This window comes from Zymomonas mobilis subsp. pomaceae ATCC 29192 (assembly GCF_000218875.1).
GTDB classification, from domain to species: Bacteria; Pseudomonadota; Alphaproteobacteria; order Sphingomonadales; family Sphingomonadaceae; genus Zymomonas; species Zymomonas pomaceae.
Window position 1 is genome coordinate 1,495,001 of sequence record NC_015709.1, and the last position, 115,343, is coordinate 1,610,343.

The 115,343-nt window shown below is 43.4% G+C and carries 107 protein-coding genes and 2 tRNA genes (1 of these 109 cut by a window edge); 54 read left to right on the forward strand and 55 right to left on the reverse strand.

Features of this window, described 5'->3' with window-relative positions:
- Positions 1-1,306 precede the first annotated feature (1,306 nt).
- Both fldA and ZYMOP_RS06595 read left to right on the forward strand, forming a co-directional pair.
- Positions 1,307-1,789, forward strand: coding sequence for a flavodoxin FldA (gene fldA / locus ZYMOP_RS06590; RefSeq protein ID WP_013934555.1), 483 nt, complete (start codon positions 1,307-1,309; stop codon positions 1,787-1,789).
- The gene (locus tag ZYMOP_RS06595) at positions 1,768-2,145 is read left to right on the forward strand and encodes a DUF2023 family protein (RefSeq protein ID WP_049778869.1); all 378 of its coding nucleotides are present in this window, start codon (positions 1,768-1,770) and stop codon (positions 2,143-2,145) included. The genes fldA and ZYMOP_RS06595 overlap by 22 nt, the downstream gene beginning before the upstream one ends.
- Before the next feature lie 102 nt (positions 2,146-2,247).
- On the opposite strand, the gene ZYMOP_RS06600 is transcribed toward ZYMOP_RS06595, so the two are convergent.
- Both ZYMOP_RS06600 and ZYMOP_RS06605 read right to left on the reverse strand, forming a co-directional pair.
- Positions 2,248-3,939, reverse strand: a complete 1,692-nt coding sequence (locus ZYMOP_RS06600) for an alginate export family protein (protein ID WP_013934557.1) — start codon at positions 3,937-3,939, stop codon at positions 2,248-2,250.
- 327 nt (positions 3,940-4,266) lie between these two features.
- On the reverse strand, positions 4,267-4,677 hold the full coding sequence (locus ZYMOP_RS06605; protein ID WP_013934558.1) for an ArsC/Spx/MgsR family protein: 411 nt from the start codon (positions 4,675-4,677) through the stop codon (positions 4,267-4,269).
- 372 nt (positions 4,678-5,049) lie between these two features.
- Between ZYMOP_RS06605 and ZYMOP_RS06610 the strand changes: the two genes are divergently transcribed.
- Genes ZYMOP_RS06610 through ZYMOP_RS06620 form a run of 3 tightly spaced genes read left to right on the forward strand, consistent with a single transcriptional unit; the run spans position 5,050 to position 7,888 of the window.
- Positions 5,050-6,099, forward strand: coding sequence for an ABC transporter substrate-binding protein (locus ZYMOP_RS06610; RefSeq protein WP_013934559.1), 1,050 nt, complete (start codon positions 5,050-5,052; stop codon positions 6,097-6,099).
- Positions 6,096-7,112 (forward strand): FecCD family ABC transporter permease, encoded by a 1,017-nt coding sequence (locus ZYMOP_RS06615; RefSeq protein WP_013934560.1) that lies wholly within the window; start codon positions 6,096-6,098, stop codon positions 7,110-7,112. The genes ZYMOP_RS06610 and ZYMOP_RS06615 overlap by 4 nt, the downstream gene beginning before the upstream one ends.
- Complete coding sequence (locus tag ZYMOP_RS06620) at positions 7,109-7,888, forward strand: ABC transporter ATP-binding protein (RefSeq protein ID WP_013934561.1); 780 nt, start codon at positions 7,109-7,111, stop codon at positions 7,886-7,888. Before ZYMOP_RS06615 ends, ZYMOP_RS06620 begins: the two co-directional genes overlap by 4 nt.
- Before the next feature lie 61 nt (positions 7,889-7,949).
- Here the strand turns inward: ZYMOP_RS06620 and ZYMOP_RS06625 are convergent, their stop codons facing one another.
- On the reverse strand, positions 7,950-8,966 hold the full coding sequence (locus ZYMOP_RS06625; protein WP_013934562.1) for a zinc-binding alcohol dehydrogenase family protein: 1,017 nt from the start codon (positions 8,964-8,966) through the stop codon (positions 7,950-7,952).
- 115 nt (positions 8,967-9,081) lie between these two features.
- Here ZYMOP_RS06625 and ZYMOP_RS06630 point away from each other — a divergent pair, with 115 nt between their 5' ends.
- The 12 genes from ZYMOP_RS06630 (at position 9,082) to ZYMOP_RS06685 (ending at position 18,798) form a co-directional block, all read left to right on the forward strand.
- Positions 9,082-9,423, forward strand: coding sequence for a winged helix-turn-helix transcriptional regulator (locus ZYMOP_RS06630; RefSeq protein WP_013934563.1), 342 nt, complete (start codon positions 9,082-9,084; stop codon positions 9,421-9,423).
- 126 nt (positions 9,424-9,549) lie between these two features.
- Positions 9,550-9,855 (forward strand): zinc ribbon domain-containing protein YjdM, encoded by a 306-nt coding sequence (locus tag ZYMOP_RS06635; RefSeq protein ID WP_013934564.1) that lies wholly within the window; start codon positions 9,550-9,552, stop codon positions 9,853-9,855.
- Between the two features lie 248 nt (positions 9,856-10,103).
- Positions 10,104-11,177, forward strand: coding sequence for an oxidoreductase (locus ZYMOP_RS06640; protein ID WP_013934565.1), 1,074 nt, complete (start codon positions 10,104-10,106; stop codon positions 11,175-11,177).
- Between the two features lie 461 nt (positions 11,178-11,638).
- Positions 11,639-12,685 carry an FAD:protein FMN transferase gene (locus ZYMOP_RS06645; protein WP_013934566.1) on the forward strand — a complete coding sequence of 349 codons (1,047 nt, stop codon included), beginning with the start codon at positions 11,639-11,641 and terminating at the stop codon, positions 12,683-12,685.
- Between the two features lie 6 nt (positions 12,686-12,691).
- The gene (locus tag ZYMOP_RS06650) at positions 12,692-13,204 is read left to right on the forward strand and encodes a SoxR reducing system RseC family protein (protein WP_013934567.1); all 513 of its coding nucleotides are present in this window, start codon (positions 12,692-12,694) and stop codon (positions 13,202-13,204) included.
- Positions 13,205-13,311: 107 nt separating this feature from the next.
- Complete coding sequence (gene rsxA / locus ZYMOP_RS06655) at positions 13,312-13,893, forward strand: electron transport complex subunit RsxA (RefSeq protein WP_013934568.1); 582 nt, start codon at positions 13,312-13,314, stop codon at positions 13,891-13,893.
- Between the two features lie 37 nt (positions 13,894-13,930).
- The gene (locus ZYMOP_RS06660) at positions 13,931-14,596 is read left to right on the forward strand and encodes an RnfABCDGE type electron transport complex subunit B (RefSeq protein ID WP_013934569.1); all 666 of its coding nucleotides are present in this window, start codon (positions 13,931-13,933) and stop codon (positions 14,594-14,596) included.
- A gap of 10 nt (positions 14,597-14,606) precedes the next feature.
- Complete coding sequence (gene rsxC / locus ZYMOP_RS06665) at positions 14,607-16,073, forward strand: electron transport complex subunit RsxC (protein ID WP_013934570.1); 1,467 nt, start codon at positions 14,607-14,609, stop codon at positions 16,071-16,073.
- Positions 16,070-17,146 (forward strand): RnfABCDGE type electron transport complex subunit D, encoded by a 1,077-nt coding sequence (locus ZYMOP_RS06670; protein WP_013934571.1) that lies wholly within the window; start codon positions 16,070-16,072, stop codon positions 17,144-17,146. The genes rsxC (ZYMOP_RS06665) and ZYMOP_RS06670 overlap by 4 nt, the downstream gene beginning before the upstream one ends.
- Positions 17,143-17,853 (forward strand): electron transport complex subunit RsxG, encoded by a 711-nt coding sequence (gene rsxG, locus ZYMOP_RS06675; RefSeq protein ID WP_013934572.1) that lies wholly within the window; start codon positions 17,143-17,145, stop codon positions 17,851-17,853. The genes ZYMOP_RS06670 and rsxG (ZYMOP_RS06675) overlap by 4 nt, the downstream gene beginning before the upstream one ends.
- Positions 17,843-18,514 (forward strand): electron transport complex subunit E, encoded by a 672-nt coding sequence (locus ZYMOP_RS06680; protein WP_013934573.1) that lies wholly within the window; start codon positions 17,843-17,845, stop codon positions 18,512-18,514. The genes rsxG (ZYMOP_RS06675) and ZYMOP_RS06680 overlap by 11 nt, the downstream gene beginning before the upstream one ends.
- Positions 18,515-18,525: 11 nt before the next feature.
- A complete protein-coding gene (locus ZYMOP_RS06685; protein ID WP_013934574.1) occupies positions 18,526-18,798 on the forward strand; it encodes an RnfH family protein in 273 nt (90 codons plus the stop codon).
- A gap of 24 nt (positions 18,799-18,822) precedes the next feature.
- Here ZYMOP_RS06685 and modC read toward each other — a convergent pair whose 3' ends face one another.
- From modC to modA (ZYMOP_RS06700), 3 genes are read right to left on the reverse strand one after another with little or no spacing between them, the layout of a single operon-like run.
- Positions 18,823-19,914 (reverse strand): molybdenum ABC transporter ATP-binding protein, encoded by a 1,092-nt coding sequence (modC, locus tag ZYMOP_RS06690; RefSeq protein ID WP_013934575.1) that lies wholly within the window; start codon positions 19,912-19,914, stop codon positions 18,823-18,825.
- Between the two features lie 10 nt (positions 19,915-19,924).
- Positions 19,925-20,605 (reverse strand): molybdate ABC transporter permease subunit, encoded by a 681-nt coding sequence (gene modB / locus ZYMOP_RS06695; RefSeq protein ID WP_013934576.1) that lies wholly within the window; start codon positions 20,603-20,605, stop codon positions 19,925-19,927.
- Between the two features lie 21 nt (positions 20,606-20,626).
- Positions 20,627-21,316 carry a molybdate ABC transporter substrate-binding protein gene (gene modA / locus ZYMOP_RS06700; RefSeq protein ID WP_202943967.1) on the reverse strand — a complete coding sequence of 230 codons (690 nt, stop codon included), beginning with the start codon at positions 21,314-21,316 and terminating at the stop codon, positions 20,627-20,629.
- Between the two features lie 225 nt (positions 21,317-21,541).
- Here modA (ZYMOP_RS06700) and ZYMOP_RS06705 point away from each other — a divergent pair, with 225 nt between their 5' ends.
- Both ZYMOP_RS06705 and ZYMOP_RS06710 read left to right on the forward strand, forming a co-directional pair.
- Positions 21,542-21,754 (forward strand): TOBE domain-containing protein, encoded by a 213-nt coding sequence (locus tag ZYMOP_RS06705; RefSeq protein ID WP_013934578.1) that lies wholly within the window; start codon positions 21,542-21,544, stop codon positions 21,752-21,754.
- A 142-nt stretch (positions 21,755-21,896) separates the two neighbouring features.
- Positions 21,897-22,109 carry a TOBE domain-containing protein gene (locus ZYMOP_RS06710; RefSeq protein WP_013934579.1) on the forward strand — a complete coding sequence of 71 codons (213 nt, stop codon included), beginning with the start codon at positions 21,897-21,899 and terminating at the stop codon, positions 22,107-22,109.
- A 524-nt stretch (positions 22,110-22,633) separates the two neighbouring features.
- Here the strand turns inward: ZYMOP_RS06710 and ZYMOP_RS06715 are convergent.
- The 24 genes from ZYMOP_RS06715 to nifA form a co-directional block, all read right to left on the reverse strand.
- On the reverse strand, positions 22,634-23,563 hold the full coding sequence (locus ZYMOP_RS06715) for a Dyp-type peroxidase (RefSeq protein ID WP_013934580.1): 930 nt from the start codon (positions 23,561-23,563) through the stop codon (positions 22,634-22,636).
- Between the two features lie 834 nt (positions 23,564-24,397).
- On the reverse strand, positions 24,398-25,267 hold the full coding sequence (gene modD / locus ZYMOP_RS06720; RefSeq protein ID WP_013934581.1) for a ModD protein: 870 nt from the start codon (positions 25,265-25,267) through the stop codon (positions 24,398-24,400).
- A 135-nt stretch (positions 25,268-25,402) separates the two neighbouring features.
- Positions 25,403-26,260, reverse strand: coding sequence for a molybdate ABC transporter substrate-binding protein (gene modA, locus ZYMOP_RS06725; RefSeq protein WP_013934582.1), 858 nt, complete (start codon positions 26,258-26,260; stop codon positions 25,403-25,405).
- The gene (locus ZYMOP_RS06730; RefSeq protein WP_202943968.1) at positions 26,257-28,455 is read right to left on the reverse strand and encodes a TonB-dependent receptor; all 2,199 of its coding nucleotides are present in this window, start codon (positions 28,453-28,455) and stop codon (positions 26,257-26,259) included. The genes modA (ZYMOP_RS06725) and ZYMOP_RS06730 overlap by 4 nt, the downstream gene beginning before the upstream one ends.
- 248 nt (positions 28,456-28,703) lie before the next feature.
- The gene (nifW, locus tag ZYMOP_RS06735) at positions 28,704-29,042 is read right to left on the reverse strand and encodes a nitrogenase stabilizing/protective protein NifW (protein WP_013934584.1); all 339 of its coding nucleotides are present in this window, start codon (positions 29,040-29,042) and stop codon (positions 28,704-28,706) included.
- Positions 29,043-29,139: 97 nt separating this feature from the next.
- Positions 29,140-30,312: a homocitrate synthase gene (gene nifV / locus ZYMOP_RS06740; protein ID WP_013934585.1), complete on the reverse strand. Its 1,173-nt coding sequence runs from the start codon at positions 30,310-30,312 to the stop codon at positions 29,140-29,142.
- 90 nt (positions 30,313-30,402) lie between these two features.
- Positions 30,403-31,551, reverse strand: coding sequence for a cysteine desulfurase NifS (nifS, locus tag ZYMOP_RS06745; RefSeq protein ID WP_013934586.1), 1,149 nt, complete (start codon positions 31,549-31,551; stop codon positions 30,403-30,405).
- Positions 31,552-31,623: 72 nt separating this feature from the next.
- Positions 31,624-31,866 carry a NifU family protein gene (locus tag ZYMOP_RS06750; protein ID WP_013934587.1) on the reverse strand — a complete coding sequence of 81 codons (243 nt, stop codon included), beginning with the start codon at positions 31,864-31,866 and terminating at the stop codon, positions 31,624-31,626.
- A 131-nt stretch (positions 31,867-31,997) separates the two neighbouring features.
- On the reverse strand, positions 31,998-32,318 hold the full coding sequence (locus tag ZYMOP_RS06755) for a HesB/IscA family protein (RefSeq protein WP_013934588.1): 321 nt from the start codon (positions 32,316-32,318) through the stop codon (positions 31,998-32,000).
- Positions 32,319-32,537: 219 nt separating this feature from the next.
- Positions 32,538-33,125 (reverse strand): nitrogen fixation protein NifQ, encoded by a 588-nt coding sequence (locus tag ZYMOP_RS06760; RefSeq protein WP_013934589.1) that lies wholly within the window; start codon positions 33,123-33,125, stop codon positions 32,538-32,540.
- 44 nt (positions 33,126-33,169) lie between these two features.
- Complete coding sequence (gene fdxB / locus ZYMOP_RS06765) at positions 33,170-33,454, reverse strand: ferredoxin III, nif-specific (protein WP_013934590.1); 285 nt, start codon at positions 33,452-33,454, stop codon at positions 33,170-33,172.
- A gap of 81 nt (positions 33,455-33,535) precedes the next feature.
- Positions 33,536-34,009 carry a NifX-associated nitrogen fixation protein gene (locus ZYMOP_RS06770; protein ID WP_013934591.1) on the reverse strand — a complete coding sequence of 158 codons (474 nt, stop codon included), beginning with the start codon at positions 34,007-34,009 and terminating at the stop codon, positions 33,536-33,538.
- The gene (gene nifX, locus ZYMOP_RS06775; RefSeq protein ID WP_013934592.1) at positions 33,996-34,499 is read right to left on the reverse strand and encodes a nitrogen fixation protein NifX; all 504 of its coding nucleotides are present in this window, start codon (positions 34,497-34,499) and stop codon (positions 33,996-33,998) included. Before nifX ends, ZYMOP_RS06770 begins: the two co-directional genes overlap by 14 nt.
- Positions 34,492-35,865, reverse strand: coding sequence for a nitrogenase iron-molybdenum cofactor biosynthesis protein NifN (gene nifN / locus ZYMOP_RS06780; protein ID WP_013934593.1), 1,374 nt, complete (start codon positions 35,863-35,865; stop codon positions 34,492-34,494). The genes nifX and nifN overlap by 8 nt, the downstream gene beginning before the upstream one ends.
- A complete protein-coding gene (gene nifE, locus ZYMOP_RS06785; RefSeq protein WP_013934594.1) occupies positions 35,862-37,316 on the reverse strand; it encodes a nitrogenase iron-molybdenum cofactor biosynthesis protein NifE in 1,455 nt (484 codons plus the stop codon). The genes nifN and nifE overlap by 4 nt, the downstream gene beginning before the upstream one ends.
- 68 nt (positions 37,317-37,384) lie before the next feature.
- Entirely contained in the window at positions 37,385-38,920 is a 1,536-nt protein-coding gene (gene nifK, locus ZYMOP_RS06790) for a nitrogenase molybdenum-iron protein subunit beta (protein ID WP_013934595.1), read from the reverse strand.
- Between the two features lie 62 nt (positions 38,921-38,982).
- Positions 38,983-40,458: a nitrogenase molybdenum-iron protein alpha chain gene (nifD, locus tag ZYMOP_RS06795; protein WP_013934596.1), complete on the reverse strand. Its 1,476-nt coding sequence runs from the start codon at positions 40,456-40,458 to the stop codon at positions 38,983-38,985.
- 11 nt (positions 40,459-40,469) lie between these two features.
- Positions 40,470-41,357: a nitrogenase iron protein gene (gene nifH / locus ZYMOP_RS06800; protein ID WP_013934597.1), complete on the reverse strand. Its 888-nt coding sequence runs from the start codon at positions 41,355-41,357 to the stop codon at positions 40,470-40,472.
- Positions 41,358-42,221: 864 nt separating this feature from the next.
- Complete coding sequence (locus tag ZYMOP_RS06810) at positions 42,222-43,046, reverse strand: SIR2 family NAD-dependent protein deacylase (protein ID WP_013934598.1); 825 nt, start codon at positions 43,044-43,046, stop codon at positions 42,222-42,224.
- Positions 43,046-43,261 carry a putative nitrogen fixation protein NifT gene (gene nifT, locus ZYMOP_RS06815; protein ID WP_013934599.1) on the reverse strand — a complete coding sequence of 72 codons (216 nt, stop codon included), beginning with the start codon at positions 43,259-43,261 and terminating at the stop codon, positions 43,046-43,048. Before nifT ends, ZYMOP_RS06810 begins: the two co-directional genes overlap by 1 nt.
- Entirely contained in the window at positions 43,258-43,527 is a 270-nt protein-coding gene (locus ZYMOP_RS06820; protein ID WP_013934600.1) for a nitrogen fixation protein NifZ, read from the reverse strand. Before ZYMOP_RS06820 ends, nifT begins: the two co-directional genes overlap by 4 nt.
- Positions 43,528-43,563: 36 nt before the next feature.
- Positions 43,564-43,758 (reverse strand): 4Fe-4S binding protein, encoded by a 195-nt coding sequence (locus ZYMOP_RS06825; protein WP_013934601.1) that lies wholly within the window; start codon positions 43,756-43,758, stop codon positions 43,564-43,566.
- A gap of 60 nt (positions 43,759-43,818) precedes the next feature.
- Positions 43,819-45,291 carry a nitrogenase cofactor biosynthesis protein NifB gene (nifB, locus tag ZYMOP_RS06830; RefSeq protein WP_013934602.1) on the reverse strand — a complete coding sequence of 491 codons (1,473 nt, stop codon included), beginning with the start codon at positions 45,289-45,291 and terminating at the stop codon, positions 43,819-43,821.
- A gap of 232 nt (positions 45,292-45,523) precedes the next feature.
- Positions 45,524-47,200: a nif-specific transcriptional activator NifA gene (gene nifA / locus ZYMOP_RS06835; protein ID WP_013934603.1), complete on the reverse strand. Its 1,677-nt coding sequence runs from the start codon at positions 47,198-47,200 to the stop codon at positions 45,524-45,526.
- A 549-nt stretch (positions 47,201-47,749) separates the two neighbouring features.
- Here nifA and ZYMOP_RS06840 point away from each other — a divergent pair.
- The 10 genes from ZYMOP_RS06840 (at position 47,750) to ZYMOP_RS06890 (ending at position 58,408) form a co-directional block, all read left to right on the forward strand.
- On the forward strand, positions 47,750-50,026 hold the full coding sequence (locus tag ZYMOP_RS06840; RefSeq protein ID WP_013934604.1) for a TonB-dependent receptor: 2,277 nt from the start codon (positions 47,750-47,752) through the stop codon (positions 50,024-50,026).
- Between the two features lie 496 nt (positions 50,027-50,522).
- Positions 50,523-51,104, forward strand: a complete 582-nt coding sequence (rsxA, locus tag ZYMOP_RS06845; RefSeq protein ID WP_013934568.1) for an electron transport complex subunit RsxA — start codon at positions 50,523-50,525, stop codon at positions 51,102-51,104.
- A gap of 37 nt (positions 51,105-51,141) precedes the next feature.
- Complete coding sequence (locus ZYMOP_RS06850; protein WP_013934569.1) at positions 51,142-51,807, forward strand: RnfABCDGE type electron transport complex subunit B; 666 nt, start codon at positions 51,142-51,144, stop codon at positions 51,805-51,807.
- Positions 51,808-51,817: 10 nt separating this feature from the next.
- The gene (gene rsxC / locus ZYMOP_RS06855) at positions 51,818-53,284 is read left to right on the forward strand and encodes an electron transport complex subunit RsxC (protein ID WP_013934570.1); all 1,467 of its coding nucleotides are present in this window, start codon (positions 51,818-51,820) and stop codon (positions 53,282-53,284) included.
- A complete protein-coding gene (locus ZYMOP_RS06860) occupies positions 53,281-54,357 on the forward strand; it encodes an RnfABCDGE type electron transport complex subunit D (RefSeq protein WP_013934571.1) in 1,077 nt (358 codons plus the stop codon). The genes rsxC (ZYMOP_RS06855) and ZYMOP_RS06860 overlap by 4 nt, the downstream gene beginning before the upstream one ends.
- The gene (gene rsxG / locus ZYMOP_RS06865; protein ID WP_013934572.1) at positions 54,354-55,064 is read left to right on the forward strand and encodes an electron transport complex subunit RsxG; all 711 of its coding nucleotides are present in this window, start codon (positions 54,354-54,356) and stop codon (positions 55,062-55,064) included. Before ZYMOP_RS06860 ends, rsxG (ZYMOP_RS06865) begins: the two co-directional genes overlap by 4 nt.
- Complete coding sequence (locus tag ZYMOP_RS06870; RefSeq protein WP_013934573.1) at positions 55,054-55,725, forward strand: electron transport complex subunit E; 672 nt, start codon at positions 55,054-55,056, stop codon at positions 55,723-55,725. Before rsxG (ZYMOP_RS06865) ends, ZYMOP_RS06870 begins: the two co-directional genes overlap by 11 nt.
- A gap of 11 nt (positions 55,726-55,736) precedes the next feature.
- On the forward strand, positions 55,737-55,997 hold the full coding sequence (locus ZYMOP_RS06875) for an RnfH family protein (RefSeq protein ID WP_013934605.1): 261 nt from the start codon (positions 55,737-55,739) through the stop codon (positions 55,995-55,997).
- Positions 55,998-56,243: 246 nt separating this feature from the next.
- On the forward strand, positions 56,244-57,521 hold the full coding sequence (locus ZYMOP_RS06885) for an MFS transporter (RefSeq protein ID WP_013934606.1): 1,278 nt from the start codon (positions 56,244-56,246) through the stop codon (positions 57,519-57,521).
- 236 nt (positions 57,522-57,757) lie between these two features.
- On the forward strand, positions 57,758-58,408 hold the full coding sequence (locus ZYMOP_RS06890; protein WP_013934607.1) for an HAD family hydrolase: 651 nt from the start codon (positions 57,758-57,760) through the stop codon (positions 58,406-58,408).
- A 140-nt stretch (positions 58,409-58,548) separates the two neighbouring features.
- On the opposite strand, the gene ZYMOP_RS06895 is transcribed toward ZYMOP_RS06890, so the two are convergent.
- A complete protein-coding gene (locus tag ZYMOP_RS06895; RefSeq protein ID WP_013934608.1) occupies positions 58,549-59,970 on the reverse strand; it encodes an amino acid permease in 1,422 nt (473 codons plus the stop codon).
- A gap of 195 nt (positions 59,971-60,165) precedes the next feature.
- Between ZYMOP_RS06895 and ZYMOP_RS09440 the strand changes: the two genes are divergently transcribed.
- Positions 60,166-60,342, forward strand: coding sequence for a hypothetical protein (locus ZYMOP_RS09440; protein ID WP_013934609.1), 177 nt, complete (start codon positions 60,166-60,168; stop codon positions 60,340-60,342).
- Positions 60,343-60,517: 175 nt separating this feature from the next.
- Here ZYMOP_RS09440 and ZYMOP_RS06900 read toward each other — a convergent pair whose 3' ends face one another.
- The 4 genes from ZYMOP_RS06900 to aroA form a co-directional block, all read right to left on the reverse strand.
- The gene (locus ZYMOP_RS06900; RefSeq protein WP_013934610.1) at positions 60,518-60,802 is read right to left on the reverse strand and encodes an integration host factor subunit beta; all 285 of its coding nucleotides are present in this window, start codon (positions 60,800-60,802) and stop codon (positions 60,518-60,520) included.
- A gap of 719 nt (positions 60,803-61,521) precedes the next feature.
- The gene (gene rpsA / locus ZYMOP_RS06910) at positions 61,522-63,228 is read right to left on the reverse strand and encodes a 30S ribosomal protein S1 (protein ID WP_013934611.1); all 1,707 of its coding nucleotides are present in this window, start codon (positions 63,226-63,228) and stop codon (positions 61,522-61,524) included.
- Between the two features lie 263 nt (positions 63,229-63,491).
- Positions 63,492-64,124 carry a (d)CMP kinase gene (gene cmk, locus ZYMOP_RS06915; RefSeq protein WP_013934612.1) on the reverse strand — a complete coding sequence of 211 codons (633 nt, stop codon included), beginning with the start codon at positions 64,122-64,124 and terminating at the stop codon, positions 63,492-63,494.
- Positions 64,121-65,482 carry a 3-phosphoshikimate 1-carboxyvinyltransferase gene (gene aroA / locus ZYMOP_RS06920; RefSeq protein WP_013934613.1) on the reverse strand — a complete coding sequence of 454 codons (1,362 nt, stop codon included), beginning with the start codon at positions 65,480-65,482 and terminating at the stop codon, positions 64,121-64,123. Before aroA ends, cmk begins: the two co-directional genes overlap by 4 nt.
- 269 nt (positions 65,483-65,751) lie before the next feature.
- Here aroA and ZYMOP_RS06925 point away from each other — a divergent pair, with 269 nt between their 5' ends.
- Together ZYMOP_RS06925 and ZYMOP_RS06930 are read left to right on the forward strand one after the other, a co-directional pair.
- Complete coding sequence (locus tag ZYMOP_RS06925; protein WP_013934614.1) at positions 65,752-66,075, forward strand: TIGR02300 family protein; 324 nt, start codon at positions 65,752-65,754, stop codon at positions 66,073-66,075.
- A gap of 79 nt (positions 66,076-66,154) precedes the next feature.
- Positions 66,155-66,230, forward strand: a tRNA-Ala gene (locus ZYMOP_RS06930).
- Between the two features lie 155 nt (positions 66,231-66,385).
- On the opposite strand, the gene ZYMOP_RS06935 is transcribed toward ZYMOP_RS06930, so the two are convergent.
- Positions 66,386-67,849, reverse strand: a complete 1,464-nt coding sequence (locus tag ZYMOP_RS06935; protein ID WP_013934615.1) for an ArnT family glycosyltransferase — start codon at positions 67,847-67,849, stop codon at positions 66,386-66,388.
- A 134-nt stretch (positions 67,850-67,983) separates the two neighbouring features.
- Entirely contained in the window at positions 67,984-69,765 is a 1,782-nt protein-coding gene (locus ZYMOP_RS06940; RefSeq protein WP_013934616.1) for an ABC transporter transmembrane domain-containing protein, read from the reverse strand.
- Between the two features lie 213 nt (positions 69,766-69,978).
- On the opposite strand from ZYMOP_RS06940, the gene ZYMOP_RS06945 reads away from it, so the two are divergent.
- Together ZYMOP_RS06945 and ZYMOP_RS06950 are read left to right on the forward strand one after the other, a co-directional pair.
- Positions 69,979-71,742, forward strand: a complete 1,764-nt coding sequence (locus ZYMOP_RS06945; RefSeq protein ID WP_013934617.1) for a hypothetical protein — start codon at positions 69,979-69,981, stop codon at positions 71,740-71,742.
- A gap of 367 nt (positions 71,743-72,109) precedes the next feature.
- A complete protein-coding gene (locus tag ZYMOP_RS06950) occupies positions 72,110-72,346 on the forward strand; it encodes a hypothetical protein (RefSeq protein WP_013934618.1) in 237 nt (78 codons plus the stop codon).
- A 70-nt stretch (positions 72,347-72,416) separates the two neighbouring features.
- On the opposite strand, the gene ZYMOP_RS06955 is transcribed toward ZYMOP_RS06950, so the two are convergent.
- Positions 72,417-73,310: a hypothetical protein gene (locus ZYMOP_RS06955; protein ID WP_158498505.1), complete on the reverse strand. Its 894-nt coding sequence runs from the start codon at positions 73,308-73,310 to the stop codon at positions 72,417-72,419.
- Between the two features lie 309 nt (positions 73,311-73,619).
- Between ZYMOP_RS06955 and ZYMOP_RS06960 the strand changes: the two genes are divergently transcribed.
- The 5 genes from ZYMOP_RS06960 (at position 73,620) to ZYMOP_RS06985 (ending at position 77,382) form a co-directional block, all read left to right on the forward strand.
- Positions 73,620-74,744: a mechanosensitive ion channel family protein gene (locus ZYMOP_RS06960; RefSeq protein ID WP_013934620.1), complete on the forward strand. Its 1,125-nt coding sequence runs from the start codon at positions 73,620-73,622 to the stop codon at positions 74,742-74,744.
- A 162-nt stretch (positions 74,745-74,906) separates the two neighbouring features.
- On the forward strand, positions 74,907-75,215 hold the full coding sequence (locus ZYMOP_RS06965; RefSeq protein ID WP_013934621.1) for a putative quinol monooxygenase: 309 nt from the start codon (positions 74,907-74,909) through the stop codon (positions 75,213-75,215).
- 80 nt (positions 75,216-75,295) lie between these two features.
- Positions 75,296-75,700 carry a putative quinol monooxygenase gene (locus ZYMOP_RS06970; RefSeq protein ID WP_013934622.1) on the forward strand — a complete coding sequence of 135 codons (405 nt, stop codon included), beginning with the start codon at positions 75,296-75,298 and terminating at the stop codon, positions 75,698-75,700.
- 59 nt (positions 75,701-75,759) lie between these two features.
- Positions 75,760-76,164, forward strand: coding sequence for a putative quinol monooxygenase (locus tag ZYMOP_RS06975; protein ID WP_013934623.1), 405 nt, complete (start codon positions 75,760-75,762; stop codon positions 76,162-76,164).
- A gap of 189 nt (positions 76,165-76,353) precedes the next feature.
- The gene (locus ZYMOP_RS06985) at positions 76,354-77,382 is read left to right on the forward strand and encodes a DUF475 domain-containing protein (protein ID WP_013934624.1); all 1,029 of its coding nucleotides are present in this window, start codon (positions 76,354-76,356) and stop codon (positions 77,380-77,382) included.
- Between the two features lie 79 nt (positions 77,383-77,461).
- Here ZYMOP_RS06985 and ZYMOP_RS06990 read toward each other — a convergent pair whose 3' ends face one another.
- Complete coding sequence (locus ZYMOP_RS06990) at positions 77,462-80,077, reverse strand: M1 family metallopeptidase (protein ID WP_013934625.1); 2,616 nt, start codon at positions 80,075-80,077, stop codon at positions 77,462-77,464.
- A gap of 445 nt (positions 80,078-80,522) precedes the next feature.
- Positions 80,523-81,587, reverse strand: a complete 1,065-nt coding sequence (locus tag ZYMOP_RS06995; protein ID WP_013934626.1) for an SDR family oxidoreductase — start codon at positions 81,585-81,587, stop codon at positions 80,523-80,525.
- 118 nt (positions 81,588-81,705) lie between these two features.
- Between ZYMOP_RS06995 and ZYMOP_RS07000 the strand changes: the two genes are divergently transcribed.
- The 3 genes from ZYMOP_RS07000 to ZYMOP_RS07015 all read left to right on the forward strand — a co-directional run bounded on the left by ZYMOP_RS07000 (position 81,706) and on the right by ZYMOP_RS07015 (position 83,883).
- Positions 81,706-82,116: a winged helix-turn-helix transcriptional regulator gene (locus ZYMOP_RS07000; protein ID WP_013934627.1), complete on the forward strand. Its 411-nt coding sequence runs from the start codon at positions 81,706-81,708 to the stop codon at positions 82,114-82,116.
- A 562-nt stretch (positions 82,117-82,678) separates the two neighbouring features.
- Positions 82,679-82,754, forward strand: a tRNA-Ala gene (locus tag ZYMOP_RS07010).
- 298 nt (positions 82,755-83,052) lie between these two features.
- A complete protein-coding gene (locus ZYMOP_RS07015) occupies positions 83,053-83,883 on the forward strand; it encodes an aldo/keto reductase (protein ID WP_013934629.1) in 831 nt (276 codons plus the stop codon).
- A gap of 136 nt (positions 83,884-84,019) precedes the next feature.
- On the opposite strand, the gene ZYMOP_RS07020 is transcribed toward ZYMOP_RS07015, so the two are convergent.
- Entirely contained in the window at positions 84,020-85,018 is a 999-nt protein-coding gene (locus tag ZYMOP_RS07020) for an NAD(P)H-quinone oxidoreductase (protein ID WP_013934630.1), read from the reverse strand.
- 235 nt (positions 85,019-85,253) lie between these two features.
- Here ZYMOP_RS07020 and ZYMOP_RS07025 point away from each other — a divergent pair, with 235 nt between their 5' ends.
- On the forward strand, positions 85,254-86,411 hold the full coding sequence (locus tag ZYMOP_RS07025) for an iron-containing alcohol dehydrogenase (RefSeq protein WP_013934631.1): 1,158 nt from the start codon (positions 85,254-85,256) through the stop codon (positions 86,409-86,411).
- A 66-nt stretch (positions 86,412-86,477) separates the two neighbouring features.
- Here ZYMOP_RS07025 and ZYMOP_RS07030 read toward each other — a convergent pair whose 3' ends face one another.
- Complete coding sequence (locus tag ZYMOP_RS07030) at positions 86,478-87,731, reverse strand: penicillin-binding protein activator (RefSeq protein WP_013934632.1); 1,254 nt, start codon at positions 87,729-87,731, stop codon at positions 86,478-86,480.
- Between the two features lie 61 nt (positions 87,732-87,792).
- On the opposite strand from ZYMOP_RS07030, the gene rsmI reads away from it, so the two are divergent.
- A complete protein-coding gene (gene rsmI / locus ZYMOP_RS07035; RefSeq protein ID WP_013934633.1) occupies positions 87,793-88,674 on the forward strand; it encodes a 16S rRNA (cytidine(1402)-2'-O)-methyltransferase in 882 nt (293 codons plus the stop codon).
- Positions 88,675-88,691: 17 nt separating this feature from the next.
- A complete protein-coding gene (locus tag ZYMOP_RS07040; protein WP_013934634.1) occupies positions 88,692-89,051 on the forward strand; it encodes a YraN family protein in 360 nt (119 codons plus the stop codon).
- Positions 89,052-89,090: 39 nt separating this feature from the next.
- On the opposite strand, the gene ZYMOP_RS07045 is transcribed toward ZYMOP_RS07040, so the two are convergent.
- The 7 genes from ZYMOP_RS07045 to argH form a co-directional block, all read right to left on the reverse strand.
- Entirely contained in the window at positions 89,091-89,711 is a 621-nt protein-coding gene (locus ZYMOP_RS07045) for a hypothetical protein (RefSeq protein WP_013934635.1), read from the reverse strand.
- A 52-nt stretch (positions 89,712-89,763) separates the two neighbouring features.
- Positions 89,764-91,284 (reverse strand): L,D-transpeptidase family protein, encoded by a 1,521-nt coding sequence (locus tag ZYMOP_RS07050; protein WP_252507412.1) that lies wholly within the window; start codon positions 91,282-91,284, stop codon positions 89,764-89,766.
- Between the two features lie 207 nt (positions 91,285-91,491).
- A complete protein-coding gene (locus ZYMOP_RS07055; RefSeq protein WP_013934637.1) occupies positions 91,492-92,460 on the reverse strand; it encodes a zinc transporter ZntB in 969 nt (322 codons plus the stop codon).
- Between the two features lie 88 nt (positions 92,461-92,548).
- On the reverse strand, positions 92,549-93,418 hold the full coding sequence (gene galU / locus ZYMOP_RS07060) for a UTP--glucose-1-phosphate uridylyltransferase GalU (protein ID WP_013934638.1): 870 nt from the start codon (positions 93,416-93,418) through the stop codon (positions 92,549-92,551).
- A 131-nt stretch (positions 93,419-93,549) separates the two neighbouring features.
- Positions 93,550-94,824, reverse strand: coding sequence for a diaminopimelate decarboxylase (gene lysA / locus ZYMOP_RS07065; RefSeq protein ID WP_013934639.1), 1,275 nt, complete (start codon positions 94,822-94,824; stop codon positions 93,550-93,552).
- A 14-nt stretch (positions 94,825-94,838) separates the two neighbouring features.
- Positions 94,839-95,111 (reverse strand): hypothetical protein, encoded by a 273-nt coding sequence (locus ZYMOP_RS07070; protein WP_013934640.1) that lies wholly within the window; start codon positions 95,109-95,111, stop codon positions 94,839-94,841.
- Positions 95,111-96,484, reverse strand: a complete 1,374-nt coding sequence (gene argH / locus ZYMOP_RS07075; protein ID WP_013934641.1) for an argininosuccinate lyase — start codon at positions 96,482-96,484, stop codon at positions 95,111-95,113. Before argH ends, ZYMOP_RS07070 begins: the two co-directional genes overlap by 1 nt.
- Positions 96,485-97,044: 560 nt before the next feature.
- Here argH and ZYMOP_RS07080 point away from each other — a divergent pair.
- Positions 97,045-97,983, forward strand: coding sequence for an outer membrane protein assembly factor BamD (locus tag ZYMOP_RS07080; RefSeq protein ID WP_013934642.1), 939 nt, complete (start codon positions 97,045-97,047; stop codon positions 97,981-97,983).
- Between the two features lie 230 nt (positions 97,984-98,213).
- On the opposite strand, the gene ZYMOP_RS07085 is transcribed toward ZYMOP_RS07080, so the two are convergent.
- Together ZYMOP_RS07085 and ZYMOP_RS07090 are read right to left on the reverse strand one after the other, a co-directional pair.
- Positions 98,214-98,711 carry a gluconokinase gene (locus tag ZYMOP_RS07085; protein ID WP_013934643.1) on the reverse strand — a complete coding sequence of 166 codons (498 nt, stop codon included), beginning with the start codon at positions 98,709-98,711 and terminating at the stop codon, positions 98,214-98,216.
- A 119-nt stretch (positions 98,712-98,830) separates the two neighbouring features.
- Entirely contained in the window at positions 98,831-100,186 is a 1,356-nt protein-coding gene (locus tag ZYMOP_RS07090; protein ID WP_013934644.1) for a GntP family permease, read from the reverse strand.
- 393 nt (positions 100,187-100,579) lie between these two features.
- Between ZYMOP_RS07090 and thyA the strand changes: the two genes are divergently transcribed.
- Both thyA and ZYMOP_RS07100 read left to right on the forward strand, forming a co-directional pair.
- The gene (thyA, locus tag ZYMOP_RS07095) at positions 100,580-101,470 is read left to right on the forward strand and encodes a thymidylate synthase (RefSeq protein ID WP_013934645.1); all 891 of its coding nucleotides are present in this window, start codon (positions 100,580-100,582) and stop codon (positions 101,468-101,470) included.
- Positions 101,471-101,784: 314 nt separating this feature from the next.
- On the forward strand, positions 101,785-103,164 hold the full coding sequence (locus tag ZYMOP_RS07100; RefSeq protein ID WP_013934646.1) for an NAD-dependent succinate-semialdehyde dehydrogenase: 1,380 nt from the start codon (positions 101,785-101,787) through the stop codon (positions 103,162-103,164).
- Positions 103,165-103,274: 110 nt separating this feature from the next.
- Here the strand turns inward: ZYMOP_RS07100 and ZYMOP_RS07105 are convergent, their stop codons facing one another.
- The 4 genes from ZYMOP_RS07105 to ZYMOP_RS07120 form a co-directional block, all read right to left on the reverse strand.
- Positions 103,275-104,102, reverse strand: coding sequence for a ferredoxin--NADP reductase (locus ZYMOP_RS07105; protein WP_013934647.1), 828 nt, complete (start codon positions 104,100-104,102; stop codon positions 103,275-103,277).
- A gap of 390 nt (positions 104,103-104,492) precedes the next feature.
- A complete protein-coding gene (locus tag ZYMOP_RS07110; RefSeq protein ID WP_013934648.1) occupies positions 104,493-104,795 on the reverse strand; it encodes a lipoprotein in 303 nt (100 codons plus the stop codon).
- A gap of 181 nt (positions 104,796-104,976) precedes the next feature.
- Complete coding sequence (locus ZYMOP_RS07115; protein WP_013934649.1) at positions 104,977-105,237, reverse strand: hypothetical protein; 261 nt, start codon at positions 105,235-105,237, stop codon at positions 104,977-104,979.
- A 772-nt stretch (positions 105,238-106,009) separates the two neighbouring features.
- Positions 106,010-107,020, reverse strand: a complete 1,011-nt coding sequence (locus tag ZYMOP_RS07120; protein ID WP_013934650.1) for an MlaA family lipoprotein — start codon at positions 107,018-107,020, stop codon at positions 106,010-106,012.
- A gap of 242 nt (positions 107,021-107,262) precedes the next feature.
- Here ZYMOP_RS07120 and ZYMOP_RS07125 point away from each other — a divergent pair, with 242 nt between their 5' ends.
- From ZYMOP_RS07125 to lepA, 6 genes are all read left to right on the forward strand, one after another.
- Entirely contained in the window at positions 107,263-108,207 is a 945-nt protein-coding gene (locus ZYMOP_RS07125; protein WP_013934651.1) for an ArsR/SmtB family transcription factor, read from the forward strand.
- A 4-nt stretch (positions 108,208-108,211) separates the two neighbouring features.
- Positions 108,212-109,114, forward strand: coding sequence for a methylenetetrahydrofolate reductase [NAD(P)H] (metF, locus tag ZYMOP_RS07130; RefSeq protein ID WP_013934652.1), 903 nt, complete (start codon positions 108,212-108,214; stop codon positions 109,112-109,114).
- Between the two features lie 74 nt (positions 109,115-109,188).
- On the forward strand, positions 109,189-110,244 hold the full coding sequence (locus tag ZYMOP_RS07135; protein ID WP_013934653.1) for a homocysteine S-methyltransferase family protein: 1,056 nt from the start codon (positions 109,189-109,191) through the stop codon (positions 110,242-110,244).
- 102 nt (positions 110,245-110,346) lie between these two features.
- Positions 110,347-112,956: a methionine synthase gene (gene metH, locus ZYMOP_RS07140; protein ID WP_013934654.1), complete on the forward strand. Its 2,610-nt coding sequence runs from the start codon at positions 110,347-110,349 to the stop codon at positions 112,954-112,956.
- 231 nt (positions 112,957-113,187) lie between these two features.
- Positions 113,188-114,096 carry a metallophosphoesterase gene (locus ZYMOP_RS07145; RefSeq protein ID WP_013934655.1) on the forward strand — a complete coding sequence of 303 codons (909 nt, stop codon included), beginning with the start codon at positions 113,188-113,190 and terminating at the stop codon, positions 114,094-114,096.
- A 102-nt stretch (positions 114,097-114,198) separates the two neighbouring features.
- A protein-coding gene (gene lepA / locus ZYMOP_RS07150) for a translation elongation factor 4 (RefSeq protein WP_013934656.1) crosses the window boundary here: on the forward strand, positions 114,199-115,343 show its 5' portion. It continues 664 nt past the right edge of the window; 1,145 of the gene's 1,809 nt are visible here — the first part of the coding sequence; the start codon lies at positions 114,199-114,201; its stop codon lies off the right edge, out of view.

A 115,343-nucleotide genomic window follows, 5' to 3' on the forward strand; every position in this document is an offset into this window, starting at 1 on the left:
CGTCTAGCTAACAGCGTGTCCCTTACATTATGCTCGGTCCAACGATGGAATCTACGTACATCATCGAATACCACTTTACCCTACCTTGTACCGCTTCATGTATATCCTGCTTCTCCTACCCCTTGAAATTTAGGGCATTATAACCTGTTTATGATCTTAAACATTTAGGATCAGGCGATAAGAAAATTTTTACTGGCTTTTTGCAATCACAAAAAGGACGGAACAGCGTAAGAAGGGCTATGGACCTTGTATATTCTGGATAGCTGCTGTTGTTCTTGAATGGACCGTAGAGCATATTAATCGGACATTTTTAGTGAAGAGTGGGCTGTTCGTCGTCCTGTATCTGATGTTCTGCCCTGAATCGTCCAGTCAGTACCGTCATGCTCCGCAAGAAATTTTTAACGGATAATAAAAAAGGGCATAGTGGTGGATGTCTAATGACCTGCGACATGCATTATCAGAAGACGCAGCGGTAGATCGCTTCTGGTCTTTCGAGATTCGAGTGTATAATCTGCGTTCCGTTCTGGCCGGATAGCGTAACAAAATTTCGGAATCAGGACAGGACTATCTATGTCGAACTATACCGTAAAGGGGTTCACGGACAAGATATGGCAGTGTAAAACGGCAAAAAGAATAGAAGATTCATATTGTCTATGACACATTGGGCGATCTTCTGACTCGGAATACCATTCTAGCTACAAAACAGGGGAAAACTGAAACTGTTTTTTTAGAAAGCCAATCTGGAAGTAACCGGCTATTCAGTTGAGCTCGAGTCTGTCGATCAGGGTTGCCGCAGATAGAAAATAGTTTCAGACATAGCAGAACACGGCGCTGATCTGGTACCGTACAAGTAAAAGAAGCTTTCTGTTGCTTATCATGGGGACAGCTTGTCGAGCGAATCTTCGTATAGTCAATATAATTCCGAAGGCTCATCCGCAACAGCGAAAAGCTCTTTGAAACATTTCACAAAATGTCTTCTATTATATTGGCTTATGGTGAAAAATAGCAGCGTTTTGTCCTATAACTGCCTCTGGTTTGTTTCCAAAATTAAGAGCCTAAAGACCGGATACCTAATTATCTGATTTTGAATGACTTCAGATTGATCTCAATCATGATAATTACCTGCTCCGCATTTCTTAATAATAGCCCTAAATTATCTGAAAATTGTGATTTCTTTTTAAATTAAATCGCAAAATAGTAACGGCTAATTTTAATTGATATTGATTATCAATTAAAATTAGGTATTGATAGGGTTCAAGGTAAGCAGGACGCTACCAATCTTACTCAATGTGGAGAAAGTCGTACTATGAGCGTAACGATTGTTTTCGGATCTGATAGTGGTTGCACAAAGAAGATTGCTTCACGGATTGCTAGCCAGATTGATGCTCGAACTGTTAATATTACCAAGGCACAATCCTCTGACTTTGAAGACTGCTCGCTATTGATCTTGGGCTGTCCTACTTATGGTGACGGTGACTTACAGGCAGATTGGGAAGATCATCTTAATGCCTTAGAAGAGGCAGAACTAAAGGATAAAAAAGTAGCTCTGTTCGGCACAGGTGATCAGGAAATCTATCCCGATTCCTTTGTCGATGCTATCGGTATACTCTATGACATTGTGGTGGGTAAAGGCGCCAAGGTTATAGGTTTTACGAAAACGGAAGGCTATAGTTTTACGCATTCTGCTGCCTTAAGGGATGGGCAGTTTGTTGGTTTAGCACTCGATGAAGATAACCAATCTTCTGAAACTGATGACCGGATTGCCGCATGGCTTCCTCAGCTTTCATGAGACCGCCCATGATCGCCTATTTAGGCCAATATCTTTATGAGTATCATAAGGGTGTTCGCCATCTTTTCATGCTTACTATGACACCGCATGAAGCTATGGCTGTACAGAAAAGTCTGGAACGGGAATCCATACCCTTTCACATACAAAAAGTTAGCGTGACTAAGGTAAATGTATTTTTCGGGCGTGATGCTTATATTCAGACAATTCGCACGATCGTCACACGCCCTCTCTATGAACTGACTCCTGAGCAGGATTTTATGCTGGGCACTTTGCTAGGATACGATCGTGAACAGCAATGCCTTCGCTATCTTAATAAATCGAGAGACAACAGAGAAATCTCGGTCAATAGTCTCTAAATATCGAAAATTTAACAACGCAGGAAGCACAAAACCGTATAATTTTCTAATTAGCTTCCAGCGTTGTTATTTTTTATCTCAACATTCTATATCTTGTCATCGTTAGAAACGAAAGACGAAGTTGGACTGATAATAAGTACCACTTGATGCGCCTGCTTCAGTTAAAGCACGGGATGTCACAAATCTTGATATATATTGTGTCCATGAAAAATGTGGATTAATTTGCCATACTAAAGCTGCCTGCGGTGCTGTTCCTACGAATTTACCGTCAAAATGGCCTGCAAAACTATAAATTCCCGAGGAACGGTAAATAGGGTCATTAGTATTATTGCGCCAAAATAAAGGTACTTTTAATTGAAGACTGACGGATTTTAAAGGTGTCAGTCGTACTAACGGCGCGACACTAATTAAATTAGATGGCGCAATATAAGTTGTTGTATCAAGATAGTTTGTCTGTGGATTAAACGGGGTTGTATAGGTTCCAATGGTGCCTGAGGTACGAGATGCATTGCCGCCAGAATAAATATCGGTCTGTATACCCGCAAAAATGTGAAGTGGATTTTTAGGAAAGCGGTACCCCACAATTGAGTTGATAGCATAGGCGCTAATATTGCGGGTTTGATTAGTCTCAGCATAGTGAAAAACACCGCCTTGCCAAATAGCACCTACTGAGAATTCAATCGGGCCGGCTGTGCCATGCCAACGAATACCAAAATTATTACGCGTCGATGTCCCTTGGCTTGAGCCTTTCGGTGCAGCAATAGCACTCGATTTTCCTGTTAATTGGTAACCGATATAAAAGGCATCCAGAAAAGAAACGCCTTTCTGCCCTAGAAAAGAAAAGTCCGGTGGTGCCCATGTTGTATTAAAACCATAAAGGCGAGTGGCATAGTCCATTGCATCCTGAAATATTCCATCTTTATTGATGTTAGTTCCAACAAAATACCAGCCATCGACCCGTATCCGTGACCAAAATGCATAGCCCCGAAAACCATTCCATGACAAAGGAACGTTAGGAGTTTCACGGTTATAGAGCATATAAGAGGGGGCATCGAGAAACTGTTGTCGTCCCACTATAAAACCAGCCTTGGCACCTAATACATTGCCTCGTATTTCGGCAAAGGCCTGCTGTAGATCTAAATTTTTTCGATATGTAGAGTCATAACCATACGTATTCCAACCAGAGGCATCGGCATTTATCAACTGGGCAAAAAATCGTAGATGGTCACCTACATGGAGATCCGCACCATAGAGATTGCGAATAGTAAATCGGCCCGAATTAGAAATTTTTTGAAAACCAAGTTGCGGTTTGCTTTCAAACCAGTTCCGAAAGCGGGTTTCACCGGAAAAACTGATCCAAATAGAGCCGCTATGATTGAGGGGCCTATATTTCAAATAATCAAAAGGATCAGAAGATTGCTTTTTATTCCGAAGATCGCTCCAATCCTCGGCCCAAGGCGCGACACCATATCGACCAACCGGGCCAAAACCTGCCGCTTCACCATTTCCCCGATTAAAAACGCCCCAGTCATATTGATGGCCTGACTTACGATTTACCGCCTGAGGTATATTATAAGGTTGCCCAACCGGATTCGCATGGGGATAAAATTGAACTTCAGGTAGATGGGATAACGGTGCTTGTACTTTAAGTACTTTGGCATCGTCAGGCGAATTTATATTATTATTGAGACTGCCTTGAATCTGTTTTTTTGTATCTCTGTCATCAATCGCAGGATCAACAAAGGATACATAATTTTTCGCTATCTTTATCGGTTTAGCCCCAAAAGCATGCATGGGTGTTATAACCGTAGCCCATAAAGCCCACAATAAGGTAGGAAATGAGAAATAGAAATTCCGATATGATGATCGGAAAAGCGTATATCTTAAAGTATAGGTACCGATGTTGAACAAAAATTACCCCCATAACCTATGAGAGAAGGGCTATTTCTCTTATGGCTATAAAAAATAAGAATAATTTTTACGGGTGCCTATAAAGGAATTATTATACACGATAAAGATAATATAAATGGACGATAATATCGTTCAAAAATCAGGTGTTTTTCAAGGGTTTGCTATTCAGGAAAAAAGTTTGTCCCATATAATAATTTTGTATTCATAAAATCAGGCTATATTTTTATGCTTAGGATGAGCACAGGCTTCGCTACCATGATCTTGATCAGGCCTGAGCCCTAACCATTTATCAACGGCTTCTGGATTCCATCCCACCTGACGAATATCTTCAGATTCCAGTAGAGGGCGCCGCAATAAGGCATGGTCTTCTAAAATAAGGTGCATGGCTTGAGAAGCGGTCAACTCGTCTGGTATAACTTCTCCACTTTTTACCCGTACAGCCGCACGATTAAACCATTCTTTAGGGGGCAGCATCCCTAAAAAAGGTGCTAAAGTTTTTTCGGTCCATGGTTGTTCTAAAATATTATGAAATAATATCGTATGACCGGAAGATTCAAGAATTTCCCGCTGACGACGATTACCACGGCAAGTAGGCTTTCCAAAAAAATTGACTACAGCCATAAAAAACTCCGAAAATAAAACGATTCTTTTTTATCAAAAAATGATCTTTCCTATCATAAAAAATTATTTTTGATAAAATAAGATATTTTTTATGATCACTCTGAGAACCTAAAATCAGAGAGAGACCCGCCTTTCGGGCATAGACATGACCTTTCCAAGCAATAGAATAAAGCCGCTAAAATCTTCTTCTATGATCTATTAAAACCTTAAGGCTATGACGAATAAAGAGGAAGCTTAACCTATAGTTTGCTTGAATGTTTAATAATATTATTGTTTTTTAAATTATAATGTTGTTTTTTATTTCTATAAAAAAGGGTTATTGTATCATTCTATATCCTTCGATATAGAGATTCTTCCTGTCGGAGAATTAAATTGAAAAGTAAGATTTTCGGTCTGGTAGCTATTGTTATCATTTTTATCCTCCTTGTTTTTAGCTTTATGAGAACCCAAAAATCAGGGAAGATCGGCCGGAAATTGACGGATACCGGGGGACATATCGTGACCGTACCGGTTCATCCTAAACGCTTTGCCGATTTATGGTTTCCGATTGATGAAGTCATGGTGATGCTAGGCGCCAGTGATAAGGTTGTTGTTACGGTTGGCCGTTCCCAAACAATGCCATGGCTTTTCCATATGGCACCGGAACTTAATAAAGCTATCCAAATAAACGGGCCAGTCCCTAATGCTGAAACGTTACAGGCAGCTGCTGTCGATGTTGCTTTTACGGCATCTGATTCACCGGCTACGGCAGCGGTTAACCGTATCGGTATCCCAACCCTTGAGGCCGGATTTACTAATACGCATTCGTTTGGACGCGCTATTAATTTAATCGCAGATGTTGTTCATACCGATACAGCTCATCAGGCAGCCGATCGATATAATAAAGAAGTAACCCAAGTGGTTACCGCCATTCGTGCCAAAACTGATCTTTTGTCTTTGTCAGCGCGTCCGCGTGTGCTTCATATTCTCTCGCTTGCACCGCTCCAAGTAGACGGGGATCACACTATTATCGACGAATGGATAACTGTTGCAGGGGGGCGAAACGCGGCTGTTGGGGTGACGGGTAATAAAAAGGTTGTTTCTCCTGAACAGTTGGCACAATGGGACCCCGATATTATCATTTTAGGCGCTTCGGCAAGGCATAATAATATAGATGAAGCCGTCTGGAAAAATCTGCGGGCTGTACGTGATAAAAAGGTTTTTCGTAATCCATCAGGTGCCTTTGCATGGGATCGCTACGGGCTAGAATATCCGCTTCAATTGCAATGGACAGCAAAGCTACTTCACCCTGATTTATTTTCGGATATTGATATTCGTATCAAAACCGCCGAATTCTATCGTAATTTTATGCATTATTCTGTGTCCCCAAAAGAAACGGATGCTATCCTTGCAGCCCTGCCGCCCGCAGGAAATATAAAATGACTAAATTCCGAGCAGGAAATGGCCTTATATTTGTCTGTATTATCCTTTGTCTTATCTTAGGTGTTTTTTCTCTTTGTATTGGCCGTTTTTCTATTTCTATTCTCGAATTGTGGCATTTTATATGGTCTTTTCAGGATAGTGAAATCACGTCTCGAAGCCAGGCTATCCATTCCGTCATTTTAGATTCACGCTTGCCTCGTATCTTGGCCGCGCTTTGTGTAGGGGCTGCGCTTTCTACCTCGGGCGCCGCTTATCAGGCCGTTTTTCGTAACCCTTTGGTTTCTCCCGGATTACTGGGTGTTTTGGCAGGATCTGGTTTTGGCGCTGCGCTCTCGATTGTTGCTGGTCTTGATCCTTTCGGTATTCAACTCTGTTCTTTTCTGGGCGGTATTAGTGCCGTCGTTATTTCTATTCTGGTCCAGCGTATGGTTGGAGCGGGCTCTATTTTAATGTTGATTTTTGGCGGTCTTGTCAGTGCGGCCTTGTTTACAGCCTTATTATCCATTCTAAAATATATTGCTGATCCCGAAAGTCAGTTACCAGATATTGTCTTTTGGTTATTAGGTAGTTTGACGCAAATAAGTTCAGGTCAGCTTCTTATGACTGCTTTTCCTGTTATGGGAGGAATCTTTGGACTGACTTTAAGCGGACGAATATTAGATGCATTATCTATGGGCGATGATGAAGCCCATACGCTTGGTGTGCATGTCGAATTTATTCGCTACGCAGTGATCGGTGCGGCCACTGTTCTAGCGGCTTTAACCGTTTCCATGGCTGGAATGATCGGCTGGGTAGGATTAGTTGTGCCTCATATCGCCCGTTTGTTGGGTGGCCCTTCCAATCGAAGACTTATTTTTCTCAGCGCTATTATTGGGGCCATGTTTCTTTTGCTTTCTGATGATCTGGCCAGAACCTTGTCGGCTGAAGAAATTCCGGTAGGTATTATAACCGATCTGGTAGGCTGTATGCTGTTTTTAGGTGTTTTGGCATTATCTAAACAGGTACAGGCATGACGGCTGTTTTAACCACTAAGCATCTTGTTTATCATCGGGGTGCTCGCCTTATTCTGGATGATATAACCTTTTCGCTTTGCAAAGGGGAATTGGTTGCCTTGCTCGGCACAAATGGTGCTGGAAAATCAACTCTATTGCGGCTGGTACTGGGGCTTTTAAAGCCAGATAAAGGCGAAACACGTCTTGAAGGACAACTTTTAACAGAGCTTGGCCGGCGGCAAATGGCTCAGCTGATTGCCTATGTTCCGCAAGGTCATGTGCCTGTATTCCCTTATACGGTTGAAGAAATCGTTTGTATGGGACGATTGCCCTATGCCTCTTTTGGACAAGCCGTAAACCAACAAGATAAAACCGTCGCTCATCAGGCATTAGAGTATCTTTCTATTGGCCACCTCGCTTTACGTCCTTATACAGAACTTTCCGGCGGTGAACGGCAAAGTGTGCTGATAGCGCGGGCTTTAGCACAAGGGGCACGGATGCTCATTCTCGATGAGCCTGAAACCGGTCTTGATTTCGGGCAGCAGCTCCGTTTAGCGGCTTTATTGCAGCGGCTTACTAGCGAAGGCTATACCATATTGGTAACTACTCATGATCCCTTACACGCTCGCCAAATATTCTCACGGGCTATTTTATTGGAATCGGGACGAATATTAGCTGATGGACCTGCACATCAGGTGCTGACTAATGAAGCTATAAAAGCACTCTATCATATTGATGAGGCGCTCTTTCGAAAATGGGCGCCGGGTATCGAAAATAGCACCTATTTTAAATTATAAAAAAGGCGGCGGCATTGCATCTTTACCCCGCCTTAAATATTAATATTAAGGCTTATTATTTTTAAAAACCTTCTAAAACTACCTTACCTTTTGCGCGACCACTCTCAATGAACTGATGCGCACGCTTGAGATTATCTGCGTTAATTACCCCAAAATTTTCAGTAAGAGTCGTATGAATTTTATCTTTATCCACGAGTTTGCTCAGTTTACTTAAAATACGAGGCTGTTCGGGTAGATCTGCTGTTTTGAACAGCAAACGGGTAAACATAAATTCGAAATGAATAGATAAAGATTTTGTTTGAAAAACGTCAATATTGACGCTTCCTGGCTCATCAATCAAGGCAAAGCGTCCTTGAGGGGCCATTAATTTAGCGCATTCCTCGAAATGTTCGGCTGTATGGGTTGTTGAGAAAACGAAGGGCGGAGCCCCCTTATTAAGGGCTTTTATTTCAGTAGATAAAGCTTTGCTATGATCAATAACATAATGAGCCCCCATGGCCGTAACCCACTCCCGGGTTTCAGGCCGTGACGCTGTTGCAATAACTATGGCATCGCTTAACTGGCGCGCTAATTGAATGGCGATCGAACTGACGCCGCCGCCACCTCCAATAATTAAAATAGCCGATTTAATGCCTGCTACAGGCTGATTGATATTAAGTCGGTCGAATAATACTTCCCAAGCCGTGATAGTGGTCAGGGGTAAAGCGGCAGATTCAGCCCAATTGAGGCTTTTGGGTTTCTTTCCTACAAGCTGTTCGTCAACAAGTTGAAACTCGGCATTGCTACCGGGGCGATCAAAAGCGCCTGCATAGAAAACTTCATCACCCACCTTAAATAATTGGGCGTCTGGGCCGGTCTCTACCACGACACCGGCTGCATCCCATCCTAAAATTTTCCATTTTTCCCCTGCTTTAAGGGGCATTTTTTGTCTTACTTTCGTATCGACCGGATTGACTGAAACAGCCTTGATCGCAATCAATAAATCACGGCCTTCAGGTTTGGGTTTAGGAATATCAATATCTATCAATGCAGCAGGGTCTGTGATGGGTAACGGTTTTTGATAACCAACAGCACGCATGGTTTGTCTCCTTTTGCAAATGAGATGTTAATTTCTGCATTATGGTCATAGAAAACAAGAACGCACATAAAGGGCCTATAGTGCCCTAAAAGATACTGTAAAAAGGTAAGCAAATATGCCGCGTATTCGACATAACAGTTTTGATTGTAATGCAGGTTGCCCAGTAGAGGGCACTCTCAATTTAATTGATGGCAAATGGAAAGGTGTTATTCTCTATCATCTTTTCGAAAAGACATTACGCTTTAATGAATTACGGCGGCGATTCCCGGACATCACACAGCGTATGCTGACTAAACAGTTACGGGAATTAGAAAAACACGCCTTAGTTATCCGTACTGTTTATCCTGTAGTGCCGCCAAAAGTAGAATACAGTCTATCGAAGCGCGGACGTAGCCTCGAACCTGTTATTATGGCGCTTAAAATATGGGGTGATAAATATCTGAATAGCAGCCAGTAAATGAGCTATTTCTATTCGATAGGTTCGCGTCTTTTATAGTGATCTTTCGTTTTTAAAGAATTTTTTCAGCAGAGTTCTAAAGGATCGGCTATAGATAAACATATCACTACAATGAGAGGATAAAAGGTGGCAAAAAAGCCTAAAAAACAGAAATTTATGTCTGATGACTGGAATACGGATACCGAGGCAGAAACGGTTGATCCGTTAGACGAAAATCAGCCTATCGTTAAAGACAGTAACGGCACTATCCTTGTGAATGGCGACAGTGTTATCTTAATTAAGGATTTGAAGGTAAAAGGGGCAGGCCAAACCTTGAAAAGAGGAACGGTTATTAAGAATATACGTCTTACTGATGATCCTGAAGAAATTGACTGCCGTACGTCGGATATTAAGGGTCTCGTGCTGCGTACGGAATTTGTGAAGAAGCGTTAAGGGTTAAAGCGACTTCTAACGCTAATCCTGAAAAATCTGCTCTCGCTTGTGAATAATTTTTTTCAGAAGCGATGAGTGGATAAATTTAAATCCTAACCTATAATTTAGCGCTATAAGCTATAATTTCCTTATATTTTATAAGGATTCTTTTACTTCTGTTAAGGCTGCATAATGCGCCTGAATTTTCTACATTTTTAGAAATACGCATCGTAAAATTATAATAATATAGACGATAGAGAGGGTGCCGTATGGTAGATCATAAGAAAATTATAAAAACAGGCCTGGTTGGTTATGGCTATGTAGGCCAAACTTTTCATGCACCTTTAATCGCTTCTATTAAAGGTTTAGAACTGGCCGCTGTTGTTTCAGGACATCCCGAAAAGGTCAAAAAAGATTGGCCAGATGTAACGGTCTATACCAAAGCTGAAGATCTATTCCATAATTCGGATATTGATCTCATTGTTCTAGCTACGCCAAATGATACCCATATGCCTCTCGCTAAAGAGGCGCTGTCATTAGGTAAACATGTGGTTGTTGATAAACCTTTTACGCTGACTCTTGCCGAAGCAAGAATTTTGGCAAAAATAGCATCACAAAAAGAAAGATTATTATCTGTTTTTCAGAACCGGCGCTGGGACAGTGATTTTTTAGGTATTAAACAGGCGATTGAAGCGCAACGTGTCGGCCAAATTTCACAATTTGAATCCCATTTTGACCGGTATCGGCCTGCGGTGCGCGAAAGATGGCGCGAGGAGGCCATTCCGGGCGGCGGCCTTTGGTATGATTTAGCGCCCCATATGGTGGATCAAGCTTTGCAGCTATTTGGTTTACCCGATAGCGTTCAGGCCAGTTTCGCTACCCAGCGTCAGGGAGCTAAGATCACCGATTGGGTACATGTGATCTTGGCCTATGGTGAAAAGCGCATTATTCTTCAAGGTAGTATGCTGGCAGCAGGGGGGACTGCACGTTTTACTCTGCACGGCGATAAAGGCAGTTTGATTAAAAGATTACCAGACCAACAAGAAGCGCAATTACGCGCTGGTATGAAACCCGGAGCCGCAGGGTGGGGCGAAGATCCAGACGATATTCATTTTTGGGATGGCGAAGGCAATACTACCCATTGGCCGGTGCCTGCTGGCGATCAACGTGGTTATTATCAAGCTATTTATGAGGCTTTAACAGGATCTGCTCCTAATCCGGTAACCCCCGCTGAGGCTATTGCTGTCATGGCGGTCATTGAAGCGGCTATTCATTCAGATGCCTTGGGACAGCGAGTAAAACTCGACCTGACAGAGGATGAACGTAAGGCTTTTTCGCATTAAAATTTAATTATATTTTTACAGATTAAGGCCAATATTCCAGAGGGGGAATATTGGCCTTTTGATTCTATCATAATATATTCATTCAGTATAAAATTATTTATGATTTTTGGGATAACCCTCAATCTGATATTGACGATCGATATTCCACAGAGCGACTTCTGATCAGATTTTATCTTGTGATTTAAAATATTATTTTTAATAATTAAAATTATATTATTTTATAGTGGAATACTAAAATTCAGCGCTTAAAAATAAGACTGTTTTATGATAGAAATCATATTTGTTGGCATATTAGAAGATATAAATTTGATTATTTTTAAATATAAAATTATATTTTTATATCTAAAATGTTGTGATTTATCGTTGTTAGCCCCTTTATTTTATTAAAAAGTAACGCCTGACGCTTGTCGCTGTATGCCATTCAGGTTATTGAGTCTTTGAACTATTATGGATGTTGGATTATGAACGCAGCTGATAATTTATCTGTTTCGGCCCCCTTATTCCGTCCGGTTACACGTCGTCGTGCCATTGCCTTAGCCGCTGTGGCAGCGGGTGCTGCTGGGGTACCTCTGCTTTTCCGGTTAGGTGCGCAGGGTGATTTACGTGAAATCGTTTGGCATGGGACAACCTTAGGCGCTTCTTCGACGATCAAGCTTTATCATAAAGATGAAGCCTTCGCTCAGCGCGCTATTGATGCGGCACTCGCTGAATTGGAACGCATGGAAGCGATCTTTAGCGTTTATCGGGCTGACTCGGTTATCAGCCGTTTGAATAGCACAGGCCATATTGAAAATGCTCCGGCGGCTTTCACCGAATTGTTAACCAAAGCGCTGACAGTTTCCAAGCTTACCGATGGTATATTCGATCCTACCATTCAACCTTTATGGTCGGTTTATTTTAATCACTTTATGCAGGAAAATGCTAACCCCGCGGGCCCTTCACAGCAGGCTATTCAGCAGGCAATGACCCATATTGGTTGGCAGCATATTGATATCGATGTCAATAAAGGGCGCGTAGCCTTCAATCGTCCCAATATGGCTATTACTTTAAATAGCATCGGACAAGGGTATATTACCGATCGGGTATCCCATATTCTTCGTCAGCATGGCTTTGATTCCATGTTAGTCGATATGGGCGAACCGCGTGCTTTGAATTCCCGTCCTGATGGCAAGCCTTGGCATGTCGGGATTGCTAATCCTGCCGATCCTTCACAAGCAATTACGGAAGTGAATGTCCGTGATAAATGTGTGGCGACCTCTGGTGGCTATGGTACCTTATTCGATGATGCAGGTAAATTTACCCATATCATCAATCCAAAGACGGGTTTGACTGTCCCTGCAATGTTTGGTGTTTCTGTTATCGCGCCAACGGCTACCATTGGTGACAGTTTGTCAACGGCTATGCTGTTAGTACCGCCTGCAAAACGTCGCGATTTGTTGGTCGCCGGTGGTGGCAACAAAGCGATTTTTGTTACGCCAAACGGGGTAAGCCAAATCGTGGAGGCTTAAATTTCTATGTCCGGCGATTTTTCAGTACTTCCGGTTTCTTTACCTGATCACCTTCCCGAGCAGCCAGCAAATGATCTCGAAAGCTGCGCTCATGTGGTTGCTCTTGAAGGGGATGTCGCATGGTTTGAACCGGATTTACCGAGCGGTTGCGCCGGTTGTAATCATTCAGTTACCTGTGTTTCAGCACTGACAAAGCAGTCGCCTTCTGAAATGCGTCGTTTTTCTCTTCCCAATGATCAGCATTTTCAAATGGGGGAGCAAATTATTGTTGCTGTCCCTGCTGCAACCTTGGTTAAAACTGCGCTTTTTTCGTATGGTGTTCCTTTACTGACGCTGTTTATTTTTGCACTAGTGGCAAAATACAGTTTCGGTGCAGGGGATGGAGGCGCTGCTTTAGCCAGTCTTTTAGGTCTGGTCTGCGGCTTTTTCTGTGTTTCTCTTGGTAATCGCTATTTCGCAGGCACCCATCACAGTAAGCCTCATTTCGTCCGGCGGGTAGCTGATCAACCGGACGAATAAATCTTCCGATTATCTATGAAAAATAGACCGTGCTGCTTTTCAGCCGGTTATTTTTTTGATTATCATCAAACAACAATCTGCATTACCTCCGAGGGAAGGAAGGTTAAGTGACGGATATACTACTGTTGGTAGTGAGCGCCTGCCTTGTAAACAATGTGATATTAACGCGTTTTTTAGGACTTTGTTCCTTCATGGGCGTGACGACGCGTGTAGATACGGCGGTAGGGATGGGTGCAGCGTGCACCTTTGTGATCACGACCTCTGCGATGGCAAGTTGGGCATTGGAACATTGGTTACTAGCCCCCTTTGGTCTTGGGTATCTTCGCACGGTGACCTTTATTCTGATCATCGCGTCGGCGGTGCAGCTGACAGAGTCATTTTTTCGTAAATTTTCACCGACGTTGTTTCGTTTGCTGGGTATTTATTTGCCATTGATCACAACGAACTGTGCGGTGTTGGGTATAACGTTGCTTTTAGTAGAGCAGCGGTATGGTTTTGTAGACAGTACGATTTTCGCCTTTGCCTCGTCAGTGGGATACAGTTTGGTGATGGTGTTGTTTGCAGGGTTGCGAGAAAGATTGGCGTTAGCGGTAACGCCCCGTTTGTTTGAAGGGCCACCCGTTGGTTTTATCACAGCCAGCTTGCTGGCGCTGGCTTTCATGGGATTTTCAGGGATGTCGGTGCATTAAGCCAAGAGAGTAAGCTTAGGGGAAAGGGACTGTCGCTATGTTGATTGCCATTATAAGCCTGAGTGTGATGGGGTTGTTGCTGGGTCTGATGTTGGGCCTGTCGTCGAATCTGTTACGGGTAGAAGAAGATCCGATAGATGGTGAGTTGCAGGCATTATTGCCGGGGTCGCAATGTGGCCAGTGCGGTTATGTGGGTTGTGCCCAATATGCCGCGGCGATGGCGCATGATGGAGCGCCTTTGACAGCCTGCACGCCGGGAGGCCGTAATGTAGCGGAAGCCCTGGCGAAAGCGTTGGGCGTCAGTCTGGATTTATCGGATAGCGAGGATACAGGGCCAAAGACAGCTGTGGTGCATGAAGAGCTGTGCATAGGATGCACAGCGTGTATCCGCGATTGTTCCAGTGATGCGATTATTGGTGCGGCGCGTCAGATACATACGGTGGTGGGTGATGTTTGCCATGGTTGTGGTAAATGTGAAGCGGCCTGTCCGACGGGGGCTATTGAAATGGTGCCTGTTGCGATCACGCTCGACAATTGGCATTGGGACAAGCCGAATCTGGCTATTCAAGATGCGATGGAAAATCAGGCCTTTTCAACCAAGGAATTGGCACAAAGGATAACAGCAGAAGCGGATGGTCCACAGGGTGAGGCCTATAAGGCGCATCTGGAACAAGAAGCGGCCAAAGAAGAAGCGGCAGGCTAGGGGAAAAGACATGAAGTTATTTTCAGTCCGCGGTGGAATTCATCCCAGCTACCGGAAACAAGCGACCACCGGCAAAAAGATGGAAGTGTTACCGGTTGTTCCTTTTTACTTTCTACCCTTGCGTCAGCATTCAGGGGCCCCAGCCGAGCCGATAGTGAATGTTGGTGATCATGTGGGGAAAGGCCAATTATTGGCAGAAGGGGCAGGTCGGATTTCAGCGCCAGTCCATGCGCCGACCTCAGGGATTATCCGAGCGATTCAAGAGATGACGGCTCCGCATCCTTCGGGATTAGCGGGTCAGACGATTGTGTTGGAATCCGATGGGAAGGATGAATGGGCGTCCTTACCAGAGGCTTTTTCAGATCCTTTTTCGATTGATCCGGGTGTTATTCGGGATCGTGTGGCTTGGGCGGGCATTGTGGGTTTAGGGGGAGCGGCCTTTCCCGCTGCGGTGAAGCTTGAACAAAGCAGTCGTAAACCGATCAAGATGGTCGTGTTAAACGGCGCCGAATGTGAACCCTATTTGACGGGTGATGATCGGATCATGCAGGAACATGCGGATGAGGTTATTTCAGGTGGCCGCCTGATAGCCCATTCAGTGGGTGCCCCCAAAGTTATCATCGGGATTGAGCGCAATAAGCCTGAAGCGATTGCGATCATGAAGAAAGCGGCTTTGGCTTATGACAATGTCGAGATTGCGGATTTACCGGCACAATATCCGGTGGGTTCGGCGCGTCATTTGGTTCAGGCCTTAACGGGTTTAGAGATTTCAGCACGCACGCGTATCGCCGATGTTGGGGTGTTGGTACATAACGTTGGGACAGCGCGGGCTGTTTGGCGTGCGGCCCATTATGGTGAGCCGCTGATCACGCGCACGGTGACGGTTTCAGGGGGTGGGATAAACGATCCTAAAACCTTGGAAGTGGCGCTTGGCACACCGGTTCGCGCCTTGATCGATTATTGTGATGGGATGAATAACAAAGCGGAGCAGGTGGTAACCGGTGGGCCGTTAATGGGGGTAGGTTTACCTAATATTGATGTGCCCGTGATCAAGGGGACGGCTGGTATTTTAGCCTTGACGCCTCAGGAAATGGACCATCGTCCGGCCGCTGCCTGTCTACGTTGTGGTCGTTGTGTGGATGTTTGCCCTTGTGGTCTCAGTCCGGTCGAGATGGCCAGTCTGATTCGACGCGACAAGCTGGAAGAGACAGAAAAGCTTCAGGTGATGGATTGTTTCTCCTGTGGTTCTTGCTCTTATGTTTGTCCGTCTCATCTGCCTTTGGTGCAATATTTTAATTATGCCAAAGGCGAGATTTGGAACAAGCGCAGTGAAGAAAGAAAAATAAGCCGTATCAAAGCTTTGGCAGAAGCCAAAGAAGCGCGATTAGCCGCAGTTGCCGAACAGCGAAAGCAAGCAGCAGCCCGCGCCAAAGCAGCGAAAGCGGCAGCTACTAAGGAAGAGAAGGCGGTTCAATGAGTGCCAGTATAGCCATCAGTGGGCCATTTACCCATGCTGATAACAGTGTTCAGCGTACCATGCTTTTGGTTATGTTGGCTCTTCTACCAGCCACCTTATTCGATATTTGGTTATTTGGCTGGCCTGCATTATTTTTGTTTGTATTAACGATTGCTTTTTGCCTTTTAGTGGAAGCGCTGTGTTTAAAGCTGGGGCATCGTCCGGTTATGCCAGCGCTTTGTGATGGGTCAGCGATTTTAAGCGGTTGGCTTATTGCATTAAGTTTGCCGCCTTGGGCGCCTTGGTGGATTGCCTTATTAGGGGCTGTTTTTGCAATGGCCTTAGCCAAGCAGATTTTTGGCGGCTTGGGTCAGAATTTGTTTAATCCGGCGATGGTAGCCCGTGTGGCGCTGTTGATTTCCTTTCCGGTGCAGATGACCCAGTTTGCAGCGCCGCATCCTTTGTTTACAGCGCATGCCCCTGACTTTCTGACTGGTTTGCGGATTACTTTAGGCTGTGAGGGTAACCTTGATTCCTTAAGTGCAGCCTCGGCCTTGGGGCATATCAAAACCGAATTAACGCGCGGTATCCCAGTAACGAGCACAGTAAAAAGTCTTCCTAGTTTAAAAGACATGATCTTGGGCATCAAGCCGGGTTCAATGGGGGAAACCTCGGCATTGTTCATTCTTTTAGGGGGCTTATTTCTGTTATGGCGCCGGATTATCACGTGGCATATTCCGGTGGCGATGTTGGTCACGCTTTTTGGTCTGGGATGGATATTTTCTTCGATCAATCCGAACCGTTTCGCTTCAGGCGTGATTGAGTTGTTATCCGGGGCCTCGATGCTGGGCGCTTTCTTTATTGCGACCGATTATGTGACATCGCCCGTTTCCAAAAAGGGACAGCTGGTTTTTGGTTTCGGGGTCGGGTTTTTGACCTGGGTTATCCGCAGCTTTGCCGGTTACCCGGAAGGGGTCGCTTTTGCCGTGTTGTTGATGAATGCGACCACGCCGATCATAGATCATTATTGCCGCCCACGCGTGTTCGGTCGTACGCGCCAAGGACAGCCGGTGGCTTTTGGGGATGCTAAATGACCGAACAAAAGGACGAAGCTGAAGAGCGTAAAGAGGCCGTTGAACAAGATGCCTTGTTTCGGGCTGATGAAGCGATGCATGCCGATGATAAAGCCGAAAAGGAAAAACCCTTTTTCATTCATGGCTTTGTTTTAGCAGTTTTCTGTTTAGGTTTTGGGGCGTTGTTGGCGCTTACCTATCATCTGACGGTCAAGACGATTGCCGAGCGGGGCGTTGAAGATCAGCAGGCCTCTTTGTCGCAGGTTATTCCTGACTCCATTCATGACAATGATATTTCGGCCAACCCGATCCACGTTAAGGATGCTGACGGTCGGGATGTTGAAGTATTCCGCGCTCTAAAAGAGGGGCATGTGACAGGCGTTGCCTATGAGATTTTAGGCAGTGGCTATAGTGGTGAAATCCGGCTGATGATGGGGGTGGATGATCAGGGTAAGATTTTGGGTGTCAGAACCCTTGCCCACAAAGAAACCCCGGGTCTTGGCGATAAAATCGAAGCCACGAAATCCGATTGGATTCTTCGCTTTACCGGTCTTTCTAGCAGCAATCCGCCTGCTGAAAAATGGAAGGTCAAAAAGGACGGAGGTCAATTTGACCAGTTCTCGGGCGCTACCATTACACCTCGCGGTGTGGTAGCGGCGATCCACCGGGGTTTGCAGTTCTTTGCGACTAATAAAAATCGTCTGTTGGAGAATCCTGATGTCAAATGATTATCTCCGCATTGCCAAAGACGGGCTTTGGGATAACAATGGTATCCTAAGCATGTTGCTCGGGCTTTGTCCCACGATGGCGGTGACTACCAGTGCCACTAATGCTTTAGGTATGGGGCTTGCGACCGCTGTTGTTATGGCCGCATCTAATATTCTGGTCTCTTTATTTCGGCATAACATCACGTATGAAGTGCGCGTGCCGGTTTATATTCTGATCGTCGCTGCGATGGTGACCTTGGTCGATATGGTGATGAACGCCTATATGCATCCGATGTATAAGGTGCTTGGCCTGTTTATTCCCTTGATCGTGTCCAACTGTTTGCCGCTGGCCCATTTGGAAGCCTTTGCGGGTAAAAAACCCCCAATAGCTTCTTTGGTCGATGGTCTTTTTGCCGGACTGGGTTTTACGCTGGCGCTGACCGTCATCGGCGGTGTGCGGGAAATAATAGGATCGGGTACCTTGTTTTCTAATGCCGCCTTATTGCTGGGACCAAGCTTCAGTTTCCTTGAATGGCATGTCTTGCCTTCTGATTGCCACATCTTGATGATGGTTCTTCCTCCGGGGGGCTTCCTTATCACAGGGTTAGTCTTGGTCGGTAAAAGAATGATCGACGTGGCTCAAGGTAAAGAAATTGCCATGTCCGGTGCCCATGGGGTTTAAAGGTAAAAACCATGAAAATATCTGTTGTCTATGCCAAACCCGAACGCCAGCTCTGGCTGGAATGTGAGGTCAAAGACGGCGCTACCGTCAAAGAAGGTATCGAGGCTTCCGGTATCTTGGCCCGTTCCCCCGATATTGACCTTAATACCCAAAAGGTCGGCGTCTTTGGTAAGGCTATAAAACTTGATGCCCCCCTTGAAGAAGGTATGCGCATCGAAATCTATCGTCAGGTCACTATCAACCTTAAATCTGTCCCTAGACGAAAAAAAGCCTCTGCCGAATAAATCTCTTCTTTGTTTCAGCTTGTCTCAGGTTGCTTTTATTTTTGAAGAATAACACCCTGAGACAGCGGTTATTTCAATATGATTTATTCTAAGTTGTATTTTCTGACCTTGTTTTAAATTGAGCTGTTGGGTTGCTAAGTCTGACACATAGGCTTTGAATAATACTTCGTGGTTTGCTTTTCCTAAACGCAAAGTGATAAGATTGTTATGGAGAGTGGCTGCGTTTATGGCTACAATATAGGCATTAGGGGTATTGAGCAGTGAACCGCTTTCTGTTCCAACAGGCGCAACGCTAATATCTTTTGCATCTATCCATAATCGGTATGCCTTACCTGTCACAATTGAAGGAACAGCTACTTTTAATTGTCCACCTGCCACTTCAAAAAGGGCTATCCCATAGGCGGAATCATAGGCAATACAGTGGGCTTTTATCACCGAATAAGCCTCTTGTTGTGCGGCTTTTGTATCTAATTTCCCTTTATGTAAAAAAATTTGCCGGTCTGATAAACGGCGTATTTCAAGGTGATCATGGCTGACATAGAGAATAGGTAGCGCCAGTTGATCGCGTAACTGTTCGAGAAAAGGCATGATTTTCTCTCTTGCTTCTTGATCCAATGCAGAGAGGGGTTCATCCATCAATAATAAGCGCGGTTGAGAAAGTAACGCTCGCCCAATAGCGACACGCTGTTTTTCTCCCCCTGAGAGCGCTTGTACCGATCGTTTTAATAACGGAATCAGCCCTAAAAGTTCAGTAACCTCTTCAAATAACAAACCAGAAGAAGGCCTCCGCCCTCCAGTGGCATAGAGCAAATTGCCTATTACATCACGATTAGGGAATAATCGGCTATCCTGAAAAACATATCCGATAGGACGTTGATAAACCGGTAAAAAATGGGTTTTATCCTGCCATATAACACCATCAACCGAACAATAACCTTCTTGAAAATGATGCAATCCTGCAATAGCCCTCAACAGGGTGGTTTTACCACATCCAGACGGACCAGAAAGTGCCGTTACTCCGCGTGCTGACACCGTAAAAGCGACATCTAAATTGAAACTGCCCAATTTTCCCCGAAAGGCAACGTCAATTTTTTTGTCAGTTATAGGGTTAATCACCAAGCATCTCTTATCTTATTGCATGACCGAAATAGCGATCAATTAGATTAACGGCGAGGATAACGATAAAAGCGAACAAGACCATGCCACCTGCCAGAATATTGGCTTCATGCCAATGGGAGGCTTCTACGGCATCATAAATAGCTATCGATAATACTTGTGTTTGACCCGGAATATCGCCCCCGATCATTAAAATAACACCGAATTCTCCCACAGTATGCGCAAAGCCCAAAACGGCACCTGTTATTAATCCTGGGCGAGCTAAGGGAATAGCTACAGTCAAAAAAGCTTTAAATGGTGATGCGCGTAAAGTTGCCGCCGCTTCCATGGGGGCTGTTCCAATGGTTTCAAAGGCGTTGCGAACAGGCTGGACAACAAAAGGGAGCGTATAGATAATAGATCCTAATAAAAGACCACTAAAAGAAAAGGCGAGGGTACGCGCTCCCCATAATTGCGCTAACCAGCCTCCAGGCCCATTTGGTCCTAAAAACAGTAGTAAATAAAAACCGAGTACCGTAGGCGGTAAAACTAAAGGCAAAGCGACAAGCGTATTGATAATTTCGCGCCACCATTTTTTTGTTCGGGCTAACCACCACGCAAGAGGTGTCCCGAATAATAATAAAATGAAGGTTGTAGAAAAGGCTAGTTCAAGAGTTAGCCGAATAGTCGGCCAGAGATCGGAAGTCTCCATCCTGTTTTCTTTTTATTCGGTTTAAAAATGGTAACCATAATGGCTGATGATAGAGCGGCTTTCATCACTTTTTAAAAATGCCATAAAAGCTCGTGCTGCTGCATTATTCTGAGATTTATTTAATAACACAGCATCTTGCCGAATGGGGGTATAAAATTTTTCAGGTACTCGCCATTGCGAACCTTCAGAAACGCCCTTCATCTGAGAAAGAGAGACAAAGCCTAGCTCGGCATTTCCGCTGGAAACGAACTGCCATACTTGGATAATATTAGTTCCAACTACAAATTTAGGCCGTAATTTTTCTAATAAATGTAGATTCTGCAAGGTTTCAATAGCTGCACGGCCATAAGGCGCGACATCTGGATTACAAACGGCAAGGCGCGTGAAGGCCTGTTTCTCTAAGGTTTCAACCGTTGCCGGAAAATTTTTGTCACGGCTCCATAATACGAGTTGTCCGATGGCATAGGTAAATCGACTATCTGAAACAGCTAAGCCTTCTTGCACTAATTTTTCAGGTCGGCCATTGTCCGCCGATAAAAATATATCAAAAGGTGCCCCTTGTTTTATCTGGGCATAGAGCTGTCCTGTGGAGCCAGAACTGAGACGAATCGTATTCCCCGTTTTATGCGTAAAAGCTGTTATTAATTCTTTTGCAGTATCGCTAAAATTAGCAGCAACGGCTATACGTAATTCGGCTGCATTTGCAGGCATTACAAATAATGATACACTGATTATATTAATAATAATTTTAAAAATATTCATTTTTTTATTTTTAAAAAATATTTTTATCCATCCTGACATTTTTTAATTCCAAAAAAAATAGTGTCAACAAAATAGCATCCTAGAGTTTTAATGATTGTAATTGAAACTATTATTTAGAATAATTTTACATATAATGCAAAAAGTCCAATAGGATATATCAAGAAAGGAACTAAAATGTTGAAACTTAGTGCGCGCAACCAGATAAAAGGTAAAATTGTTAAAATTGCTAAGGGGGCTACAACCTCCCATGTAACTTTAGATGTTAACGGTACTACACTTATGGCTGCTATTACTAATGAAGGTGTAGAAGATCTGAAGCTTACGGAAGGCAAATCAGCGATTGCTGTTATCAAGGCCTCTGATATCATGGTTGGTATCGACGAATAATAATATTCTGCTTGCCGGTCTTACAACAGGCCGGCAGGTATCTTTGATCTCTTTAAAAATTAAAGACTGCCCGTTTGTAATCCTATCTTCCTGATAAATAGGCTTATTTCGAGTAGGAATCATTTTATCAACAGGGGATAAGATGTTGAAATTAAGCGCACGCAATCAATTCAAAGGTAAGATTTTTAAAGTTATTAAAGGAAAGACAACCTCGCATGTTATCCTTAATCTTAATGGACTTCCTGTAATGGCGGCGATCCCCAATGAAGAGGCAGAAGAACTTCAGCTACTTGAAGGCAAAGCGGCCATCGCGCTTATAAAAGCCTCAGATATTATTATTGGCGTTGAGGAATAAAATTTTTAAATACTCAATGATTAAGGCATTACTAAATAGTCACTTAAGGTCGCTAAAGTTGATAGCGTCAGTGTTTCCCTGCCGTTGCTAGTTGTAACAGGGCACATAGAGATAGAAAATTGATATTGGGGGTTGGACTGGTAGCCTTGGACATTATTCAGCCCCTCTATATAGGGGCGGTTTGACCTTATTCGTTAGCCTATATTCTTTCTTTTCAAAGTATCACAAAGCTAAGCTACTCGATTCCCTGTGATCATCATCTTTCCATTTAGATAGGGCCCTTCAAACTATTATTTGGGTATCTGACATAGGAGGCGCGCTCTTGACAGCAGGCAGGCTAAGAACAGAGATAAACCGCTTGAGAGCACGAAAATATTTATTAGAAGGCCGCAATCCTCTGGTTGACTGGCTAAGAGATATTACGCTCGTCATAGAGATTGAAGCGGAAGAGGGACTCATTTGCTATAATTGATATTTCTAATATCCATTACTCGCCCCTCTTCCGTGAGATAGAAAGTGAGTATTTACGGCTCTACATTATCAAGGAAAGAGACCGAAGGGACAAAAAACAAACAGCCCGTTATTGGACGACTGAAATCAAGTAAGCGGTCATAATTTCCTTTCGGTTTACCTACGAACATGTTTTCCAGCATTTCTTCCGTTACCGAGGGCGAGCGAGCGTAGCCGATAAAATAAGTACCAAATTCACCTTTACCAATTTCGCCAAAAGGCATGTTATCGCGTAGAATACTAACCTCTTTTCCATCGCGAGTAACGATATTTAAGATATTATGGGCATAATCCGGCTTGTTCTCATCGTCGAGTTCAACATTCGATAATTTTTTTCGACCGATAATTTTTTCTTGAGTTTCAATTGGAAGCTTATTCCAACCCTCAACATCATGGAGATATTTTTGAACGATGACATAACTGCTATTTTTGAAATCTGGATCTTCAGAATCAATCAGCACGGCTTCACAAGCGGCTTCATTCTCCGGATTTTCAGTGCCATCAACAAAACCGATTAGATCGCGGTCATCAAAATATTTAAAACCATGGACTTCGTCAACAACAGTCGCAACAGGACGAAGACGCTCCATAATAAGTGTAGCCATTTCAAAGCACATATCCATGCGGGTCGCTCGGATATGAAAAAGCAGATCACCTGAGGTTGAAACAGCGTGATGAACGCCTTTAATTTCTTTGAAAGGATGTAATTCTTTTGGACGAGGGCCAGAAAAGAGACGATCCCATGCTGCCGAGCCAATGCCTAAAATACAAGAAAGTTGTCCATCGGGATCACGAAATCCGACGGTGCGGCGCAAAGCCGAGAGATCAGCACAAAAAGCCCGAATGTTTTTTTCGATTTCAGCGCCTTGATGGATATTAAGCACTAGAAAAATGGCCGCAGGTGTCAGAGGTGTTACAACGGACTGAGGAATTGGATCAGACAAAATAGTGGCGCTCCAAATTAATAAATTATAGTTTAACCGAGCCTAAAGAAGCATATTTGGAAATATAAATTAAGAAAAATTCAAAATTTAGATTGTTTATAAAATATTATAATTGATAGCTTTAGCAGGCATTAGAGTGAATAATATTCGATAAAAAATCTGTCTCTTTTTATGGGCTTCAAGATTATAATAGTTTCTTCCAAAAGATATTCTCTATAAAAATTGTCATTATGACAGAAGAAAATTCTGCATATGTCGAGAAAAAACGAGGTCATGTTTGAAATTTTTCTTTTCTTTTTCACTCTATTTTGACCTCGCTCTTAATCAGAGAAAATAGGCCAACCGCGATAAGATGTAAGAGATACGTTCTTTACTAGATGATATGATGAGACCACGTCGCTAAATTTTATACCGAAAGCTATAAGGATCAAAAAAGGTCGCAGATTTAAAAATCTGAGGTAGTTACGGAATTCTAATAAAGCACTAGAAGTTTCAGTCTTTGTTACCCTCACAATACAGGCCCATAAATCGGTCAACTCTAACAGGGGCAACGAATATCATGCAGCGCATAGTCTGCTTCATGCGGAGTTAGAAAGGCGTCCCTGACACTTATTCACCTTCCTATAGAAAATTTTGTAACAATAGACCGTATAAGCCAACAGCAAAGGCTACAGACTTTTTTTGTATGCGTCTGTGACCGAATATTCCAAGAAATCAAGGATGATAGCATGATGATAATCGGGATATAAATCGCTGGCAAAATGACGGAATGGGCAGTCTGAAAGGCATCTAAAATGCGCCACCAATCAAATTTATTTTACTATAAGCCGTGATTTATTCGGGTTTAAGATGTACTTGGACATCACAAGGTTTAGCTGAATAAGGGGCTGATGTTACAATAATATCAGCGCCAGCTTCCATATAAGCCGTTATATTGTTAGGATTAATGCCACCCGCCGCCGCTAAAATTGGTGCTTGTTCAAAGAATTGAAGTTCTGTTCGTAATTCGGCTATTTGCTGTGGTGAAAATTTTTCTAATTGTAAAACATCAGGAGAAAATTTTGCAGCAGATATGGCTTGCTCTATCGTATCAACTTCAATGGTAATTTTTCTTTCAGGGACTGTCTGACGCAGTTTCTCTATCGCTTGATCTGTTTTCCCTTGGATAAAAGCGAGATGCTCGGGAAAAACAAGCACAGTTTCAGAAAGATTTATGCGATGCATAACGCCGCCACCCGCTAAGACGGCCCGGATAGCTAAGGATCGGGTTAAAGGGGCCGCTTTACGGGTACAGGCGACAACTGCTGTAGGTCGAATTCTTTTAGCGCGTGTCACCATGCTATGCGTAGTGGTAGCAATGCCAGCACACCATTCCATGAGCGTCTGGGCTGATTTCCATCCCAAATGAAGCATACTGGCGGAGCCTGTTGCTTCAATTAAAAGCGTTCCAGAGGGGGCGGGGCTACCAGAAGGTAATATATACCGGATACTAGCACCTAATCGTTCCAAAATGGCGACCGCTTCTTCTGTTCCACTCGCAATTTGATCATCACGCGCTGTAAAAGTAATATGAGCCGGTACCGCGCCAATGCCTAAAGCCCGTGTTGTCAAATCACCAAGGGCAGCATCTTCAGCCAATAACGCATCTATCAAACCATTTGAAATCGGCAATAAAACAGTAGCCAAATGAGAGGGGCTGGGCATAGCCGTTTCCTCCTTAGATATTTGTAACAAGCAGAATAGTTATTAGTTATAACTTCAAACTTACAAAAGGGATTTTATTACAAAAATAATAAATGAATGTTTTGTTGTAATAATATCTGAGAAAAATAGAAAATTTTAAGGTTCAAAATGATATGCCCTTAAATTTTTTTTTGCCTCCTCACTCATTAAATAGAAAGCGAACTGGAAGGCCGCCGCTCTTTGATTCGGGTCTTTTGATTTTAAAAGAACGCTACTGCCATAAACAATAGGGGCCGCCAGCGTATCAGGAATTCTTGTCTTGGTAAAACGCGGATCTGTTGTCTTATTGTGAGCGCTACAATAGCCAATAAAAACATCGATTTTTTGGCTGGCCAGAAAATACTCAACAGGATTCCATCCCAGTGGGACAGATGGGCTGAATTTACCCCCAACAATAGGTCGGGCTTTTTTTTGTAATATGTCTTGAGACGAAGTATTGCTCTCTCCGATTTTTGCAAAAAACGCCATAGCGTAATCTCCACCCGGATCGTTCCCTGGTGTTGATGTGCCAATTTTGACAGAAGGCCTTAATAAAACATCCACCATATTATCAGCGGTAAGATCAAAGCCCGCACGAGTAGTAAGGCAAAGTGTATTATGCGTAAAAATGACGGGTGGTGCTGCTATCTTCTCATCTGAAAGTTGTTGCGGATAGCGCATATTGGCTGAAAGATAGACATCGACAGCTTCATTTTTTTTGATGCGGGAGAATAGTAAACCGGCAGGTCCAAAAGAGGTCTCTATTTTTATACCTGTCTTGCTTGAAAATTGCTGGGCAATGTCTGTCAAAGCCCCCCTGAGACTACCTGCTGCCCATACTTGAAGTGTCGGCATAGGTTGAGAAAAGGCTGTAATATCCTGTTGTGGAGCAGGTGTGACTGGAGCTGCATTTGCACGCACCGTAAATGCACATCCAATGAGCGTTATCGCTATAAGGGAAAGCGTCGGCTTCATAAATCAACCTGCATCGAAGCCCGCACTGAACGCGGTGCGCCTAAGGTTCCAGTACCGCTACCTGTGCTATTGTAACCATTTTGGCTACTCGGTGTGATATTAGCCCAATAATGTGCATCAGTTATATTATTGACATTAAGACGCCATGTCATATGGGTACCTCTAACCTCTCTTGAATAGCGGATGCCTAGATTAGCTACTGTATAACCCGCGACATAATCCGTATTGCTATAGTTACCGGGTTTTCGATTGGCATAATTAATATCGGCTGTCAGAGTGACTGATGGCATAATTGGTAGATGATATTCTAACAGTGCATTAAAAACGACAGGGGATAGCCCCAAAACTTTTTTATCATTTGTCAGTGCCGAACCGGTGTTGTGTACTTCTGGATCTAATAAGGCAATGCCGCCGTAAACTGTTAAATATCGTGTGATCGATCCATCAGCCATAATTTCGACACCACGATTTCTTTGATTACCATGCAGTGCATAATAGCCATCGGCTCCAATATAAGCATAGGGACGGCGGATCTGATAAAGCGCCGCTCTCAAATTAATCCTATTTAAATTGATTTTATAACCTATTTCCCATTGAGTTGATCGGTAAGGCGACAAGCTTTCCCCAGCATTACGTGTTCCTGTTGGCGCATTATCCCCTTGCTGCAAACTATTAGAATAGGTGAAATAAGCTGTCATATTTTGTTTGGGTTTATAGAGTAAACTAGCGATAGGGCTTATTCCACTGGCATTATAATGCCCTGTCACGCCACCAGACTTATTGTAATTAGTCGTACTAATCCAACTTTGACTAGCAACGGCTTGAATAGCCCATTGGGGGGTAAACTCGATCTTGTCACCAAACGTAATAGATTGCTGTGTCGTATGAACGGAGCGATATCTATTGGTAAAGCTAGGAAATGTTGGCTCAGAAAAAATCTGTGGGTGATTAATAGAGGCTGTGCCCAGGGTTACGGGGCCCTTTTGATAGGGCGTATAGCGATCCCAGAAAAAACCTGAGGTCCCCAGTAGAATGGAATGGGCTACGCTACCAGTATGTAAGGAACCATTTAAGGTAACATTTTCACTTAGAATAGTATCAAGACTATAAGTAGTTATGGCTGCGGTACTTTTATAATCTCCCTCGTTGTTAATAAGGGTATTATTGATTGCTGTTGAAGCGCGGTCATTTCTTTCCCGTAGAATGCTGGCTTTTAAATGCCAATTTGCGTTAAAATCATGGCGTAAACTACCACTTACAATAAAGGTTTTGTTGTTATCACCTGCATAAGACTGACCATATCCTACTGTTTTAGGATTAGGCGCGGTTGGAAAATTTACATTCGAAGCTAAAGCAAAGGTGCCGGGCAGTCCCATATCAACATAATGATAGCCACTAATATTCGTCTCAAGGACGGTATCCGGTGAAAAATGTACATCGAAAGCAAGACTTGCCAACTGGCGTTTTAGCTGACTATTTTTAATATAGTATTTTCCATCCTGTTCCAGAAGGTTAAGGCGATAGCCAAATTTTTTCTCTGGATCAAAAAAACCTCCGACATCAATATGTCCGGACCACGTATTTTTAGATAAATATTGAACATTAATTTGGCGGAGATTTTTTTCAGTAGGACGTTTTAATACATAATTAAAAGTACCAGCCGGACTGGTCGGACCATAAAGCGCCCCTGAAGGACCATTTAAAACTTCGATTTGCTCAAATTGTTCAGTTGGATAATCGGTAGTTGCAGCAATATTTAACCCGTCAATAAATGTATTTTGAACAACCCCAGCTTGCATACCGCGCGTTTGTGGTCGGATATTTTCCCCTTGGATAGAGGGTATAAGACGAAACACTTCACGGACACTTATCAGCTGCTGATTTTTTGATAAAGCAACAGGTACGGCATCAACAGAATAAGGCGTATCAAGGACAGAGGTTTTTCCAAAGGGCGTAAGGTTGATTTTGTTAACGCGGTAAGGTGAAAGTGTGACCAACAGATCTTTTTCTGTATTTTCTTCTGCATAAGCCATTTGAGAGGAGAATAGAGTGAGCGTCGCAAAACTTAAGACGACTAGATTTCTCTTTTTATTGAATACTTTAAGATAATATTTAGAATATTTTGAGTCGATAGTATAATTTTGAATCTTATCAGATATTCTTGTTTTTATTGTGTAGGCTGAATGTTTTATCATTATCATTTGTCAACCCTGTGTTTCTATTCACAAGGGTATTAAATTTTTTAATTTTATTAGTCAATTATTTTTTGTAATTTAATAACATTTTTTATAAAAAACATATTATATTATATATTTTTCATATTAAAATACTGGAAAATCAGTTAGATATACGATTAAAATGATTACTTAAAATTAATATGAAAAGACTTATAAATACAAAAGAGGCTTGTGGTTAAAACAAGCCTCTTTTTTTATTACTTGCGTTACTGCTTTTCTGGAGGGAGTTTTAAAGAAGATAAACTAACCATGGGTAAAGTAGCAGGTTTGACAGCATTTTTGTGGACCTGAAACACTCTTTCTTCCATCGGTGAAGATTTTGTAAAATCAGTGTAAGCTTGAGTCAGATGGCGTTTATAAAGGGTCCGCTGTTCGTCATCATTTAATGTTTTTTCACTCTCTTGGCTATCTTCAAGGTAAGTGTGCATCCGTCGTAGAATATGGAGGCGGGCAACGTTAAGAATTTTAGAATCATAGGGGACTTCAAGCGTGTTGAAAAACTCTTCAGCAGAAGAAAGTCCACGTAGGGTATCAACAAAAGACATACTATCTCCTTGAGAGGATTATGGTGCAGCCGGAAGAAAGATAACACAGAATCAAAAGCCTTTATAAAACAGCAAAGAGCTATCTAAAGAATGCTGTTCAATTCTGACTTTCTGGTGTTAACGGAATAACCTGTTGTTGTATCAACCTAGTATAAAGATCGGCTACCTCTTCTAGTTTAACGGTTCTTTTGTTCTGGATTGCTCGAGAACGAACCTCTGCGAGTAAAGCTTCCGTAATTTTTTCCTCACTCTTGATGCCTAATAGCTCAAGCGCATGGCGCATAGCCGCACGACCGGAATGTTTACCCAAGACGATTTCTCTATTTCGGCCAAATTGGGTAGGATCAAGCGCTTCATAAGTAGAAGGGTCACGCAATAAACCAGAAACGTGAATACCCGATTCATGGCGAAAGACAGAATCGCCTACAATTGCTTTATCAGCAGGAATAGCCCTTCCTGCAGCCTGTGCAACACAATGCGCTAATGATCCCAGATGTTCGGTTCGAACACCCGTTTTTTTATCTAGAAAACGACAGGCGGCGACAACTATTTGTTCAAGCGCCGCATTCCCAGCGCGTTCCCCTAAGCCTAAAACGGTAACACTGACCCCTGTTGCACCGCCTTTGATCGCGGCTAGGCTATTGGCGGTTGCTAACCCCATGTCATCATGGCCATGGAATTCTATATCCAGCATCGTATTTTCACGTAATTTTTTGATGATTTCATAGGTTGTGAAGGGATCAAGGACACCAAGCGTATCCGCAAAGCGTAAACGGAAAGCGCCTGCTTCTGTAATGACGCCTAGAAGATCAATCAGAAAAGGTAGTTCTGCCCGACTAGAATCTTCTGCACCAACAGAGACATTAACACCTTTATCCCGAGCATAACCAATAACATCTCTTGTCATGGACAAGAGTGCTTCTGGTGATAAATCAGGAAATTTAGCGGCCATTTGTTGGGGGGAAGAGGAGACCGAGAGATGAACGGTTTCAACACCTGTTTGTAGGGCTAAATCTACATCATGACGGGTCATTCGGCACCAAGGAATAATACGCGCATGCGATACCTGCTGTCGAATTTTTATGATGGCGTCTCTTTCCGCTGCCCCCATAGCCGGAATACCGGCTTCAATTTCGTCAATACCCGCTTCATCCAAGGCTTTCGCAATGGCTAGTTTTTCAGACAAGGTAAAGGCTACACCCGGAGCCTGTTCGCCGTCACGTAATGTGGTATCATTAATGATTAAACGTCTATCATTATTAGGGGACATGACGACTGTTCTCTATCTGATGCGTTTTGACGATCTTGTAATTATTGATTATACTATGGGATAGTATATGTTACAAGATTGCGCTATAAATCATCGTTGTTTTTTAAAATTATTAATAATAGCCGGCATGACGCTCAAAACATAATCGACATCTTCTTCTGTATTATCACGCGAAAAGGAAAAACGAATAGCGCCATGGGCAAACATATAAGGGACTTTCATCGCGCGAAGGACGTGTGAAGGCTCCATTGAACCTGAAGCGCAGGCTGATCCTGAAGAAGCAGCGATACCGGCCTTATTTAAAAAAGTTAAAATGGCTTCCCCCTCAATATGCTCGAAGGCAATATTGAGGGTATTGGATAGGCGATTTTCTTTATCGCCGATGACCATACTGTTACTGATAGAGTGTAACAACCCTTGTTCCAATCTATCGCGTAATGGCTGAATATAGGCATTTTCTGCCGATAAATGAGCAGCAGTTAGTTGGGCCGTTACCCCTAAACCAACAATCGCAGGCATATTTTCAGTACCCCCTCGACGGCCACGTTCTTGATGGCCGCCCCTGATAAGAGGCTGTATCTTTATTCCTTTACGCACATAAAGAGCGCCGATGCCTTTTGGACCATGAAGTTTATGACCAGACAGCGAAAGCATATCTATATCAGAATTTTTTAGATCAATGGCTATCTTTCCAACGGCTTGCACGGCATCGGTATGGAATAAAGCCCCTGCTTCACGGGCTATTTTACTCAGCTGGGCAATGGGGAAAATAACACCTGTTTCATTATTTGCCCACATAAAGGAAACGAGAGCCGTGCGTGGGCTTAATGCTGCCCGATAAGCTTCTATATCAAGGTGGCCATTAGCTTTTACCGGAATATAATGGACTTTTATTCCGCGATTTTTTTTCAACCATGCACATAAACTTAATATAGCCGGATGCTCGACCGCGCTGGTGATGATTTCATCCCGGTCAGGTTGCATCGCTAAAGCGGAAAGAATAGCGGTATTATCAGATTCAGTCCCCCCGCTTGTATAGATAATTTCTTGCTCGAAGGCGGCACCCAGCAAATTTTGAAGATGCTGTCGAGCCGACCTTAAAGCTGTTTTGGCTTCTGTTCCAAAATGATGAAGGGAAGACGGATTTCCGAAATTTTCTGTGAAGAAAGGCAGCATGGCTGCTACAACTTCAGGATCAACGCGTGTAGTAGCATTATTATCGAGATAGACTGATCTCATGCCTCTTCCACCTCTCTTCTTCTATTTCGGGGATAGAGTGGTTGAACTATCCTTATATCTGGCTTTAAGATCTTAGTGACCCGGCGGAACCGGAATAACCCGTAAGGGAACACCAACCTGCTCTATCAATTTTTTTTGAATGCCGTGAACTGTAAGGGTGGCCAACTGACATTGTACGCAATTACCGGTCATTCTGACGATAACTTTATTTTCTTCAATACAAACGAGTTCACAATCCCCGCCATCTTTTTTGAGGGTTGGACGTAACTCTTCAAGAGCGTTTTCAATAGCCTGTTTGTGCTGCTGTAAAGGCATTATGGAAGCCCTTTTCGTTGATTTGGCCCTGATCTTTACTATAGGGCGAGGAAGGGATCGGCTGTTTTTTAACAGCCCCTCAGTCGCTAACAGGTCTCTGCCTTATAAAGGCAAAGTGCTTCGTTCTTATTTTAGTTGAAAGATTTCCCACAGGAACATTTTGAACCTGCATTCGGATTGTCAAAAGTAAACCCTGACTCTTCAAGGCTTGTCACAAAATCAATCTTGGTCCCCTTAAGAAGGGGAATGCTATTTTCTTCGACAAAAACCTTAAAGCCATTCTCTTCAACAACCGCATCCCCTGCTTCCGGTTCAATCGCAAGAGCCATCATGTATTTAAGACCTGCACAACCACCCGTTTCAACCATGATACGGATACCTTGTACAGAATCAGGGGCTTCTACCAGCGAAGAACGGATAGCATTAGAGGCAGTTTCGGTCAGATTGATCATCGCAGTTTCCTGTCGTTGAGTAGTCTCTCAACTCAAGATTCAAGCAAAGATCATGCCATATTTTTTAAAAGCTATTCTCTTTAGAGTTTTTTTAAGCGGGAATGGCTAAAATGTTAGATTGTCATCTTTAAGCCAGAAAATTTTGTCGACTTTATAACAAGAAGACAAAATATTTTTCTCAAAACTCGTTTCTATTTTTTGTAGATGCATAAAATAAGCTTATTTATGAGAAAGAAGGCTTTTCCCTTCTTCATCACCAAAGCAGAGATCTGTATCTTCACATTCACTGCAAATCGGGGATGGGCATAAGCCATAGCCTTCATCGCGACAAATTATACGGAAAAGGAATTTTTTCCATTTCATATCGGCCCCGTTTCGGTTGGCCAAAGGTTCAAAATAGCGTTCCATTAACCAGCCAAGCTCGCGACGATTACGCAGACCCAAATCCTGCCATAGATGGTGGGGCGCCATAGAACGACGCGCTATCATGCCCGCTAAAAGATATTCTGTCCGAGAATCGTTAGTTGTATTGCGGCATAATAAATCACGCAGATAACGTTCATCATCGTCACATTCTGGGGCTTTATCTGCTTTATATTTTTCAAATAAAGGCAAGGCATGAGGAAAATAATTCTCAATGACACTGAGCATTAATTCACCACTAATGCCGAGAGTTTCAGAAAGAGAACAATCGCGTTTTTCGGCCTCTTCCATACTGAGTGCAATAATAGAGGCCAGCACATGACTCTCGAACCGATCACAGATACCCGTTTCGGCTTGTGACATTAATTGTTCATAGATATTCATATGCTTTCCCCGTCTTATTCTTACAATGACTGTATAGGACGCGCTTAAGCGGCACCGTGTGTTTGGCTTTTGGTCGGACAAACACGGGCACAAGCACTACACCCGATACAGGCACCGCCATCAAGAACTGTCATAACACTTTTGACGATATCACCATCATCATCATCTTCAGGATCAATCAAGGTACCTTCTTCATCGACGCCATAAAGCCCTAAAACATTATGACCACAAACTTTATAACACCGTCCACAGCCGATACAAAGTTCAGGGCTAATAGACAAAAGATATTGCGGCTTCCATTCACGGCCGTCGCGCGTGTGAACGCTCATGTATTCTTCCTTAAAATTTAGGGTAAATAATATTCCTGAGGGCGGTAAGGAGGGGTATCCTCAAAGAATACCCCCAATCTTTTAAGCCTGAGCAACCTCGGGAAACTGTTCCATAATCGCAATGGCATTATCCACTGCGCGGCAACCTTCACAATTGAGGGCTGCTAAATCATCAAAACCAAAACGATGCACATCGCGTAGCGTTTTTGACAAAACCACCAATCGGCCAACAATCAAAAATACTCTTCCAAAACCTTCATGACTTAATTTCATGATCGGAGAAGCCATAAAACCCGTTTTTTCTTCTATTGCAAGGCCAACAGCCTGATAGAAATAATTAACACGATCAACAGTTTCAGGATCCGGATCACCGATAATCGGAATGGCGCGTCGTTCTTCTTTGGTTATAATATATTCGGACAGGAGCTTTTCATCTTTCTTATTCTCCCATGCGCCAAACATATCTTCTGCCCGTATCCGGCCAACAAGCATCCGCATAAACGGCGTATTTAGATCATCCTTAACCGGATTTCCTTCAGCGCTATTCGTCGTCATCGTCAAGAAAATCCATAGAACGTTGAGGAGATGCCATACCCATTGCTTTTCTCAGCCAAGGGGGAGGGTTACCTTTCATCATAGTTTGTACGCGTTCTATGATGGAGGGAATGCTTTCCGCTGCTGGCAGTTTAATAGGATGAATACCCGCACTAACGACCTTGGCAGCGGCTGGGCCGCCGATAGCCAAAATAAACAGTAAATTGCATCCCGCTAGTGCCTCTACTTTCGGGCCAATTTTATCTTCACCCTCAGTTTTATGGCTACCAGACTGATCAGAAGTACTGTTAAAACCTAATGCTTCTACAAAACGTGCATCATCGACAGTAACATCCCAGACTGCAAAACGACTGGCGCCACCAAAATGGGCATTCAAAGATTGCATATCCTGTGTTGCAATAGCTATCCGCAAGGTCGGCACTACCTCAGCAGTCACGGCAGACCCCTCGGGTGCATCAGAATCAATCAATTGCAGACGACGTTCAGGCATAAAGGTTCTCCTCTATTGGGGAATCAGGTTGTCCTTCAACAAAATCAGCCGGTTTTGGAGTATGCGTCTGATCTAAAAACAGATTAGCAACACGGAAAATCAAATCCTGTGTGCCTTGGTATCCCAGTGTAAGCCTTCGAGCATTTCCTATCCGATCAAAAATAGGGAAACCTACCCGAAATAAGGGGATGCCTAACCGTTTCGATGCCTGCCGACCATGGCTGTGCGTGATCAGCATATCGGCGCCTACTTCTTGTACCGCATCCTCAAAATCGGTCAGATCGCCTACAATAACTTTTTCTGTAGGAAGATCTTTCAGATGAGGGGAATTCGGCGTGGAAGAAACCGCAACAGAAACTTGAGCACCCATACTATTAAAGAAACGCGATAAGCTTACCAATAGATCAGGGTCAGCAGCGATAGCTACCTTCTTGCCACCAAAATAGAAATGGCCATCTAACATCGCATCAACTAACTGACTACGCTGACGACGATAGCGTACAGGAATCGATTTACCCGAAAGACGGGCTAATAAAGCCATCAATTGATCGGATGCTGTAAGACCCGTTAAATCAGGAAATAAAGTGGTGGGAACACCCGTCAGACTTTCCAATAAGTCTGCTGGCTTCCGCATATGCTCACCAATGGCAATTGTATGAACGGCACGGGCCATATTGGCCACTTCTTCCATACGGGTGCCACCCATTGTGGTAGACATCCAATTCTCAGGAACATGACCATCTAAAGAACCGGAAATATCAGGTAGAATAACCGGATATAGTCCAAAGCTTTCGATTATATCCCTTAAAGCTTCAATATCGGCAGCTGTTTGATGAATACCGGGTAAAACATTGATTTGCTGGAAAGAGGTAACGTCTGTCGTCCAAGGAATAACGACATCATCAATAATAGCTGATACGGCATTAGCCCAACCATCTTCCAGCGCCCCAGAATAATCAGGGGTCGCGGCAAAAGTGATTTGACGGCTAGCAAGATCGGGATTGCGCGCCCGTATATCTTTTAAAGCGCCGATATAATCTTCACCGCGGGTTTCCACCAAGGCGGTAGAAGCCACCCCAATAAAACGCGGATTTACCCTCGCTGTAAGATTAAGCAAGGCTTCTTCCAGATTAGAGTGGCCACCAAGAATAGTGGACACTTCATTCATCGCCGTTGTTTGCAGCGGAATAGCTTCTTTAAAATGTCGAACCGCTAAAACTACAGCAAATGAGGTACAGCCTTGAGACCCATGGAATAAAGGGATGGCCTGGTCGATCCCTAAAAAAGCAAGCGCTGCACCAAGAGGTTGAGAAGACTTTAACGGATTGATTGAGGCTGCGCGTTTACTTTCAATAACAATACTCATCCAGCCCTCCCATTGAAGAGATTATAATCATCAGAAAGGCTATCCATTTCTGGTGCTTCCCAGCCTTCTTCCCAAGGGGCTGGTTGACGGATTTCTTGCCAGACAGGATTAGATAGGGCACAGTCTAGATCGCGGATTAAGGCTAAAATACCTTCATAACCTGCATAAGCCTGATGGCGTTCCTGATTAATATCAATCCAAGGCACCTTTGCTTTTAACGCGATAAACTGAGTACGACCGCCCGAAAGCATAATATCTGCGTCACCCCGTTTAAGACGCTCATAAATTTCACGAGGTGGAATCTTTTCTATCATATGAGCATCACTGCCCATCAATTCTTTAATTTTCTGCTTATCGTTATCAGTGGATTTCCGTACGGAAGTCCCTACGATCTCAATACCCATTTGCTGCAATGCAGAAACGATCGACCATGATTTAACGCCGCCCGTATAAAGAAAGACGCGTTTACCCGTCAAACGTTGACGATAGGGTTCCAATCTTTCCCATATCCGCTTTTCTTCCGCTTGGATTAGGGCTTCTGTGCGGTCTATTAAATCAGCAGCAGCGCCTCGTTGCACCAAAAGCTGGGCAATGCGGCGAAGGGAATTAGAGGTCTCTTCTATGCCATAGAAAGAACCTTCGAAATAAGGAATGTCCCAGCGTTCTTCCATTTTGCGGGCAAGATTAATCAACGCAGCCGAACAGACCATCATATTCACACGTGAACGATGGGCAGAGGCAACATCACGATAGCGAGAGTCCCCTGTAATACAGGTATGAACCCGAATACCTAATTTATCAAAAAGGGGTTTTATCTGCCATAATTCGCCGGATAGATTATATTCACCGATAATATTAATATCGGTAGGCGTGCTTATTTCAGGTTCCATCGTCCCGATCACGTGATCGAGAAGGGCTTCTCCTGCTAGCTTATTGCCTAAATTCTTTGTGCCAATAAAACCCGGCGCATTAACCGGAATGCAAGGAATACCAAATTTATTAGACGCATGTTTACAAACGGCGTCGACATCATCCCCGATCAAAGCAGGAACGCAGGTTACATAAACAAAAATAGCAGGTGGATTATAACGTTCAATAACGTTGCGAATAGCTTTATAGAGCTGTTTTTCACCCGTACCCATGATGATAGTCATCTGGGTCATATCGGTTGTTACACCGTTTCTATAGAGGGTAGGGCCGGAACTCGCCGCCTGGCGATTATCCCAGCCATTCCCTTCACAAGCTAGCGGACCATGAACGATATGAATAGCATCTGTGATCGGTTGTAAAACAATTTTAGAACCGTCAAAGGCGCATCCGCCAGCTGTTGCCCCGGGGGTTAGAGGTTTGGAACAGCCTTTACGTCGCTCTTTCGCGCCTTTGGCTACATTCTTGTCGCAGCCAGGTTCATTAAACAGATCGACAACTTTCGTCTTTAACGTGTTATCCATCGTTTGCTCCTGAAAAAGCTAACCCCCAGTAGGAACGGACAGTGGCCTATTCTGTCCGTCCATCTATTTTAACGCGTCAGTTCATAAGAATAGCCAGCTTCTTCAGAAGCAAGTGAATTCTTATCAAGTTGATCAAAGACCTTATCAAGTAAGGCAACCAGTACGCGTAAACCGCCCTGATAGCCCCATACTGGGAAGCGATGATGATGATGGCGATCAAAGATCGGGAAGGTTAAACGAACAAGCGGTGTGTCCGTGTCACGTTCCAGATACTTACCATAAGAGTTACCGATCAACAGATCAACTTTTTCGGTCGCCAGCAAGGAACGCATGTGCCAGAGATCTTTACCGCCCCATGCCTTGCAGTCTTTACCAAAAGCAGAACTGTCGAACAGAGCTTGCATCTGCTTTTCCCATGCCTTGGTGCCATTCGTGGCAAGGCAATGGCGAGGTTCACCACCCGTTTCCAAGACGAAACGAGCCATGCTGTAAACAAAGTCAGGATCGCCATAGATTGCATAGCTTTTACCATGCAGATGGGCTTGGCTATCCGTTAACGCATCAACTAACCGGCCGCGCTCTTTTTCTAATTCTGCTGGGATAGATTTACCCGTCAGTTCAGAAATTTTCATCAGCAGCTCATCCGTGGCAGAAACGCCCAGCGGATAATGGAAAGAAGCGGTTTCCTGACCAAAAGTTTGAGCATATTCCAGCGTCTTTGGCGTGCAGTATTCCTGCATCGAAATAGTCGCTTTAGCATTAACAGCATCACGAACCTGATCAAGGGTCGTGCCACCATCATACATACGGAATTCACCGTCAGAAGGCGTATCGAACTGGTCAGATACATCAGACAAAATGGTGTAGTTGACACCCATCAGGTCAAGAATACGCTTCAGTTCGCGGTTATTACCAACAGCATATCCGTCAAAACCCGGAATGATGTTGATAGAATCGTTAGGCTTACGTTCTGCACCCTTCCAGAAGTTTTCCAGAATGCCTTTCATCATGTTGTCATAGCCCGTTACATGGCTACCAACAAAGGCTGGAGTGTGCGCATAAGGAACATTAAAGTCGGCTGGAATAGAGCCTTTGTCCTTGGCCGTGTTAATGAAGGACTGAAGATCGTCCCCGATAACTTCCGCCATACAAGTGGTGGAAACGGCAATCATCTTTGGATCATAAAGGCTGTAGGCATTGGCCAGACCATCGACCATATTGTTGAGACCACCGAAAACGGCGGCATCTTCAGTCATGGAAGAGGAAACAGCTGAAGCCGGTTCTTTAAAATGACGTGCCAAATGGGAACGATAGTAAGCAACGCATCCCTGAGAGCCATGGACAAAGCTAAGGGTACCTTCAAAACCGGCGGCAGCAAACACAGCACCAAGCGGCTGGCAGGCTTTAGTCGGATTGATAGTCAGTGCTTCACGAGCAAAATTCTTCTCGCGATATTCCCAGCTTTTTGTCCAGTCAGCAACGGCGCTAACTTTTTCAGCCTCAGGCATGTTTTCAAGCTTGCCTTTGGTGGCCAGCATCTCCTTGTATTCCGGCTCAAGGAATAGGGATGCGTAATCAAGAGTTTTATCAACAGACTGAGGCATTCTCGAATCCTCTTTTCTCAGGGGCCGACAGGGGGATAAAACCCTGCCGAACTCCGAATAATTTAGGCAGCTTTTTTCCAGGGGGCGTTAAACATACCCCAGACTGGGCTATTAATGGCTAGATCCATATCCCGGGCAAAGATGGCAAAACCATCATAACCATGATACGGGCCAGAATAATCCCATGAATGCATCTGACGGAAAGGAATACCCGTTTTCTGAACGGCATATTTTTCCTTGATGCCTGAACCTACGAGATCAGGACGGATGGCTTCGATGAATTTTTCGAGGTCATACGTGCTCGCATCATCATAGATCAGCGTGCCTTCTTTGACGTAATGGCCGGTACGCTGGTAGTCATCGTTATGAGCAAATTCATAACCGGTACCAACGATTTCCATACCAAGATCGGTATAGGCATTGACGACATGGCGTGACCGCAAACCACCTACATAAAGCAGGACTTTTTTACCTTCGAGGCGAGGACGATATTTTTCAATAACCGCATCGACCAAAGGTTGGTACTTGGCAATAACGCGTTCAGCACCTTCTTTGATTTTGTCGTCAAATTTTTCGGCAATGCTGCGAAGAGATGCTGCAATCTGGCTAGGACCAAATAAGTTATATTCCATCCACGGCACACCATGCTTCTCTTCCATATAGCGGCTGATATAGTTCAGCGAGCGATAGCAATGGATGAGATTAAGTTTGGCTTTTGGTGCCCGTTCAAGTTCAGCTAAAGTAGCATCACCAGACCAGCTGCCGATAACTCGGAGACCCATTTCTTCTAAGAGAATGCGGGAAGACCAAGCATCACCACCGATGTTGTAGTCACCAAGGATGTTGACATCATAAGGCGTTGATTCAAACGGTACTTGATTACCATCTTGATCAAGCACCCAGTCACGGATAACGTCGCAAGCAATATGATGACCCAAAGACTGGGAAACACCACGGAAACCTTCGCAACGAACCGGAACAATCGTCTTTCCGGTTTCTTTTTTTTGTTCGCGGGCGACAGATTCAATGTCGTCCCCGATCAGACCAACCGGACATTCAGATTGGATGGTCGTGCCCTTATTAAGCGGGAAAAGCTCGTCAATTTCCTTGAGGATTTTCTTAAGCTTTTTATCACCACCGAAAACGATGTCTTTTTCCTGATAATCAGAGGTGAACTGCATCGTAACGAAGCTGTCCACACCCGTCGTACCGGTATAAAAGTTACGGCGCTGTGACCATGAATAATGACCGCAACCGACCGGACCATGGCTGATATGAACCATGTCTTTAACCGGTCCCCAGACCACGCCTTTGGAACCAGCGTAAGCACAGCCACGGATCGTCATCACACCCGGAATGGATTTGATATTCGACTTAACTGAACATTCGCTTAAGGCACCGGGGTCAGCTTCTGTATCCGGAGCTTTGGCAACCGACAGATGCTTCCGACGGCGCTTTCTTGCTTTTTCCGGATAGGCTTCAAGCACTTCCTCGATGAGGCGAGTGTTGAAGACAGTTTCTTCTTCGTTCAAGCTCATCTTGCGTCTCCTTACTTGGCGACTGCGGCTTCCTTCGCGGCGAGTTCAGCCAGTTCCTGCTCTTCGGTCTTCATGATACCGAATTCGAGCAGCATTTCTTCCAGCTCTTCCATGGTGATCGGGGTCGGGATAGTACCCTTACCGGAATTTTCATGGATCTTTTTAGCCAGCGTACGATATTCGTTAGCCTGATCAGAATCGGGCGCATACTGAAGAACAGTCTGCTTACGCAATTCGGCATGCTGCACGATGTTGTTACGTGGAACGAAGTGGATCAGTTTAGAATTGAGGCGTTTTGCTAACGCATCAGCCAATTCATATTCACGGTCAGTCTGACGTTCGTTGCAGATCAGGCCGCCTAAACGCACGCCACCGGTACCAGCATATTTCAGAATGCCCTTGGCGATGTTGTTGGCAGCATAAAGCGCCATCATTTCACCAGACATAACGATGTAAATCTCTTGGGCTTTGTTTTCACGGATCGGCATAGCGAAACCACCGCAAACAACGTCGCCCAACACATCATAGGAAACATAGTCAACGTCGTCGTAAGCACCATTTTCTTCGAGGAAGTTAATGGAGGTGATAACACCACGACCGGCACAACCAACGCCCGGTTCTGGACCACCTGATTCAACACATTTGATATCTTTGTAACCCAGTTTCAGAACATCTTCGAGTTCAAGATCTTCAACTGAACCTGCTTCAGCAGCCAAGCTCAGCACGGTGTCTTGTGCCTTGGAGTTAAGAATAAGACGGGTAGAGTCAGCTTTAGGGTCGCAACCGACGATAAGAATTTTCTGGCCCAACTCAACAAGGGCGGCGAGTGTATTCTGAGAGGTCGTTGATTTTCCGATGCCCCCCTTGCCGTAAAAAGCAATCTGGCGAATTTTGCTCATGATAACGTCCTGTTTCCGATAAGTCGCGATATGCGGACCGTTCAGCCCGACACCCCTATCCTTGCAAAGCACGTGCCAGTTTTTAATTTATCCTAAAAAAGGGAATAATTTCACTATTTTTCGAAATGAACAATCTTTTTCACAGATTGATTGTATAGTTATTGTTGGAAGCACGACAAATCAGACATCCTATGTCGCAAAAACGTATTGTAGGCTTATTTTAGGGTGAAAATCATACAATCTGAAGGGAAACATTAAACTGATGACCTTAATTTAGCCGGTCTGTCTGAATATCCTTCATCAGAATTCTTTTGATTTTTAGGATAAAAACTAGCCACAGAAGCGAAAGCTCGATTTTATGAGGTTACCTTAATTATAAATTCAGCCATAACTGAAAAATTATAAGGCCTTCTTTATACGGCTATGAATCCAACTTCCTAACACACTTGTCGATAGCATTGTCGCTTTTGTAGCATGAGCGACAGAAAGTAGTGTTTTTGTCAGATAAGACAAAACTTACTATCTTATGATTATAGAGAGCAGCATAAAATTATGGATAGAGAATATGGCTTTTTAAAATTTTAAACTTCTGAACTTATGAGGATAGAAGTGAAAGCCATTTTTCAGAAAGATGCTTAATTCATCCGAAAAATATAGAGGCTATTTTCTCGCATCAAATGATAGACGCGCTTTTTTGAGGAAGCGATTTTCAGAAGTTGACTTGCTCAATGAAGTCAGAAATGGATGGAGCAAGAATAGGGTGGAGAAAATATATTATCTCTTAACATTCGAGATATATTTCAGAGAAACAAAGCAAGAAGTTTAGATTGGCTCTAGAGCTAGGGCCAATCTAAAAATAGAGATTTACGCCGTTAATAAGTCTGCCATGCTTTCTAATGGTAGATTTAGAGGGGTAATTTTTACTTCTTCTAAAAAGTTCAATTCATTCCGTGTAAGAATGGCGGGATCAAGCACTGCAAAATGAGGCCCACCCGAACGTTTTATAATTTGACGCGCAAAACTTCTCAACATTTGGTCATGAAACCGACAGCCGAGGAATAAAAAACCACATTCGCTGCGTCTTTTTTGGATAATTTCAGGAATAGGTGTCTGAATATCAATTTCTGTCAGTACTTCAACGTAATCTGAATCAGAAATCAGATAATTGCTATGCGGTGTAACGCCACCATGCGGCTTATAAAGAATAGTCTGCCAATTTTCAGCATCCTTAACCGATACTTCACTACCTTCGGAATTATAAGCAGCAAACCAGCGTTCTTCTTTAACACCAGCGTGATTGATGCCCTGAATTTCCCCCCAGTTCAAAGTTGGTATCTGGGTTAAGGCTTCGCGCATCGCGCCATCATACCAACTATCCACAATAATTGGTGGTTGATGTGCCGCTATAGCTTGATGAAGAGAAGATGGGGAAACGGGTGTTTCGTAAGCCTTATTCATTAAGGCCGTTAAGGTGTTCCGATGGCGGTTACTTTCGATGTATTGTGCCGCCGACCATGGATTTCCTCGTGCTCTTCTAGGAAGGGCTACATGTTTTCCTAAAAAAACAGCAAGATCTTCCGGCGAAGTAGGCACATGTTCTGCCGCTGTTATAGCGGATACGGCAGGCCCTAAATAAAAGGCTAATTTGTTTTGATGTAGGATATCCAGAATATCAGAAACGATATCCATTAGTTAGCTTCTTCTGCACGTTTACGTGCTTCCACAGTAATAGGTAATTTTGTATCAGCAGCCATAGCCGGAAGTTCTAATGTCCAACCATTTTTTAACCGGACCCAACCGCCCCAAATATCTTCTTTTTCTTGTTCAACAACAGGTTCTTCAAGATCTTTTTTAGGAACATAAACGGAGAGACCACGGGGGGTTTGGCGGACCATTATTTTCATGTATTTATCTCCGGCTCAATCTTAAGTTCACGCTTACGCATACCAACAATTCTACCCCGTTCGATAAAATCAACGGCATAGATATAATAACGTTGTAAAAAAACACCTACATCCCGGACATAACCCACATCCCCCTTATTAACGAGGATTTCACCGATATCAGCACCAGCAAAAGTTCCGTCATTTTTGACGTAAAGGGTTGCTCTTACCTTTGTCCCGGGTGGAAAGGCAGGTGGCTTCCGAATTTCAATTTCTTCATCGTCCATCCTGCCCTCCATTATTTATTGTATCTTGTAATAAAATTAGGCCGGTACACACGTATCAGGCATTGGGCAGACAGCGGCGCACTGAGGTGCATCAAACTGACCTTCGCATTCAGTGCATTTGTCAGCATTAACAACAAAAACGTCGCCCTTCATTTTGATCGCTGAATTGGGGCATTCAAATTCACATGCACCGCAAGCCGTGCAATTTTCTGCAACAATCTTATAAGCCATAACAAATATCCTTTATAAAAAAATAATACTTTCACTTAAATAAAATCGAGAGGGCTACAATCAAGCCGTCTGACGTTGTTCTTTTGAAAAACGTTCCGCATACCAGCTGGAAATACCGCTTTCGATCCATTCATGCGCAAAAGCATCAGTGGCTTCAATACCGGATTTTTCTAACTTTTCACGCGGACAATCTCCAATCCGGGCACATAACACAGCCTGGACCCCCTCAAGCGCTTTGACAATAACATCAAGCGCGTCCTCTTCACCTGCCCCGCCCGCGCAATAAGGCGGAATTTTACGGTGACTGATGAATTTCACTCCATGAGATGAGACTTCATAAATCTGGAATTCTTTAGCATGTCCGAAATGTTGATTGATCCGACCGCCTTGTTTGGATGCTATCGCAACAAGTACCGTCTGTTCAGCATCCAGCGCTGCCAAAGTTTGATTCGCGGATTCTTTTTGCTCTAAATGTTCACCTCGTTCTTGGGCAACAATCTCACGATAACTGTCACGTTTTGCCGGATTATAAGTTACTTCTTCAGCAACTTTGTCCATAGTAAATTCTTGACCCCGATCTTCCCCTAACATGCCGATAGCATCAGCACGGCACTGACGGCAGTGGCGCATCAGTTTCGTGCCGTCTGCTAATTCATTCTGTAAGGTCATTAATTCTGCATTGGTCGGGCCACGCTGTCCTATAAGGCCAAAATGTGTGCCATGCGCAGGATCAGAAATCAGCGGCATAACATTATGGAGGAAAGCCCCTTTTTCTTTAACCACACGGTTAACTTCGATCAGATGCTCGTCATTAATGCCCGGGATCATGACCGAATTGACTTTAGCCAGAATGCCTCGTTCTTTCAAAAGTTCTAAACCCAGCATCTGACGTTCATGTAGAATTTTTGAAGCCTCGACACCTGTCCAACGTTTGCCTTCAAAGAAAATCCAAGGATAGATTTTGGCCCCTATTTCAGGATCGACCATATTAATGGTAAGTGTCACATGATCAATGTTCATGCGTGTAATATCATCAATACAATCTGGTAATGCCAATCCATTAGTAGATAGACAGAATTTGACATCGGGAACCGTTTCCGCCACCAGCTCAAATGTCTCGCGGGTTTTATCCCAATCGTAACAAGCGTCCCCGGGGCCTGCGATACCCAGTACAGAAAGCTGGGAAACTTCATTGGCAACCGTTACAACTTTACGAAGTGCCTGTTCTGGTGTCATCCGTTCAGAAACAACACCGGGTCGGCTTTCATTCGCACAATCATATTTGCGATTGCAGTAATTACACTGAATATTGCAAGCCGGTGCTACTGCTACATGCATACGGGCAAAATACTGATGCGCATCTTCTGAGTAACAAGGATGATCTTTGACTTTTGCCCAAATCTCCGGTGGCAGTGTCTCTTTACCTGAACTACTTCCACAACTGGACGATGCACAACCTTGAGAGCTCGGCGCTGAAGACTTCGGCTGCGCTAGAGCTGATTTCAAAGGTTGGATATTAATGAGCTGAGCCATGATTTTCCTAACCGCTAACTGTCCTCTTATAAAAATGTATGCAATTAACATGCCAATATTGCATACTACCTTATAATGGGTATTAACGTCGGGTTCTTCAACAGGATTGTCTTAACTCCTACAAAATTGTCGGTATCGGTAAATTTTGTGAAATTATCAGACACTTCATAAAAAGACGAAGTATCTTCCGATTTAAAGCCAGATAGTTTTTGCACTAAAAGGCTTTAAAATTTTAAAACTTTTTGATCGAGATACCGTTTTTCCGAAGAGCATAGCCTATCTGTCTTGGGGTCATGCCTAAAATACGGGCAGCCTTTGCCTGAACCCAACCCGCTTTTTCCATAGCATCAATCAGATCTTCTTTTTGGCTGCGCTGATCGCCTTGATTAGCCGCGGCGGCACAGGTGGAAGAGGAAGGGCAGGGCGTTTGTACACCACCAAGGCCTATCTTCGATTGACAGCTATGCTTCACAGTTTCTTCTTGGGGGGGCTTTTGCCAGAATATAGAAGACAAACAGTTATCATCATGACAAGTGAAGTCCTCAGCCGTGATATCAGAACCACGGGCAAGCGTGGCTGTCCTACGGATACAATTTTCAAGTTCCCGAACATTTCCGGGGAAATAACAGTGGGATAATACCTCTAAAGCATCACTACTAATTGAAAGATTAGTATTATTCTCTTGATTAAAGCTTTTTAAAAACTGTTTTGCGAGCAAGGGAATATCAGAAGGATGCTCCCGCAAAGGCGGCAGAAAGATCGGAATAACACTTAATCGATAATAAAGATCAGCACGAAAATCTCCACGGCTGACGGCTTCTTCCAAATTGACATTTGTTGCAGCAATAACGCGAACATCAACCTTTAAAGTTCGTGTTCCGCCAACCCTTTCAAATTCGCCTTCTTGAAGAACACGAAGAAGCTTTGCCTGAAAATTAGGTGAAATTTCTCCAATTTCATCAAGGAATAGGGTACCACCATCAGCTAATTCGAAACGCCCCTTACGCATGCTAACGGCCCCCGTAAAGGCGCCTTTTTCATGTCCAAATAATTCAGATTCCAAAACCGATTCTGGTAATGCCGCACAATTAAGCTTGACGAAGGGATGCTTGCTACGGGGAGAGGCCATATGAATAGCTTGAGAAAATAACTCTTTTCCTGTGCCAGATTCACCGCGTAGTAAAACGGTTACATTATTCTTAGCAATAAGATTTATCTTATCAAGAATAGCCCTGATTGCAGGACTATTACCGATAATTCGGTTCGGCCCGTTTTCTGTAGAAGATGGCGGTGCTGGATCGTGATCTGGGACAGATTTTTTTAACAAAAGCTCATGTTCACGCCGAACCATACGGTGCAATCTTACCGTCTGCCCCAATAAACCTGCAACCATAGACAACATGCGGGCATCTCTGTCCGGTGCAAGAGATTCCTTTTCATTTCGGGGGGTGGGTCGGTCGATGAATAGAATACCCGACACTTTGTCACGGTCTAAAATAGGCACACCAATTACACAGGTTTTTTCATGAAGCTCCCATCCTTGCGCAGTACCAAAACTAAAATGTTTATCCTGCGTAATATCACGGATAATCAAAGGCATTTTACTGGTAACAATCTGACCCAGAACCTGCTCTGGGATAGAATCAAAATAAGCCTTGGCACCTACATGATCGCTCTTGGCGCTTACTATCATGTCAGGTTCCTGATTTTCATCAAACAGGGCAATAGCGGCTCTATTCAAGTCAATAAAATTCTCCAAAACGGAGATGACGCGTTTAATAAGCGTCACAGTTTCCATGGGCGCGCATAAAATTTTGGAAATTTCATAAAGTCCAAATAAGGCGGTATCGGCCCAGTTCGAATGACTTTCAGCTGCATTTTGTCTGTAGGCAAATTGTTTTGCAGGCATATAGTGCCCCCTACTGTGTTGCCTAAATGGAAAAGAATTTCACAGTCTCTTTTTGGACTATCTTAAAACATACAAAAACATCATAAAAATAACGTTTTTGTATAAAAAGGCAATAAAAAAATAAACATATATGTTTATTTAAATGATTATACCTAAAATCAGTAAGCTCACAACCTTAAGCGTGGTTTCCATATCCATAGCGCGCTCCTGAAAGTTGATCCTTGCTTTGATCCAATATAAGAATGTTTCACAAGATTTCATCCCTTGTGAAAGGTAAAATCTGGCTATTTTTTAGAAAAATTATAGATATCTGTTATGGGGCATTTTTCTATTTTTAGACAGATATGGATTTGTTAATTTAATATTAAATATCTTTATATAAATTTAAAATAAAATAATTTTATATTAAAAATTGTGTTTTTATATCTTAATTTCACAATTAAAATTATTATTTTTGGATTTTAAATATTTATTTTCAATTTTACGCAGTGTATGGAAATTATGTTTCTGATTCTCACCACCTAGAGATATTTTGCAAGGTAAAACATAATGAAAAAATGGCGGTCCTGTAAAAGGTTTGTCTTATGCTATGCCGTGCTCTCTTTTGGCTTTGCGGCAGAAGGGTTTGCCGAACAACCAATTATTAAAGAGACGCATGACAATGCTGTTAGTAATGAGGGGGATTCAACTGACACAAACGATAACAGGTCTTCGTCCAAGACAACTAAAAATAATACTATTGAACCTTCTGAATCTCCAAAAGATATTACAGTTAATGCCAAGATGACAAATGGTACAGGGGCACGTACATCCTTACCTGTTGTTAATTTTGGCCCATTGGGTGACATGAAACCAGAAAATGCGCCTTTTTCTATTCTCAGCGTTCCCCATGATGTAATTCGCAACCAACAGGCACGTAATGTCAATGATCTGATGCAATATTTGCCATCGGTTCAATTGGAAATGAGAGGTGATCCCGGAACTTCTCGACCGCAGTCTCGTGGTTTTGAATCAGACGTCATCGCCAATAGCCGGATGGATGGCTTTAACATTGCGACGACAACGCCTTATGCGGCAGAACAATTTGATAATCTGCAGGTCTTAAACGGATTAAGCGGCGCTATCTATGGTCCTCAAAATCCGGCGGGTACTTTTGAATATACGCTAAAGCGTCCGACTACCGAAATGATGGAAGATTTTTCTGTGGGTATCGATTCACGCGGTACCGTAACAGAAGCTGCTGATATTGGTGGATCAACGGGTAAGGATAACTGGTTCGGATATCGTGTTAATCTTGTTCATGGGGCCGGTTCCAATTACGTTCGTACGGGGCATATAAACCGTAATTTAGTCAGTGGCAGCTTTGATATTCATGTCGATTCAAAAACGGTTATTGAATTGAATGCCAGTCACTATAGCTACGATCAGCGGGGTGGCGCACCAGGATTTTCTTACAGCAATAATATTCAGCTTCCAACAGCGCCAGATATAAGCACCCCTTATCTCGGGCAGAGCTATGCCGGTTATAATGCCAAAACGGATACGGCTTCTGGAAAAATCAAACATCAATTTAATGAAAACTGGAGTGTCGTCGCCGGCGGCTTATGGCAGAATGCGTTTCGTGACGTATTTTCAAATGCCAATACGCTAACAGATAATTATGGCGATTATAAACAGACTATTGCTTCTGCTGCGACAGCCTATCGTTTTAAAATCGGTAGTAATCTTGCTTATTTAAATGGACGTGTTCACACGGGTTTTGTGACCCATGATTTGGCTTTAGGTACCAACGGCTATGTCATGAGTAATTATAACCCTACCAGTAGCCAAACTTTTACGCTGGGTAATAGTAATCTTTATAATCCAACCAAATTTTCTAGCGTACGTCCCCATTCATCAGGTAGCTATCGTTCTGCTATCGCCCGTAATCAGTCATTAATTGTCAGTGATATGATTACTTTTAACAAGCATTGGTCTATCTTAGGGGCATTCAGTTGGAGCTGGATGACATCTTCAAGTTGGAATAAAGCGGGTACTCGAACCGCTCATAACTATACCCAAGGGGCCTTTAGTCCGAATACAAGTTTGATTTATCATCCCCTTGAAGGTCATACGGCCTATTTCACTTGGGGACGCAGTTTACAACAAGGTGTGACTGCACCCGCAGGTTCTATCAACCAAGGCCAAATTCTTAATCCTTATGAAAGCGAAGAATACGAACTCGGCTATAAGGTGAAATGGGAAAAACTGTCCTTAAATGTAGCAGGTTTTCGCATGACCCGTCCTTATGCATACATGGATTCCTCGACGGGGGTTTATGGTATGTACGGAACCCAGCGTAACTGGGGTTTTGAATTCCAGATGGCTGGCCATATCCGACATGATCTATCGATTTTAGGGGGCGTGACTTGGCTGGACGCCAAGGTTGGATCAACAGGCGATGCTACAACATCGCATAAAGAAATTGTGGGTGTACCCCCTGTTCAATCTAATATCTTGATTGACTATACTTTGCCATTTTCAAAAGAGAGTTTGGCAAATGGTTTAGCCATCAATGGTAGCGTGCACTATACTGGAACGCGAGCTGCAAATAATACCAATACGACCTATGCCCCACAATATGTGACCGCGAATATTGGTATCCGTTATCCTTTCAAAATGGCTAATAAACCATGGGTCGCTCGTTTCACTGTTAACAACCTTATGAATGAGCATTACTGGGCATCGGTCTACCCTTCTTCTATTAATGGTGCCGCTGGCGGGACCAATAGTGCTTATGCTGGGTTACCTCGTACTTATCAATTTACCTTGGAATGCACTTTATAATAAAAGTTTTATTTTATCTTAAAGGACAGATGTCCTCTTAAAAAAGCCGGAAGATTTCAATCCTAAATCTTCCGGCTTTCCTTGTTAGTATATCGTGGGGCAGTGAACCCCATTTGAGAAAAAGACTTAAGGAAAATTTTAGTTTTTTTTGCCTGATATTTTAAGGATCGTTTTCTGTAAAAAATAAAGCAAGCGTATATTTTTCTTCTTAAAAAATGAGGCCACAGCCTTTCTTTTACACATATCGGTCTTTTTAAACGACATAATATGTCTGTTTTGTTACTTTTACGACAATAAGTCAGACGAATCCTCCCATTGACCGTTGGAAACCTATTAAACTAAGGACCAAACGGTGAATGGCACAAAAATTGCAAAAAAGTTCACAAACGACCAATTTTTACATATTTCGTCTATCCGTTTAAGTTCAGAAGGCGGGGATGTTGGAAGGAGGAAAACGGTTTAATCGCCTTATTACCTCCGAGGGAAGGAAGGTTAAGTGACGGATATACTACTGTTGGTAGTGAGCGCCTGCCTTGTAAACAATGTGATATTAACGCGTTTTTTAGGACTTTGTTCCTTTATGGGCGTGACGACGCGTGTAGATACGGCGGTAGGGATGGGTGCAGCGTGCACCTTTGTGATCACGACCTCTGCGATGGCAAGTTGGGCATTGGAACATTGGTTACTAGCCCCCTTTGGTCTTGGGTATCTTCGCACGGTGACCTTTATTCTGATCATCGCGTCGGCGGTGCAGCTGACAGAGTCATTTTTTCGTAAATTTTCACCGACGTTGTTTCGTTTGCTGGGTATTTATTTGCCATTGATCACAACGAACTGTGCGGTGTTGGGTATAACGTTGCTTTTAGTAGAGCAGCGGTATGGTTTTGTAGACAGTACGATTTTCGCCTTTGCCTCGTCAGTGGGATACAGTTTGGTGATGGTGTTGTTTGCAGGGTTGCGAGAAAGATTGGCGTTAGCGGTAACGCCCCGTTTGTTTGAAGGGCCACCCGTTGGTTTTATCACAGCCAGCTTGCTGGCGCTGGCTTTCATGGGATTTTCAGGGATGTCGGTGCATTAAGCCAAGAGAGTAAGCTTAGGGGAAAGGGACTGTCGCTATGTTGATTGCCATTATAAGCCTGAGTGTGATGGGGTTGTTGCTGGGTCTGATGTTGGGCCTGTCGTCGAATCTGTTACGGGTAGAAGAAGATCCGATAGATGGTGAGTTGCAGGCATTATTGCCGGGGTCGCAATGTGGCCAGTGCGGTTATGTGGGTTGTGCCCAATATGCCGCGGCGATGGCGCATGATGGAGCGCCTTTGACAGCCTGCACGCCGGGAGGCCGTAATGTAGCGGAAGCCCTGGCGAAAGCGTTGGGCGTCAGTCTGGATTTATCGGATAGCGAGGATACAGGGCCAAAGACAGCTGTGGTGCATGAAGAGCTGTGCATAGGATGCACAGCGTGTATCCGCGATTGTTCCAGTGATGCGATTATTGGTGCGGCGCGTCAGATACATACGGTGGTGGGTGATGTTTGCCATGGTTGTGGTAAATGTGAAGCGGCCTGTCCGACGGGGGCTATTGAAATGGTGCCTGTTGCGATCACGCTCGACAATTGGCATTGGGACAAGCCGAATCTGGCTATTCAAGATGCGATGGAAAATCAGGCCTTTTCAACCAAGGAATTGGCACAAAGGATAACAGCAGAAGCGGATGGTCCACAGGGTGAGGCCTATAAGGCGCATCTGGAACAAGAAGCGGCCAAAGAAGAAGCGGCAGGCTAGGGGAAAAGACATGAAGTTATTTTCAGTCCGCGGTGGAATTCATCCCAGCTACCGGAAACAAGCGACCACCGGCAAAAAGATGGAAGTGTTACCGGTTGTTCCTTTTTACTTTCTACCCTTGCGTCAGCATTCAGGGGCCCCAGCCGAGCCGATAGTGAATGTTGGTGATCATGTGGGGAAAGGCCAATTATTGGCAGAAGGGGCAGGTCGGATTTCAGCGCCAGTCCATGCGCCGACCTCAGGGATTATCCGAGCGATTCAAGAGATGACGGCTCCGCATCCTTCGGGATTAGCGGGTCAGACGATTGTGTTGGAATCCGATGGGAAGGATGAATGGGCGTCCTTACCAGAGGCTTTTTCAGATCCTTTTTCGATTGATCCGGGTGTTATTCGGGATCGTGTGGCTTGGGCGGGCATTGTGGGTTTAGGGGGAGCGGCCTTTCCCGCTGCGGTGAAGCTTGAACAAAGCAGTCGTAAACCGATCAAGATGGTCGTGTTAAACGGCGCCGAATGTGAACCCTATTTGACGGGTGATGATCGGATCATGCAGGAACATGCGGATGAGGTTATTTCAGGTGGCCGCCTGATAGCCCATTCAGTGGGTGCCCCCAAAGTTATCATCGGGATTGAGCGCAATAAGCCTGAAGCGATTGCGATCATGAAGAAAGCGGCTTTGGCTTATGACAATGTCGAGATTGCGGATTTACCGGCACAATATCCGGTGGGTTCGGCGCGTCATTTGGTTCAGGCCTTAACGGGTTTAGAGATTTCAGCACGCACGCGTATCGCCGATGTTGGGGTGTTGGTACATAACGTTGGGACAGCGCGGGCTGTTTGGCGTGCGGCCCATTATGGTGAGCCGCTGATCACGCGCACGGTGACGGTTTCAGGGGGTGGGATAAACGATCCTAAAACCTTGGAAGTGGCGCTTGGCACACCGGTTCGCGCCTTGATCGATTATTGTGATGGGATGAATAACAAAGCGGAGCAGGTGGTAACCGGTGGGCCGTTAATGGGGGTAGGTTTACCTAATATTGATGTGCCCGTGATCAAGGGGACGGCTGGTATTTTAGCCTTGACGCCTCAGGAAATGGACCATCGTCCGGCCGCTGCCTGTCTACGTTGTGGTCGTTGTGTGGATGTTTGCCCTTGTGGTCTCAGTCCGGTCGAGATGGCCAGTCTGATTCGACGCGACAAGCTGGAAGAGACAGAAAAGCTTCAGGTGATGGATTGTTTCTCCTGTGGTTCTTGCTCTTATGTTTGTCCGTCTCATCTGCCTTTGGTGCAATATTTTAATTATGCCAAAGGCGAGATTTGGAACAAGCGCAGTGAAGAAAGAAAAATAAGCCGTATCAAAGCTTTGGCAGAAGCCAAAGAAGCGCGATTAGCCGCAGTTGCCGAACAGCGAAAGCAAGCAGCAGCCCGCGCCAAAGCAGCGAAAGCGGCAGCTACTAAGGAAGAGAAGGCGGTTCAATGAGTGCCAGTATAGCCATCAGTGGGCCATTTACCCATGCTGATAACAGTGTTCAGCGTACCATGCTTTTGGTTATGTTGGCTCTTCTACCAGCCACCTTATTCGATATTTGGTTATTTGGCTGGCCTGCATTATTTTTGTTTGTATTAACGATTGCTTTTTGCCTTTTAGTGGAAGCGCTGTGTTTAAAGCTGGGGCATCGTCCGGTTATGCCAGCGCTTTGTGATGGGTCAGCGATTTTAAGCGGTTGGCTTATTGCATTAAGTTTGCCGCCTTGGGCGCCTTGGTGGATTGCCTTATTAGGGGCTGTTTTTGCAATGGCCTTAGCCAAGCAGATTTTTGGCGGCTTGGGTCAGAATTTGTTTAATCCGGCGATGGTAGCCCGTGTGGCGCTGTTGATTTCCTTTCCGGTGCAGATGACCCAGTTTGCAGCGCCGCATCCTTTGTTTACAGCGCATGCCCCTGACTTTCTGACTGGTTTGCGGATTACTTTAGGCTGTGAGGGTAACCTTGATTCCTTAAGTGCAGCCTCGGCCTTGGGGCATATCAAAACCGAATTAACGCGCGGTATCCCAGTAACGAGCACAGTAAAAAGTCTTCCTAGTTTAAAAGACATGATCTTGGGCATCAAGCCGGGTTCAATGGGGGAAACCTCGGCATTGTTCATTCTTTTAGGGGGCTTATTTCTGTTATGGCGCCGGATTATCACGTGGCATATTCCGGTGGCGATGTTGGTCACGCTTTTTGGTCTGGGATGGATATTTTCTTCGATCAATCCGAACCGTTTCGCTTCAGGCGTGATTGAGTTGTTATCCGGGGCCTCGATGCTGGGCGCTTTCTTTATTGCGACCGATTATGTGACATCGCCCGTTTCCAAAAAGGGACAGCTGGTTTTTGGTTTCGGGGTCGGGTTTTTGACCTGGGTTATCCGCAGCTTTGCCGGTTACCCGGAAGGGGTCGCTTTTGCCGTGTTGTTGATGAATGCGACCACGCCGATCATAGATCATTATTGCCGCCCACGCGTGTTCGGTCGTACGCGCCAAGGACAGCCGGTGGCTTTTGGGGATGCTAAATGACCGAACAAAAGGACGAAGCTGAAGAGCGTAAAGAGGCCGTTGAACAAGATGCCTTGTTTCGGGCTGATGAAGCGATGCATGCCGATGATAAAGCCGAAAAGGAAAAACCCTTTTTCATTCATGGCTTTGTTTTAGCAGTTTTCTGTTTAGGTTTTGGGGCGTTGTTGGCGCTTACCTATCATCTGACGGTCAAGACGATTGCCGAGCGGGGCGTTGAAGATCAGCAGGCCTCTTTGTCGCAGGTTATTCCTGACTCCATTCATGACAATGATATTTCGGCCAACCCGATCCACGTTAAGGATGCTGACGGTCGGGATGTTGAAGTATTCCGCGCTCTAAAAGAGGGGCATGTGACAGGCGTTGCCTATGAGATTTTAGGCAGTGGCTATAGTGGTGAAATCCGGCTGATGATGGGGGTGGATGATCAGGGTAAGATTTTGGGTGTCAGAACCCTTGCCCACAAAGAAACCCCGGGTCTTGGCGATAAAATCGAAGCTACGAAATCCGATTGGATTCTTCGCTTTACCGGTCTTTCTAGCAGCAATCCGCCTGCTGAAAAATGGAAGGTCAAAAAGGACGGAGGTCAATTTGACCAGTTCTCGGGCGCTACCATTACACCTCGCGGTGTGGTAGCGGCGATCCACCGGGGTTTGCAGTTCTTTGCGACTAATAAAAATCGTCTGTTGGAGAATCCTGATGTCAAATGATTATCTCCGCATTGCCAAAGACGGGCTTTGGGATAACAATGGTATCCTAAGCATGTTGCTCGGGCTTTGTCCCACGATGGCGGTGACTACCAGTGCCACTAATGCTTTAGGTATGGGGCTTGCGACCGCTGTTGTTATGGCCGCATCTAATATTCTGGTCTCTTTATTTCGGCATAACATCACGTATGAAGTGCGCGTGCCGGTTTATATTCTGATCGTCGCTGCGATGGTGACCTTGGTCGATATGGTGATGAACGCCTATATGCATCCGATGTATAAGGTGCTTGGCCTGTTTATTCCCTTGATCGTGTCCAACTGTTTGCCGCTGGCCCATTTGGAAGCCTTTGCGGGTAAAAAACCCCCAATAGCTTCTTTGGTCGATGGTCTTTTTGCCGGACTGGGTTTTACGCTGGCGCTGACCGTCATCGGCGGTGTGCGGGAAATAATAGGATCGGGTACCTTGTTTTCTAATGCCGCCTTATTGCTGGGACCAAGCTTCAGTTTCCTTGAATGGCATGTCTTGCCTTCTGATTGCCACATCCTGATGATGGTTCTTCCTCCGGGGGGCTTCCTTATCACAGGGTTAGTCTTGGTCGGTAAAAGAATGATCGACGTGGCTCAAGGTAAAGAAATTGCCATGTCCGGTGCCCATGGGGTTTAAAGGTAAAAACCATGAAAATATCTGTTGTCTATGCCAAACCCGAACGCCAGCTCTGGCTGGAATGTGAGGTCAAAGACGGCGCTACCGTCAAAGAAGGTATCGAGGCTTCCGGTATCTTGGCCCGTTCCCCCGATATTGACCTTAATACCCAAAAGGTCGGCGTCTTTGGTAAGGCTATAAAACTTGATGCCCCCCTTGAAGAAGGTATGCGCATCGAAATCTATCGTCAGGTCACTATCGACCCTAAATCTGTCCCTAGACGAAAAAAATAATCTTTTGTTTAAGATTATCGCGAAAGCCTGCCTGTTGTAAAATAGGCAGGCTTTTTGCTGTTCTAGCGAAAAAAGTATTTTTATGTAGTATTAATAATATCAAAGATATTAGTTCTTTATAGGACATTAGCAAATTGAGTGAAGCGATAGCGTATTTCGCTTTTATTTTTTCTACTTGGATCGCTATGTGATGTAGCATTTCTATCGAGAAATTTCTTCCAGTATTCCCGTAAAAGGCAATGCGCCGTGTCCTCTTCTGATCCGCTTTCTGATGCATATAAACACAGACAAAGATTACATTTCCGCTATGTCTTAGCTTGGTTCTTGTGTGCTATTTTTTATTTCTACCAATATGCAGCTCGGGCAACACCAGGGATTATGCAAGCAACCCTTACTGAAGCATGGGGGCATAATCCTATAGGAACCCTAGTAGTGGCTTATTATATAGCCTACGCTATCATGGCACTTATATCGGGTTTTTTATTAGATCGTTATGGTCCCCATGCGACTATTCCAGCTGGTATTACCTTTGTCACCTTAGGCAGCGTATTTTTTGTTCAAGGTAGCCAGTCTGTAGCCCTTATTGGTTTTGTTTTGCAGGCTATCGGTGCCATTTTTGCTTTTCTGGGTGCTTCTTATGTGGCCGCCCATTATCTACCGCAAAAAATGCTGGCAATTTTTGTGGGGCTCACAGAATGCCTTGGGATGGCAGGCGCAGCTTTTGGATCAAAGCTGGTCGCTATGCTTTTGGACCCTATCGGTCGATTTAATATTCACTGGCAAAAAATTTGGCTTGGTTTTGCGGTTATCGGTTTAATTCTTACTTTCTTAACCTTGATTATTATGCCGCGTAACAAAAGAGACAAGGCCGAATCTAAACAAGAAAGTCTGACTTTAAAAAGTTTTGTTCATCCTTTTTGTATTATTTTTTCTAATCCTCAAAGCTGGTTATCAGGCATCATCGGGGGATTACTTTTTGCCCCAACAACTATTGGTATTCTTGCTTGGGGATCCTCTTTTTTTGCTAAAAGCTATGATGGTAATATAGCTTACGCTGCAACACTCGTTTCAATGGTGCCTTTGGGATGGGTTATTGGTTGTCCATTAATCGGGTATATTTCCGATAAGATAGGTTTACGGCGTCCTGTCTTGATTGGTGGAAGTTTTCTATTATTACTAAGCTATCTGACCATCCTTTATCAGCCATTCACGGGCATAGCGGATTATTTGCCACCGTTAATCATGGGTATTATGTCCAGCGTCGCTATGCTTCCTTTTTCGGTGATGAAAGAAGTTAATCCTGCCAATATCAAAGGAACAGCTGCAGGGGTTATGAATTTTTTGGTATTTTTGGCAAGTAGTGCCTTGTCGCCCATAGTCTCTCTCTTAATAGGAACACAAAAAGTGTCTCTAATCCTTACGGATTTTTATCGGGGATTTATGCCTTTAATCATCGGTATAATATTAGCTGTTATTCTCAGTTTCTTCTTACAGGAAACAGGTTGGAAACGTTCAAAGCGTTAATTGTGGAGGCTTCCTATTGTGGCCTTTGTTATGAAGTCTTTTTATTGGAGACGTTAGACCTTTTTATCCTAGTCTAATGAATGAAATGATAAAATTATAGCTAATAAAAAGGCGGTCTTATTTGGTAATTTTAGATGTTTTCGCCTATCACTATATCTATGACGGCCTTTTATTTCGGGATTTATCGCCACCGGATTCAAAAAGGTTTTCTCTCTGAAGGCGGAAGAAATTGCATCATGACCCTTGATTTGTTGTTTGATTTAGATGGTACATTAGTCGACACCGTTTATGTGACCTCGGACGTTCTAAATAGCATGCTGAAAGAACGGGGTAGCCATAGACGCATTTTACCCGAAGAAGCCCGTCCATTGGTCACGCTAGGCGGTGAAGCTATGATCGCTAATCTTTTTGGCGATGACTGTCTGGATCCTATTGCGGATGTCACTGAATATCGTCGCCTTTGTGCCGAGCGTGTTACCGAAGAAAGTAGTCTTTTCCCCGGTGTCAGACAAGGCATCGAAAAACTGGCTGATCTGGGTATGAAAATGGCCGTTTGTTCCAATAAACCTCAAAATCTTGTTGAAAAGATTATGACTGATCTGAGGTTTGATCGTTATATGACGGCAATGGTGGGGGCGAAACCTGATTTACCTCGTAAGCCTAATCCCAAACTGTTGGAAATAGCCCTACAGGAAATGAATGGCCAGCTTCAAACTTGTTGGTTTATTGGTGATGGTGAAACGGATCAAGAAGCTTCGGCTACGCTGGGTATTCCTTTTATCTTTGCCGCTTACGGTTATGGAACCCCCATTCCAGAATTACCGGTAACAGTTTCCTGTCCTAACTTTACCTCTATTACATCTTTTCTAGAGAAAAAAGTCAGATAACAAAAATTATGTTTTTGAGCATAAAATGGATATATTGATACCATAAATTCCATAAGCAAAATATTATTAATATCTGCGAGGGAAGACCGATAAAAAATCAGCTTTTTAGGGGTTCTTTTATCGGTTCTTCCTGTCTTTAATTATAAAGGCAGTAGAGCCTTTCTCCGTTTATAGACTGTATAGCTTGCATAGAAAACCAATCCGATAGCATTCCACAGTAAGAAACGCAGGGTTGTATGAAGGGGGAGGCTGGCAAACAAGTACAAGCACCCCAAGATAGTAATGCTGCCTATCCAATAAGGCAGCGGACAGGAAAAACGGCGCGGTCGGTCAGGTTCACGGAACCGTAAAATAATCAAAGATAGCCCGACGGTAATAAAGGCTAGTAATGTACCTGCATTAGCCAATTCTGCTAGCTCATCCAGTCGAAAAAATCCCGCAATTAAGGCGATAATAATACCTGTAAACAACGTAACTCGACTGGGGGTGCCTTGCTTATTCACGGTCGCTAAACTAGGCGGCAGCAGGCGATCGCGCGCCATAACAAAGAAAACCCGACTTTGACCATATATCATGGCCATAATGACTGAAGGTAAAGCTATTAACGCCGCCGCCGCAATCCATTTAGCCGCCATTTCATGCCCTAAACCTCTTAATACTAGGGCTAACGGCTCACCACTTTTAATAAAACTACTAAAAGGCGCCGCACCTAGTAAAGCGGCCGCAACACCGACATAAATTAGGGTAGAGATAAGCATAGAGCCTATAATACCGATCGTAAGGTCACGTTTTGGTTCTTTTGCTTCTTCGGCTGCGGTTGCTACTGTATCAAAACCATAAAAGGCAAAAAATAAAATAGCTGCTGCGGCCATGACACCTCTTACTTTTCCGTCAGGAGATAGCGTGCTTCCAAAACCATAGGGCATAAAAGGATGATAGTAGTTGAGGTTAAAAGCAGGCAGCGTCAACACCACAAATAAGACAAGTGCCAATAGCTTAATGATAACCAGAATAAGTGTTAGAGTAGCGCTTTCTTTGGCCCCTGCAGTCAATAAAATAGCGATAGAGAGCGCTACAATAACGGCAGGTAAATTGATTAATCCTCCATCATGGGGGCCTGTTAGCAACATCGGAGGTAACATAACCCCAAAAGACTGTAGCCAACCCACTAAGTAGGCAGACCAGCCGACGGCTACGGTCGAACTAGCCAAAGAATATTCAAGGATAAGACTCCAGCCTACAACCCAGGCTATATGGCGGCCAATAGCACTGTAAGCATAGGTGTAAGCACCCCCCGCTTCGGGTATTAATGTCGAAAGTTCCGCATAACCTAAAGCTGCGGTTGCACAAACTAATCCTGCAATAACGAAGGCTATAATTACAGCCGGTCCTGCCCGATCAGCTCCGACGCCTGCCAAGGTATAAATACCCGTACCAACAATCGCGCCTACCCCTAATGCGACAAGGTGAGGCCATGATAAAGTTCTAGAAAGTGTTGAATTCTTTTTTTGTGAAGAAAAATTATTGATTTTTTTGCGCATGCCGAAATATTTTATAAACATGCATCCCTCTTTGGAGGAAAAAGGGAAGTAGGGTCAATGCGAGGTCTTAATATTTTTAAGATATTTTTAAAAGATTAGACCGCAATTCGTAAGATTTATACCCTCAATTTTATACAGCAGAGCCCATTCGCTTTTTGTATTAGAGCGAGAGTCATATTCAAATTTAAGGGAATGGGAGAGGATTAAATATGCTACATGATGGTGCGGGCGGAGGGACTCGAACCCTCACGGGCAAATGCCCAACGGATTTTCTTACCTACCACGACTTTCGTCGCCACTGCCAAAGCAGTGTTTGGGGTCTGGACTATCCCTTCACCATACCCTGTTAAACAGGGGGTAGGTGCTGCCCGTCTAGTCTCTACACCTTCCTGAAAAATCAGGCTTGGCTCGGGATTGGCATTTAAAAGCTTTCCCCGAATTTGAGCAGTTCTGCACCTCTCGTTTCCAAAAGGGCACTCAAAGTTTTAAGTCCGTAGCGTCTACCATTCCGCCACGCCCGCAACATTATGCCCGAACCGCATAGCGGGGGTTGGGGGGGGAATGCAAGCTAAATTTCAATATTAAGATGTTCTCTTATCTCTTTTCCCGGTTTGAAATACGGAACACGCTTGGCTTTTACTTTAACATTGGCCCCTGTTCTGGGATTTCTGCCGACCCGTGCGTCTCTGGAACGGGTCGAAAAAGCGCCAAATCCTCTGATTTCTACGCGTCCTCCCTTAGCAAGATGTTCGGTGATGCCATTAAAAAATACATCAACAATATGTTCGATTTCCTCCGGCGATAATTCAGGATTATCATTGGCTAGTATCTGGATCAGTTCGGAACGAATCATCGCATTTCCTTTTCCTGATCAGTCCGGTTTTATTATCCCGGGTGAGAAAATATTCACCGGACAGAATCTTCTTAACCAACGATAATAAAATATATTTATTGTTAAATAAAGTCACCGAAAAGATAGAACTAATAATGGATGATAGAAAGACAGTGGGGTTATCAGGATTAAAGTCATCCTGATGCATCAATGAAACAACATTATTTTCATATTTTGATTCGGATTACTGTTTATTGGGCGTTAAGACCCGTAATTTTATTCGGGCGTTGCCATTATAAAATATGGATTCCAGCAAGTGCATATTTATATATCTGGAAAATTCAAAGGTAACCTTATCGCCGTTATATCGGCTATCGATAATTTATCGACCGAAGAAAGGCCGTCTGTTGCTCACTATATGAAACTTGGCGAAACGACTTTTCTTCTAAAGCAAAAAGCTATGTTATCAGTCAAGGAAGCCTTTTGGGGCGGGAGGGGCAAATCTATGTCGATTAGACTAATGATACTGTTTGGATAGGGGTGCAACGGTATCAAATATAGTAAGGCCGCTGACTCCTTAGACATAAACTTTTTGTAAAAAATAATTGTGAATAGGCTAGTTATCCGGCGATTAAAAACCGCGCCTTTCAATCTCTCTTTTTCTTTCTATTTAATCGTTACAAAAAAGGCATGAACCGTTTCCAGCCCATGCCCCTTTTTGTTGTTCGTTTCAGTAGAAACTAGTTCTGCTGATCGCGAGCCTTGTTGAGGGCTGCACCAAGAATATCACCCAAAGATGCGCCAGAATCTGACGAACCATACTGAGCAACCGCTTCTTTTTCTTCAGCAACCTGCATTGCTTTGATGGAGAAGTTCGGTTTTTTCTGACGATCGAAACCGACAACCATGGCATCAAGTTTCTGACCAGCCTGGAAGCGATCCGGACGCTGCTCGTCACGGTCACGACCCAGATCACTGCGACGAATGAAACCGATCGCGCCATCATCGCCAGCCTGAACTTCAAGACCGCCATCCGTAACGGCTAGAACCGTGACAGTGACAACCTGATTACGCTGAAGTGAATTGCTGGCACCTGCTGCTGGAACATTACCGCGTTCAAGCTGCTTCATACCAAGAGAGATGCGTTCTTTTTCTGGATCAACATCAAGAACGATCGCCTTAACGACTTCACCTTTGTGATGAAGGCCTAAAGCTTCTTCACCAGACATACCCCATGCGATATCGGACATGTGAACCATGCCATCAACATCATTATCAAGACCGATGAACAGACCGAATTCAGTTGAATTCTTGACTTCACCTTCAACCGTAGAACCAACAGGATGCGCTTCAGCAAAGCTTTCCCATGGATTAGGCTGTGCCTGTTTCAGGCCAAGGGAAATGCGGCGTTTTTCAGCATCGACTTCCAAAATGACAACTTCGACTTCCTGACTGGTGGAAACGATTTTGCCCGGATGAACGTTTTTCTTCGTCCATGACATTTCGGAAACATGCACCAGACCTTCAATGCCTGGTTCTAATTCCACAAATGCACCATATTCAGTGATATTAGTGACGCGGCCCATGAATTTAGCACCGACCGGGTATTTGGCGCCAACGCCTTCCCATGGATCGGTTTCAAGCTGCTTCATACCAAGAGAAATGCGCTGCGTGTCACGGTTGATGCGAATGATCTGAACGGTAACATTGTCACCAATAGCAATCATTTCGCTCGGATGACCGACGCGACGATAGCTAAGATCGGTTACATGTAACAGACCATCAATGCCACCCAAGTCAACAAAGGCACCGTAATCAGTGATATTTTTGACGACACCAGTGATAATCTGACCTTCAGCCAAGGACTGAATAAGACCTGACCGCTGTTCAGCGCGGGTTTCTTCAAGAACAGCACGGCGGGAAACCACGATGTTACCGCGACGACGATCCATCTTTAAAATCTGGAAAGGCTGCGGAATGTCCATCAAAGGCGCAACGTCACGGACGGGACGGATGTCAACCTGACTACCCGGTAAGAAGGCAACCGCACCGGAAAGATCAACGGTGAAACCACCTTTAACCCGACCAAAGATTACACCATCAACCCGGCTTGAATTCGCAAATTCCGCTTCCAGTTTATCCCATGCCGCTTCACGACGAGCGCGGTCACGGGAAAGCATTGCTTCACCCTGACTGTTTTCAACGCGGTCAACAAAAACTTCGACTTCGTCACCCGCTTTTAATTCGGCTTTTTGGCCTGGGGCTGCAAATTCACGAAGGGGCACGCGGCCTTCTGATTTCAGGCCAACATCAATAACTGCCATATCATTTTCAATGGCTGTGATGGTGCCTTTGACAACACGTCCTTCAAAGCCTTCTTCTTCACCAAGCGTCTGGTTAAGCAATGCTGCAAAATCATCGCGAGTAGGATTTGCCATAGTGGCCATGCAGTTCTATATTCCTTGAGAAATTTTTCCGGCCATCCGGTTGTGTCCGGAGGTCTTTTGGCCGAACCGCTATATAGGCCTTATGCCATATATAGCACCGCACATACAGTTTGCCTTATTTAAGACATAGTTTGTAGATTGTATGGCTATATAAGCAGAAAAACGATATTGAAGCCTCAGCTTGATTCTTTGTTATTCTTTTTAATAACCACAGCATAAAAAAGGCCAGCCCCGACGACCCGATAATTTAAATATCGCCCCCGTCAGCTCTGTACCGTTTCTATCTGTTTTTCTACAAGCGTTACTGCACGCTCGATAGCCTTATCTATACCGAGTAAGCTTGAATCGAGCAAGTCTGCATCTTGGGCCTGTTTTAAAGGTGAGATGGAACGACTGGAATCTCTTTCATCTCGAGCTTTGATATCGTCTAAAATATCTTCATAGCGTAGCAGCGGATCTTCTTTTACTAGTTCGTCATAGCGCCTTTTTGCCCTAATTTCGGGCGATGCTGTAATAAAAAGTTTAGCATCAGCTTCTGGTATAATGACGGTTGCAATATCTCGCCCATCAAGAATGGCTCCGCCTTTTTGGGCGGCAAAATCTCTCTGTCTTTTGACAAGCGCCTGTCTAACTTTGGGGTAAGCTGACAATTGAGATGCTATTTTCCCGATTTTTTCCGAGCGGAGTCTCGACTCCGATAATAGCGAGTCCGTAAAGTCACAGGCTAAAAAAGCATCTTCTTCACGGGTTGGATCCCCTTTTTTATCTAAAAGAGAAGCGGCTACTGCCCGATACAGCAAACCTGTATCAAGGTAAGGCAGGCCATAATGGTGGGCGAGAGCACGGGCAATAGTGCCTTTTCCTGAAGCGGCTGGCCCATCTATCGCAATAATCATGCCGATACTCCCATTTCAAATTCAGCTCCTAGCTCTTTGAATAACGCAGTAAAGACAGGAAAACTGGTCATAATCGGACGACGATCGTCTATTTCAACACCCCCCTTGGAAACAAGTCCGGCTACAGCAAAGCTCATGGCTATCCGGTGATCTAAATGGGATGCTACCGTTACCTGTTTTTCTTTTTCCCCTAACAGATTTCCTGCCTGTCCTTCGATAATCAAACCGTCTTCTTTTTCTTCTAAAGTAACCCTTAAAGCCTTTAATCCTGCCGCCATAACGGCAATCCGATCCGATTCCTTAACTCGCAATTCTCCTAGACCCAGAAGCGTACTTTTTCCTTCTGCCATAGCCGCTGCAATAAACAGAATGGGGAACTCATCGATCATAGAGGGGACGATGGATTTAGGAACTTCAATCGCTTTTAAGTGCGAATAACGGACCGCAATATCGGCGACGGGCTCTCCGCCTACTTCGCGTGGGTTAAGATATTCGATATTGCCCCCCATCGCTTTCAGCATAGTATAAATACCTGCTCGAGTCGGATTAAGTCCGACATTTTCAATAACAATATTCGATCCTGGAACGATGAGCGCTGCCACCGCCAGAAAGGCTGCCGAAGAAGGATCGCCCGGCACGACAATATGCTGGGGGTTTAAAGTAGCTTCTCCATGAATCGAGATGATTCGGACGCCATCTACTTCTTCAACAGAGAGATCAGCCCCAAAACCACGTAGCATCCGTTCGCTATGATCCCGAGTCGGAATGGGTTCAATCACCCGTGTGATACCGGGTGTATTCAAACCCGCTAATAAAATCGCTGATTTAACCTGTGCCGAAGCCATCGGTAACCGGTATTCGAGAGGTACGGCTGGATAAAGCCCTGTAACCGTCATCGGTAAACGATTACCTTCTGCACCCGAAAAGCGTGCCCCCATCAAGGAAAGGGGCGTCGATATTCGTCCCATCGGTCTTTTTGAAAGAGACGCATCACCAATAAAAGTTGCTGTAATCGGATGAGAGGCTACCACACCCATCAATAGCCGAGTCGATGTCCCTGAATTACCCATATCAAGCGCTGTCTCTGGCTCTAATAAACCGCCAACGCCTACTCCGTGAACATACCACCGTCCGTTTTTATCACGTTTAATAGTAGCTCCCATCGCACGCATGGCACCGGCAGTAGCCAAGACATCTTCCCCTTCTAACAAACCATCAATCTGGCTTTCCCCTATAGCCAAGGCTGACAGCATCAAAGCCCGATGTGAGATCGATTTATCGCCCGGTACATGCACAGTGCCGGAAAGAGGGGCTGCCGTACGACTGGTAAGTGGGCAGGGGGAAGCAGGACGGGTCATCATTTTATCCCATGTCAAAGTTGCGGAATGGACAGATTATAGAAAAAATAACGAAACGGATCGGAAAAACCGGCGTTGGCTTTTGACATGCGGCTTAGGCTATGGCAAGGCGCGCGATACTTATCGTGGTCAGGTGTCCTGACCGCGCAATTTGTTATGGAACGATCGAGCAGGATAATTATTCTTTTCGATCTTCTGTTTCCGTGTATTTTTTGCGTAATCTTTTTACGTAAAATTTTCAATTACCGAAAATTCTGGAAGGACGGCTCATGATCAAGCCTGAATGGGGCACCAAGCGGACTTGCCCGAAATGTGGCACCCGTTTTTACGATCTCGGCAAGGAAGATCCTGTTACCTGCATTGAATGCGGAACAGAGTGGAATCCTGAGCCGATTCTCAAATCAAAACAGCCTTTACCTTTTGAAGAGCCGAAAAAATCTGATGAGGTCGATAAACCCGACGATGATTTAGATGCGGATCTTGATCTGGATGAAGATAGCGACGAAGTTTCACCGGATGATGATGTTGATGATTTAGGCGGAAATGAAGATATTGGCGTCAATACATCAGAAGATGAAGACGAAAATAATTAAAAAATTAAAATAAAGGCTTGCAGGGGCGCGCAGATCGTTTATAGAGAGCGCGCTCCCGACATAAAGCGGGACAGAAATTGGGGCCGTAGCTCAGCTGGGAGAGCGTCGCAATGGCATTGCGAAGGTCAGGGGTTCGATCCCCCTCGGCTCCACCAATTTCTAAAAATATGGCAAAAAAAAGCCATAAGGATAACACCGCGTTTAAACGCGGTTTTTTTTGTATCTTTTTCTATCTTATGCACCCTTATAGGATCTCAGGATCAGGGTTACTCTCGGTAACAATTACCTGATCCCTACCTCCCCAATTTTATTAAAGTGTAATTACTGTAACATCTGGCGATAATTTTTCTGTTTTATGCGGATGGGCTAAAATAATCTGCCAGATAGGACGCGGCGGCGCTTTCCGTTTTGCTTTTAAAGGCAGCTTAATATCTACTATGCTAACATGAGGAGAGGCTGTGAGCTTTTGTTCCAAGGGTAGACTCGATGCCCCTCGTCTCATAGCTTGCTGGAAATTAAAAAAATCTAGTTGATAACTTTTTCCTGCCCAATAACAAATTTCGGCTATATTGCAGATCACAGGCGTTCTTTTTTCTTTTAAACGCGTAATTAAGGCATTCCATTGCGGCGACTCTGCCTTAATAAGGTGCTCTTCTTTTAAAATACCGGGTAAATAGGAAGGGATCATTATTATAACAGGCAATAGCGTCAGGAGAATTAGCTTATAAAAAGCTGTAGGGCTTTGAATATAAAGCGATAACGCTAATCCTACCGTGATCGAAAGCGCCACTAGACTTTCAAAAAAAGCATTATAGGAAACCCCATCTCCCAATGATTCTATGAACGCATTAATAAGAGATAAGACCGTAAAAATACCGAATAATATCTGTAGGTTATCTCTGTTTCGATAACGATTTTCTTTACAGTGAAAAAACGCACTGGAAACAAGGATTAAGGTTAAAAAAATGGCCAGCCGTCCGACTGCCTTATGGATACGACCTAGTTCTAAAACACGCTTATGATGAAGGATATCCTCTAGCATAAAATTATTATGATAAAGGGTTATAAAGCATAAAATAGAAAGAAGGATGCCGACCACGCCGGTTGTTACCCACAAAAGCGCTAATTTTTTATCACGTAGAAAGAGCCAACAGGTAACAGCAAAGGGTAGGGCTAATAAATTATGCTTTACCAAACCGCCAATTATAAACAACGCGGCGGCTATTACGACGCGTAAGGGTGATAACTGAGACGCTGGCAATAAAAACATTAAGCCACCTAACATAAAGGCATGGCCTAACCATTGCGGATCATCCATTGCGATATAATCACGAAAAAAATAACTACTGTATATCAAAAATAATAAACTGCCGCTGTGAGCGCTGATCTTGTCGCCCCCAGCTTTCTGAATCAGCCTAAAAATAAAATAACCCGTTAATAACCATGCACATAGAGCCACAATCCGGCCTGCAAAAACCATATCGCCGAGGAAATACCCAATCCAGCCTACAATATAAAAAGAAAGTGGGGGATAATTATTAAAAATAAGACTGTTCTGAGGATTGGGATAAAGGGGCGCCTGAACCAGGCCTATGGCACGTTCTGCCCAATAAGCATTCCATCCTTCGTTATAATCAATCGGAATATGCGTAAATATAAGACCGATACGATTTTTTAATAAAAAAAGGACAATACCCCAGCCGATAATAATCCACAGAGAAAAATAGCGGGTGGGTGAAGAAAGCGTTCGGTAATTATTAAGAGCGGTAGGCAAAATTGGCCTCTAAATTTTAGAATAGAACAATGCCCCCTTTAGTAAAAAGCCATAGCATTAATCATTCTAAATGACATGACTTTCCTTCCTAAAAGGAGATAAAACTATTTTGGCCTTTATTAAATATATCTGAATTACGCCAGATTATGGAATTGTAACTGCGCAAGGCGCGCGTAAAGACCCGCTTTGGCTATTAATTGATCATGGGTACCTTCTTCAACAATTTTGCCTTGGTCCATAACGATGATACGATCCGCCGAGCGAATAGTGGATAGTCGATGGGCAATAATAATAGAGGTACGCCCCTTCATCAATTTTTCTAAAGCCTGTTGTACAGCTTGTTCCGACTGGGCATCAAGCGCAGAGGTTGCCTCATCCAGAAGTAATAAAGGTGCATCGCGTAATAAAGCACGCGCGATAGCAATACGTTGCCGTTGACCACCTGAAAGACGGGCGCCACCTTCTCCTAGAAAACTGTCTAACCCTTGGGGAAGAGTTTTTAAAAATTCTTCCGCATTGGCTGCGCGGGCAGCCTGCCATATTTCTTCATCCTTGGCATCCCAACGCCCATAACGCAGATTATCTCGCGCTGAGGCTGCAAAAATGACTGTCTCTTGGGGAACAACGGCTATTTTGGATCGAAGATCACTTAAAGAAGCCTCTCGTAAGTCAATGCCATTAAGCGAAATACTTCCTGATTCTGGGTCATAAAAACGTTGAATAAGTTGAAAGAGCGTTGTTTTCCCAGCACCAGACGGGCCAATGATGGCCAATCTCTCCCCCGCTTTTACTTTCAGATTAAAATCCTTAAGCGCATAGTTATCAGGGCGAGAGGGATAATAAAAAGATACTTCGGAAAAATCTAGCGTGCCTTCAGCCGATTGCGGTAATTTTTTGGGGTGTTTGGGAGAATAAATAGCCGGTTCTTCAGCCAATAAATCATTGAGGCGGCTGGCTGCTCCAGCACCTCGCAATAAATCCCCATATACCTCACTTAACGCGCCAAAAGCACCGGCTACGACTCCACCCGTTAAAACAAAGGCAGCAATTGTCCCTCCGGATACTCGACCCGCAGCAACGTCCAAAGTTCCGCGCCACATGATTAAAATAATCGCTGTGAAAATTAACAGGATAATAATTGCTGTCATAAAAGCGCGAAGCGTAATGCGCTTTCTTGCGACCTGAAAAGCCGTTTGTACCGCCTGATGAAAACGGATAGCCTCCCTTGTCTCTTGCCCAAAAGCCTGCACTACTTTTATAGCGCCCAACGTTTCTATAATAAGGCTGCTTAGATCAGCGATGCGATCTTGACTCTTGCGGGACAATTTTTGCAATCGCCGTCCAAGAACAATAATCGGCACGACCACAACAGGAATCCCTAACAATAAAAGGGCTGTTAGATGGGGCGCTAACATTAAGAGATAAAGTGTGCCGCCTAAGCCTGTGATAAGATTACGAAGCGCGACCGAAACGGTTGAACTGATAATCTGATCAATAAGGGTCGTATCGGTCGTTATACGCGAGGCAATTTCTGAAGGGCGATTATGCTCAAAAAAGACGGGCGGCATCCGCATCAAATGACGGTCGACAGCCGTTCTAATATCGGCAATTACCCGTTCGCCGAGCCATGATACGCAGTAAAAGCGCACTGCTGTCGCGAAAGCTAACACGACAACAATGCCTAATAGGTAGCAGAAATAACGGTTTATATCGCCACTATTGCTATGGTCATTGAAGCCACGGTCGATTACTAATCGAAACCCAGCGGGTATTGAAATAGTCGCTGTTGAAGACAGAATAAGGGCGAATAAAGCCGCGACAATCCATCCCGGATACCGACTGGCAAACTGCCATATCATTCGTAACTGGCTAAGATCTCGCTTTTTTTTCAGCGTTGATTCTGTTTTACGCGCCACAATTCTTTCCTGATTTTGTTTGCCCCTCTCATAAAGATATTTATGGAGACTATCTTTAAAATCGGCTCTTTGCGAAAAGCCTGAAAATCGTTTTTATTGCAAGTGCGTTATCGTTTTTTGCTGACAAAAGAAAAAAATGAATGAACCCGCGATGCTTTAAAAGCGTTTTCTTTAGTCGTGGTGAATGTCAGACCCGATATTTGAGGTGCATTGATGCGTATTCTATCGAAGTTATTTTTCAATGTACCTGTTCTTATAATAAGGACAGTAATTCCTTTTATAGCGACGGTTGTAAGTGCCAAGGAACCTACTTCTTTAAAAATGCTATTGGCTATCAACTATAGAGCAGAAGAAAAAGAGAATAAAGATGTAACTGTTGGTACATCAAACAATGAAGAAATAGCGGGTAAGACTTTCTCTGCTGATGTTTCGCCTAGTTCGGCGGTTAGTACTCTACGAAATGATACCTCTTCCCAGACACCTCCTTCTGATAAATCTAATAGGATTGCATTCACTTTATCCCCTGACCGGCTACGGGACAAAATGGAACAGGCGACCAAGCTTACCCATGAGAATAATTGTCCGGCTTCACTGGCGTTGCTGGATCCTATCATTCCTTCTTTGAAAGGGCATGAGCGCGTCGCTGCTCAATTACTACGCATTCCTTGTCTGGCTACCTTGGGCTATGACACCCAAATTCCAACCACCTATGAAGATATTAAGGCTATTGAGCCCGAAAATGGTGCGGTTATTAGTGTTGGTATTTTAATAGCATTAGCATCTGATGACTTTTCCGCGGCTGGAGAACGTTTGCTTTTATTGACCGATAAGGATCCGGCAAGGGTTGATCATTTTGAAACAGATATGGTTCAGGCCATTCTCAATCAGAATAATACGCCCAACAGACAAGCGCTTTGGCAAAAACTGGTTCTTGGATTAGTTCATAGTAGCTGGGGAATATCAGCGGGCCCCGATGTTCGGGATTCTCTTATTAAGAAGGCTATTTCAGTTTATTTAAAAAAGCATCAGGTGGAAGATGCTGCGGACTTTCTAAGTGAAATCAATGATCCTGAACGTCTGATAGAAATGGCTATATCGCGCGATTATGAGGCTATTTGGCCAGAGATCGAACGCCATCTTGGAGTCCATAGCCAAGAAAAAATTACTCAATTCTCTAGCTTTTGGCTAAGGGCTTTATCGGATCAGCCAGACAATCCGCTTTTTATCGATCAATCGATACACGCTTTTACGCTTTCTGGCCGTTTTGAAGACGCAGTTCGCCTAGGCGAATCCTTTCAAATCATCAGTGACAGTAATGAAATTACTATAAAAGGAATCGTGGCAGCGACTAATGCTCAGTTAGCGTTGACGACGTCTGGAAAAATTTCAGCACCTATTTTTCGTTTGCAACAAATTAGTATGCTCGACCCTGCTCGTAATCCAGAGGTTTTGCATGCTGATGTCAAATTAGCAGAATGGCTCAATCAATCTGGCCGTTATTATGAAGCCCGCACGCTTTCAGAAAAAATGCTTTCTAATCTTGACCTTTCTCTAACCTCTAAAGAAATTGCTTGGTTTCAACGCAGCGCAGTTTGCTCCATGATGCAGTTGGGTCAAAGGGCCCAGGCTGGCCAAATGGCAATCGAGATGGTGCAGAGCCATTTAAATAATGCTCAAGCTGTGGTTGAAGCTTTATTCTGCGCTGGGAAGCCAAAAGAGGCCGTTAATTTTACGCTTCAAGCCTTACAGAATCCGCTCCAGTCCGATTCTCTTTTAAAAGTTTTACAACCTACAGGCGTATTTTCTGAAGTCAGACCGCCCCAATTGCAGCATTTTTGGGTAAAATTATATGAAATACCCGCTGTTGAACGCGCATTTTCAAAAACGGGGCGTAGACTACCCGAAAGACTCCGTGTGCAGGAAAATGTAGCACTTCCCCTGCTAATGCATAATTCGCTTCCTACTATTATCAGTTAAGCATTGTATAACTTCATCCATTTCGGATATAAATAAATTACAAAATTGCTTTAATAATTCGCGCTCTTTGTGAAAGCGCAAAAGCGTGTCCTTTTGGCTTTTTTGGGTGTAAAAATGTAATTTTTCAAAGAAATTGTCTAAATTTTGTCAAATTTAATTATTTGTTATCTTTTCGCTACTATCATCCTAAAAATTTAGGCTTTTCTGGCAAGGATTCCCTAAAAATTAAGCAACTATATGCTTCTAAAAAGAAAAAAATTCAAAATGGTGGAATAAATTTAGAAAAGCGATGGACAAGTAGGAAACTATTGAGAACATAAGGGGAACAAAGAGTTAAAAACAGTAAATTTGAAAAGGAGTTATTGCTATGTATTTACTCGGCAAAATTGAAAAATATTTAAGCGCAACGGGTATGACGCCAACGCGTTTTGGTCGTGATGCTTTAAATGATCCCCGATTTGTGCTGGATTTACGCCGTGGAAGAGAACCCCGTCGTCGTACGCTTAGTCGCGTCCTTACCTACCTTGAACAGCATGGAGCGCTTCTAAGACGGGAAAAAAGAGATGCTCCGTTTATCCTTTCCCATCACAATGTTTCTATCTAAAAATGACCTAGATTAGATGTCAGAATTATTAACAATTTTATCGATAATGTTAAAAATGTTAAATTATAATTTATGATATTGGTGTATTTTTAGGTTTTTTAAGCACGATCGTTACATTCCGTCGCATTTCGTTTAAAAGATGCAGTGCTTGATAAAGGGCTTGATCACGGTCTGATTGCAGTAGTTTTACAAAAGCTGGATCGGGCGATACATGATCGGGAGAATCCTGTATCGGTTTTTGAAAAATATACTCGGAAGATAATAATAAGGCGTCTTCTTCTGATGTTATTTCTTTTGAAGAAGGAGAGGACTGGACATCGTCAGAAAGAACTTTTTCTGAATCGATAGGGTGCTCTCCTTCTTTTTTGCCTTCTATATCATGATAGTTATTTCTGGATTTAGAAGAAATATCTTCTTTTGTTTGAAGATGAATTCCATCTACTTCAGATTTTTTATCAATAAATACTATAACTTCTAAATTTTTAGCCTGAGCGTTTTTGTGAAGTGTATCTGATGATAAGGAAAGGGACTCTCCGCTTTTCTCATCAATGATAACGGCGGCCTCTGGATTTTCCTTTGGTTTATAAAAGGGAGAAGTCGAAAGGCTTTCTTGATTTATTCGCTTTTCTTTTATCTGTGAAATCGGCGATTGTGCTCTTTTATCAGATTCTTTTTTTTCATAAAAAATATTGGATAATTCTATCTCGCTTTGAACCTGATTTCGATAATCCTGCTCAAAATAGGTCTGTGTATAAATATCCTCTGTTTGATCTTCTTTTTTCAAGGAAGATTCTATCTGATGGCGGAAATAAGCAAATAGCGTCACCATTATAAGGGCTGTAGACCCTCCTGTTATCGTCGCTAGGGGAATCGCTAAAGCTAGTCGGGCCAAGAGTGTTGTAGATGACGTAAAACGTGTTAACCCTACGACATTTTCCCAATTTGATAAAATATCAGGAGGCATCGCGATCAAGAAAGCGAAAGAAGCTAGCGCTAAGGATATAGAAGAAAATCCGATAAGTATCTTTTCTTTGCTGCGGTTATCACCATAATTTTTTCCTACAGCTATCATGGGGGCTTTCTCCTTGGGTTTTCTATCGGACCGCCTATGTCGAATAAGGCTATATTGGATAAAAACGATAAAATAATTAACGTTTCATTCTGACCCATTTCATAAAAATATTATCTTATCCTGTGGTATTCTATTTTTTATCGACATTATTCCATCACTTAAAAGTTGATTTAACAGTTTATTCTTTATTCGGGGAAAAGAATGCCGCAGCAAACAGACAACGGGGTGCTGACTTCACCAGAAGAAATAGCGTTAATGCATCATCAAATAACGGAGTGGTTTTCTCAGCATTATATTCAGCTCCTGATCGCTATGACCATTGGCATCTTGCTCTTTTTTGGTCTTTTGACCTTAAGACGTATGGCAGAGCGTTTTTTAAAACGTAGCGCTTTTCTTAGTGAATGGACTACTATTGTCGGTGAAGCCGTTGGCCGGACTAATATTTTCTTTTTGGCGATACTAACCCTGCGGTTAATCACCAGTTACACGGGTAGTTCCGAACGTATTTACGAGACCATACAATTTTTATGGGTGATTGCGAGTACGCTACAATTTGCAATTTGGGCAAGACAGCTCATCTTGGGATTGATAACCTATCGGGTAGAACAAGCTAATAATACTAACCGTAATCTTGATAATGCCCTTAACCTTATCCAACTTTTAGTTTCCTTGGCGCTTTTCCTTGTCGCCGCCATCGTCATTCTCGATAATTTAGGCGTGAATGTCACTGGTTTAATTGCGGGTCTGGGGATCGGAGGTATCGCTATTGGTTTAGCGGCTAAAGGTATTTTTGACGATCTGTTTTCGGCCTTAGTAATCATTTTTGATCAGCCTTTTAGAAAAGGAGATATTATCAGCTGGAAAGATTCAAGTGGAACAGTGGAAAGGATAGGTCTTAAAACGACCCGTATTCGCGCAGGCACAGGGGAAGAAATTATTGTCGCTAACAATATGCTTGTTAACCTTGAAATGCATAATCTTAGTGAACAAACACGTCAGCGTTTTTCTTTGCAAATTGGTGTTGTCTGCTCAACTACGCCGACCGAATGCGAAAAATTGGTTTCGATATTGCGGGAGGAAATAAGCCAAATTACGCTTTGTAAGGTTGTTCGAAGTTGTATGAAAGGGATCGGGGCTTCATCTTTCGATTTTGAAATAGTTTGTGATGTCCAGTCAGGCGTACCAGATGATTATTTTTCAGCGAGGACCCAAGCCTGCATCAATATTTTAAAAAGGTTGGAAAAGGAAGGGATCGTACTCGCTTATCCAACAGTAACTAATTATAATTATAACGCAGATAAAGCGATATTCTCTTCGCCAGAGTAAATTGCGTCATTTTATAAAAGAAGTATTTGAATTACATTTCATTATAAAAATCTATAAATAATGATAATTACTTTTCTGTTTTATAAGCGTTTCTTAGGCGCTGACAGGATTCGTTATTTGTCCTGTCGCTCTGACAGAATAATTCATGTGATAGGTGCAGCAATGCCAAATAAAAAAGAGTATAAAACGGTCGTCGCTGTCATTCATGCTTTACCTCAGTATGACGATGAAGTCGAAAAAGGCCTAAGTGATTTGGCCATACAGGTCAGAGCGGAACCGGGCAATGTCACCTTTATGCCGTATCGGAATGTTTCTGAAAGTCATAGCTACATTGTTTATGAAATCTATCAGAATGAAACCGCTTTTTTACAGCATGTGAATGCTCACTATACGAGAGCCTTTAATAAAATGCTGGAAACGGCAGCTAAAGGTGGTAAATCACAAGTATTAGAAGTCAGTGATATTCTCTAAAATATCATGCGTAATGATAGTATAAATATATAGAGTGGGTCTAAAATAAATATCCCACTAAAAGTAGGACGAGGATTATAATGTTACGTTCTTTTTATAAATATGCCGCTTTGGGTTTAGCCGCTGTTGGGGCGACCTCTGCTTTCATGGCGCCTGTTTCGGCTAAGCCTTCGGTTATTGCTGATAACCCTGCCTATGTAACGGTTATTGCGACAATGCACACCCAACCACAATATTATAATACGGTTGGCACAGAGCTGAAGGCTTTGGCTCAGCAGGTCAGATCTGAAAAAGGCAATGTTGTCTTTATGCCTTATAGCAATCCTGATGAAAGCAACAGTTACGTTGTTTATGAGGTCTATCGTAACGAAGCGGCTTTTCAGACGCATATTACCTCTGACCATACAAGATCGTTCAACAAATTGTTGGAAACGCAGGCTCTTGGCGGTAAATCCGATGTGGCCAAGGTAAAAACAATCTTCTAGTTTTTCCTAATTTTATAAACATTTTATAATAAAAATAATACTTTAAGGACATGGTTATAATGTTACGTTCTTTTTATAAATATGCTGCTTTGGGTTTAGCCGCAGTTGGGGCAACTTCTGCTTTCATGGCCCCTGTTTCGGCTAAGCCTTCAGTTATTGCTGATAACCGTGCCTATGTAACGGTTATTGCGACAATGCACACCCAGCCACAATATTATGATACGGTTGGTAAAGAACTGAAGAATTTGGCAATGCAGGTTCGCGCTGAACGAGGCAATGTAGTCTTCATGCCTTATTCGAATCCTGACGAAAGCAACAGTTATGTTGTTTATGAAGTTTATCGCAACGAAGCGGCTTTCCAGACTCATATCAACTCTAACCATACGAGAGCCTTCAACAAATTGTTGGAAACCCAGGCTCTCGGTGGTAAATCCGACGTGGCTAAAGTAAAAACGATCTTCTAGTTTTTTAGATCGATATTTTTGCAACTTTTATTGCCGCTGTTTTCGTGAACAGCGGCAATATTTTTAATCCCGAAGCCTTTGTTAACATTTTGAAAGAAGAAAAGAACGATAACGGGCTTTTTTTGAGGCCATAATCTTGCCAATAGACCTTTAAGAGGCAGCACTTCTTTCGGGCAGGATAATAATGGCATGTTAAAACACTTCCGTGAATCTTTTATCGTAACATTTTTAGGGTTAATAACCGCTTTTGTTTTTGGCTATTATTCGCAAGCTCATCAAATTTCTGCCGGTTTGAATGCTGCTTTTTTAGCCTTTTTATTAAGTATATTAGAAACAGCATTCAGTTTTGATAATGCCGTTGTTAATGCTTCTGTCTTAAAAACACTCAGTCCTAAATGGCAGAAATATTTTTTGACATGGGGTATGCTGATCGCTGTCCTTGGAATGAGGATTCTATTTCCTCTATTAATCGTTTCTTTTTCGGCGTGGGTTAATCCTTGGGAGGCCACCCAAATCGCTCTATTTAATCATCCTCTTTATGAACAGGTCATGATACAGGCGCAGGCCAGTATTGCCGGTTTCGGCAGTGCTTTTTTAATGCTGGTTGGGCTTAGTTTCTTCGTCAAAGGGGTTCATGAGCCGGTATGGATTCGCTGGATCGAGAATCCTTTAATGAAGCTTAATCACATTCCTTTTATCTCTTATTGGCTTACGATCGCTATCCTCGGTAGTTTCATCGTATGCTTTAACTGGGATGATGCCTATCATTTTGGGATCGCTGCTTTGTGTGGAATGGGCGCTTACTTTCTTTTAGAAAGACTAGAACATGCTATAGGGCGTCCCAAAAGTGGCGCTGGCCTTGCCACTTTTATCTATCTTGAATTTCTGGATGCCTCTTTTTCTTTCGATGGTGTAATTGGGGCTTTTGCTGTTACGAATGATATTGTTTTGATTGCTATCGGCTTGGGTATCGGGGCAATGTTTGTGCGTTCTTTAACGGTTGCACTGGTACAGGGAGGGCATCTTTCCCAATATGCCTATCTGGAAGCAGGCGCTTTTTACGCCATTGTTACTCTGGCTTTTATTACAGCCCTTAACGTTAAAATCGAGGTGCCAGAAGTGATTAGCGGTTTAAGTGGAATCGCTTTTATTGGGAGCGCGCTGCTCTATTCGATTTTCTGCAATCATAAGCATCAAAAGTCTCCGTTAGAACATTAAAATTAAATTTCGTCACGCAGTAAAAAGCCCCGCCCTTTAAAAGGGCGAGGCTTTTATTATTTTAAAATACCTTATTTATTTATGCACCCACCCAACGCTGTAAAGCAGGGGTAAGCAGGGTGCGCTGAACATTGTTATACAATATCTGGTTAGAGACACGCTGTGCTGTCTGCCGTGAGCGTTCTGGTAAATACTTCTGGGCATAAGCATTCACGCTTGCTGCTAAAGAAGGATTGTCACCGGTAATCGCTAAATTGACAATAAAGCGCGCGCGTGCCGTTTCTTCAATCAGTTCGTTAACCTTATCGCCATGATCTACTGCCCAGTTAAAGGCCAGATCAGGATGATTGCGCGCTACGGCTGAAATCAAAGCTGCACGTGTAGGCACATTAGCCTCATCAGATAAAGCGAGGTCAAGTGTCCGTCTGGCCAGTTCGTCATTTCTGGCTGTTGCTAAGGCCGTATAAAGCTGAAATTTTCCATTAGGATCTTTTTCAGATCTCGCCATATCATGCAGCTTGTCCCACATGTCTTTATCAGCATTATAGCCAACAACATTTAAAACGGCTTCCCGAATAGAGGGCGGGATCGTATCAAGGCCGTTGCTCAGATAGCGACGCGCTTCTACGATCGTATCCTTATCGCCTAAACGCCCTAACAACGGGATAACATCTTCGCGTAATTCACCTGTTGAGGTGGATTCACCCTGTGTAACTGCCCATCCAACACGATTTAACTGAGGCTTTAAGAGTGCAATAGCTCTGCTTCGATAAGCCGGTTGAAGGGTGGTACGATCAAGCCGTTTATCAAAACCATCTAGCTGTTGCAGTACCACATTCCATAATAAAGGATCAGCATCCGGCGTTATTTGGCCTAAAAGTGCCAAATGACGGTCAAGAGACTGATAATTGCCGCTTGCCAAAGCCATGCTGTCGCTGACAAAGCCGATCTGGTCTGAAAGCGGCAAGGTCAATAATCTATCACTTAACGCTTTAAAATGCTGTGGAGCATAAAGCGTTCGATAATAGCCGAATTGTCCAGGATTAAGGATCGGGAGTGTATCAATCGTAGCATGGACAGACTGATAAGACGGGCCACTGATCGTAAAGGTTGCTGCTGGTTTTTCCTGCCCGGCCGCCGACATGGCTACTGGAACGAACCAATCTCGAGGCGTATGTGAGGCTGGATCTAAAGCAAAACGATCCTGTGAAAGATTGATCCGTGTAATGCCCCCAGCGATAGTTGGCTCACTGGAACGGATTAAAGGCACTCCCCCTTGTAACGTAAAGCTATCGGCAAAACGTTTTACATCCTGTGCCGAAGCTTGGCTTAAAGCACCCCAAAGGTTATCTGTCGTCGTATTCGTATATTTATACGTAGCCATGTAATGACGAAGACCATCACGGAAACGATCGGGCCCAATCGCCGCTTCAATCATACCGATAACAGCCTGACCTTTAGAATAGGTAATTGTATCAAAGGCCTGATCAATTTCATCCACGGTAGCAATATGCTGAATAATAGGATGAGTCGTTGATTTGGCATCAACGGCAAGGGCTGCTTGGCGCGTATAAGCAACAGTCTGGGCAGGGATATTCCAGTTGGGGTTAAGATCACCCGTAACTTTTGCGGCCATCCATGAAGCAAAACCTTCATTAAGCCACAGATCATCCCACCAGTTCATGGTGACAAGGTCACCAAACCACTGATGCGCCATTTCATGGGCAACTACATTAAAGATATACTGATGCGCGCTATCTGGACTGCGTTTTGGATCGAACAGAACGGCTCGATCAAAATACATAATAGCGCCCCAATTCTCCATTGCCGAGAAAAACTGTGACGTACCCGGTACGGCGATCATATCCATTTTAGGTAAAGGAAAAGGCGTCCCGAAATAGTCGTTATAATAATTTAAAATCTGGGAAGCGGCATTCAGGGCGTAATCGCCCTGATCGGCAGCACCCCGACGGGTAATAATACCGACTTCCGTATTGCCGACTTTTACTGTCTTTCGATCAAGTTTACCTACCCCCAAGAACAATAGATAGCTCGACATTTTGGGCGTTTCAGCAAAACGGGTCGTAATTAAGTCTTTGCCATTTTTTTCAGTTGCCACAACAGGCATATTCGAAAAAGCTAACTCATCAGAAGGCGCCGTAACCGCCATCGTAAAGGTTGCTTTGGCATCTGGTTGATCCCACATCGGTGCGAAATGACGGGCATCTGCCGGTTCAAACTGAGTAACCAGCATTCGTTGCGGGCCCGCGCTATCTTGATAATCAACGGCAAATAGACCTGCCGCCGACTGGTTGATTTTACCCCGATAGTCGATAACCAATTGATGCTGGCCTACGGATATACCATTATTGGGGGCATTAATAAGAAGTTGTTGCGCCGCAGGCTCTAATTTCCAATTTACAGTTTGACCATCCAGCTTAATGCCATTGATAGTCAGGTCTGCTGAATTAAGGGTGATCTGTTGTTCCGGGTTTTGAACATCCACGGTGATGGTTTCACGACCGGTAAAATTTAGATCCTTGGCGTTAGGCGCTACTGAAATTTCATAATGAAGTGGCTTTGTACCTTCTGGCAACCGTCCTTCAGATTGGGCAAAAGCTGATGTCGCCAAGGCTGGTAATAAAAGTAATGGCGCATGTTGAAGAAAGGATTTTAAATGGTTTTTCTTAAACATTAAATGACCTTCGAAAACTTAATTTATTAGAAAATCTAAATATTATTAAAGTACAATTCAATAATATCTTAAATTAAAATCAGCAATGTTTATTTTAAAATGCTGAATTTTATCCATAAATTGGTCTATCCATTTTGATTTTTAATCACAAAAAATTATCTTTTATAAAACTGTTCTAACTCTAAAAAGTTCATTATTTTTTATTCGGATATTATGAAAATTTATGGAATTAATAAATATCTTTGAAAGATTAATATTTTATTGGATCAGGATTATTATCAAAAGGCCTATCTTCAAGCGATACGACCAAAATGACTAGCCTTAATCCCTTTCGTTTTGGTCAGAGATCCAAAATTAAATATCGGGTTAAAAAAGCGTATTTTAACCCGATACAATTCACTTCATAAAATTTGAAACACCAGATAACGACAGACCCATCCTAGATCTAGGGGATAAGACGCTCTGCCCGTAAGCGTGTAAATAAATCGATGAAAGAGTCCGGTGAATACTGATAAGCGGTAAATCCGAGCTTTCGGCTTTTGCTCATGTCGGTAATATTTTCAATCGGAAGACCCAGATCGGCATCTGTATGCCATGCGGAGGTCAGATGACTTATACGCGCTTCTTTCAATCCATATTTTAGACTGATTTCTTTCCATATTTCTGTATCGGCGGCTAACTGTCGTTCCAATGACAGGGCCTGTCCAGAATATGCTGCCGATTCAATGCCAAACCATGCTGCTAATTGAGGCCAGAGCCATTTCCAGCGGAAGACATCTCCGTTAACAATATTGAATGCTTCGTTTTTACCAGCTGAATTTGTGGCTGCCCATAAAAGATGTCGGGCAAGCTGGCGCGCATCGGTAACATTTACCAAGCCATGCCATTGTGTGGGCGAACCGGGAAAAACAAAAGGTCGTCCTGTTTCCTTACAGATCGCCGCATAAACAGCTAATGTAATGCCCATGTTCATCGCATTTCCAAGGGCATAGCCAATAATGGTGCTGGGTCGATGCACACTCCATGAAAATCCGTATTGTGCAGCCGCTTCATAGAGCGCGTCTTCTTGATCATAATAGAAATTTTCTACATTCAGTCTTGGCATCATCTCGCGAAAGGGCGTTTCTGGGGGGGTGCCTTTGGCATAGGCTTCGAATGGCCCGAGATAATGTTTTAGACCTGTAGTCAACGCTACATGGGATAAAGCATAAGGATCAGGTAATGCTGCAAATACATGCCGCAGCATTGCGCTATTAACGCGTCGGTTTTCGGTCTCGGTTTCTTGCCGTAGCCATGAACAGAAAAATACATGGGTCGGTTTAATATTTAACAGTGCCTTTTTCAGGCTCTCTATATCCAGTAGATCTGCGGCAATGGGAATAATGGGGGCCATATCCTGACGCGGATGACGCGCCAATCCATAAACGACCCAGCCTTCTGCTGCGAGCCGCATTGCCAGATTTTGACCAACGATACCGGTCGCCCCAACAACAAGCGCTGTATAAGTCACAACAATATCCTTCCAGATGATTCGATTACTTTGTTATTTTCTGGACTGTGTACCCTTGGTATTTCTTGTACTAGACGGCACTATATTGTGCCCTAGGTACCAAAAGGTTCCCTATTACATGACTATATCTTTACCTTCAGAATATCGGACCGCCCCTTTTGACGAAAATTGTGCTCCACGTCGGATATTGCGTCTGTTCAATGGTAAGTGGACAACTATGATTCTTCACGGATTGCATTTGTTGGGCGGGGCCTCTCGTCCGGGACGACTACTACGCAGTATTCCGGGGCTATCTAAAAAGATGATGACGCAGACACTACGGGAACTGGAAAGCGCAGGCTTGATTGAACGTATAGTGCATCAGATTATGCCGCCCAATGTTGAATATCGTTTAACACCACGCGGCCATATTTTTGTCGAGCCAATCGAAATGCTTTATGATTGGAGTATTCAGCATTCTACAGTGTTGGATCAACTCTTCACCGAAATAGCGCGATCTCAAAAGACATCTGAAGATAATAATGGGTAAATGTTTGGATGAACGGATAAGGGGATAATATTGGGCTACCATAATAGGTTAGGTGCTCTATTCTATAGATAGAGGAATAACATGATTATCCAGTTCAAAGGTAAGGGGCTTCTCACGCTTTTTATCATTATTTTAGTAGTTTATCCGGGATTTTATTGGGTAAAAAAGATAAACTTGAAGAGCAATGATGCCTTTGTTTTTAGTGGTCTTTTTTTTATCGCAGCTATTATAAATTGGTTTGTCGGGCGATATTGTAATCGGTATGCTATTCCGGTTCAGGGTCATTTATTCTCAAAAATTTTCTATTCGGCTCCGCATCAATTTCTCTTTCAGCCGATGGAATTCTGGTCAATTCCCCTTATCATTACAGCTTTGTGGATGATAATCAGAGGTTTCTATAGCGCCTAGCGTAAGACCACCGCTTAAACCATTTAAGGGAATGGTATCGCCTTGTTTTTGGAAGCTAGAAAATCAGACTTTGTTTCTATGAAAATTTTTAAAAAACAAAAAAGGATAGTTGCAAGATCCCTATTGGGCGGTTAAGAACATGCCCAGAATAGGCGGGGCTGTAGCTCAGATGGGAGAGCGCTGCAATCGCACTGCAGAGGTCAGGGGTTCGATTCCCCTCAGCTCCACCAGCCGCCTTATTTAATCCCCCCTTGTTCTATTTATCTGTTGCTGTCCCCATATTTTGGGGGCTGTTGATAAAATAAATATCTCATAGCATTGAGATGCGCATAATCTTGTTACAAACTATTCTTTGTGGATTGCTTTGATTTTTTATAATAAAATAAATCTTGCAAAAAGAAAAATAGTATAATTTAATGTTTCCTTAATTCTAAAAATTACAATCGCTATCAGAACGTTATCTTCTTCATGGACTCGGCTAGGGTTTGATAGACTGTCTTTCCCAATTGCTGCCATAAAGAGGATAAGATGAAATATGTAACGCTGCCTGATGGTAAAAAAGTGCCAGCTTTAGGGCAAGGCACATGGATGATGGGTAGCTCTAGCAATCGTGGGGCCGAAGTCGCTGCCTTGCAGGCCGGTATCGCCTTGGGCATGACTTTGATCGATACGGCAGAAATGTATGGGGAAGGCGCGGCAGAAAGCTGTGTCGGAGAGGCAATTAAAGGTACGCCTCGCGATAGTTTATTTCTGGTCAGCAAAGCCTATCCGCAAAATGCTTCCCAAAAATTGATGCCCCAAGTCTGTGAAGCCAGCCTAAAACGATTAGGGACAGATTATCTTGATCTCTATCTTTTGCATTGGCGGGGTAGTGTGCCTTTTTCTGAAACCATAGAAGCAATGGAAGCTTTACAGCAGGCGGGTAAAATTAAGCGATGGGGGGTCAGCAATCTTGATACCCATGATATGGCAGAATGGATTGCGGCGGGGGGAAAAGACTGCACAACAGATCAAATTCTCTATAATCTAACCAGACGTGGGCCGGAATATGATCTTATACCTTGGTTAAGGCGACACAAGATTCCTATCATGGCTTATAGCCCCGTCGAACAAGGGCGTTTACTCAAGAATAATGCCCTGCTTCAGTTAGCAAAAGAACATGATATTACGCCGGCACAGCTGAGCTTAGCGTGGATTCTGCGTCAACCTGATATTATGGTTATTCCTAAAGCCAGCCATATTGCCCATGTTAAAGAGAATTTTGATGCTCTTTCAATAGATCTGGATGAAGCGACATTGGCTGAACTCGATAAAATCTTTCCTGCACCGACTAGAAAACAGCATCTCGCTATTCTTTAATCCGTTTTATAATTTATCCTGTTCTGCCTTAAATTTTGTAACATTTTTTGAGCATTTATCCGTTCATCTTTATAAAGGAGGGTTAAGTTTTATAGGACTTGACCCTCTCTTTATACCTCGAAGATCCGCTGTTATTTTACGGTTGCATCGTTAAAACAATTTTTCCGCAATGTTGTCGACTTTCCATCCGTTCATGGGCTTCTTTTACCGATTTTAGCGGGAAGACCCTGTCGATTAAGGGAATACATTTACCTTTTTCCAATAATGGCCACACTTGTGCTTTGAGAGAAAAAGCAATTTTACCTTTCTCTTCACGGCTTCTTGCACGCATGGTTGAACCGCTTATTGTTGCGCGTTTAAAGATCAAAGGTAACAGATCAAATTTATCGGCAATGCGTCCACCCATTGATCCGATAATTACCAATCGTCCCCCAAAGGCCAAGGATTTCATATTGCGTGAAAAATAGGGGCCTCCAATAATATCAAGGATAATATCGACTCCTTTACCCTCGGTTTTTTCCTTAATGACCTCTAAAAAATCTTGTTTATTATAATTGATAGAATATGCGCCTAAGGCTTCAACGGCCGCTGCTTTCTCTGCACTACTTACTGTCGTAAAAACTGATAGACCAAAAGCCTTTGCCAGGGAAATAGCCGTAGTGCCAATGCCGCTATTTCCTCCATGGATTAAAACCGTTTCACCGGCTTTTGCCTGCCCAATATCAAAAAGATTTGCCCAAACAGTAAAATAGGTTTCTGGTATTGCGGCCGCTTCTATCATTGAGATGCCCTTGGGGATGGGCAGGGCTTGTTCTGCTGGAATAAGGCCATATTCGGCATAGCCTCCTCCATTAGTCAGGCCGCAAACCTTATCCCCAATTTTAAAACCCGTAACTTCTTCTCCAAAGGCTATAACCTCGCCTGCGATTTCAAGACCGGGGACAGGGGAGGCATCAGGGGGAAGGGGATATTGCCCCATACGTTGAAGAATATCCGGTCGATTAACACCTGCCGCATGAATTCGGATCAGTAATTCCCCTGCTTTGGGTTCCGGTATCACTGCGTCTTGTAGAGACAGCATTTCGGGCCCGCCCGCCTCGCGAATAACGACTTCCTGCATGATCGCCTGTGTCATAAATTATCCTCCGATACCCCACGCGCGATAAGACTATAATGTTAATTTAAATGATCTCTGTCGCATATTTAAAAAGCATCGCTGATAAAAACTAAAATAAATATAGAAACCATTCAGTATTTTTTTCCAAAATTTTTGTAACCAACCTTGCAGCATGTCTTTGAAAAGCCAAATAGACAACAACGCAGCTGAAACCACCAAGAGGAAGTAGGCTCAATAAGATGAAAGAAGATTTATGCTGAATTTTGACTACTATAATCCAACGCATATCGCTTTTGGTAAAGATAGTATTGCAAAGCTCGATACCCTGATACCACAAGATGCCTGCGTTATGGTATTATATGGGGGTTCTAGTGCTAAAAAGACGGGTACGCTGGATGAAGTAAAAACAGCGCTTGGTAGTCGTAAAATCCATGAATTTGGGGGGATTGAACCTAATCCCAGCTATGAAACCCTGATGCAGGCTGTAGAACAGGTTAAAAAAGAAAAGATTGATTTTTTATTGGCTGTCGGCGGCGGTTCAGTCATTGATGGTACAAAATTTGTCGCTGCGGCAGTGCCTTATGAAGGTGAGCCTTGGGAAATTTTGGAAACGGACGGTAAAAAGATAAAAAAGGCGCTGCCTCTGGGCACTGTCCTTACGTTACCTGCCACAGGTTCTGAAATGAATCCTAATAGTGTGGTCACTCGTAAATCGATAAAAGCAAAACGTGCTTTTCATAATAAAATTGTTTTTCCTCTTTTTTCGATTCTCGATCCTACGAAGGTTTATACTTTACCGCCTCGCCAGATAGCGAATGGCATTGTCGATTCTTTTGTTCATATTACCGAACAATATCTGACCTATCCGGTAGAAGGCATGGTTCAGGATGAGTTTGCTGAAGGTCTGTTGCGTATTTTGATTAATATCGGCCCCAAGCTGTTGAAGGATCAGAAGAATTATGATCTTGCCGCCAATTTTATGTGGACAGCTACGTTAGCACTCAATGGTCTTATCGGAGCAGGGGTGCCTCAAGATTGGGCTACGCATATGATAGGCCATGAGATTACGGCGGCTTTCGGGGTCGATCATGGACGCACTTTGGCTATTATTTTACCTTCTCTGCTTCAAAATCAGCGTCAGGTAAAAAAAGACAAATTGCTGCAATACGCTAAAAATGTTTGGCATATTGAAAGCGGTTCAGAAAAGGAACGGATTGATGCTGTCATTGCTAAGACCCGTAGCTTTTTCGAAGAAATGGGCATCCCAACGCATTTATCTGATTATAATATTGGTAAAGAATCCATCGATATGCTCATCCATGAATTAGAAGCGCATGGTATGACTAAACTGGGTGAACATAATGCGATTACGCCTGATGTGAGCCGTGCTATCCTTATTGCCAGCTTATAACTTTATCCAAGAAAGGTCATTGTCATCTGTTGAGAATGACCTTTCTTTATTATCCTTCAGTTCAGTTTATTTTTCAAAACTGGACGGGGCAGGATCGATTACGGAAAGACCTTCTTCTGAAATTTTTTGAACCGCTAAACCGCGATCTGCGATACCATTGGCTTTAAAGCGAAAAATACCATCAATGCCATTAAAACCAGTGGGCGAAAGAAGCATTTTTTCTGGAAAATTGCCTTCTGATGGCCATTGGGGTGCGATACGCGCTGCTAATAGAATGGCATCATAACCAAGGCTGGCAAGCCGCGAAGGCGCTGCCCCATAACGAGATTTATATTTAGCCGATAGCTGTCGAAATAGCGTATCCGGTACCGACGCAAACCATGCTCCATAAAGCGAAGAGGCTGTTTTAAGGTTATTATCGGTAGCCCATAACTCTGTCCCTAAAATTTGGGGTGATGTTCCGGCAGTTTGGGTGACGAGTGGGGCGGCCTCCCGTGCGACACGCACACTATCTGCAATCAAAACGGCATCATAATCATGCCCCAGCTTAGCAACAGCTTCGCCTATTGCTTGCGGATTACGATTGTAATTGGCCAATCCTGAAACGCTTCCACCATTATTCGCTACGGTTCGTAGTAGCGTTGCCGAAGCGCGGCGGCCATAGGTACCATTAGGTAATAGCCCTGCAAAACGAGATAATTTATGATCAATCGCATAAGTTACAACGCGCTGAATAGCCTGTACCGGTGTGAAGCCCAGCGTATAGACACCATTACCCGCAAGGCTTGTATCATTTGAAAAAGTCAGCACAGGTATATTGGCATTATGGGCCATAGGCCCAATGATCCGGACATCGCTAGGTAATAGAGGCCCCAAAATGAGTTTGTTACCCTCGGTGATAGCTTGTGTGGCTGCCTCAGCGGCACCCTTTGCACTATCATAGCGCGTTATCTTCAAACCCGTATTACGGTCACTGATATCACGGACCGCCATATCCGCTGCATTGGCAATAGACTGACCAATATTGGCATATGGACCCGATAAAGGAACAATGATGGCTATAGAATGCGTTACCTGAACGGGCGAATTCTCTGTATTCGTTAGGGTTCCATTACTGTCGCCTAAGGCTTGATTATCTGAAGGCGAGGTTGTTTGGGACATTTGTGTCGTTGTCCCCGTCGGTGCTTTTGGGGGCGCATTGGACGCAACCGTATTAGGATGAGGTTCAGAAGAGCCACCACAACCCGCCAGCAGAGTGGTCAATAGTAGCCCAGAAAGAACCGTAAAAGCTTTTTTAATCGGGTATTGAATAGCATTCATATTTGCCTCATCCTTTTATTCATTGCGGTAGGGCCTTGTCCTCTGCCATGACAAGGGGGCTATGACTTTACCTGATCAAGATATGCCCCTAAACGCCCAAGCCGACAAACTACGTCCCGGCTTGTATATCGTGGCCACCCCTATCGGCAATCTTTCTGATTTATCACTAAGAGCCGTTGATACCCTAAAAAGAGCTGATCTTCTGGCGGTAGAAGATAGTCGGGTAACCGCTAAATTATTGCATCATGTTGGTATTAAGCGACCAATGATCGCCTATCATGATCATAATGCTGATTATGTACGTCCTCAACTTTTATCACGCCTTAACCAAGAGGTTATAGTTCTGGTTTCTGATGCGGGCACGCCGCTTATTTCTGATCCCGGCTTTAAACTAGTACGGGATGCCCGCGCTGCCGGCGCTTTTATTACTACTATTCCTGGACCTTGCGCCGCTATTGCTGCCTTGACCTTATCCGGACTTCCTTCTGACCGTTTTATGTTTATTGGTTTTCTTCCACCAAAAGAAGGTGCCAAAAAAACAGCAATTGAAGAAGTTGCCGCGGTTTCCGCTACTTTGATTTTTTATGAGACGGGGCCACGTCTTGTTGCCACCTTAACAGCGTTACAGCAGGGATTGGGCGACCGTGAAGCGGCTGTTGTGCGAGAAATTACAAAAAAATTTGAAGAATGTCAGACAGAAAAACTTTCGGAACTTATTATTCGCTATCAAGAAAAATCACCCAAAGGTGAAATTGTTCTCATTGTCTCTCCACCAGAAAAAAAGGCGCAAGCTGACAAAGTAGAAGTTGATACCTTACTAAAAGCAGCTTTAGAAGATCATCCGGTAGGAAAAGCGGCTGCTCTTGTTGCCAAAAAAACAGGTTTATCGCGTCAACTGTTATATGATCAAGCTATGCAGTTACGGCAGCGATCTCAAAAATGAGGAAAAAACCTTTCCCTATGAAACAGAGGCAAAAAGCCGAAAAACTTGGTCGGATGGGAGAACTGATCGCCTTATGGTGGCTAAGATTTCATGGTTGGCATATCGTCAAAAATGGGAAACGCGCTAAAACAAAACAGGGCGAAATCGATATTATCGCGAGACGGGGCGGGATATTGGCCTTTATCGAAGTTAAAACCCGTCGATCTGCCCAAAATTTAGACGATGCCATTGATAAATACCGACTGCGAAGGGTCGCTGCGGCCGTTCACAGTCTCGCCCCACGATTGATGCGCCCTGATGAATCTATCCGTATAGATGTTATTTTATGGTGCCCATGGCATTGGCCACATCATATTATCAATGTTTGGTATGATTAAATACATCCTGAAATATTCAGGATGTATTCTTTAAAAAAATTATTTTTCACGGGATCCATAGGCAATATGATTAGCAATAATGGCATTTTCTTTCATAGAAGCCTCTTGCTTTTCGCGTTGATCTTTTTCCTTTTCTTTTTCTTCTGCTTCTTTCTTTTCTTTGTTTTCTGGTTCTAAAACATTACTCGGAGAGAGTTCTTTTAACGCTTTATGGTAGCGTGTATCATAATTATTATCGATCATAGGTTCTGAAGGCCGATCACCATCTTTAATATGGGCCGTCATCGGGGTCGTCATACCCGTTGCCATAGCATCGGCCATAATTTGGCTATCTTTGGTGGTCTTTCCATAACCTTGCCGTATGGATTGCGGTGCCTCGCGGTCAATAACCCGATCTGGCGGTAATTTTTTCGTCAGATTTTTAGTGCCATCGTCTGGCATGGTAATCGGTTTTGTAGGAAGCGGCATACTGCTCATAGGCCCTGTCTCAGGCGCAGGCGGTAGTGCATTATTCAATGGTTCGGTATGTTCCATTTCATTGATCGTCAAAGGGGTCTTATGATCAGTTTGGTTTTGAGCCGCTTTTTGATGATCCGAACAGCCAGTAGCAGACACCCCCGCTAATAAAGCCATTGCTATCCATGGCATGCGAATATTCATAACTGAAAAACGCCCCTAAAAGAGAAAACAGAATATTTGTATATCATATTTGTCAATTGTTTGACCGTCCCTGAACTGCTTGGCCGATAGTTTCAATTTTTTGAGCCAGCAATTCATCCCATTTATAAGGATCATCTCTAAAACTTAAGGCATTTTCACCACTACCAAAAGCGGTCCAGTAAAAAAGAAAAACGGCAACGGGTTGTTTCAACTTAACGCGTTGCGTTTCATTTTTATCAATTTCGCTACGCAACCGATCCCCTGTCCAAGTAGGATCAGAAGCTAGTAAACGTTCCCCCAATGCAATCGGATGTTCAAGCCTAATACAGCCATGACTTTCGAGCCGACTAAAGCGGTTAAAAGCCCCTCTACCAGGCGTATCATGCAAATAGACTGAATAGGTGTTCGGAAAATCAAATTTAAGCTGTCCTAAAGAGTTACGAGGGCCTGGTTTTTGCTGTAATCTTTGGCCTTTTCCTTCTCCAATAACTTTAAAACCAGCGGCCTGAAGATAGCCGGGATGCGCCTTCTCTTTTGGCCATAATTCTTTTTTAGCAATCGAATCTGGCACATTCCATGGTGGATTGATGACCACACTATAAATCGTAGAACGCAGCATTGGGGTTTCGTTACCGGGCCGACCTGTAACACTTTTCATGGACATAACAGGCTGATTCTTGTCGAATAAAGTCAGAACGGCGGCAGCAATATTTACCTGAATACGATTGGCAGGCAAATTTCGGGGTAACCAGCGCCAACGTTCCATATTGGCCATAATCTGATGGATACGCAATTTTATCGGTTGATTTAAGGCCTCTAGCGTCTGTCTCGATACTACCCCCGTAGGATTAAGCCCATAGCGTTGTTGTGCCCTTTTGACAGCTTCTCTTAGCTTGGCATCAAAATGGCTGGAGCCATCATCCTTCAAATCTTTATCTTCGAGTGAAAGCCGCTTTTTTAAAATTCTTACACGCGATCCTTCGCTACCCATAGAAAGATCTGCCCCTGTAGGGATAACAGGCCATCCACCTTTTGCGGCTATCGCTCGGTAATACATCAGACCATTTTTTAAGCCGTTATAACCAGAATAGGGTGGGGGTAAATTACCGGCCCAGTCATTCAGCGTATTGTTACTGACCGCATTTTTAAAATCAGGCCATGGATCATAAGCATCCGGCTTTAATCCCCAATTCCTATCAAAATCATTGGGTGAAAGTCGTCCATTATGCACTGCCCGAGCATAATCTAAGGTGGCATCAATCAAAGCCTCACCTGTTAAATGATGCAGTGCCATATCTTTTTTTTCGCCGATTAGGCCTTCGTCTTTCATTGTATCTAGCAAATGATTGAGAAAAGCTGTCTGTGTTTCTGTCAGATTCAAGTTTTCACGACGAACAGGCGGGCTATTATTCGCAGCAGAGGTTACTGATTGATTAGAATTGATCAGAACAGTATTCGCTATCGCGGCATTTGTCGTATCACTGTTTTGTGCAAAAACAGCCGCCGTGGGCAAAAGACACGCCGCTAAAAATACAGATTGCCATGATTGGCGATAGAGAGTTTTGTGCGCCACCCTATTGCTTTCCTTTTTAGATGTCAGCACAAAGCCTCCCCAAATAATAATATATTAAATTAAAAGTTTTTGAAAAATCAACGGCTTCTATACGTTACTCTTAGCACTGTTACTTATTTTTACGCTCAATAAATTATATCCTGTTTGGGCAATAGACAATAAAAATACATCAATAACAGTTTTTTATTTTAATACTCAGTGACTTTATCAACGAAACCAATGCTTGCGAACAAAGTAAAGCGCAATAATAACCGCCGTTAGAACACAAATAACAATGACCCCATTGAAAGCCCAAGGCGCATTAGCAAAAGGTATCCCTGCAACATTCATACCTAATAAGCCGGTGAGAAAAGTAAGGGGAAGAAAAATCAAGGCAACAATAGATAATAACAAGCCCCGTGTATCGATCTGTTCAGAACGCAGGTCTGTTAATTGTTCATGGAGTAAGGCTGCCCGTTCTCGCACGGCTTCTAATTCTTCAGCCATGCGTGCAAAACAATCGGCAGCGCTGTGGAGATGAATACGATCGTCATCTGCTAACCATGTAACGCGACAATTGGCCATTGTTTCCAAGGCTTGACGTTGCGGGGTCGCAAAACGACGATAGCTGATGGCTAGTGATCGCACCGAGGCAATATTTCGCCGCATTTCCCAAGCATCATCGGAACTTAGACGCGCTTCACAACTATCTACCCGATCACCTAAAGCCGCAACTACTGGATCAAGTGTTTCGGATACTTTTTCTGCGATCAAAGCGATTAAATCTCCCGGATCGCGGATATTGCCTTCCTGCATTGATTTTCTGATTGCGGCACTCGCGGCTAATTGATCAAAACAAACTGAATAAACCCGAGATTGTTCGACCCATAAACGAATAGAAATCAAGCCATCTGGATCATCTTTCGGGGTAATACCAAGACCGCGTAAGTTAATTAAAACCCCCGTATCCATAACCTGAAAACGGGGGCGCGTTTCGATTGCGGTTAAAGCCGATATAGTCGGATCAATAAGCGTGGTATTGTTTTTCAACCACTGCTCAACAGCTTCAGCTTGATCTTGAAGATGAACCCAAACAAAACTGTCGGTAATGGTTTCTGGGACAACAGAAGATAATTTACTAGGATCAAGGGCTTGGACGGCCCCATTTTTCGATAAGAGATAGGCTTTAATTTCCATAGCTGGACCTCTGATGGGGTTAGCCTTCTTTGCTAACCCCTATCGGGGGCCAATTATTGACAAGATAAGAAGGCAGAATCCATAAAACTTAGAAACTCTGATGCTTCAGATATTCTCTGACCGCGGGGCCTATATCAGGCCTTTCGAGCGCTAAAGCAACATTTGCCTGAATAAATCCTGCCTTGTCCCCACAATCATGCCGAATACCATCAAATCGACAGGCATGAAAAGGATACTGCCCAATCAATTGTGCCATAGCATCTGTTAACTGTATTTCACCACCAACACCGCGATTATCTTCTGCCAACAAATCCATAATTTCCGGTTGGAGAATATAACGACCGACCATCGCTAAACGGGATGGAGCATTAGTTTCTGGCTTTTCAACTAGACCTTTCACTTCATGCACATCACCCTCAGTTTTATCGGGATCAATAATACCATAGCGATGGGTATGCGCTTCTGGCACTTCCATAACGGTTACAACATTACCGCCTTTGATATTATAGGTTTCAACGAGTTGGCATAGACTGGGTTGTTTAGGATTCCACAATAATTCATCCGGCAACAGAACGGCAAAGGGTTCATTTCCAATCAAGTCTCTGGCACACCACACGGCATGGCCTAAACCCAAAGGTTCTTGCTGGCGAATAAAACAAGCGCGTCCGGGTTCCAATCGGCTATCAGCGAGCAGATCCAGCATCGCTATTTTACCTTTGGCATGAAGAGAGGCCTCTAATTCATAGGCTATATCGAAATAATCTTCGATGGCCTGTTTGCCACGCCCCGTAACAAAGATTAGCTCTTCGATCCCAGCCGCCCGCGCTTCATCAACAGCATATTGGATAAGAGGACGGTCAACGACTGGCAACATTTCTTTCGGCATGGCTTTAGTCGCAGGTAGAAAACGGGTCCCTTGGCCTGCGACAGGGAAAATAGCCTTACGAACAGGTTTCATGCAAAAGCTTTCCTGTTGTTAAAATCACAATAATTTCAGAAAACAGAGAAACAGATATATCTATTCTTCCATTCCTTTGAAATAATATCATTCCATTCATACTATTCAAAAATGAATATAGGCTGATCGTTTTATTGCTGATTATCCCAGAATGGTCTCAATTCATCGCGCATCAAATCTTCGACTGACTGTCTTTTACGGATAAGCGACGACTTCTTACCTGACACCATGACTTCAGCGACTAGAGGCCGCGAATTATAGGCACTTGCCATCGTGGCGCCATAGGCACCGGCTGACATAATAGCGATAAGATCATTAGCTTTAAGCGGTGTAATCATGCGGTTATGCGCAAAAATATCGCCCGTTTCGCAAACCGGACCGACAATGTCGGCCTGATAGACACCTTTTTTGGGGGTCACTGCACGGATCTCGTGAAAAGCCTCATAAAGTGTTGGCCGAATAAGGTCATTCATCGCAGCATCGACTACGACAAAACGGGCGTTTTTGCTTTCCTTAACCCGAATAACTTTCGATAATAGTAAACCCGCATTAGCAATAATCGCCCGTCCGGGTTCAAAGATCAATTGGCAATTCCAACCAGCGGTCGCACGCCGCACCATATTTCCGTATTCCTCAGGGGTCGGCGGTTCTGGCTGATCCTCACTGTATTTCACGCCAAGACCACCCCCAAGATCAGCCGTCGTAATTGTATGACCCGCTTCTTCTAACAAGGTAATGATTTCATGGATACGCTGAGCCGCGGCTTCAAAAGGGGCAAGATCCGTGATTTGGCTACCAATATGGCTGGCAATCCCTTTCACTTTTAAAGTGGGATAGCGAGCGGCCTCATTATAAGCTTCTAGCGCTTGCTCCGCTGCGATACCGAATTTAGTATCAGCCTTGCCCGTCGCAATTTTTGCATGCGTTTTTGCATCGACATCTGGATTAATTCGTAACGCGATCGGGGCAATCTTCCCCGCAACGGCGGCAACATCAGCCAACATTTCGATCTCAGGAATAGATTCAATGTTAAACTGACCAATCCCTATATCCAAGGCATAGGCCATTTCTTCGGCAGTTTTTCCAACACCAGAAAAGACTATTCTTTCTGCCGGTATACCTGCCGCTATAGCGCGTTTAATTTCTCCTGCCGAGACAACATCTGCACCCAGACCCTGCGAGGCCAATGTTGCTAATACAGCCTGTGAAGGATTAGCCTTTACTGCAAAGGCAATCAGCGCTTTGCCTTTTCCTGCCCCCTCTAACGATCGGCTGAAGCGTTGCGCTCGCTCAATCAAATAAGATTGAGAGTAAACATAGCAAGGTGTGCCATATTTTTCAGCGATTTCAGAGAGGGGTATTTCCTCAGCATAGAGGGAATCAGCAATCATAGGAAAAGGGTTCATAGCGTATGACTTTATTAGCGTGGAGGAAGATCGAAATAATCTTCGGTTCGTACATCAGAGTGTAATAACAGGTCCTGTCGGCGACCCGGACGCGCTTGAGTCGGCGGATTCATTAAATCCTGCTTATCCATCGCCTGACGTGCGGTTTCTGGTTGCACCGGTTTGGCATGACCGGCAGGAATAGATAAAGATCCTCTTTGACCGCATCCTTCCAAGGATAGACCACTGATAAGAAATAGGCCTAATCCTAACGCTTTTAACGTAAGAATGCGGTAAGAAGTCGTCATTAGTTTAACCCTAAAGCTTTTTTGGCTTCTAGAACACGTTGACGCACTTGATCAGGGGCCGTCCCCCCATAGCTTTTGCGAGATGCCACCGAGGCATCAACCGATAAAACCGCTTTCACAGATTCATCAATGCGCGGATCAATCGCTTTTAAAACGTCGATAGGTAAAGCATCAAGCGCTATACCTTTTTCTTCCGCTAGGCGAACTGCCGTGCCAGTAATATGATGCGCTTCACGGAAGGGAATACCCGCTTGACGTACCAGCCAATCCGCTAAATCTGTTGCCGTAGAAAAACCCGCCTCTGCTGTTTTACGCATTTTATCAGGTTGAAAAGTAACTGTTTCGATCATTCCACTCATAGCCGCTATGGCAAGAGACAGCAAATCATGCGCTTCAAAAACAGGTGGCTTATCATCTTGCATATCTTTGGAATAAGCAAGCGGCAGCCCTTTCATTGTCATCACCAAGGCGGTCATACAGCCTGCAATCCGTCCACTATGGCCACGAACTAATTCTGCCGCATCGGGATTACGCTTTTGTGGCATGATAGAAGAACCGGTCGAATAGGCATCAGGGAGGCTTATAAAACCATAAGGCTGACTGGCCCAAATAATCAATTCTTCTGCCAGTCGTGACAGATGAAGTGCCGTTTGGGTTGCCGCCATCAGATAATCAAGCGCAAAATCACGATCTGATACAGAATCCAATGAATTGGCTGTGGGCCCATCAAACCCTAATTCTTTTGCGGTTTGATAGCGATTGGTGTCAAAACCAGTGCCGGCTAAAGCCGCGGCCCCTAAAGGCGATTGATTTAGTCTTTTTCTGGCATCTTGGAACCGAGAGCGATCCCGCACAATCATTTCATAATAAGCCATCAGGTGATGGCCCAACGTGACTGGTTGTGCAATTTGTAAATGCGTAAAACCGGGCATCACTGTTGCTGTATGTTGTTCAGCACGGGTGACAAGCGCTATTTGAAGCGCTTTCAGCCCGTTATCGACCATGTCGATTGCATCTCGTACCCATAATTTGAAATCGGTAGCTACCTGATCATTACGTGATCGCGCTGTATGAAGTCGGCCAGCCGCACTTCCAATCAGATCAGCCAACCGTTTTTCTGTTACCATATGAATATCTTCAAGTGACCAGTCTTCTGGCACACCTTTTTCGGCATATTCTTGGGCAATTTTATCAAGGCCCTCATGAATTTTCTGACCATCGTCAGGGCTTACGATATTCTGAGTAACCAGCATATTAAGATGCGCTTTAGATCCGGCAATATCCTGTTGCCACAACCGTTTATCAAACGGAATCGAGGCATTGATTTCCCGCATCACGGAGGTTGGACCTTCAGAAAAACGCCCCCCCCACATCGTATTCGATTCTGTCTTGCGTTCGGTGATTGTCTGTCTCCCGGATCAGCGCGCTGCCTTCATTTTTTCCTCTATACAAGGATTAAGGGCAAATTATCTAAAAATATAACACCGCTTTTTACGGCACTGTTCGCCTAGGCAAAATGATCTACTTCTGCAAGATAGATGATGCTTGTAGTATCGATAACAACGCTAAAATATTTTCTGGAATAGCAAAGATTTAAAAGATTGCGTATTTTATAAATATATTAGATATAGCCTACTAATATATTAAAAGAATAAAAATTTTTAAATAAAATTAATAAATATATATTATAATAATATATAAAAAAATTATTATACAATGATATATTTTGTTTTTATTAAAAAATATATAATATTACTATTTTATTTTTAAAATAATAAAGGCATAAATTTTGTAATTCTGACTATATGAAATGAATTTCAAAATTCACTGTTTTGCTTTTATATAGCAAAAACGCTCGATTTATAGAAGAATGCAGGGCAGGGATAACAATAGCCCCGTTTCCTTACACAAAAAAATATTATAGAGGCAGAATATGGCCTCAAGATTTTCTCGTTCACTGGTGATAGCTTTAACAGCTATTGCGGTTCTGCCGATGGCTGGTTGTACTGGTCGTGGTAAGAAGAAAACCGATACGCGCTACGTCGCGCGGGATGTCGATACACTTTATAATGCGGCAAAACAGAGCCTTGCTAATGATCAGTACAAGGCAGCCGCTGGCTTCTTTGATGAGGTCGAACGTCAGCATCCTTATTCTATTTGGGCGCGTCGCGCACAGCTTATGAGTGCTTTTTGTAATTATCGGGCTCGTAATTATACGGCTTCTATTGCCTCGGCTCAGCGATTTCTTGCTGTCCATACGGGCAATAAAGATGCGCCTTATGCGATGTATTTGATCATGATGGATTATTATGAGCAAATTCAGGATGTTAATCATGATCAGCATATTACGCAGCAAGCTTTGGATTCGATGAATGAGCTTATCCGGCGTTATCCAGACAGTTCTTATGCTGCTGATGCGCGCCTAAAAATCGATCTAGTGCATGATCATCTGGGCGGCAAGGAAATGGCCATTGGGCGTTTCTATGAGCAGAATCACCTTTGGTTAGCGGCGACATTACGTTTTCGGCGTGTTATCGATGAGTATCAAACAACGACTTATGTCCCCGAAGCGTTAGAGCGTTTAACGGAAAGCTATCTTGCCTTAGGGTTGCGGAGTGAAGCGCGTAATGCTGCCGCCGTTTTAGGTGCGAATTTTCCTGGCTCCAAATGGTATAGCCGCGCTTATCATCTTATCCGAGAACATTATCCTCAGGCATTTACACAAGTGCATTTACAAGATCCTGAGGAAACAGATATGCCAGAAAAGGCGGCATCTGAGGATAGCGATCATCCTAAAGTTCCCGCTGCTTCGCCTGAAAATAGTGATAAATTAACGGTTCCGGCCGAAGATGTCGGTACGCATGAAGATTGATATAAAAAAATATATAAAGCGTTTCGGTGTCAGATTAAAATAGTAAGGCATTGATTTTGCTGATATTTTTAATGAACTGGACTTAAATATTACCTTTGATATATAGCTTTCTAAGTTTTTTGAACATTAATTTAGCGACTATCTCTATATGGACTTATCCATAAAAAACCCCGTTTTATCTGAATAAAACGGGGTTTTTTAGGCATTCTAGAAAATAGGAAGTTTAAAAATTACTTCCAATTGGCCATTTCTTTTTTAACAGTATTCACGATAGCATCTGGATCTTCACGGATATCGACAACGAAAACATTGTCTTCTCCTGATGGATCTTCAAGCGTTTCAAACTGACTATGTAGGAGCTTCGGATTAAAGAAGTGGCTGGAACGATGCGATAAACGATCAGCAATCAGTTCTTCGCTGCCTTTCAGATAGACAAAATGAACATCATCCTTGTCATTTAAGAGATCACGATAGGCTTTTTTCAAGGCTGAACAGGCGAAAACGACACTGCGCCCTGCTGCTTTTTCTTTATCCATGTAATCGCGGATAGCATGCAACCATGGCCAGCGATCTTCATCTGTCAAAGGAATTCCGTTTGACATTTTATCTTTGTTGGCCTGCGGATGAAAATCATCGGCATCCTGAAAATCACATTTTAAATGTTTGGCAAGATCAGCGCCGACAGTGCTTTTTCCGCAACCTGAAACGCCCATCACAACAATAATCATGATGCATTCCTTACTTAGTTAGATTCTAAAGAAATCTGTTTTTTGTTCTTTGGTGGAAACTCATACTGCCTCGAAGAAGAAAGACTCTATGCAATAAAGTCTTTCTTCTACTAAAAATATTAGAGTCCGAAAGCCTGAAGAACAAAAGTGAAGATCAGAGCGGCAACCGAAGCGATAGTTACAGACACTGTCCATGTTTTGAAGGTCTGGCTGACCGTCATATTCAGATATTCTTTCAACAACCAGAAAGCACCATCATTCACGTGAGACAGGATCGAAGAACCCGCACCGATCGAGAGAACCAGTAATTCTGGGCTATGAAAGCTTGGCATGCCGAAAATAATCGGTGCCAGCATACCACCAGACATGGACATAGCCACGGTCTGGGAACCCGTTGCAATACGAATAACCGCAGCAATAATAAAGCCCAGCATAATCGGTGACAGATGCATAACATGCGACAGGTCTGCCATCGCATTACTAACACCTGCGCGATAAAGAATTTCACTGAAACCGCCGCCGGCACCAATCAGAAGCAAAATGCCTGCCGTTGGTCCAAGACTGTCATTGGTGAACTTCAACAAATCGGCACTGTTAAATCCACGCCAAAAACCAAGCGTGACCATGCTGACTAATAAAGCAATAACAAGGGAGACGACTGGATCACCAAGGAAGTTGAAAAAAGCGCGCAATTCGTTGCCCTGAGGCAAGAAAATATTGGCACCACTTGAACAGACCATCAGCAGAACAGGCAAAAGAATAGAGAACAGGGTAAGACAAAAACCCGGTAAATCTTTATCTTGGCCGCTATTACCTTCAAGATTATCCGCAAATGGATTGTGCGCCGGTAAGGTAATCCGTTTCGCAATCCATGTACCATAAAGTGGACCAGCCAAAATAGCTGCTGGGAAACCAATGATAAAACCATAAAGGATTGTTTTACCGACATCGGCATGCAGCATTTCAACGCATTGCATGGAACCCGGATGCGGGGGCAACAGACCATGAACGGTCGCTAAACCAGCGCAAAGCGGGATAGTCAATTTAACAAGGGAAATTCCACTCGCGCGTCCTAAGGTGAATACCAAAGGAATCAGCAGAATAAAGCCGACTTGATAAAAAATCGGGATACCGACAATAAAAGCGATAACGAGCATAGCCCAATGAATGAGCTTTGGCCCGAAAACGGCAATTGTCGTTTTGGCGATGCGTTCAGCACCACCGGATTCTGCCAATATCTTGCCGAGCATGGTGCCGAGCGCGATAACGCTGGCCGTTGATCCCATACCGGAACCAACACCATCTTGGAAAGCAGACAAAACTTTGGTTAATGGCATGCCGGTGACAGCACCCATACCAATAGAGACTAAGATTAGAGAGACAAAAGGGTTTATACGCCATTTAGCTATCATCAAAATCAAAATGATGATCGACGCCAATGCATATAAAAGGAGCATTGTTCCATTTGAGTGCATGGTTACTCATCCGTTTTTTTAGGAAAGGCCTAAAATTTAGGCCTGACACTAGATGCAGAAATTCCAATTATGGGAAAGCCAGCATTCAGCTTGTTTTGCAAGGAAATAATGAGATTTTTTTAAATTGATAATATTTTAAAATTATTGATGAAATATAAATTTTTACTATTGTGTATATAAACAATTATATATTTACTTCTTATGTAAAAATTTTTTACATAAGAAGAATTTAAGAATAAAAAATATTTTATTATTTTGTTTAGAGTTTACATTTTACACTTATCTAATATTTGTTTTATTTTCAATGACATCTATAGACGCAAAAAAATCTCTTTGAGATAATATCTTCTTTGAATAAAGCATGAATTCACAAATGAAAGGTGGACCAACGTCTTGTCAGAACATCAATATCTTAATCTGGTCTCTGATATTTTAAATAAAGGTGATCGTCGCTGTGACCGAACAGGAATTGGCACACTTTCCCTATTCGGCGCGATGATGCGTTTTGATTTATCCCAAGGTCAGATCCCTATACTAACCACTAAAAAGCTGGCTTATCGTTTGGCTATTCGGGAAATGCTGTGGTTCCTCTCGGGGGAGACCAATATCCGTCCTTTGGTGCTTCAAGGGGTTTCTATTTGGACAGACTGGCCGCTTGCTCGTTACAAAAATGAAACGGGAGAAAACCTGAGTAAAAAGGATTTTGAACAACGTATTATTGAAGACGAGACCTTTGCACGTCAATGGGGCGATCTTGGGCCCGTTTATGGGAAACAATGGAGACGCTGGCAAGGCAGTGATGGGAAAGAATATGATCAGATTGCTACAATCATCGAAAGCCTAAAATATAATCCGACTAGTCGACGAATGCTTTTTCATGGTTGGAATGTTGCAGATTTAAAAGATATGGCGCTTCCACCCTGCCATATGGTTTATCAATATCATGTGACTTCGGATGGGCGTCTTAACAGCCTTCTCTACCAAAGAAGTGCGGATGTCTTTTTAGGGTTACCTTTTAATCTGGTCGGGGCGTCTATCTTGCAGGCTATGCTCGCAGAGCAAGCGGGATTAGCTTTAGGTGACTTGGTGTGGACAGGGGGCGATGTCCATATCTATCTCAATCATAGAGATCAATTGAAAGAACAGCTAACGCGTACACCACGCAGTTTTCCTTCTTTGCGTTTTTTACGACATCCCGATTCTATTTCAGAGTATCAACTCGAAGATTTTATAGTCGAAGGGTATAATCCTCATCCGCCTATTAAGGGTACAGTCGCGGTATAAATATAAGAAATTTTGGAAAAATTATCTGAAATTCCATCTCAAAAGGGAACTATTGCCTTTCCTGTAAGTTAATTTAGGGATGAATGATTTTTTATTAAGTAATGATGATAAGATAAAATCTTTAATATAGGTTTTTTCTTTAATTAATATTAATATTGTTATGAGATTAACTTAAGTAATATAATTTTAATTTATATCTATAACAAAATTATTTTAGATGTCGCGAAATTAATCCCTAAAATAACTGAAGTATTTCTTTCGGCGGTGAGCGAATGACTATTTCAGTTAAGTGATAAGGAAAGGTAGTTTTCCCAATGGCTTATGAAAGTGTTAATCCTGCAACCGGCGAAACTGTAAAAAAATATCCTGATCTTTCCGATGCCCAAGTTAAGGAAGCTATAGATCGGACTTTCGATGTTTTTCAGAAAGATTGGGGTAAACGTTCGATCGAAGATCGGAGCAAAATCCTTCATAAGGCAGCTGAAATATTCCGCTCTGATATTGATAAATATGCAAGATTAATGACGCTTGAAATGGGAAAGCGCATTGAAGAAGCGAGAGGCGAAGTAAAATTATCCGCTGATATTTTAGATTATTACGCCAAAAACGGCTCAACTTTTCTAGCGCCTCAAAAAGTTGAAGAGAAACCTGGTGCCGTTGTCAAAGCTTTCCCTCTGGGTCTGATTTTAGCTATCGAACCATGGAATTTTCCTTATTATCAGTTAGCGCGTATTGCAGGGCCCTATCTTGTAGCTGGTAATGCCTTGTTGGTGAAACATTCTTCTTCTGTGCCCCAATGTGCCCATGCTTTTGAAGAGGTTTTAGAACAGGCTGGGGTCCCCAAGGGCGCTTACACTAATCTTGATGCTTCTCCTGCGCAGGTAAGTAGTCTGATTGAAGATTCTCGGGTACGCGGGGTTACAGTTACAGGAAGTGCTTCAGTTGGTGCTGAATTGGCAGCCAAAGCCGGTAAAATGTGGAAAAAATCGGTTATGGAACTGGGCGGCAGTGATGCGTTTATCGTTCTTGAAGGGGTTGATATCGACGATAAACTTATTGAACAGGCTGTTTATGGACGTTTGTTCAATGCTGGGCAGGTATGCTGTGCAGCCAAACGCTTTATTATTGTCGGAAAAAAACAGGCGGAAATTTTTACTGAAAAATTAAAGGCTCGCTTTGAATCGTTAAAAATTGGCGATCCTTTTGATGAAAAAACTACTTTGGCGCCGCTCTCTTCTATAGCTGCACGTGATCAAGTTGTCGCACAGGTAGAAAAAGCTGTTTCAAACGGGGCGACCTTAGTCTGTGGGGGAAAAGCGCTTAAAAGACCGGGGGCTTTTATGGAAGCCGGTATTCTAACGGATATTTCCCGTGATAACCCTGCTTATTTTGAAGAATTTTTTGGACCTATTGCCCAGATCTATAGTGTAGAAAGTGAAGCTAAGGCTATCGAATTAGCAAACGATTCCCCTTATGGCTTAGGGGGCGCTGTTTTTGCTAAGGATATAGAACATGGCTGTAAGGTCGCAGAGCAGATCGAAACCGGCATGGTATCTGTCAATAAACCTTTATGGACGGCACCAGAGTTACCATTTGGGGGTGTTAAACATTCAGGATATGGTCGTGAATTATCCCATTTTGGTATTCAGGAATTTATTAATTGGAAATTGATTGACGCCTCAGCTGCTGAATGACGCAATGATTTTGCTTTTATAGAATTTATATTAAAAAACAGGCTCTGAAATTTCCAGAGCCTGTTTTATTTTGATTTTCTATTGGGATAATCTTTTAAAGGTTTATTCTATTAATCCACAAAAGCACGTTCGATGACAAAGTCACCCGGAGCTTTATTAGATCCTTCTTCAAAACCCATATCGCGCAGCATTTTTTCAAAATCCTTGATCATATCCATGCTGCCGCACAGCATCAGACGATCATTTTCAGGATCTAATTTCTTGGGTAATCCTATGCGCTCATTAAATAACGATCCATCTTCAATAAGCTTATTGATCCGGCTGGTACGCTCGAAGGTTTCGCGGGTTACCGTAGGCACATAGGTAAATTGACGTGCAGCTTCTTCTGCTACTAAGGGATCATCCGCAATCTGGTTAATGAGATCGTCATAATAAGCTAGGTCACTAACCTGCCGCACGCTATGGACGAGGATAATTTTTTCAAAACGTTCGTAGATGTCAGGGTCGCGGATAATACTTAAAAAAGGTGCAAGGCCCGTTCCTGTTGCTAGCAGAAAAAGTCTTTTTCCCGGTGTAAGCGTGTCTGCAACCAAGGTGCCGGTAGGTTTACGTCCAAGATAAATCTCATCCCCTGCCTTAATTTTTTGTAAATGAGAGGTAAGGGGGCCATTTTCGACTTTAATAGAGAGAAATTCTATTTCTTCTGCATAAGAAGGACTGGCTACCGAATAAGCCCGTAACAAAGGTTTTGTACTTTCTCCGGGTAAACCAATCATAACGAACTCCCCCGAACGGAAGCGAAAACTACTAGGGCGAGAGATCGCAAAACTGAATAAGCGATCATTCCAATGTTTTACCCATTGTACTTTTTCTACCGTCAGGATTTTATTCGGCTGTAATCCTGTCGTGTTTTCTAAGATTTCAGCGAATTCGCTCATTATTTTTCCTTAAAATAACTAATAAAAATTAATGTTATTACTATAATTGCAAGGTGCCATTTTTATAAATTCTTATCCTTTGTAAAGGATAAGAATTTAACTAGTTAATAAATAGGATTGTCTTGAATTAGTCTTTAATCTATCTGTCACCTGATTTTTTTAGAAAAAATTTGATCTCTTTCCTAAAAAAATAAGATATTCTTCAGAAAATCCATTCATTATTTATTGTGCAACCCGATAGCATGAATAATTTTTATCATTTTGTTATAGCGGAAGATGCCTATTCGCGATGATAGAAACAAGTCGTTTTTGCTAATAAATTACAATAACAGTAATCGTTTAAAACGATTAAAAAGCAGAATTTATATTATTGTATTAATGATATTTAACTTATTTCTTTTTGGGTTTCAAAGGTTTTTCAGGCATATTTTTTTTATCAGAATAGGTGTTGTGGCTTTCTGTATCTAGAGCTGTGTTATCTGTTATCTTAAGATTATCAGAGGGTACATCCTCAATGATGGCCATATTCTCACTGGTATTATCGTCATCGGTATCTGACGCTATTTCATCCGCGTTAGCCATTTCCTGATTTTGATCAGGTAGGGGGGCGGCTGATTTATGATAGCAGGCCGTTAGAATAAAAACTGACATCAAGATCGATAACGACCTCATAAAGCGTTTAATATAATACATATTTCTCCTTTCTGGATGTTGTATGATCCATAAAGCACAGGATCATCGCAACAGAAAGGCGATGAATGGAATAGCTTTCCACGATATTTTTCAAAAAAATTATAAAAAAGGCCGCCTTTTTATTAAAGAGCGGCCTTTTTTTTAAAAAAAGACAGGTGAAAATACCTGAATTTTAAAAAGCTTATTTTTCGGTGTGCGTCGTTTTGCTGGTGCTCGTGCTAACGCGAACGTTGGTTGCGTTTTCAACGGCATTACCAGCAACAGCATTGTCGATAGCAGCATTTTCGGCAGCGTTTGTATCTAAAATCGCCTCATTGTCGGTGCCATTGGTATCAATGACTACGCTGCTATTTTCAGTAGCGGTCTCATTGGCAGGTTTCGAGCAAGCTGACAGACCAATAGAGGCAGCAGCAACGAGTGACAGGGCAATAATCTTCTTCATAATAAGGCTAACCTTTTGAATGTAATGCAAACCTGAAAAAAGCGCGTATATTCTTTTTTATTAATTCAGCCTGTTTCCTGTAGAAACCTGCAATCTGCTCTTTAGCGAAAACTACAGGTTACCGCAATGAAAAAGCCTTTATAGGCTAGAGTGAAACAAACTGAAATAAAATATACTCAGTACATTTTCTTATAAAAGCGTCAATCTCTTTTTAGAAATTTTAGTCCTTCTTTAAAATAGGTGCAATAATTTAATTCTATTCATTGTTTTTTATATAAATATTAATAATTAATCACAATATTATAATATTTTTATAAAAAAAGACATTATTTATTATTTTGATCTTATTTATAAGAAGAAAATAAAAAAATGTGGTGATTATTGTGGATATAATAAAAACTATCTATCTGTTTTTTTACATTAGCGGACTAATTTCTATCTAAGCTATACTCTGAATTTTTGCATGTTCATCCAAAGTTATAAATATTTTTTGTTTTACTAAATTTAATGAAATAATCTTTCTTTATGAAAAAATGAAAATCTTTAACACAAGAGTTGATTTAAAAACGATTTTTGAATTTTCTATATTTTATAACTATAAAATATCCTTTTTAAATCAAGATTTTCTCTCAGCGGATACTTAGATTTAATATAATTAAAATAAAAATGGTTTCTATAATATCGGTGTTTATTAAAATTATAAAATTCTATACATAATTTATTATTTTTTATAGCCTCATTAGAATTGCTGATTTAATTTTTTGCTAAAAATTTACTTCGTGTTTTCGCCCTTGGCATCTTCTGGAATAGAAGGTTGCTCAACTTCAGGCTTAGCTGCTTGCGGCTGAATGGCAGGATCAACAGAAACCGCCGGCGTAGCCGGGGAAGGGGATGTAACGGGATTTTGATTTTTATCAGGTGTTTGGGATGGCGTCGTACTACGTGATTGTAAATCAGCAACAGCACTATCTAGCGCCGGATCACCCGTTGAATCATCAAGACCACTGCTGCCTAGCTGGGCATCGGTACTCGCATTATTCGTATCGCTGCTGTTACTAGCGGCGTCTTGGTCAAGAATTTGAGCTTGGCGATGCTGTAAATAAGCGGAGCGTGCCGCAGCATAAGGATCAAGACTGCTTTCGAGAAAACCATCTGCCCCCGATTCGGCGACCTGAGCCCGCATTTTCAAAACAGCCAGAATGCTAATACCATAGGTAGCCGCATTCGGAATAAAATGACATTCACGAATACAATAATTAAAAGGATCTGCCCATTGGGCGATACCCGTTCCAACAGCATCGCGCATGGTAGTTGGCCCCATAAAGGGCAAAACAAAATAAGGACCGCCATTCATACCCCAGCGTCCCATGGTCTGACCAAAATCTTCTACAGTAGAAATAACCCCGATCTTTGTGGCTGGATCGCGAATACCGCCAATACCGACAGTCGTATTAATCGCCATTCTGGCTATATTTTTGCCTGCTAAATAAGGCTTTCCTTGCAACAGGTTATTGATGGCATTGAAAGGTTCTTCAAGATTGGCAAAAATGCGGATAACCGCTTTTCGAACGGGTGCTGGGACTTTTTTGTTATAGTAACGAGCGGCTGGGCGCATGGCCATCTTATCGAGGGTCATGTTGATATTCCAGACTTTACGATTGAACTTTTCCAAAGGGTCTTTCTGAGCGAGCCTATCTGAGCCAGGCGTAATCGTGCATCCGCTAAGAAGGGCTACCACAGTTAAGGTAAAGCTGGGTTTAAGAAAAGATTTTAGCTCAATCATCACGAAGCGGTGCCATAGCAAAAACAATTACACAAGTCGTTGACTTTTATTAGTGACCACTATTATTCTCATAAAGATATATTTATATGTTGAATTAATGTGTAAAATTGTATCTTTGATCCTTACCGATCTGATAAAAAAGATAATTAAATCAAAACTTAAAAGTAATTTGTATCATTATATTTCAGCATGGTTAAAAAATAACAAAAGTGACAATAGGACAATAAAGGCAATATGCATTCATGGATAATTTACTGACCATTTTTCGTGCTTTGACGGATCCTACACGGATTCGTATTTTGTTATTACTGCACGAAATGGAATTATCCATTGGTGAAATCGCCCAAATATTGGGTCAAAGCCAGCCGCGCGTTTCTCGTCATGTAAAGGTATTGGTAGAAGCTTCGCTGGTCGTTCGTCGAAAAGAAGGCAGTTGGGTTTTTCTGCATTTGGGTGCGAAAGAGCGGGTGGAACCTCTTTTTTCAGCGTTAGACTCTTGGGACAAAGAAAAATCCTGGCGTAACAGTGATTTGGCGCGCCTCAATGCAGTGCGGGCTGATCGTGCAGCCGCAGCAACCCGCTATTTTAAGTCTCATGCCGCCGAATGGGACGCGATTCGTTCTATGCATGTCGCCGAATCTGAAGTGGAACAGGCTATTGTTGCAATGGCTGGTGATAAAAGCTTAGGCCGTCTGGTCGATATCGGCACAGGCACAGGGCGAATGCTGGAACTTCTGGGATCAAAAGCAGATAGTATGATTGGTCTTGATCGTAGCCCAGAAATGTTACGCATCGCCCGAACAAAACTCGAAAATAAAAATCTCTCTCATATGAGTCTTTGTCAGGGGGATATGTATGCCTTGCCTCTGAAGGATAATTCTGCGGATTTCGTTATTTTGCATCAGGTTTTGCATTATGCACAGCAGCCTAGTCTGGCCATCGATGAAGCGGCAAGAGTGTTGGATAAAGATGGTCAATTGATGATTATTGATTTTGCGTCCCATGATAAAGAAGAACTTCGCATTAATAATGCGCATGTTCGGTTAGGCTTTTCGGACGAACAAATCAGTGAATGTTTTTCAGCAGCCGGCCTTCTGATGAAGGATGTTCGGCAATTAAAGGGGGGCGCTTTGACCGTCAAATTATGGATAGCCACCCGTTCGGATAGTGTTTCAGGAAAGAACTGATTGAATGGACAGGATACTTAAAGAAAATCCGAATTTTGCCGATGTTGCCTTTTTGGGGGATAAAACAACGAACATCTCTTTTGAATTTTTCCCACCGAAAAACGAACAATCCGACAAAATGTTGTGGCAATCTGTCGAAAGATTAGCGCCTTTAAATCCGCGTTTTATGTCAGTAACCTATGGTGCAGGCGGCACCACGCGTGAACGTACTCATGCAACGGTTACACGTATTGCACGGGAGACCTCCATTCCAGCGGTCGCGCATTTAACCTGTGTTAATGCCAGTCGCGAGGAAATCGACGAGATTGCTCAGGATTATTGGAATGCGGGTATCCGTCATATCGTTGCCTTAAGGGGTGATCCCCCAGGGGGGGGGCGTTTTGAAGCACGACCCGATGGATATGCGAGTGCAGTTGAATTAGTAGAAGGGCTAAAGAAAATCGCGCCTTTTGAAATTTCAGTGGCCTGCTATCCTGAAACCCATCCTCAAGCGCTTAGTCCTCAAGCGGATATCGACTTTCTTAAACGTAAATTTGATGCCGGAGCGACTCGCGCTATAAGTCAGTTCTTCCTGTCACCTGAAGTTTTTTTGCGCTTCCGTGACCGTGTTGCGGCGGCTGGAATTACCGCAGAGATTTTGCCCGGTATCATGCCTACTTCTAATATCAGTGGCCTTAAACGGATGGCACATAGTTGTGGTATTGAGATACCTGAAAGACTAAATCAACTGATGGATAGTCTCGATAAGGACGATGCGGCTATAAAACAGATGGTTTCTATGGCGGTTGTTACCGATTTATGTGGACGTCTTGCCAAGGAAGGCGTTGACTCTTTTCATTTTTACACCATGAACAGAGCCGATATCACGTCAGCTTTATGCCGGTTATTGGGAAGACAACCCGCTTGATTCTTCCTTAAATCCATGATGTTTCTGGATGGGGGGCGTATCAAACCTACCGAATATTGAAGGAATAATTGATCATGGAAGAAAGTGCTGCCGCAAAGCGTCTGCGAGAAGAAGCGAGTAAACGTGTATTGCTGACCGACGGCGCTTTTGGCACTATGATTCAGCGCTATAATCTGAATGAAGCCGCTTATCGTGGTCATTATTCCCTTAATCATGAGCAGAAGGGCAATAATGACCTGCTTGTCTTGACAAGGCCAGACGTCATTGATGCTATAACGCGCGCTTATTTGGATGCCGGTTCTGATATCGTTTCTACCAACAGCTTTAATGCCAATAAGATTAGTCAATCAGATTACCAGGCCGAAGCGCTGGTAACCGAGATGAATCAGCAAGCGGCAGCTATTGCTCGAAAAGCGGCTGATGAATATCAAGCCCGTGATGGACGGCCGCGTTTTGTCGCGGGGGCTGTTGGGCCTACGAACAAAACTTTATCGCTTTCCCCAGATGTTAACGATCCGGGTTATCGTGCCATTACCTTTGATGAATTACGGGAAGTCTATGCCCATCAGATTGCTGGTTTAATAGCAGGTGGTGCCGATTTTATCCTGATTGAAACGATTTTCGATACGCTTAATGCCAAGGCGGCGGTGATGGCCGTCATGCAAGAAAGCCAACGTTTGGAAAAAGAAATTCCGATGATGATTTCTATGACCATCACGGATATGTCTGGGCGTAATCTTTCGGGCCATTCTATTGAAGCTTTTTGGTATTCAATACGCCATGCCAAACCTTTAACGATTGGTCTTAACTGTTCCTTTGGGGCTGATAAATTAAGACCCCATGTCAAAACGCTTTCTGCGCTCGCCGATACTTTGTTGATGGCCTACCCGAATGCGGGCCTTCCTAATGATCTTGGGCAATATGATGAAATGCCAGAGACAACAGGCGCTCTTATCCATGAATGGGCAGAATCAGGTCTAGTGAATATTGTGGGTGGATGTTGTGGTTCGACACCCGATCATATCGCTGCCATGGCGCGTGCCGTTAAGGGATACCCGCCGCGTAAACTGGCTCTATTGCGGCCTGCTATGCGTCTTTCTGGTCTTGATCCTATGATTATTCCCGCTTGAATTAGGTCAATTATCAGTTTGTTTTCTGATAATTATTCTATTTTGTTCAGGCCTTTTATTTAATTAGGTCTTTTAATTTTCCCTTATTGAGGGTGTTTCCTCGTGACCGATCTTCCTTCTGAAAATAACGCCGCTCGTTTTTTTAACATTGGTGAACGTACCAACGTAACGGGTTCTGCCCGTTTCAAAAAAATGATCTTATCAGGTAATTATACTGCCGCCGTCGAAGTTGCGCGCCAACAAGTAGAAAATGGGGCGCAGATTATCGATGTTAATATGGACGAAGGTTTGCTGGATGCCAAAAAGGCCATGGTCACCTTTTTGCACCTCTTGATGGCTGAGCCGGATATTGCCCGCTTACCTATCATGGTCGATAGTTCGCGTTGGGAAGTTATCGAAGCCGGTCTTCAGTGTGTTTCTGGAAAACCGATCATTAATTCAATCAGCATGAAGGAGGGTGAAGCTCTTTTTCTGGACCATGCGCGCACGGCGATGGCCTATGGTGCCGCTGTTGTTGTGATGGCTTTTGATGAGCAAGGTCAAGCGGATACGCGCGAACGTAAAATAGAGATATGTAAACGCGCTTATGATCTCCTTTTGGGTATCGGTTTTTTACCCGAAGATATTATCTTTGATCCTAATATTTTTGCGGTCGCCACAGGTATTGATGAACACCGTCGCTATGCCATTGATTTTATTGAAGCTTGTCAAGAAATCCGGCGTCTTTGTCCCCATACCCATATTTCAGGGGGCGTTTCCAATCTGTCCTTTTCCTTTCGTGGAAATGAGCCTGTCAGACGCGCCATGCACAGTGTTTTTCTTTACCATACCGTTAAAGCCGGTATGGATATGGGGATTGTTAACGCCGGTCAGCTTGATGTTTACGATATAATCGATCCTCTCTTACGAGAAGCCTGTGAAGATGTAATCTGGGATCGCCGCGAAGATGCAACCGAAAGGTTGATTACCTTAGCCGAAAGCTATCGTGGGGATAGCGCCCAGCAAGCGAAAAAAGCTGAAGAATGGCGTAGCTATGATGTTTATAAACGCCTCGAATATGCGCTGGTAAAAGGTATCGATAGCCATATTGTCGAAGATACAGAAGAAGCCCGTTTGATTGCCGATCGTCCAATCGAAGTGATCGAAGGGCCGTTAATGGACGGCATGAATGTTGTCGGTGATCTTTTTGGCAGTGGAAAAATGTTTCTGCCACAGGTGGTGAAATCCGCCCGTGTCATGAAAAAAGCGGTGGCGCATCTTCTTCCTTATATCGAGGCCGCTAAGGATAAAAATGCGCGCGCCAAAGGCCGGATTATCATGGCTACGGTTAAAGGCGATGTCCATGATATTGGTAAAAATATCGTCGGGGTCGTTTTGCAATGTAATGGCTATGAAGTCATTGACCTTGGTGTGATGGTGCCTTGGGAAAAAATTCTGGAGGCTATTAAGGCACATGATGCTGATATTGTTGGTCTTTCTGGTTTAATTACTCCATCGCTTGATGAAATGGTGACAGTGGCCAGCGAAATGGAGCGCGCCGGCTTGACCCTACCCTTGATGATCGGGGGGGCTACGACCTCAAAAGCGCATACTGCTTTAAGAATTGAACCTGCTTATTCTGGGCCTGTTGTCCATGTTTTAGATGCCTCACGTACTGTCGGTGTTGCCTCGGCCTTGCTATCCGATACGAGACGGGATCAGTATGTTGCCGATATTGCCCACGAATATCAAAAGATACGCGAAACCCGCGAAGGGCGGGGGCAATCTGAATTGCTTCCTCTTGAGGATGCCCGTAAAAATAGTTTTGTCATTGATCCTGCTTTAAAACCTCCTGCACCTAAAAAACCGGGGATTCATCTTTTTGAAAATTGGGATCTAGCCGAGTTACGACGCTATATTGATTGGACGCCTTTCTTCAGAGCGTGGGAGCTTGCCGGTAATTTTCCGGCGATCCTTGATGATGAAGTCGTCGGTGAAACAGCCACGTCTCTTTATAAAGACGCTCAAGCGATGCTGGATCAGATAATCGAAGAAAAATGGCTGACGGCCAAGGCGGTTGTAGGCTTATGGCCCTGTCGGCGGCAGGGTGATGATATTCTGGTTGACTATGAAGGCAAAGAAATTCGCTTGCCTATGCTTCGCCAGCAAATGGTAAAAAGGGCGGGGCGCGCTAATATGTGTCTCGCTGATTTTATTACCGAAGAGGAAGATTGGATCGGCGGTTTTGCGTTAACCTCGGGGCATGGTATTGAAAGCCATCTGGCGCGTTTTCGTGCTGAAAATGATGATTACCGCGATATTTTGTTAAAGGCATTGGCTGACCGACTGGCAGAAGCCTTAGCCGAATGTTTACACCAATATGTCCGTACTACTCTTTGGGGTTATGCCCCAGATGAAATGCTGGATAATCAGGCTTTGATTTCTGAAAAATATAAAGGCATTCGTCCAGCGCCCGGTTATCCGGCTTGTCCAGATCATAGTCTTAAATCTATTCTTTTTGACATGTTGGATGTCCCCCGTGCTGTCAATGTGACTTTGACAGAAAGTCTGGCAATGTGGCCTACCGCTGCTGTTTCTGGTTTTTATTTTGGGCATCCCCAATCCAGCTATTTTGGGGTCGCTCGCATCGGAGAAGATCAGCTTTCTGATTATGCACGGCGTCGGGATATTGACCTTGAAACGGCGAGAAGGTGGTTGACACCAAATTTATAGAAATTAAAAATTAATATCACTCAATTAGTATTAAAAAGCTACTTATGTGGCTTCCTTGTGCTTGAAAGCCAGCAGCGAAATGCTGATATTTAAGTCATAATTTTAAAGATTTCAGAAAAAAGACGTGTCTTATAAAAGACAGGGGGTTCTTTTTTTTGTGAAGGATCGTCTTTTATGATTAATGTTTAGGGCCGGTTTAAATTGCCTCGGCCTGATGTAAAGGAGAGGCGGATGCCCAAACGGGTGCAAGATATCGATATTATGGACGAGATGGTCGCGCGGGGACATTTACCTATCCTACCTGCTGGTATGCGACTTTATGCTATTGGGGATATGCACGGTCGCAAAGATCATTTTGATGTTCTGATGCAACAAATCATCGAAGATAATAATTTGCGCGGCTCCCCGGGGCGCCAAGGTACCCATATCGTCGGTCTTGGGGATTATATTGACCGTGGTATGGAATCAAAGGCGCTTATTGATTTCTTTTTGCACCCGATGCCTTCTTCTTTCCATTGGCATTTTATCGGTGGCAATCATGAAACGGCTATGATCAATATATTTTCTTCGTCGCCTCGGAAAATTACGGCTGAAACGCTATCTGATTGGTTGTCCCGTTATGGTGGACGCGAAACGATGATTAGCTATGGTGTCGAAGCCCATGTTATTGATAAAGCTGCTGAAAATCTGAAATCGAAACATGTCACTCAGAATTTTATCGATAAATTATTAATGGCATGGCGTGCCCGCATTCCGCCTTCTCATTTTGAATTTCTATTTTCTTTACCGGATAGTCTGCAATTTGGTGATTATTTTTTTGCTCATGCCGGTATTCGACCAGGCATTACCTTGAATAAACAAAAAAGTGATGATCTCCGCCGGATTAGAGGTGAGTTTTTACGCGATAAAAGCGATCATGGAGCCGTTATTGTACACGGACATAGTATGAAGCCAGAACCACAAATCCGTTCTAATCGTATTGGTATTGATACGGGTGCTTATACGCCTTCTGGGCGATTAACGGTGTTAGGATTGGAAGGGGGGTCTCGTTGGCTGATGGCCTCAGGTCGTCCCGGATTTATTGGTGCAGAAGCTTTAAAACAGGGGCCACTCCCTTCAATTTCTAAGGCTTTCTACTGATTTTAGGCTTCCTTTGTAAAAGATAGAAACAGGATGATTTTATTCCTGATCAAAATACGATAAAGGCTGGTACTTTCTTCGCTTTCACCTGATGGGTAATCTGTGACTCCACTCGACCATATCCGCAATTTTTCAATTATTGCTCACATTGATCATGGCAAATCCACGCTGGCGGATCGCTTGATTCAGACAACGGGTGGCCTGACCGCTCGCGAAATGTCGGAACAAGTGCTCGATAATATGGATATCGAGAAGGAAAGGGGCATCACCATTAAGGCGCAAACTGTGCGGCTTAATTATACAGCAAAAGATGGGGAAACTTACGTCCTTAATTTGATGGATACCCCGGGGCATGTCGATTTTGCTTATGAGGTCAGCCGTTCTCTTGCTGCCTGTGAAGGGGCTTTACTGGTTGTCGATGCTTCACAAGGGGTCGAGGCGCAAACACTGGCTAATGTCTATCAGTCGATAGAACATGATCATGAAATTATTCCGGTTATCAATAAAATTGACTTACCCGCTGCTGAACCTGAAAAAGTTAAGCAGGAAATAGAAGATATTATTGGCCTTCCTGCCGAAGATGCCGTGTTGGCTTCTGCTAAATCGGGTATTGGTATTGAGGATATTCTGGAAGCCTTGGTAAAACGGATTCCGCCTCCAAAAGGGGATATTAATGCGCCCTTAAAAGCCATGCTGGTCGATAGTTGGTATGATCCATATCTGGGTGTTGTCATTTTGGTGCGGATCATTGATGGTTCGTTAAAAAAAGGCCAACAAGTTACCTTCATGCAGGCTGGAACGACCCATCTTATTGATCGGGTAGGATGCTTTCGTCCTAAAATTGAAATATTGGATGCTTTAGGGCCAGGGGAAATCGGCTTTATTACCGCCCAAATTAAAGAAGTTAGTCAGACCGCTGTCGGGGATACTATTACCGATACTAAACGGCCAACTGCGACAGCCCTTCCTGGTTTTAAAGAAGTCCAGCCCGTTGTTTTTTGCGGTTTATTTCCCGTAGATGCCGCCGATTTTGACAAGCTGAAAGAGTCACTGGGCAAATTACGCTTGAATGATGCCTCTTTCTCCTTTGAACCAGAAAATTCTGCTGCCCTTGGCTTTGGTTTTCGTTGTGGTTTTCTGGGTTTGTTGCATCTTGAAATTATTCAAGAGCGTTTATCACGCGAATATGATCTTGATTTAATCACTACAGCCCCTTCTGTGGTTTATCACTTGACCTTGACCCATGG

What these genes read in the sequence shown, in the direction of transcription:
- ZYMOP_RS07115 (WP_013934649.1), bottom strand. Translation starts at nt 105,237, where the DNA reads ATGAAGAAGATTATTGCCCTGTCACTCGTTGCTGCTGCCTCTATTGGT.
- ZYMOP_RS06605 (WP_013934558.1), bottom strand. Translation starts at nt 4,677, where the DNA reads ATGGCTGTAGTCAATTTTTTTGGAAAGCCTACTTGCCGTGGTAATCGT.
- rsxC (WP_013934570.1), top strand. Translation starts at nt 51,818, where the DNA reads ATGAAGTTATTTTCAGTCCGCGGTGGAATTCATCCCAGCTACCGGAAA.
- argH (WP_013934641.1), bottom strand. Translation starts at nt 96,484, where the DNA reads ATGTGGGGGGGGCGTTTTTCTGAAGGTCCAACCTCCGTGATGCGGGAA.
- rsxG (WP_013934572.1), top strand. Translation starts at nt 54,354, where the DNA reads ATGACCGAACAAAAGGACGAAGCTGAAGAGCGTAAAGAGGCCGTTGAA.
- nifN (WP_013934593.1), bottom strand. Translation starts at nt 35,865, where the DNA reads ATGAGTATTGTTATTGAAAGTAAACGCGCAGCCTCAATCAATCCGTTA.
- ZYMOP_RS06615 (WP_013934560.1), top strand. Translation starts at nt 6,096, where the DNA reads ATGACTAAATTCCGAGCAGGAAATGGCCTTATATTTGTCTGTATTATC.
- ZYMOP_RS06755 (WP_013934588.1), bottom strand. Translation starts at nt 32,318, where the DNA reads ATGATCAATCTGACCGAAACTGCCTCTAATGCTATCCGTTCTTCGCTG.
- ZYMOP_RS07040 (WP_013934634.1), top strand. Translation starts at nt 88,692, where the DNA reads ATGAAACAGAGGCAAAAAGCCGAAAAACTTGGTCGGATGGGAGAACTG.
- nifT (WP_013934599.1), bottom strand. Translation starts at nt 43,261, where the DNA reads ATGAAAATAATGGTCCGCCAAACCCCCCGTGGTCTCTCCGTTTATGTT.
- ZYMOP_RS06595 (WP_049778869.1), top strand. Translation starts at nt 1,768, where the DNA reads ATGGCTTCCTCAGCTTTCATGAGACCGCCCATGATCGCCTATTTAGGC.
- ZYMOP_RS06600 (WP_013934557.1), bottom strand. Translation starts at nt 3,939, where the DNA reads ATGCATGCTTTTGGGGCTAAACCGATAAAGATAGCGAAAAATTATGTA.
- ZYMOP_RS06860 (WP_013934571.1), top strand. Translation starts at nt 53,281, where the DNA reads ATGAGTGCCAGTATAGCCATCAGTGGGCCATTTACCCATGCTGATAAC.
- nifE (WP_013934594.1), bottom strand. Translation starts at nt 37,316, where the DNA reads ATGGATAACACGTTAAAGACGAAAGTTGTCGATCTGTTTAATGAACCT.
- ZYMOP_RS07045 (WP_013934635.1), bottom strand. Translation starts at nt 89,711, where the DNA reads ATGAATATTCGCATGCCATGGATAGCAATGGCTTTATTAGCGGGGGTG.
- ZYMOP_RS06760 (WP_013934589.1), bottom strand. Translation starts at nt 33,125, where the DNA reads ATGAATATCTATGAACAATTAATGTCACAAGCCGAAACGGGTATCTGT.
- nifD (WP_013934596.1), bottom strand. Translation starts at nt 40,458, where the DNA reads ATGAGCTTGAACGAAGAAGAAACTGTCTTCAACACTCGCCTCATCGAG.
- ZYMOP_RS07090 (WP_013934644.1), bottom strand. Translation starts at nt 100,186, where the DNA reads ATGCACTCAAATGGAACAATGCTCCTTTTATATGCATTGGCGTCGATC.
- nifX (WP_013934592.1), bottom strand. Translation starts at nt 34,499, where the DNA reads ATGCCTGAACGTCGTCTGCAATTGATTGATTCTGATGCACCCGAGGGG.
- ZYMOP_RS06840 (WP_013934604.1), top strand. Translation starts at nt 47,750, where the DNA reads ATGAAAAAATGGCGGTCCTGTAAAAGGTTTGTCTTATGCTATGCCGTG.
- ZYMOP_RS07015 (WP_013934629.1), top strand. Translation starts at nt 83,053, where the DNA reads ATGAAATATGTAACGCTGCCTGATGGTAAAAAAGTGCCAGCTTTAGGG.
- ZYMOP_RS06620 (WP_013934561.1), top strand. Translation starts at nt 7,109, where the DNA reads ATGACGGCTGTTTTAACCACTAAGCATCTTGTTTATCATCGGGGTGCT.
- ZYMOP_RS06810 (WP_013934598.1), bottom strand. Translation starts at nt 43,046, where the DNA reads ATGGATATCGTTTCTGATATTCTGGATATCCTACATCAAAACAAATTA.
- rsxC (WP_013934570.1), top strand. Translation starts at nt 14,607, where the DNA reads ATGAAGTTATTTTCAGTCCGCGGTGGAATTCATCCCAGCTACCGGAAA.
- ZYMOP_RS06975 (WP_013934623.1), top strand. Translation starts at nt 75,760, where the DNA reads ATGTTACGTTCTTTTTATAAATATGCTGCTTTGGGTTTAGCCGCAGTT.
- nifS (WP_013934586.1), bottom strand. Translation starts at nt 31,551, where the DNA reads ATGAGATCAGTCTATCTCGATAATAATGCTACTACACGCGTTGATCCT.
- lysA (WP_013934639.1), bottom strand. Translation starts at nt 94,824, where the DNA reads ATGAACCCTTTTCCTATGATTGCTGATTCCCTCTATGCTGAGGAAATA.
- ZYMOP_RS07070 (WP_013934640.1), bottom strand. Translation starts at nt 95,111, where the DNA reads ATGACGACTTCTTACCGCATTCTTACGTTAAAAGCGTTAGGATTAGGC.
- ZYMOP_RS06705 (WP_013934578.1), top strand. Translation starts at nt 21,542, where the DNA reads ATGTTGAAACTTAGTGCGCGCAACCAGATAAAAGGTAAAATTGTTAAA.
- ZYMOP_RS06640 (WP_013934565.1), top strand. Translation starts at nt 10,104, where the DNA reads ATGGTAGATCATAAGAAAATTATAAAAACAGGCCTGGTTGGTTATGGC.
- ZYMOP_RS07135 (WP_013934653.1), top strand. Translation starts at nt 109,189, where the DNA reads ATGGAAGAAAGTGCTGCCGCAAAGCGTCTGCGAGAAGAAGCGAGTAAA.
- rsxG (WP_013934572.1), top strand. Translation starts at nt 17,143, where the DNA reads ATGACCGAACAAAAGGACGAAGCTGAAGAGCGTAAAGAGGCCGTTGAA.
- ZYMOP_RS06630 (WP_013934563.1), top strand. Translation starts at nt 9,082, where the DNA reads ATGCCGCGTATTCGACATAACAGTTTTGATTGTAATGCAGGTTGCCCA.
- nifA (WP_013934603.1), bottom strand. Translation starts at nt 47,200, where the DNA reads ATGCCTGCAAAACAATTTGCCTACAGACAAAATGCAGCTGAAAGTCAT.
- ZYMOP_RS06730 (WP_202943968.1), bottom strand. Translation starts at nt 28,455, where the DNA reads ATGATAAAACATTCAGCCTACACAATAAAAACAAGAATATCTGATAAG.
- ZYMOP_RS06820 (WP_013934600.1), bottom strand. Translation starts at nt 43,527, where the DNA reads ATGGACGATGAAGAAATTGAAATTCGGAAGCCACCTGCCTTTCCACCC.
- ZYMOP_RS09440 (WP_013934609.1), top strand. Translation starts at nt 60,166, where the DNA reads ATGATGGTGCGGGCGGAGGGACTCGAACCCTCACGGGCAAATGCCCAA.
- ZYMOP_RS07000 (WP_013934627.1), top strand. Translation starts at nt 81,706, where the DNA reads ATGACTATATCTTTACCTTCAGAATATCGGACCGCCCCTTTTGACGAA.
- ZYMOP_RS07055 (WP_013934637.1), bottom strand. Translation starts at nt 92,460, where the DNA reads ATGGAAATTAAAGCCTATCTCTTATCGAAAAATGGGGCCGTCCAAGCC.
- ZYMOP_RS07110 (WP_013934648.1), bottom strand. Translation starts at nt 104,795, where the DNA reads ATGTATTATATTAAACGCTTTATGAGGTCGTTATCGATCTTGATGTCA.
- modA (WP_013934582.1), bottom strand. Translation starts at nt 26,260, where the DNA reads ATGAAGCCGACGCTTTCCCTTATAGCGATAACGCTCATTGGATGTGCA.
- fdxB (WP_013934590.1), bottom strand. Translation starts at nt 33,454, where the DNA reads ATGAGCGTTCACACGCGCGACGGCCGTGAATGGAAGCCGCAATATCTT.
- metF (WP_013934652.1), top strand. Translation starts at nt 108,212, where the DNA reads ATGGACAGGATACTTAAAGAAAATCCGAATTTTGCCGATGTTGCCTTT.
- ZYMOP_RS06645 (WP_013934566.1), top strand. Translation starts at nt 11,639, where the DNA reads ATGAACGCAGCTGATAATTTATCTGTTTCGGCCCCCTTATTCCGTCCG.
- modD (WP_013934581.1), bottom strand. Translation starts at nt 25,267, where the DNA reads ATGCCCAGCCCCTCTCATTTGGCTACTGTTTTATTGCCGATTTCAAAT.
- fldA (WP_013934555.1), top strand. Translation starts at nt 1,307, where the DNA reads ATGAGCGTAACGATTGTTTTCGGATCTGATAGTGGTTGCACAAAGAAG.
- ZYMOP_RS07085 (WP_013934643.1), bottom strand. Translation starts at nt 98,711, where the DNA reads ATGATTATTGTTGTGATGGGCGTTTCAGGTTGCGGAAAAAGCACTGTC.
- ZYMOP_RS06625 (WP_013934562.1), bottom strand. Translation starts at nt 8,966, where the DNA reads ATGCGTGCTGTTGGTTATCAAAAACCGTTACCCATCACAGACCCTGCT.
- nifH (WP_013934597.1), bottom strand. Translation starts at nt 41,357, where the DNA reads ATGAGCAAAATTCGCCAGATTGCTTTTTACGGCAAGGGGGGCATCGGA.
- ZYMOP_RS07145 (WP_013934655.1), top strand. Translation starts at nt 113,188, where the DNA reads ATGCCCAAACGGGTGCAAGATATCGATATTATGGACGAGATGGTCGCG.
- ZYMOP_RS06685 (WP_013934574.1), top strand. Translation starts at nt 18,526, where the DNA reads ATGAAAATATCTGTTGTCTATGCCAAACCCGAACGCCAGCTCTGGCTG.
- galU (WP_013934638.1), bottom strand. Translation starts at nt 93,418, where the DNA reads ATGAAACCTGTTCGTAAGGCTATTTTCCCTGTCGCAGGCCAAGGGACC.
- ZYMOP_RS06925 (WP_013934614.1), top strand. Translation starts at nt 65,752, where the DNA reads ATGATCAAGCCTGAATGGGGCACCAAGCGGACTTGCCCGAAATGTGGC.
- ZYMOP_RS06985 (WP_013934624.1), top strand. Translation starts at nt 76,354, where the DNA reads ATGTTAAAACACTTCCGTGAATCTTTTATCGTAACATTTTTAGGGTTA.
- ZYMOP_RS07080 (WP_013934642.1), top strand. Translation starts at nt 97,045, where the DNA reads ATGGCCTCAAGATTTTCTCGTTCACTGGTGATAGCTTTAACAGCTATT.
- ZYMOP_RS06950 (WP_013934618.1), top strand. Translation starts at nt 72,110, where the DNA reads ATGTATTTACTCGGCAAAATTGAAAAATATTTAAGCGCAACGGGTATG.
- ZYMOP_RS07125 (WP_013934651.1), top strand. Translation starts at nt 107,263, where the DNA reads ATGGATAATTTACTGACCATTTTTCGTGCTTTGACGGATCCTACACGG.
- nifK (WP_013934595.1), bottom strand. Translation starts at nt 38,920, where the DNA reads ATGCCTCAGTCTGTTGATAAAACTCTTGATTACGCATCCCTATTCCTT.
- modA (WP_202943967.1), bottom strand. Translation starts at nt 21,316, where the DNA reads ATGCCTGCAAATGCAGCCGAATTACGTATAGCCGTTGCTGCTAATTTT.
- ZYMOP_RS06960 (WP_013934620.1), top strand. Translation starts at nt 73,620, where the DNA reads ATGCCGCAGCAAACAGACAACGGGGTGCTGACTTCACCAGAAGAAATA.
- ZYMOP_RS06650 (WP_013934567.1), top strand. Translation starts at nt 12,692, where the DNA reads ATGTCCGGCGATTTTTCAGTACTTCCGGTTTCTTTACCTGATCACCTT.
- ZYMOP_RS07025 (WP_013934631.1), top strand. Translation starts at nt 85,254, where the DNA reads ATGCTGAATTTTGACTACTATAATCCAACGCATATCGCTTTTGGTAAA.
- ZYMOP_RS07030 (WP_013934632.1), bottom strand. Translation starts at nt 87,731, where the DNA reads ATGAATGCTATTCAATACCCGATTAAAAAAGCTTTTACGGTTCTTTCT.
- ZYMOP_RS06945 (WP_013934617.1), top strand. Translation starts at nt 69,979, where the DNA reads ATGCGTATTCTATCGAAGTTATTTTTCAATGTACCTGTTCTTATAATA.
- rsmI (WP_013934633.1), top strand. Translation starts at nt 87,793, where the DNA reads ATGACTTTACCTGATCAAGATATGCCCCTAAACGCCCAAGCCGACAAA.
- ZYMOP_RS06955 (WP_158498505.1), bottom strand. Translation starts at nt 73,310, where the DNA reads ATGCCTCCTGATATTTTATCAAATTGGGAAAATGTCGTAGGGTTAACA.
- nifW (WP_013934584.1), bottom strand. Translation starts at nt 29,042, where the DNA reads ATGTCTTTTGTTGATACCCTACGTGGACTTTCTTCTGCTGAAGAGTTT.
- ZYMOP_RS06900 (WP_013934610.1), bottom strand. Translation starts at nt 60,802, where the DNA reads ATGATTCGTTCCGAACTGATCCAGATACTAGCCAATGATAATCCTGAA.
- ZYMOP_RS06990 (WP_013934625.1), bottom strand. Translation starts at nt 80,077, where the DNA reads ATGTTTAAGAAAAACCATTTAAAATCCTTTCTTCAACATGCGCCATTA.
- ZYMOP_RS06895 (WP_013934608.1), bottom strand. Translation starts at nt 59,970, where the DNA reads ATGTTTATAAAATATTTCGGCATGCGCAAAAAAATCAATAATTTTTCT.
- rpsA (WP_013934611.1), bottom strand. Translation starts at nt 63,228, where the DNA reads ATGGCCACTATGGCAAATCCTACTCGCGATGATTTTGCAGCATTGCTT.
- ZYMOP_RS06680 (WP_013934573.1), top strand. Translation starts at nt 17,843, where the DNA reads ATGTCAAATGATTATCTCCGCATTGCCAAAGACGGGCTTTGGGATAAC.
- aroA (WP_013934613.1), bottom strand. Translation starts at nt 65,482, where the DNA reads ATGACCCGTCCTGCTTCCCCCTGCCCACTTACCAGTCGTACGGCAGCC.
- ZYMOP_RS07100 (WP_013934646.1), top strand. Translation starts at nt 101,785, where the DNA reads ATGGCTTATGAAAGTGTTAATCCTGCAACCGGCGAAACTGTAAAAAAA.
- ZYMOP_RS06970 (WP_013934622.1), top strand. Translation starts at nt 75,296, where the DNA reads ATGTTACGTTCTTTTTATAAATATGCCGCTTTGGGTTTAGCCGCTGTT.
- ZYMOP_RS06875 (WP_013934605.1), top strand. Translation starts at nt 55,737, where the DNA reads ATGAAAATATCTGTTGTCTATGCCAAACCCGAACGCCAGCTCTGGCTG.
- ZYMOP_RS06825 (WP_013934601.1), bottom strand. Translation starts at nt 43,758, where the DNA reads ATGGCTTATAAGATTGTTGCAGAAAATTGCACGGCTTGCGGTGCATGT.
- ZYMOP_RS06770 (WP_013934591.1), bottom strand. Translation starts at nt 34,009, where the DNA reads ATGACGACGAATAGCGCTGAAGGAAATCCGGTTAAGGATGATCTAAAT.
- ZYMOP_RS07105 (WP_013934647.1), bottom strand. Translation starts at nt 104,102, where the DNA reads ATGAGCGAATTCGCTGAAATCTTAGAAAACACGACAGGATTACAGCCG.
- ZYMOP_RS06710 (WP_013934579.1), top strand. Translation starts at nt 21,897, where the DNA reads ATGTTGAAATTAAGCGCACGCAATCAATTCAAAGGTAAGATTTTTAAA.
- ZYMOP_RS06850 (WP_013934569.1), top strand. Translation starts at nt 51,142, where the DNA reads ATGTTGATTGCCATTATAAGCCTGAGTGTGATGGGGTTGTTGCTGGGT.
- ZYMOP_RS06660 (WP_013934569.1), top strand. Translation starts at nt 13,931, where the DNA reads ATGTTGATTGCCATTATAAGCCTGAGTGTGATGGGGTTGTTGCTGGGT.
- modB (WP_013934576.1), bottom strand. Translation starts at nt 20,605, where the DNA reads ATGGAGACTTCCGATCTCTGGCCGACTATTCGGCTAACTCTTGAACTA.
- nifV (WP_013934585.1), bottom strand. Translation starts at nt 30,312, where the DNA reads ATGTCCCCTAATAATGATAGACGTTTAATCATTAATGATACCACATTA.
- ZYMOP_RS06890 (WP_013934607.1), top strand. Translation starts at nt 57,758, where the DNA reads ATGACCCTTGATTTGTTGTTTGATTTAGATGGTACATTAGTCGACACC.
- ZYMOP_RS07120 (WP_013934650.1), bottom strand. Translation starts at nt 107,020, where the DNA reads ATGATTGAGCTAAAATCTTTTCTTAAACCCAGCTTTACCTTAACTGTG.
- ZYMOP_RS06670 (WP_013934571.1), top strand. Translation starts at nt 16,070, where the DNA reads ATGAGTGCCAGTATAGCCATCAGTGGGCCATTTACCCATGCTGATAAC.
- ZYMOP_RS07020 (WP_013934630.1), bottom strand. Translation starts at nt 85,018, where the DNA reads ATGACACAGGCGATCATGCAGGAAGTCGTTATTCGCGAGGCGGGCGGG.
- nifB (WP_013934602.1), bottom strand. Translation starts at nt 45,291, where the DNA reads ATGGCTCAGCTCATTAATATCCAACCTTTGAAATCAGCTCTAGCGCAG.
- ZYMOP_RS06965 (WP_013934621.1), top strand. Translation starts at nt 74,907, where the DNA reads ATGCCAAATAAAAAAGAGTATAAAACGGTCGTCGCTGTCATTCATGCT.
- cmk (WP_013934612.1), bottom strand. Translation starts at nt 64,124, where the DNA reads ATGATTATTGCGATAGATGGGCCAGCCGCTTCAGGAAAAGGCACTATT.
- ZYMOP_RS06750 (WP_013934587.1), bottom strand. Translation starts at nt 31,866, where the DNA reads ATGCCTTTACAGCAGCACAAACAGGCTATTGAAAACGCTCTTGAAGAG.
- ZYMOP_RS06870 (WP_013934573.1), top strand. Translation starts at nt 55,054, where the DNA reads ATGTCAAATGATTATCTCCGCATTGCCAAAGACGGGCTTTGGGATAAC.